88 protein-coding genes (2 of these 88 only partly in view) are annotated in these 115,343 nt (G+C 38.8%); 35 read left to right on the forward strand and 53 right to left on the reverse strand.

What is annotated here, in order from left to right:
* Positions 1-834, forward strand: partial view of a glycine--tRNA ligase gene (locus tag R2Q84_RS15040; RefSeq protein WP_316817390.1) — the 3' portion only. The gene continues 651 nt to the left of window position 1, outside the view; 834 of the gene's 1,485 nt are visible here — the last part of the coding sequence; the start codon falls outside the window, past its left edge; it ends in the stop codon at positions 832-834.
* Positions 835-904: 70 nt separating this feature from the next.
* On the opposite strand, the gene R2Q84_RS15045 is transcribed toward R2Q84_RS15040, so the two are convergent.
* From R2Q84_RS15045 to R2Q84_RS15065, 5 genes are all read right to left on the reverse strand, one after another.
* Positions 905-1,765, reverse strand: coding sequence for an endonuclease/exonuclease/phosphatase family protein (locus R2Q84_RS15045; protein WP_316817391.1), 861 nt, complete (start codon positions 1,763-1,765; stop codon positions 905-907).
* Positions 1,766-1,792: 27 nt separating this feature from the next.
* Positions 1,793-3,541, reverse strand: coding sequence for a RagB/SusD family nutrient uptake outer membrane protein (locus R2Q84_RS15050; RefSeq protein ID WP_316817392.1), 1,749 nt, complete (start codon positions 3,539-3,541; stop codon positions 1,793-1,795).
* A 29-nt stretch (positions 3,542-3,570) separates the two neighbouring features.
* Positions 3,571-7,149: a SusC/RagA family TonB-linked outer membrane protein gene (locus R2Q84_RS15055; RefSeq protein WP_316817393.1), complete on the reverse strand. Its 3,579-nt coding sequence runs from the start codon at positions 7,147-7,149 to the stop codon at positions 3,571-3,573.
* A 134-nt stretch (positions 7,150-7,283) separates the two neighbouring features.
* Complete coding sequence (locus R2Q84_RS15060) at positions 7,284-8,495, reverse strand: FecR family protein (RefSeq protein WP_316817394.1); 1,212 nt, start codon at positions 8,493-8,495, stop codon at positions 7,284-7,286.
* A 68-nt stretch (positions 8,496-8,563) separates the two neighbouring features.
* Positions 8,564-9,175, reverse strand: a complete 612-nt coding sequence (locus R2Q84_RS15065; protein WP_316817395.1) for an RNA polymerase sigma-70 factor — start codon at positions 9,173-9,175, stop codon at positions 8,564-8,566.
* Positions 9,176-9,315: 140 nt separating this feature from the next.
* On the opposite strand from R2Q84_RS15065, the gene R2Q84_RS15070 reads away from it, so the two are divergent.
* The 4 genes from R2Q84_RS15070 to R2Q84_RS15085 all read left to right on the forward strand — a co-directional run bounded on the left by R2Q84_RS15070 (position 9,316) and on the right by R2Q84_RS15085 (position 16,251).
* On the forward strand, positions 9,316-9,894 hold the full coding sequence (locus tag R2Q84_RS15070; RefSeq protein WP_316817396.1) for an RNA polymerase sigma-70 factor: 579 nt from the start codon (positions 9,316-9,318) through the stop codon (positions 9,892-9,894).
* Between the two features lie 70 nt (positions 9,895-9,964).
* Positions 9,965-11,092: a FecR family protein gene (locus R2Q84_RS15075; protein ID WP_316817397.1), complete on the forward strand. Its 1,128-nt coding sequence runs from the start codon at positions 9,965-9,967 to the stop codon at positions 11,090-11,092.
* A gap of 196 nt (positions 11,093-11,288) precedes the next feature.
* Positions 11,289-14,882 carry a SusC/RagA family TonB-linked outer membrane protein gene (locus R2Q84_RS15080; RefSeq protein WP_316817398.1) on the forward strand — a complete coding sequence of 1,198 codons (3,594 nt, stop codon included), beginning with the start codon at positions 11,289-11,291 and terminating at the stop codon, positions 14,880-14,882.
* A 10-nt stretch (positions 14,883-14,892) separates the two neighbouring features.
* Positions 14,893-16,251 (forward strand): RagB/SusD family nutrient uptake outer membrane protein, encoded by a 1,359-nt coding sequence (locus R2Q84_RS15085; RefSeq protein WP_316817399.1) that lies wholly within the window; start codon positions 14,893-14,895, stop codon positions 16,249-16,251.
* A gap of 70 nt (positions 16,252-16,321) precedes the next feature.
* Here the strand turns inward: R2Q84_RS15085 and R2Q84_RS15090 are convergent, their stop codons facing one another.
* The 15 genes from R2Q84_RS15090 to R2Q84_RS15160 form a co-directional block, all read right to left on the reverse strand.
* Positions 16,322-17,839, reverse strand: coding sequence for an arylsulfatase (locus R2Q84_RS15090; protein WP_316817400.1), 1,518 nt, complete (start codon positions 17,837-17,839; stop codon positions 16,322-16,324).
* A gap of 142 nt (positions 17,840-17,981) precedes the next feature.
* Positions 17,982-19,403 carry a TlpA disulfide reductase family protein gene (locus R2Q84_RS15095; RefSeq protein WP_316817401.1) on the reverse strand — a complete coding sequence of 474 codons (1,422 nt, stop codon included), beginning with the start codon at positions 19,401-19,403 and terminating at the stop codon, positions 17,982-17,984.
* A gap of 11 nt (positions 19,404-19,414) precedes the next feature.
* Positions 19,415-20,857, reverse strand: a complete 1,443-nt coding sequence (locus tag R2Q84_RS15100) for a RagB/SusD family nutrient uptake outer membrane protein (protein WP_316817402.1) — start codon at positions 20,855-20,857, stop codon at positions 19,415-19,417.
* Positions 20,858-20,868: 11 nt separating this feature from the next.
* Positions 20,869-24,318 (reverse strand): SusC/RagA family TonB-linked outer membrane protein, encoded by a 3,450-nt coding sequence (locus tag R2Q84_RS15105; protein ID WP_316817403.1) that lies wholly within the window; start codon positions 24,316-24,318, stop codon positions 20,869-20,871.
* Between the two features lie 263 nt (positions 24,319-24,581).
* Positions 24,582-25,739 carry a FecR family protein gene (locus tag R2Q84_RS15110; RefSeq protein WP_316817404.1) on the reverse strand — a complete coding sequence of 386 codons (1,158 nt, stop codon included), beginning with the start codon at positions 25,737-25,739 and terminating at the stop codon, positions 24,582-24,584.
* Positions 25,740-25,802: 63 nt separating this feature from the next.
* Positions 25,803-26,381 (reverse strand): RNA polymerase sigma-70 factor, encoded by a 579-nt coding sequence (locus R2Q84_RS15115; RefSeq protein WP_316817405.1) that lies wholly within the window; start codon positions 26,379-26,381, stop codon positions 25,803-25,805.
* 25 nt (positions 26,382-26,406) lie between these two features.
* Positions 26,407-28,413: a beta-N-acetylhexosaminidase gene (locus tag R2Q84_RS15120; RefSeq protein ID WP_316817406.1), complete on the reverse strand. Its 2,007-nt coding sequence runs from the start codon at positions 28,411-28,413 to the stop codon at positions 26,407-26,409.
* Positions 28,414-28,442: 29 nt separating this feature from the next.
* Positions 28,443-29,639 (reverse strand): AGE family epimerase/isomerase, encoded by a 1,197-nt coding sequence (locus tag R2Q84_RS15125; protein WP_316817407.1) that lies wholly within the window; start codon positions 29,637-29,639, stop codon positions 28,443-28,445.
* An 11-nt stretch (positions 29,640-29,650) separates the two neighbouring features.
* Positions 29,651-31,723 carry a GDSL-type esterase/lipase family protein gene (locus R2Q84_RS15130; protein WP_316817408.1) on the reverse strand — a complete coding sequence of 691 codons (2,073 nt, stop codon included), beginning with the start codon at positions 31,721-31,723 and terminating at the stop codon, positions 29,651-29,653.
* 12 nt (positions 31,724-31,735) lie between these two features.
* On the reverse strand, positions 31,736-33,307 hold the full coding sequence (locus tag R2Q84_RS15135; protein WP_316817409.1) for an exo-alpha-sialidase: 1,572 nt from the start codon (positions 33,305-33,307) through the stop codon (positions 31,736-31,738).
* 19 nt (positions 33,308-33,326) lie between these two features.
* Positions 33,327-34,568, reverse strand: coding sequence for an MFS transporter (locus tag R2Q84_RS15140; RefSeq protein ID WP_316817410.1), 1,242 nt, complete (start codon positions 34,566-34,568; stop codon positions 33,327-33,329).
* Between the two features lie 21 nt (positions 34,569-34,589).
* Positions 34,590-35,753, reverse strand: coding sequence for a galactose oxidase (locus R2Q84_RS15145; RefSeq protein WP_316817411.1), 1,164 nt, complete (start codon positions 35,751-35,753; stop codon positions 34,590-34,592).
* A gap of 8 nt (positions 35,754-35,761) precedes the next feature.
* A complete protein-coding gene (locus R2Q84_RS15150; RefSeq protein WP_316817412.1) occupies positions 35,762-36,703 on the reverse strand; it encodes a dihydrodipicolinate synthase family protein in 942 nt (313 codons plus the stop codon).
* A gap of 86 nt (positions 36,704-36,789) precedes the next feature.
* On the reverse strand, positions 36,790-38,355 hold the full coding sequence (nanU, locus tag R2Q84_RS15155) for a SusD family outer membrane lipoprotein NanU (protein WP_316817413.1): 1,566 nt from the start codon (positions 38,353-38,355) through the stop codon (positions 36,790-36,792).
* Between the two features lie 17 nt (positions 38,356-38,372).
* Positions 38,373-41,675, reverse strand: a complete 3,303-nt coding sequence (locus R2Q84_RS15160; protein WP_316817414.1) for a TonB-dependent receptor — start codon at positions 41,673-41,675, stop codon at positions 38,373-38,375.
* A gap of 176 nt (positions 41,676-41,851) precedes the next feature.
* On the opposite strand from R2Q84_RS15160, the gene R2Q84_RS15165 reads away from it, so the two are divergent.
* A complete protein-coding gene (locus R2Q84_RS15165; RefSeq protein ID WP_316817415.1) occupies positions 41,852-42,553 on the forward strand; it encodes a FadR/GntR family transcriptional regulator in 702 nt (233 codons plus the stop codon).
* A gap of 5 nt (positions 42,554-42,558) precedes the next feature.
* Here R2Q84_RS15165 and R2Q84_RS15170 read toward each other — a convergent pair whose 3' ends face one another.
* The 6 genes from R2Q84_RS15170 to R2Q84_RS15195 form a co-directional block, all read right to left on the reverse strand.
* Positions 42,559-43,305: a succinate dehydrogenase/fumarate reductase iron-sulfur subunit gene (locus R2Q84_RS15170; protein WP_316817416.1), complete on the reverse strand. Its 747-nt coding sequence runs from the start codon at positions 43,303-43,305 to the stop codon at positions 42,559-42,561.
* 11 nt (positions 43,306-43,316) lie between these two features.
* Positions 43,317-45,233, reverse strand: a complete 1,917-nt coding sequence (locus R2Q84_RS15175) for a fumarate reductase/succinate dehydrogenase flavoprotein subunit (RefSeq protein ID WP_316817417.1) — start codon at positions 45,231-45,233, stop codon at positions 43,317-43,319.
* 4 nt (positions 45,234-45,237) lie between these two features.
* Positions 45,238-45,906 carry a succinate dehydrogenase cytochrome b subunit gene (locus R2Q84_RS15180; protein ID WP_316817418.1) on the reverse strand — a complete coding sequence of 223 codons (669 nt, stop codon included), beginning with the start codon at positions 45,904-45,906 and terminating at the stop codon, positions 45,238-45,240.
* A 9-nt stretch (positions 45,907-45,915) separates the two neighbouring features.
* Positions 45,916-47,346 (reverse strand): anion permease, encoded by a 1,431-nt coding sequence (locus tag R2Q84_RS15185; RefSeq protein ID WP_316817419.1) that lies wholly within the window; start codon positions 47,344-47,346, stop codon positions 45,916-45,918.
* A gap of 39 nt (positions 47,347-47,385) precedes the next feature.
* A complete protein-coding gene (locus tag R2Q84_RS15190; protein ID WP_316817420.1) occupies positions 47,386-48,492 on the reverse strand; it encodes a porin in 1,107 nt (368 codons plus the stop codon).
* Positions 48,493-48,629: 137 nt separating this feature from the next.
* On the reverse strand, positions 48,630-49,013 hold the full coding sequence (locus R2Q84_RS15195) for a hypothetical protein (RefSeq protein ID WP_316817421.1): 384 nt from the start codon (positions 49,011-49,013) through the stop codon (positions 48,630-48,632).
* 112 nt (positions 49,014-49,125) lie between these two features.
* Here R2Q84_RS15195 and R2Q84_RS15200 point away from each other — a divergent pair, with 112 nt between their 5' ends.
* The 6 genes from R2Q84_RS15200 to R2Q84_RS15225 all read left to right on the forward strand — a co-directional run bounded on the left by R2Q84_RS15200 (position 49,126) and on the right by R2Q84_RS15225 (position 55,488).
* Positions 49,126-49,812, forward strand: a complete 687-nt coding sequence (locus tag R2Q84_RS15200; protein WP_316817422.1) for a CAP domain-containing protein — start codon at positions 49,126-49,128, stop codon at positions 49,810-49,812.
* Between the two features lie 39 nt (positions 49,813-49,851).
* Positions 49,852-51,780, forward strand: coding sequence for an LTA synthase family protein (locus R2Q84_RS15205; protein WP_316817423.1), 1,929 nt, complete (start codon positions 49,852-49,854; stop codon positions 51,778-51,780).
* A 4-nt stretch (positions 51,781-51,784) separates the two neighbouring features.
* On the forward strand, positions 51,785-52,276 hold the full coding sequence (locus R2Q84_RS15210; protein ID WP_316817424.1) for a GtrA family protein: 492 nt from the start codon (positions 51,785-51,787) through the stop codon (positions 52,274-52,276).
* A 90-nt stretch (positions 52,277-52,366) separates the two neighbouring features.
* Positions 52,367-54,151, forward strand: coding sequence for an aromatic amino acid hydroxylase (locus R2Q84_RS15215; protein ID WP_316817425.1), 1,785 nt, complete (start codon positions 52,367-52,369; stop codon positions 54,149-54,151).
* A 39-nt stretch (positions 54,152-54,190) separates the two neighbouring features.
* A complete protein-coding gene (locus tag R2Q84_RS15220) occupies positions 54,191-54,892 on the forward strand; it encodes an SDR family oxidoreductase (RefSeq protein ID WP_316817426.1) in 702 nt (233 codons plus the stop codon).
* A 62-nt stretch (positions 54,893-54,954) separates the two neighbouring features.
* Positions 54,955-55,488 carry a C40 family peptidase gene (locus tag R2Q84_RS15225; RefSeq protein WP_316817427.1) on the forward strand — a complete coding sequence of 178 codons (534 nt, stop codon included), beginning with the start codon at positions 54,955-54,957 and terminating at the stop codon, positions 55,486-55,488.
* On the opposite strand, the gene R2Q84_RS15230 is transcribed toward R2Q84_RS15225, so the two are convergent.
* From R2Q84_RS15230 to R2Q84_RS15240, 3 genes are all read right to left on the reverse strand, one after another.
* Positions 55,483-56,370, reverse strand: coding sequence for a flavin reductase family protein (locus tag R2Q84_RS15230; RefSeq protein WP_316817428.1), 888 nt, complete (start codon positions 56,368-56,370; stop codon positions 55,483-55,485). The two genes, R2Q84_RS15225 and R2Q84_RS15230, sit on opposite strands and share 6 nt — an antisense overlap.
* A gap of 3 nt (positions 56,371-56,373) precedes the next feature.
* Positions 56,374-57,369, reverse strand: coding sequence for a fumarylacetoacetate hydrolase family protein (locus R2Q84_RS15235; RefSeq protein WP_316817429.1), 996 nt, complete (start codon positions 57,367-57,369; stop codon positions 56,374-56,376).
* A gap of 78 nt (positions 57,370-57,447) precedes the next feature.
* Positions 57,448-58,776 (reverse strand): anaerobic C4-dicarboxylate transporter, encoded by a 1,329-nt coding sequence (locus R2Q84_RS15240; RefSeq protein ID WP_316817430.1) that lies wholly within the window; start codon positions 58,774-58,776, stop codon positions 57,448-57,450.
* Positions 58,777-59,182: 406 nt separating this feature from the next.
* Here R2Q84_RS15240 and R2Q84_RS15245 point away from each other — a divergent pair, with 406 nt between their 5' ends.
* The 3 genes from R2Q84_RS15245 to R2Q84_RS15255 all read left to right on the forward strand — a co-directional run bounded on the left by R2Q84_RS15245 (position 59,183) and on the right by R2Q84_RS15255 (position 62,753).
* Positions 59,183-60,340: a homogentisate 1,2-dioxygenase gene (locus R2Q84_RS15245; protein ID WP_316817431.1), complete on the forward strand. Its 1,158-nt coding sequence runs from the start codon at positions 59,183-59,185 to the stop codon at positions 60,338-60,340.
* A gap of 243 nt (positions 60,341-60,583) precedes the next feature.
* The gene (gene hppD, locus R2Q84_RS15250; protein ID WP_316817432.1) at positions 60,584-61,714 is read left to right on the forward strand and encodes a 4-hydroxyphenylpyruvate dioxygenase; all 1,131 of its coding nucleotides are present in this window, start codon (positions 60,584-60,586) and stop codon (positions 61,712-61,714) included.
* 118 nt (positions 61,715-61,832) lie between these two features.
* Positions 61,833-62,753, forward strand: a complete 921-nt coding sequence (locus tag R2Q84_RS15255) for a YihY/virulence factor BrkB family protein (protein ID WP_316817433.1) — start codon at positions 61,833-61,835, stop codon at positions 62,751-62,753.
* Between the two features lie 7 nt (positions 62,754-62,760).
* Here R2Q84_RS15255 and R2Q84_RS15260 read toward each other — a convergent pair whose 3' ends face one another.
* The gene (locus R2Q84_RS15260; protein ID WP_316817434.1) at positions 62,761-63,033 is read right to left on the reverse strand and encodes a hypothetical protein; all 273 of its coding nucleotides are present in this window, start codon (positions 63,031-63,033) and stop codon (positions 62,761-62,763) included.
* A gap of 112 nt (positions 63,034-63,145) precedes the next feature.
* Positions 63,146-63,730: a porin family protein gene (locus tag R2Q84_RS15265; RefSeq protein ID WP_316817435.1), complete on the reverse strand. Its 585-nt coding sequence runs from the start codon at positions 63,728-63,730 to the stop codon at positions 63,146-63,148.
* A 141-nt stretch (positions 63,731-63,871) separates the two neighbouring features.
* On the opposite strand from R2Q84_RS15265, the gene R2Q84_RS15270 reads away from it, so the two are divergent.
* Positions 63,872-65,635: a histidine kinase N-terminal 7TM domain-containing protein gene (locus R2Q84_RS15270; protein WP_316817436.1), complete on the forward strand. Its 1,764-nt coding sequence runs from the start codon at positions 63,872-63,874 to the stop codon at positions 65,633-65,635.
* 48 nt (positions 65,636-65,683) lie between these two features.
* On the opposite strand, the gene R2Q84_RS15275 is transcribed toward R2Q84_RS15270, so the two are convergent.
* A complete protein-coding gene (locus R2Q84_RS15275) occupies positions 65,684-65,983 on the reverse strand; it encodes a hypothetical protein (protein WP_316817437.1) in 300 nt (99 codons plus the stop codon).
* A 209-nt stretch (positions 65,984-66,192) separates the two neighbouring features.
* Between R2Q84_RS15275 and R2Q84_RS15280 the strand changes: the two genes are divergently transcribed.
* Together R2Q84_RS15280 and R2Q84_RS15285 are read left to right on the forward strand one after the other, a co-directional pair.
* Positions 66,193-66,975: a leucyl/phenylalanyl-tRNA--protein transferase gene (locus tag R2Q84_RS15280; protein WP_316817438.1), complete on the forward strand. Its 783-nt coding sequence runs from the start codon at positions 66,193-66,195 to the stop codon at positions 66,973-66,975.
* Positions 66,976-67,030: 55 nt separating this feature from the next.
* Positions 67,031-67,975, forward strand: coding sequence for a tetratricopeptide repeat protein (locus R2Q84_RS15285; RefSeq protein WP_316817439.1), 945 nt, complete (start codon positions 67,031-67,033; stop codon positions 67,973-67,975).
* On the opposite strand, the gene R2Q84_RS15290 is transcribed toward R2Q84_RS15285, so the two are convergent.
* Genes R2Q84_RS15290 through R2Q84_RS15300 form a run of 3 tightly spaced genes read right to left on the reverse strand, consistent with a single transcriptional unit; the run spans position 67,976 to position 71,104 of the window.
* Entirely contained in the window at positions 67,976-68,560 is a 585-nt protein-coding gene (locus R2Q84_RS15290; RefSeq protein ID WP_316817440.1) for a riboflavin synthase, read from the reverse strand. It abuts the gene before it with no gap.
* A 10-nt stretch (positions 68,561-68,570) separates the two neighbouring features.
* Positions 68,571-70,055 carry an acetyl-CoA carboxylase biotin carboxylase subunit gene (accC, locus tag R2Q84_RS15295; protein ID WP_316817441.1) on the reverse strand — a complete coding sequence of 495 codons (1,485 nt, stop codon included), beginning with the start codon at positions 70,053-70,055 and terminating at the stop codon, positions 68,571-68,573.
* Between the two features lie 14 nt (positions 70,056-70,069).
* A complete protein-coding gene (locus tag R2Q84_RS15300; RefSeq protein WP_316817442.1) occupies positions 70,070-71,104 on the reverse strand; it encodes a GntG family PLP-dependent aldolase in 1,035 nt (344 codons plus the stop codon).
* A 335-nt stretch (positions 71,105-71,439) separates the two neighbouring features.
* Here R2Q84_RS15300 and R2Q84_RS15305 point away from each other — a divergent pair, with 335 nt between their 5' ends.
* Positions 71,440-72,297: an N-acetylglucosamine kinase gene (locus R2Q84_RS15305; protein WP_316817443.1), complete on the forward strand. Its 858-nt coding sequence runs from the start codon at positions 71,440-71,442 to the stop codon at positions 72,295-72,297.
* Between the two features lie 84 nt (positions 72,298-72,381).
* On the opposite strand, the gene R2Q84_RS15310 is transcribed toward R2Q84_RS15305, so the two are convergent.
* Positions 72,382-73,071 carry an NUDIX hydrolase gene (locus tag R2Q84_RS15310; protein WP_084237192.1) on the reverse strand — a complete coding sequence of 230 codons (690 nt, stop codon included), beginning with the start codon at positions 73,069-73,071 and terminating at the stop codon, positions 72,382-72,384.
* An 891-nt stretch (positions 73,072-73,962) separates the two neighbouring features.
* On the opposite strand from R2Q84_RS15310, the gene pfkA reads away from it, so the two are divergent.
* The 5 genes from pfkA to R2Q84_RS15335 all read left to right on the forward strand — a co-directional run bounded on the left by pfkA (position 73,963) and on the right by R2Q84_RS15335 (position 79,393).
* Positions 73,963-74,949, forward strand: coding sequence for a 6-phosphofructokinase (gene pfkA, locus R2Q84_RS15315; protein ID WP_316817444.1), 987 nt, complete (start codon positions 73,963-73,965; stop codon positions 74,947-74,949).
* Between the two features lies 1 nt (position 74,950).
* Positions 74,951-75,793: a hypothetical protein gene (locus tag R2Q84_RS15320; protein ID WP_316817445.1), complete on the forward strand. Its 843-nt coding sequence runs from the start codon at positions 74,951-74,953 to the stop codon at positions 75,791-75,793.
* A gap of 9 nt (positions 75,794-75,802) precedes the next feature.
* Complete coding sequence (gap, locus tag R2Q84_RS15325) at positions 75,803-76,804, forward strand: type I glyceraldehyde-3-phosphate dehydrogenase (protein WP_316817446.1); 1,002 nt, start codon at positions 75,803-75,805, stop codon at positions 76,802-76,804.
* A gap of 213 nt (positions 76,805-77,017) precedes the next feature.
* Positions 77,018-78,637: a sensor histidine kinase gene (locus tag R2Q84_RS15330; RefSeq protein ID WP_316817447.1), complete on the forward strand. Its 1,620-nt coding sequence runs from the start codon at positions 77,018-77,020 to the stop codon at positions 78,635-78,637.
* Positions 78,638-78,640: 3 nt separating this feature from the next.
* Positions 78,641-79,393, forward strand: a complete 753-nt coding sequence (locus tag R2Q84_RS15335; protein ID WP_316817448.1) for a LytTR family DNA-binding domain-containing protein — start codon at positions 78,641-78,643, stop codon at positions 79,391-79,393.
* 17 nt (positions 79,394-79,410) lie between these two features.
* On the opposite strand, the gene R2Q84_RS15340 is transcribed toward R2Q84_RS15335, so the two are convergent.
* A complete protein-coding gene (locus tag R2Q84_RS15340; protein WP_316817449.1) occupies positions 79,411-80,721 on the reverse strand; it encodes an ATP-binding protein in 1,311 nt (436 codons plus the stop codon).
* A 373-nt stretch (positions 80,722-81,094) separates the two neighbouring features.
* Here R2Q84_RS15340 and R2Q84_RS15345 point away from each other — a divergent pair, with 373 nt between their 5' ends.
* The gene (locus R2Q84_RS15345; RefSeq protein ID WP_316817450.1) at positions 81,095-81,901 is read left to right on the forward strand and encodes a hypothetical protein; all 807 of its coding nucleotides are present in this window, start codon (positions 81,095-81,097) and stop codon (positions 81,899-81,901) included.
* A 101-nt stretch (positions 81,902-82,002) separates the two neighbouring features.
* Positions 82,003-84,144 carry a peptidyl-dipeptidase Dcp gene (gene dcp, locus R2Q84_RS15350; RefSeq protein WP_316817451.1) on the forward strand — a complete coding sequence of 714 codons (2,142 nt, stop codon included), beginning with the start codon at positions 82,003-82,005 and terminating at the stop codon, positions 84,142-84,144.
* 405 nt (positions 84,145-84,549) lie between these two features.
* On the opposite strand, the gene R2Q84_RS15355 is transcribed toward dcp, so the two are convergent.
* The 7 genes from R2Q84_RS15355 to R2Q84_RS15385 all read right to left on the reverse strand — a co-directional run bounded on the left by R2Q84_RS15355 (position 84,550) and on the right by R2Q84_RS15385 (position 89,681).
* On the reverse strand, positions 84,550-85,005 hold the full coding sequence (locus tag R2Q84_RS15355) for a ubiquinol-cytochrome c reductase iron-sulfur subunit (RefSeq protein ID WP_316817452.1): 456 nt from the start codon (positions 85,003-85,005) through the stop codon (positions 84,550-84,552).
* 18 nt (positions 85,006-85,023) lie between these two features.
* Entirely contained in the window at positions 85,024-85,962 is a 939-nt protein-coding gene (locus R2Q84_RS15360; protein WP_316817453.1) for a DUF5777 family beta-barrel protein, read from the reverse strand.
* An 8-nt stretch (positions 85,963-85,970) separates the two neighbouring features.
* Entirely contained in the window at positions 85,971-86,531 is a 561-nt protein-coding gene (locus R2Q84_RS15365; protein ID WP_316817454.1) for a YceI family protein, read from the reverse strand.
* Positions 86,506-87,699, reverse strand: coding sequence for a hypothetical protein (locus tag R2Q84_RS15370; protein WP_316817455.1), 1,194 nt, complete (start codon positions 87,697-87,699; stop codon positions 86,506-86,508). The genes R2Q84_RS15365 and R2Q84_RS15370 overlap by 26 nt, the downstream gene beginning before the upstream one ends.
* A 16-nt stretch (positions 87,700-87,715) precedes the next feature.
* Positions 87,716-88,255, reverse strand: coding sequence for an RNA polymerase sigma factor (locus tag R2Q84_RS15375; RefSeq protein ID WP_316817456.1), 540 nt, complete (start codon positions 88,253-88,255; stop codon positions 87,716-87,718).
* Positions 88,256-88,350: 95 nt separating this feature from the next.
* Positions 88,351-89,112, reverse strand: coding sequence for a hypothetical protein (locus R2Q84_RS15380; protein WP_316817457.1), 762 nt, complete (start codon positions 89,110-89,112; stop codon positions 88,351-88,353).
* Positions 89,112-89,681: a sigma-70 family RNA polymerase sigma factor gene (locus R2Q84_RS15385; RefSeq protein WP_316817458.1), complete on the reverse strand. Its 570-nt coding sequence runs from the start codon at positions 89,679-89,681 to the stop codon at positions 89,112-89,114. The genes R2Q84_RS15380 and R2Q84_RS15385 overlap by 1 nt, the downstream gene beginning before the upstream one ends.
* A 177-nt stretch (positions 89,682-89,858) precedes the next feature.
* Here R2Q84_RS15385 and R2Q84_RS15390 point away from each other — a divergent pair, with 177 nt between their 5' ends.
* From R2Q84_RS15390 to R2Q84_RS15400, 3 genes are all read left to right on the forward strand, one after another.
* The gene (locus R2Q84_RS15390) at positions 89,859-90,845 is read left to right on the forward strand and encodes a hypothetical protein (RefSeq protein WP_316817459.1); all 987 of its coding nucleotides are present in this window, start codon (positions 89,859-89,861) and stop codon (positions 90,843-90,845) included.
* A 121-nt stretch (positions 90,846-90,966) separates the two neighbouring features.
* Complete coding sequence (locus R2Q84_RS15395; protein WP_316817460.1) at positions 90,967-93,054, forward strand: PKD domain-containing protein; 2,088 nt, start codon at positions 90,967-90,969, stop codon at positions 93,052-93,054.
* Positions 93,042-95,747, forward strand: coding sequence for a CHAT domain-containing protein (locus R2Q84_RS15400; protein WP_316817461.1), 2,706 nt, complete (start codon positions 93,042-93,044; stop codon positions 95,745-95,747). Before R2Q84_RS15395 ends, R2Q84_RS15400 begins: the two co-directional genes overlap by 13 nt.
* On the opposite strand, the gene glgB is transcribed toward R2Q84_RS15400, so the two are convergent.
* The 3 genes from glgB to R2Q84_RS15415 all read right to left on the reverse strand — a co-directional run bounded on the left by glgB (position 95,731) and on the right by R2Q84_RS15415 (position 103,146).
* Positions 95,731-97,641: a 1,4-alpha-glucan branching protein GlgB gene (glgB, locus tag R2Q84_RS15405; protein ID WP_316817462.1), complete on the reverse strand. Its 1,911-nt coding sequence runs from the start codon at positions 97,639-97,641 to the stop codon at positions 95,731-95,733. The two genes, R2Q84_RS15400 and glgB, sit on opposite strands and share 17 nt — an antisense overlap.
* Entirely contained in the window at positions 97,641-100,103 is a 2,463-nt protein-coding gene (locus tag R2Q84_RS15410; RefSeq protein WP_316817463.1) for a glycoside hydrolase family 31 protein, read from the reverse strand. Before R2Q84_RS15410 ends, glgB begins: the two co-directional genes overlap by 1 nt.
* A 169-nt stretch (positions 100,104-100,272) precedes the next feature.
* The gene (locus R2Q84_RS15415; RefSeq protein WP_316817464.1) at positions 100,273-103,146 is read right to left on the reverse strand and encodes a TonB-dependent receptor; all 2,874 of its coding nucleotides are present in this window, start codon (positions 103,144-103,146) and stop codon (positions 100,273-100,275) included.
* Positions 103,147-103,339: 193 nt separating this feature from the next.
* On the opposite strand from R2Q84_RS15415, the gene R2Q84_RS15420 reads away from it, so the two are divergent.
* The 3 genes from R2Q84_RS15420 to R2Q84_RS15430 are packed head-to-tail and all read left to right on the forward strand — an operon-like array spanning position 103,340 to position 107,143.
* Positions 103,340-105,778, forward strand: coding sequence for a penicillin acylase family protein (locus R2Q84_RS15420; RefSeq protein ID WP_316817465.1), 2,439 nt, complete (start codon positions 103,340-103,342; stop codon positions 105,776-105,778).
* Positions 105,779-105,782: 4 nt separating this feature from the next.
* A complete protein-coding gene (locus R2Q84_RS15425) occupies positions 105,783-106,136 on the forward strand; it encodes a hypothetical protein (protein WP_316817466.1) in 354 nt (117 codons plus the stop codon).
* Positions 106,137-106,159: 23 nt separating this feature from the next.
* Positions 106,160-107,143 carry an acyl transferase gene (locus R2Q84_RS15430; RefSeq protein WP_316817467.1) on the forward strand — a complete coding sequence of 328 codons (984 nt, stop codon included), beginning with the start codon at positions 106,160-106,162 and terminating at the stop codon, positions 107,141-107,143.
* Here the strand turns inward: R2Q84_RS15430 and R2Q84_RS15435 are convergent.
* From R2Q84_RS15435 to tyrS, 3 genes are all read right to left on the reverse strand, one after another.
* Complete coding sequence (locus R2Q84_RS15435; RefSeq protein WP_316817468.1) at positions 107,140-107,592, reverse strand: RES family NAD+ phosphorylase; 453 nt, start codon at positions 107,590-107,592, stop codon at positions 107,140-107,142. The two genes, R2Q84_RS15430 and R2Q84_RS15435, sit on opposite strands and share 4 nt — an antisense overlap.
* Positions 107,592-108,071, reverse strand: coding sequence for an antitoxin Xre/MbcA/ParS toxin-binding domain-containing protein (locus R2Q84_RS15440; protein ID WP_316817469.1), 480 nt, complete (start codon positions 108,069-108,071; stop codon positions 107,592-107,594). The genes R2Q84_RS15435 and R2Q84_RS15440 overlap by 1 nt, the downstream gene beginning before the upstream one ends.
* 97 nt (positions 108,072-108,168) lie before the next feature.
* On the reverse strand, positions 108,169-109,458 hold the full coding sequence (gene tyrS, locus R2Q84_RS15445) for a tyrosine--tRNA ligase (protein ID WP_316817470.1): 1,290 nt from the start codon (positions 109,456-109,458) through the stop codon (positions 108,169-108,171).
* Positions 109,459-109,562: 104 nt separating this feature from the next.
* On the opposite strand from tyrS, the gene R2Q84_RS15450 reads away from it, so the two are divergent.
* The 3 genes from R2Q84_RS15450 to dapA are packed head-to-tail and all read left to right on the forward strand — an operon-like array spanning position 109,563 to position 113,167.
* On the forward strand, positions 109,563-110,246 hold the full coding sequence (locus R2Q84_RS15450; protein ID WP_316817471.1) for a hypothetical protein: 684 nt from the start codon (positions 109,563-109,565) through the stop codon (positions 110,244-110,246).
* A gap of 16 nt (positions 110,247-110,262) precedes the next feature.
* A complete protein-coding gene (gene ligA, locus R2Q84_RS15455) occupies positions 110,263-112,275 on the forward strand; it encodes an NAD-dependent DNA ligase LigA (protein ID WP_316817472.1) in 2,013 nt (670 codons plus the stop codon).
* Between the two features lie 10 nt (positions 112,276-112,285).
* Positions 112,286-113,167 carry a 4-hydroxy-tetrahydrodipicolinate synthase gene (dapA, locus tag R2Q84_RS15460; RefSeq protein WP_316817473.1) on the forward strand — a complete coding sequence of 294 codons (882 nt, stop codon included), beginning with the start codon at positions 112,286-112,288 and terminating at the stop codon, positions 113,165-113,167.
* 51 nt (positions 113,168-113,218) lie between these two features.
* On the opposite strand, the gene R2Q84_RS15465 is transcribed toward dapA, so the two are convergent.
* From R2Q84_RS15465 to ftsZ, 3 genes are all read right to left on the reverse strand, one after another.
* Positions 113,219-113,395 carry a histone H1 gene (locus R2Q84_RS15465; RefSeq protein WP_316817474.1) on the reverse strand — a complete coding sequence of 59 codons (177 nt, stop codon included), beginning with the start codon at positions 113,393-113,395 and terminating at the stop codon, positions 113,219-113,221.
* Between the two features lie 261 nt (positions 113,396-113,656).
* Positions 113,657-114,898, reverse strand: a complete 1,242-nt coding sequence (locus tag R2Q84_RS15470) for an aminotransferase class I/II-fold pyridoxal phosphate-dependent enzyme (RefSeq protein WP_316817475.1) — start codon at positions 114,896-114,898, stop codon at positions 113,657-113,659.
* A 169-nt stretch (positions 114,899-115,067) separates the two neighbouring features.
* Positions 115,068-115,343: the 3' end of a cell division protein FtsZ gene (gene ftsZ / locus R2Q84_RS15475; RefSeq protein ID WP_316817476.1), read on the reverse strand. It continues 1,359 nt past the right edge of the window; only the last 276 of its 1,635 coding nucleotides appear in the window; the start codon falls outside the window, past its right edge — the gene reads right to left on this strand; its stop codon occupies positions 115,068-115,070.

A 115,343-nucleotide genomic window follows, 5' to 3' on the forward strand; every position in this document is an offset into this window, starting at 1 on the left:
ATCGGAAAAGCCTTTAGAAATGAGGTAATTGCACGTCAGTTCATCATGCGTATGCGTGAATTCGAACAAATGGAAATGCAATTCTTTGTTCGTCCGGGTGAAGACCAGAAGTGGTTTGCTTACTGGAAAGAAGCACGTTTAAAATGGCACGAAGCACTGGGTACCCCAGCTGAAAAATACCGTTACCACGACCATGTTAAATTAGCACACTATGCTAATGCAGCAACAGATATCGAGTTTGAATTCCCATTCGGATTTAAAGAAGTTGAAGGTATCCATAGCCGTACAGATTTCGATTTAAAACAACACCAGGAATTCTCTGGTAAGAAAATGCAATATTTCGACAACGACTTAAACGAGGAAGGCAAACCTTACGGAAATTATATCCCGTATGTAATTGAAACTTCTATAGGTCTGGACCGTATGTTCCTGCTTACAATGATCAACGCTTTTGAAGAAGAAGACCTGAGTACAGATGAAAAACAGGACAGCAGAACATTATTACGTTTACATCCTTGTTTAGCTCCTTACAAAGTAGCCATCTTCCCTTTAACTAAAAAAGACGGACTTCCAGAAAAAGCAAGAGAGCTTATGGACAGCTTAAAACTGGATTTCAATTGTATTTATGAAGAAAAGGATGCTATCGGTAAACGTTACCGTCGTCAGGATGCAATTGGTACACCTTTCTGTGTAACAGTAGATCATCAGACATTGGAAGACAATACCGTAACCATCCGTCACCGTGATACAATGGAACAACAACGTATTGAGATTAAACATCTTGATGAGCTGATTGCAAGTAAAACCAGTTGGAAAACATTATTAAGAGGATAATCACCTTAAACTTATAATAAAAAAGACCTGTTGTTTTAAACAACAGGTCTTTTTTATTGGAATAAGCCCGTTATTTCTGTGAACCAAAAGTTACCAGAACCGGATAATGATCTGACATATTATCGGTATGTTCATCATGTATAATAACAGAAGATTTAACCTCCTTTGCAATTGCCTGATTAGCAAACATAAAATCAATGCGTTTTGGGTTTGCCTTACCGTATTTCACTACGGGTATACTATGCACAAATTTCTTATTCGTTAACCAAAAGGTATCTTTAAATCCTGCTTTCTCAACAGCATCTATTACACTGTAGTCTATCTGGCCATTATTCAGATTACGAATATGGGCTTCTTTTTTTTCCCGTTCCTGCATACCTTTCACCATGGCTTCAGAATATTCTGCAGCATCCCGCTTGGATACGGAGTTAAAATCACCCATAATCAGAATCTTCTCATTTGCTGGAATTTCAGCAGCATGTGCCAATACGTTACGTACTTCTTCCTGTTTCTTTTGAAGATTAAAAGGTGAAAAATGAATTACAAAAATATGAATACCATTGATTTTTGCATAGATAAAGGCATGCCACATGTTGTCAACCACCTTCTTTACATTTACAATTGGATATTTGGAGGATAGTGCTACCGGAAACCCCTCTAGTTTTGACTGTATGGCATAAGGATGGCTGTACTGTGCAGCAAATTGCTCCAACGACTTCTGTGTAAACCCGTTCATTTCCTGATAAGCCACAATATCTGGATTGATCGCTTTTACCCATTCAAAGTACTCCTTATGGATTAAACTGTCTTGCTGCAAACCTTTCAGCACATTATAAGACAGTATTTTAAATTCTTTCTGAGCAAACACTGTTGCTTGCTGACCAAGCAGCAGAGAAAAGAGAATTGCTACTGACAAAAAATATTTTTTCATTTTTACAAGTTTTAAGATTTTAATAAATTACTTAACACCATCAACCCAACCTTCATTCTGTTTCAGTGCCTTATTGAGCAGTCTTTCCTGAGTAGGAATCGGATAAAGATAGTCCCTACTTTCATCCCACTGTTTGGTAACAGTAGGATTAGTGATGATCTGTCCGCCATTACGCCCATTTTCAAATACCACTTCACCAATTTTAAGATACTGTCTACCCGGAACTGAAGCTGGTTTAGTGCCTTCATAAATGTGCAGATCAATTGTTCCATTATGGTCGATGTCATATGTCCCAACCCCTGGGAAATACATTCCATTAAATACACGACTAAAGATCTGACCTTCTTTCCAGCGAATAAGATCATAATAACGCAATCCCTCCCGGATCAGCTCTACCTGACGTTCTCTTCTAATTTCAAGAATTACCCCTTTATTTGAATTGCTCACATTTCTGTACAAATCTACCATGTAAGGGTCAGGAAGAGCATTTGCAGCAATCAAAGATATATTTGGCATAGCTACCCGGTCACGGATCAGCTTGACACTCCGATCAAGGTCAGTCTGGGTAAGGGTTCCACGCTCTGCTTTAGCTTCTGCAAAATTAAGCAGCACTTCTGCAAAACGAAAAATCGGCATATCATTCACACAGTTTCCCTGATCAAAAGCAGTAGGTTGTACATATTTTACGTATTGATATCCTGTAATAGTGGATGCAAAATCCGGAAGCGTTAAATTTGATTCTCCACTACGTTTGTAACCTGGAATACGAATGGTCTGGCTCAAACGTGGATCACGATTTTGGGTTTCTTCAAACCACTGCATCGTTTTATAATTTGGGTTATCTGTAAAACGGCTACCATCTGCATTTAAATAGGAATTTATGACATGACGGGATACCCCTGGCCTTCCAAAGGAAACGGAAAGCGTATAAAAATTAACGCTGTGAACGAAAGGTACTGAGGCGCTATATTGACGGGCCAGAATCATTTCATCCCTATTCGCATCATCAAAATTAAACAGGTCCTGGTAAGCTTTATCAGCAGTAGACTTATAAATCTTATAGCCACTTTGTGTCATCAATTGATCAGAAGCTGAGATACACAGATCCAGCAAGCTTTCCCAGCCTGCCAGTCCGTGATACTTCCTATAAGTTCCTTCAAACAGGGCAACTCTGGACTTTAGTGCCAGTGCCGTCCATTTTGTAATCAACTGAGGGTGTTTGTCCGTCTGCAAATTGTCAATGGCATAATCCAGGTCTTCCATCATCTTTCCTACAACGAACTGCCTGGTATCTCTCGCTTTCGTCAATCCCGGATCATCAATTTCAAGTACGTTATCATACCAGGGCACATCTCCAAAACGCTGTACCATTCCAAAATAAAAATAAGCTCTGAAAAATCTCGCCAACGCATTGTATTTAGCCCGGATAGTTTCATTCTTAAACTTATCTGAGTTTTCCAGGAAAAAGTTAATCCTTCTTAACTCCGTCCAACTCCAGCCACCACCGGTAGTAGGCACTGTACGGGTTCCCCTGAACTCGTTAGGAACAGTGGTACGGGCGTCGTCATCACCATAATAAGGGCTGTTATAAAATACGTCGAGTGCCTCCGGTAGTTGGTTGTAAAAAGCATTGGTATAAGCTTTAAGCTCCACCTCTGAAGTAAATGATTGTTCAGGAGTCAATTCCGACAGCGGGGTCCTGTCTAAAAAACTGTCCTTACATGAAGCCAAAACAACTAAAATAAGTATGGCTACTATTTTTTTAAATGTATTCATTTCTATTATTTTACTGGTTTGAAAATTCATTAAAAGGTAAGCTGAAGGCCGGCAGAATAAGTTTTGGACATAGGATAAGTTCTTCCTGTAGGATCTGTCACTACCTCTTCCGGATCCATATAATCCGTATCTAACTTTGTCCAGGTATAAAGATTCTCTGCAGAAAAATAAATACGAAGATTACTCACTTTAACTTTTTTCAATAAGGCAGATGGCAAATTATAACCTATTGTAAGGTTCTTAAACCTTAGATAAGAAATGTCCTGAAGATATTTGTCGTTAGCAACCGACAATTCTGAATTTTGTGCAATGTAACCACGAACCAGGGGGAAGTACGCATCTGGATTTTCAGGAGACCACATCATGTTCTGAAAATTCTCTGGCAAAAAAGAACCGTAAGGCCTTGCGTACACATGCCAGAACTGCTGAGCCTCCAGGTGGGGATACCAGTTTCTTTTACCAACTCCCTGAAAGAACGCTGCGATATCGAAATTATTCCAGGAAGCAGATAAATTAAAACCGTAGGAATAGCGAGGCTGAGTATTCCCGATAATACGTCTGTCGCCCGGATTGCTTAAGGTATTAGCCCCCGTAGAAATGATACCATTACCATCCAGATCAAGGATTTTAATATCGCCGGCCTGCAATTTTTTCAATTCCGCAGTAGGCGCCTGAACTCTTCTGTTATTGACAGGGTCCTGGTTCACAATAGCTGCATAGGCCTGTGCCTCAGCATCGGTTTTAAAATACCCGTCATAACTGTATCCCCAGATATCTCCGAGTTTCTGTCCCACATAATAATCGGACAACAGTTGATTTGGATTATCAAACTTGGTGATTTTAGCAGTATAATCAGACAACATACCTCCTACACCATATCTAAATGGTTTGCCTCCCAGATTAAAAGTATCTTTCCATTCTAAACTAAGCTCAAATCCGTTGGTTTTCAAGTCGGCCGCATTCTCTTTAGGTTCACCAACCCCAAACACTACCGGGAGGGTTTTCCCTTTCGTAAGCATATCAATAGTTTTCCTGGTATAAATATCCGCAGTCAGAGATAAACGATTATTCAGAAAAGTGACATCCAGCCCCAAGTTATTCGTGATAGAACTTTCCCAGGTCAGATTTGGCGTTACCGCACCAGGCTGGTTAATCACTTTCAGCTTCTGTCCATCGACCAGGTAATTAATTTGTCCTGTTCCCATTGAAGCCAGATACGCATACGTGTCTACATCCTGATTACCCAGTGTACCATATGAATATCTTAATTTAAGGCTGCTTGCAACGCTTTTTAAAGGTTTAAAAAAGTTTTCTTCACTTAGCACCCATCCGGCTGAGAAGGATGGGAAAAATCCAAAACGATCGTTCTTTGCAAAACGGGAAGTTCCATCATACCTACCTGAAGCTTCGAAAAGATACTTATTGGCATAATTATAATTAAACCTATAAAAAGCACCTCGTAGCGCCCATTCACTTGCTCCACCTCCCACTACAGGAACACCGGTAGCCAGTTTTTGATCATTCAGATCTTCAGACAAAAATTCAGACCCCGTAGTATTGATCGTCTTAAATATCCGTTCCTCCTGATTGAATCCCGCCATTAGCTTCAGGTTATGCTTATTGAATTCTTTTTCATAGTCTGCATAAACGTTGTAAACCTTATAACGGTTTGTACGTTCATTGTCTATCAATTGATCTTTATTCAGGTTCCCAAGTGCATAATTCTCCATGATGCCCGGAAATTTTGAATACTGGACACGTACAGCACGATAAAAGTAATTATAGCTCTCCTGCCCGTACGTGTAGTTGGCAGTCAGATTAAATCCTTTAAACGGTTTAATGATGGCTTCAAAAGTAGTAGCTAATTCACTTTGGCCATCCTCTCCTTTTGATTTTCCATTTTCCATTAAAGCATGCATCCCATAACCTACAGAATAGGAATTGATACCTGTATACCCTGTCAGTGTTCCATCTGGATTTCGGGGCACATAGGCAGCCATAAAATGGTACAGATAATTTGGCGTAACATTATCTGTTACCCGGGGAAAATTATCCTGTAATCCAAACCATGAATACTTGGATTGGAAAAACCTGGTATTATTACTCAAAGAAAGCCAGTCATATACATCTACATTAACTTTACTTCTCATATTGTACCGGGTATAATCGTCTGGATTGACCTTCCACACGCCTTTTTCATCTTTAGTATTGGCGGAGATCAGGTATTGAACTTTATCAGACGATCCACTCAGGTTGATGTTATGCTCAGTACTTGGACGAGTCTTTTTAAACAGATAGTTGTACCAGTCAAAATTTGCGTAATACCTGTACATATCCTGTCCGCTTGCATTTTTTTTAACTACTACCCATGGCCTTTCAGGATTTTCGGTTTTATCGTTAACACGGGCAAGTAATTCTGCATAATCTTCTTCAGAATACCTGGTATTGGTATTGCCCAGCGCATTATACATGGCATCATCGTTTATTTTAGCATTCCAGTAACCAGAAGTGATGAAATCAGTATTAGTAAGTTGTGATTTTACACCAAAGTTATTAGAATAGGAAATGGAAGTTTTACCATCTTTAGATTGCTTTGTTGTAACCAATATAACACCGAATGCAGCACGTGCGCCATATACGGCAGATGCAGATGCGTCCTTAAGTACAGATATAGATTCCACATCCAGGGTACTTACCCTGTCAATATCTCCCGGTACCCCATCAATGAGTACCAAAGGTGTCCCTCCGTTAATAGAAGTATTTCCACGAATGTTTAATATCCCGCTTTGCCCTGGCTTACCAGATCCGAAAGTAACGTTCAAATTGGGCACCACCCCTTGTAGTGCCTGAGTAAGATTGGAAACCGGCCGGTCCTGTAGCTCCTTTGCACTAACCTGGGCTACTGCTCCGGTAAGGTTGATTTTTTTAGTAGTACCGTAACCTACTACAATCACCTCACCCAAACCTTGAATATCTTCAAGTAGCACAATGTTTTGGAAATCTCCGCTGATCGCAACCTCTTTAGTCAGGTACCCGATGTACGAAACCACCAATGTGCCTGTGCTTAGATCCTGATCAAATGAAAAACTACCATCGCTTTTAGTGATTGTTGAATACTTACTACCTTTAATCGTCACTGAAGCACCTGGCAACGGACCGCCTTTACTATCAGTAACTTTACCTTTAATCTGCTGCATTACGGCATCCACTTTCATTAGCGTTCCAAAAGCTGGAACAGGAATACTTTTATCTTTGTCTTCCTTTATCAGTACGTTTGTTTTGACAATTTTATAGCTAAAGGGCAAATCCTTAAACAACACAGACAAGGCCTGGTCTATTGTAACATCTTTTACATCAATACTTGCTTTAAAAACTTTCAGTTTTTCGCTGCTGTATACAAAGGAATAATCCGTTTGTTTCTTAAGCTGCTGCATAATTTTATAAAGCGGTGCATTTTTTTCTCTAATGCTGACCTTTTGACCATAAGTGGAAGCGCTTACATGAATGCTGGTTAAAATAATAAGAAGTATGCAAATATTTATACGCATAATCATACCGGGTGAAGGCCATGTTTTTAACATAGCTAGGATAAACGAAAATAATTTCATTAGTTTTGTAATTGTTGGGAGGTGAAAACTCAATAATTTATGGCCGTTGCCCATGCCATTGGGTGACGGCCTTTTTTGTTGTCGAATGTATTTATTTGTCCATGGTTGTAAGATTTAATGAATAATAAGACCTGTTATTTTACTATAATTACTTTTTTACCATTGGGCTGTCGTTCCAGCAAATACTTCAAATCGAAAAAATTCAATATATCCAGAGCTTCAACTGCATCTACATTTCTATTCACCTCACCGGATAATCGGATATCAGGCAGCTTACCCTGATATTTAAAATCTACATCATACCACCTAGACCACTGCCTCATCACCTCAGATATGTGCGTTCCCTGGAACTGAAACTTTCCCATTTTCCAGGCTACACTTACCATAGCGTCCACTTCACTCACATTTATTTCATTGCTATTTAAATTGAGTGCCGACTGCTGGTTAACCTTCAGTACTTTAAATTGTTGGACTGCATTGTACGCCTGATATTTTGGATTGACCCTTACACTTCCTTCCAGCACCGTAGTCAACACCTGAGTTTCATCCTGATAAGCATTAACATTAAAATGTGTACCCAGCACCGTAATATCCTGGTGCGGCGTAATCACCTTAAATGGTGCTGCCGGATTTTTAGCAACCTCAAAATACCCCTCACCTTTCAATTCTACTTCCCGATAGGAAGCAGCAAATGAAACCGGATATTTTAGAGAAGATGCTGCATTTAACCAAACCTGTGTACCATCAGGTAACTTCAACTGATACTGCCCACCTCTTGGCGTTGAAATGGTATGAAAAGCATTCCGATCTACATTTCCGGAAGAGGCCGAAATTTCGTAAATCAACTTTCCATCCACATCTTTCAGAACTCTTACGCCATGTGAATTGGCTATTTCCCCTCTTTTAGCTTCATCTAATACAATCTGAGCTCCATTATCAAGTGTAAGGACTGCTTTATTTCCCCCGGGAGCTATTCTAACCGAATCGAATTCCTTTATACCTTTATGTTGCTGCCATACAAGCAAGCCCGAACACATCATAATAAATAGACTGGCGGCCACCAAATGCCATGCACGTATTTTTTTTAAAACTAAATTCCCCGACCTCGAATCATCATTGTTTAGTATACTACGAATTATATCAGCTTCCTTTTGTGAGGAGATAACAGGTAAACCAGTCTTGTCATTCTTTTTATGATGCAAAGTGTACAAGTGCTTCATTTCTGCTTCCAGCAATTCATCAGACTTACTGTTTGCGATGTACATCATCAATTCATCGCGTTCAGATGTTGTTGCTGTTTTCTTAAAATAAAGCTCAAACAAATGCTTCAGTCTACTTTTCTCCATATAGGATTTACTTTTTAACAGGTCTTTTCTATAAAGACACGGAACTGAAAAAAGGAGGTAATGGAAAATTAAAAAAAAGTAATAAATATTGAAAAAAGCACACAAATCGCCTTTTCAGTCAGAAATTTAAGATTAGTTCTCAGGGACAATAAAGCAAGACTCATGTGCTTTTTTACCGTTTCCCTGGTAAGACCAAGTTGCTGTGCAATTTCTTCATATTTTAGCTTTTCTACACGACTTAAGGTATAGACACGCTTTTGTTGTGGAGGGAGTTTATCAATCTCTTCTTCAATAAGTACAAACAACTCTTCTTTTCGGGAGGATTGATCAATGTCTTCAAATTCTTCTTCAAATTGATTAGCCCATTCTATCTGTGCTTTACGCGTCATTGCCTGTTGCCGCAGATAATTCAGCGTTTTATTTTTGGAGATAATAAAGATGTAATTACTAAAACTTTCCAGCTGAGGTAAAGAAGTCCTTTTTTGCCATACTACAGTAAACACATCCTGTACAATCTCTTCTGTCACTTCCTGTGATTCCGATATACTCAATACATAGGTTGCCAGTCCTTCTGCATACTTTTTAAATAGCGTGGCAAAAGCATATTGATCACCCTCTGCTACTTTTCGTAACAACTGTTGTTCATAACTCAGTTTCTCTTTTGTTAAAAAGGTTATCACTTGTAATCCAAATAATTTATTCAGCTATCTATACGCAAATTTGTAAAAGCAATATAAATTGACGGTTAACAAATGATTATCGATCTATCTCTTCTTTTTTATAGATTTGCTTTGGCGAACACTAAGCCAGGGAAAGCCGCATGACCGATTATTGTAATTTTACCGATCAGGAACTTACTGTGCTATTGAAAAATGGCAACCACAGTGCTTTCACCGAGATTTACCATCGGTATAAACGCTTATTATATACCCATGCTTACCAAAGACTGAGGAACGAACAGGAGGTAGACGACATTATTCACGAATTATTTACAACACTTTGGTTAAAACGTGATACCCTTGTCTTCAAAACCAATTTATCAGGATATCTGTATACAGCAATACGAAACCGTATACTGGATTATGTTGCTCACCAAAAAATAGAATCAGCATACATTTCCTCTTTTGCAAGTTTTTTAAAAAAATCAGAAGACTTCACCGACTTTCTTCTGCGTGAAAAACAACTCGAAGCTCTTATAGACAAAGAGATTGCCGCATTACCTCCAAAAATGAGGGAAGTATTTGAATTGAGCAGAAAAGAGAACTTAAGTCATGAAGAAATCGCTTCAAGACTAGGCATCACAAAAAAAACAGTTAAAAGCCAGGTAAACAATGCCTTAAAAACACTAAGATCAAAACTAAGCTTTACCGCCTGGTTGTTCTTTATTTTATTTTACTAATTTTTATTTTTCTTCTCGGCCCTAAGCCTTAGTTAGCCGTCTTACATATAATTAGCGTTTACAAGAACCAATGGAAAACAACATAGCTAAATCATTATTGGATAAATATACTGCAGGAACCTGTACAGATGAAGAACTGGCCAAAGTTGAAGCATGGTATGCGCAATGGAACCAGGATTTACCTGATACGTTATCGGAAGAAAAAATACAGCTTGCGTTAGACAGAGGTTATCATCGTCTGCCTGTAGCACATAAAAGCCCACTAATCGTTAAATGGCGCAACTGGGCAAGTGCAGCCGCAATTATCTTAGTTACTGGTTTGGGTGTTGTCTTTTACAAAAAAAGAAATTCTACAGGGCTTTCATTTTCAATGGTAACTATAAAAGATAAAGACATTAGTCCCGGGAGTAAAAGAGCTACACTTACGCTTTCAGACGGTAAAAAAATCAACTTAAGTGATGCAAAAACCGGAGTTGTTATTGATATAAATAAACTGAGCTATGATGATGGCACAGCGATATCATCTACCCTATCCAATAAAAAAGAACCCATAGGTAATTTGTCGGTCAGCACGCCCCGGGGAGGCACCTACCAAATCGTATTGCCCGATGGCAGTAAAGTTTGGTTAAATGCGGCTTCTGATCTAAAATTCCCAAACTCTTTTCATTCTTTAGCTACGAGAACGGTTAAGCTAACTGGCGAAGCTTATTTTGAGGTATCAAAAAACCAAAACCAACCTTTTATCGTTGAAACCGATCAACAAAATGTAAAGGTTTTAGGTACGCATTTTAACATTAACAGTTATCGGGATCAAAAGAATACTAAAACCACACTTCTTGAAGGATCGGTACAAGTTGCAACCAAAACTCCAAAAAACATACAGGAAGTTATACTAAGTCCGAACCAGCAATCTGTCTTAACCGGGAGCACCATACATATACAGAATGCCAATGTAAAAGAGGCTATAGCCTGGAAAAATGGCTATTTCATATTTAATGGTGAAAACCTGGAAACCATTATGCAGGAAATTTCAAGATGGTACGATGTTCAGGTGATTTTTGAAGACAATGTTCAAACAGTATCTTTTATTGGCGTGATCTCAAACTCAAAAAATCTGTCGGCAGTATTGCAAGCTATTGCAGAAACAGGAAATGTTCATTTTAGAATTGAAGGAAGGAGCGTCATTGTTATGAAATAATGTTACCAGAACTGCGGATATCATTCGCAAAGGGTAACCAGATAAAGCCGGAAGAGCTACGACCCTCCTCCGGCAGATATCTGAGTTTACCCGTTAAAATCGCGTGAAACAATTATCAACTAAACACAACATGAGTGCATCAGTTTCTAACGAAATCAATGCATATCGTGATTCATAAACCCAAACAATCAAATATATGATTAATTATAATCTGGAGGCTAGGTTTTTGACCAAAGTCTCTATTGATCCTGTTCAGTGGAAAGCACTTGCTAAACAGTGTTTTCACCGAGTAGACAAAAGAAAATGGATAATGAGAATCAACCTAATTATTATCATCATGACCAGCTTTTTACTTCAGGTGAGTGCAAGCAGTTTTGCACAAAAAGTTAGCCTGAATGAAAAGAACACATCATTTGAAAGCATTATCAATAAAATACAGTCGCAAACTGGCTATGATTTTATTGGCAATACCATGCTGATCAAGAATGCCAAACCAGTAAGCATACAAGCAAAAAACATTTCTCTAAAGGAAGCTTTGGAATTGTGCTTCGCCAACCAGAACCTAACCTACACTTTACAAGATAAAATTGTAATCATCAAAGAACGCATGCCTTCTATAATGGATAAGGTAGTTGACTTTTTCACTGCCATAGAAATTAAAGGAAAAATTACGGATGAAAAAGGAACGCCATTACCAGGAGCTTCTGTTAAAATCAAGGAAACAAATAGACTGGTAACATCTAATGGGAACGGAGAATTTACGCTTACCAATGTCAATGAAAACGCCATTATACAGTTCTTTTATATAGGTTATAAAACCAAAGAAATCCCTGCCAGTCAACTAAAAAACAATCCTGTGATTAAACTGGAAATAAATACCGGAGAACTGGATGAGGTGGATGTTGTATTTACCGGCTATCAGAAAATCCCGAAGGAATTACTGACCGGATCTTCCGCTAAAGTTAATGTGAAAGAATATGAATCACCGATCATTACCAATAACTTTTTACAAGGTATACAAAACAAACTTCCCGGGGTTTTAATCAACAATGATTTGAAGTTTGAGGGAAACTCCTTATTTCAGATCAGGGGTATTTCTACCATTTCGGCAGCGAAAGAGCCCTTGGTGGTGGTTGACGGCTACCCTACCGAATTAACCCTCGATGCTATTAACCCCAACGAAATTGAATCTGTAACTGTACTTAAAGATGCGGCTGCAGCTGCGATTTATGGTGTAAGGGCTTCAAACGGGGTCATCATTGTTGAACGGAAAAAAGCCGTAGTCGGGAATACACAATTTGGTTTTAGAAGTACATTAAGTGTTACCCCAAAAGAGGACTATACGACCTATAGATTAGCTCCCAATACAGCAAGAATGAACTACCGGATAGATGATTACGACAGAAATGGCAGTATGGACAGGAACTATTTCACCAATAATCCAGGCAGGTATAATGCTGGCGACGAACCATTGATTGACCTCGAATCGGGATTAATTACCAGAGAAGAAATGGAAAAACGTATGCGCGAACAATTTGCTTATGATAATACAAATGACTATAGCAAGTATTTTGAACAAAATAAAGTAACTCAGCAATATGACTTCAATTTATCAGGTGGAACAAAAAAAGCACTTTACTATGTTTCATCCAACCTTACCAATAACCAGAATTCAAAGATAAAATCAAACGACCAACGGTTCCTCCTTTCGGGTCGCGGAACCTACAATTTTAATGATAAACTATCCTTTGTACTCACTACTGACTTCATCCAGAAAAAGGTAAAGGGTGTTCCTGTCTATAATTATACAGACTTTCATTCTTTTGAACGGTTTCAGGACAGCAACGGAAATCCTATGGCTACATTTGCCGGATCGCCTACAAATCCATTATACAATCCAGGGATTATCGCCAAGGGCTACTATGATAACCTGAATTATCCGCTAAGGGAAATTAATGAGGTAAGTGATGAGAATAAATCGACATCTAATAAAATGGTTGGTGATTTATTTTATAAAATCATTCCCAGCCTTACTTTAAAACTGGGCGGCGTTTATGAATACAGCACGAGCAATATTAAACACTATGCTACAGAAAACTCTTCGGAGATTAAGCAATTTGTAAACTTATATTCAGAAGTGGGTACCGATGGTATAATTAAATTTAATTTACCCAAAGGCGGTTACAACAAGACGAAAATCGGGACCACTACAGGATATACTTTACGGGCACAATTGAACTACGACAAAACCCTGAGCGAAGACCATTCGATCAATGTTATCGCAGGTGCTGAGGTTCGCAAGATCACAGCAGAACTAAACGGATATGCAAACTTTGGTTATAACGACCAGACACTTTTACAACAACCGGTTGACTACAATAAAATTCTGACGGGATCATGGTACAATACACTTTTCCCGAATAGCAGTTTAAATTACTCAGATCTTTTCCAAAAGTCTTTTAGCGATGACCGTTATGTTTCGGGTTATTTTAACGGCGTTTATGCTTACAAATCCAGGTATATCTTTTCCGGAAGTATTCGTATAGACCAATCTAATCTTTTTGGTACCGATCCGAAATTCCGTTACAAACCATTGTGGTCTGTAGGTGGGGCCTGGAATGTAACCAGAGAATCTTTTATGCAGCATCTGACTTGGGTTGACAACCTTAAATACAGAATTTCAAAAGGTTTTAATGGAAACGTTTCTAAAGCCAGTTTGCCTCAAATCATCGCAAATTATACCAATAACCTGCGTACTATCCCAACTTCTACCGGATTAACTATCCAAAGTTTGGAAAACAGTGCTTTGCGCTGGGAAGAAACCAGTAACTTCAATACCGGATTAGATTTTACCATTTTCAAACGGATTACCGGAACCGTTGACTATTATAGCAAATACAGTAATGACCTGCTGGGTAATGCTGCGATAGATCCCACCAAAGGGGCGTCGTTTACAACTTTAAATTCTGCCAAAATAAAGAACAAAGGTTTTGAGTTTAGTCTGAATAGCGACTGGTTACAACGCAAGAATTTTAACTGGAACACAGGTATCGCATTCTCTTACAATACCAGTAAAGTTTTGGACATCTATCAAAATAATCTCAAACTCAATTACCAATATGTGGATGGCTCCAAAGCGAACAATTACATTATAGGTTATCCGGTCGGATCAATGTTCAGTTTCAGGTACGCCGGGCTAAATCAAAGAGGCTTACCAACCGTTTACGATACTCAGGGCAATGCTAAAGAATTATACTATACGAGTAATGATGAAGGTATAAAAGACCTTGACTATTCGGGAAATAATATCCCTCCATATACAATAGGGATTAGTAACCGTTTTGACATAGGTCCTCTTTACATCTATGCTATGGTTGACTTATATACCGGATTTAAAACACGTATTCCACGCCCGTATATATACGACAACCGTCCGCTTCAGGGTGCTGAAAATTACTTTAAAGTACCAGGTGATGAGTTAAAAACTGACATCATGGGATTTTATAATTATTCGAACATGGATGCGACGAGAGCTTTCCTCGTGTATGATAACTCAAACCGTTATGTGGTAAATGGCTCTTATATTTTATTAAGAGATGTCACAGTTTCCTACAGATTTAATAATCAAATATTTAAGCAACTTGGCTTTAATAATTTTGAGGTAAAAGCTCAGGGTTCAAACTTATTTACCAAAGGTTTCAACAAGTACAATTACAGTCTGGCTACCGGCAGTTATGCAAGAAGAAACCTTGTACCAACATTTACACTTGGATTATTTACTAACTTTTAATTCCTGATCAATGAAAACCTATATACATTATACCTTAACTGCACTCTGTTCGTTAAGTCTGTTTAGTTCCTGCGGAAAATTCCTGGAGGTTGAACCTAAGGGTAAAGTAATTTTAAAAACAGCGACCGATTATGACCTGCTGCTGAATAGCCAGAGTCTAACCAGTAGTGGAGAACAGTTACTCAATGTCATGTCCGATGATGCAGATAATCCTTCTGTAGATCCTTTGGGCAGAACCACCACCATATTGAGTTATTTGTGGGCAAATGAACTTACACCCACCATAAACGAGCGTCCTCTGGTCTGGGGATTTCATTACACTAATATTTACACTTTTAATGCCGTAATAAACGGCGTTGAAAAAGCGACCACAGGTAGTGCCCAGGAAAAGAAAAAACTAAAAGCCGAAGCCCTGGTAGGCAGGGCGTTTGAGTATCTGTACCTGGTAAATTTATATGCTAAGACTTATAATCCGGCAACAGCAAATACGGATCTCGCAGTTCCATTCATTACGTCCAACGACATTACAGACAAAACACCCGAACGGGCAACAGTAAGCTTCATTTATGGAAAGATTATCGGAGACATTAATGCCGCGCTTCCGGATCTTCCCCGCAACAACAACACCAACAAATTTAGAGGTTCCGTTAATGCGGCTTACAGTATACTTGCCAGGGCCTACTATTACATGAACAATTTCGCAGATGCAACAAAGTATGCTGAACTGGCACTTAAGGAGACAACTACGGAACTGATGGATTACAATACAGTCACTACCAAAGCCAACATTCCTCAAATGGTCATAAACAAACAGGAAATCTATGCCCGTTATGGGACAAACTCTTCTTCTGCGGTATTTGCTACTGTTGATTTTCTTAAACTCTTTGATAAAGCCGACCGGCGCTTAAACTTATTTTACACCAAATTGGGTGACTACACTTTCCCTACACGTGGTGTAACCCAGTTCTCCCCAAACGGAGGTGTGGTTAGTTTTGGAACTTCAGTTGCAGAGATGAAACTCATTATTGCGGAAGCCGCAGCAAGAGCTGGCAATTTACAACCAGCTTTAGACCATATGAACGACATCCGTAAATTCCGTACTGCTACTGCAAGTTACCAGCCTTTTCAATCTGCAGACAAAGAAATCGTTTTACAACGTGTACTATTAGAACGCAGGTTTGAACTTGCTTTTAAAGGTATGAGGTGGATGGACATGCGGAAATTGGATGCGGAAGATAAAATGCCTGTGGTCACAAGATTAAATGTAAAAGGAGAAGTTCTTGCCACACTGGAAAAACATAGTTCGAAATACGTTCTTAAAATACCTGCAGCTGTCATCAATTTTAATCCTGACATGCCTCAGAATTAATAATTTTTATAAAAATAGTAATTGCGTTCATGCCCCTAATGGGCATGAACGCAATATACAGTTTAACACTTTATTTGCTTTGTTTCATTTTTTCAAGCAGTTCAGCAAGTTCTTTGGTTCTTTCAGGATATTTCTCAGCCAGGTTATTTTTCTCTCCTATGTCCTCATTTAAATTGTATAGTTGAGGTGTCGGTGCGTTACCTGTTTCTATTTGTACCTCTTTGTTAAAAGCTTGTCCGTTAGAAGGCGTGATATATTTCCAGCCATCTTTTACAATTGAAAGTGAACCGCCCTGTGTGATGTATACTGACCGTCCCTGATCAGATTGTCCAAGGAATGCTTTTGTCAGATCTTCACTGTCTGTTGCCTCCTTTGGAATAGGTTGTTTTATTATCGATGCAAAAGTAGCCATCAGATCGACTTGTGAAACAAGCGCTGAAGAAACCTTAGGTTTAATCATTGTTGGCCAACTCACGATAAAAGGTACTCTTGTGCCACCTTCAAACGCGCTATACTTCCCACCTCTCAGTTTGCCCATTGGCGGATGGTCTTTATATTTAGCTTCAGCTTCATCCAGATACCCATCGTTTAAAACTGGTCCGTTATCACTGGTAAATACAATAACGGTATTGTCATCCAGGTTTAAAGCTTTCAGTTGTTTCATAACTTCACCTACTGTCCAATCCATTTGCAAAATGGCATCGCCTCTTAAACCTAATCCACTTTTTCCTCTAAACTGCGTTGCCGGCATACGTGGTACATGAGGTTCCGTTAGTGCAAAATATAAGAAGAATGGCTTTTTTTGATTTCCTTCAATGAATGCCTTTGCATTATCTAAAAAAGTTGAGGACAATTCTTCGTCCACCCAGCGTGCCAGTTTGCCCCCACTCATATAGCCTATCCTTCCAATTCCGTTCACGATGGTTTGATTATGTCCTTGTCCTGGTGAGGACTGCATTTTCAATAGTTCGGGATGATCTTTTCCTGTAGGATCATTTCCGATTTGTTTATAATAGTCAACTTTGATAGGATCATTTGGATCGAGTGCCACCACTTTGTGATTTTCTAAGAAAACAGTTGGGACACGATCAGCAGTTGCCGGAAAAATAAAAGAGTAATCAAAGCCTACTTCATTTGGTCCTGGCTTAACTTCGCCGTTCCAGTTTTTCTCCACCTGATCACCCAGTCCCAGGTGCCATTTACCTACAATGGCAGTTTGATAGCCTGCCTGTTTAAATAGTTTAGGCAATGTAACTTTATCTGTTGGAACAATCAATGCCGCATCACCAGGCAAAATTGCTACTCCTTTCGTCCGCCATGGATATTGCCCGGTCATAAAAGCAAACCTGGATGGTGTACATGTTGCAGAAGTTGAATGCCCATTTGTAAAACGAATACCTCCTGCAGCCAGCTTGTCCAGATTTGGTGTTTTAATGTTGGTTGCCCCGTAACAGCTTAAATCTCCATATCCCAGATCATCAACATAAATGCATATGACATTAGGTTTATCTTTTAAGGTCTTTTTTTGTTTCTGCGCAAAAGCACCAAGGGTATTGGCTATTAAAATGAGGAAAAGTATTTGTTTCATGTGGTTCTGATAAAATTACTACGGCATTAGTTTTTTTGTGTCTGTGTCTTCAAACTTACTAATTTGATCCTTACAAAATACAAAAGCCTCGTTGCAAATTGCAAACGAGGCTTCTTATTAAATGGAGATTATTTATTACAAACTATAAACCAGGCAATTGATCTATTGTTTCTTTCAGCTTCGGGTTGTCAGGCATTACAGCTTTGTACACCACTAATTTGCCTTCCGGATCGTAAATCATGTAATGTGGAATCCCGGTAATGTTCAGGTTTTTTCCAAAAGCATTTGGCAAGTCTAAAAGCTGATGGCCATGCATGTTTAATTCTTTCATTTTACTAAGCCAGTTTTGCTTATTGGCATCAATAGAAATGGCTACAAAATTAATATTCTTCCCTTCGTATTGCTTTTCAAGTTGCTGCACAAAAGGTGTCATTTTAATGCAGGGTACGCACCAGGAAGCCCATAAATCAATAAAAAGATATTTACCTTTAAACTGATCCAGGCTTACTGTTTCTCCTGCTGCATTTTCAAATTTCACAACTGGCAAAGCAGCCCCCTTCATGGTATATCTTAAGTTTTCAAATGCTTTTTTAACCGAAGAACGGATGGCCAGATCATTTATCTGATGTGCAATAAGGGCGTACGCCTGCAAATCATTATCGAAGTTTCCGGTCATTTTATAACTAGTGGTAAAGCTGCTTAAAAGACTTCCGATCACCTCATCTACTAATGCTTTGTTAGCCACCTTACCTTTTACCACTTCTATTAGCTTGTTAATCTCTTCTAATGATTTCCTGCTTTTATAAACGGGCATTTCCGTACAAACCTCGAGATACCTGATCACGTTTGAAACGCCATTTGGGAACAACAAAATTGTAGGATCATTGAAGTAAAAAAGGGGATCTACAGGCTGGGCATAAAAGCCAGCCCCAACCGGAACAGTATTTTTAGATCCCCTGTTATAATCCAATGCAAGTCGGTATAAATGTGTATTGTACACATCAAAAGCATTAAACTTTAAGTACTTCTGAACTTCCGGGCTTATTTTTTTATTGGCAAGCACCTCATCAGTAAACACGTAAAACTGCTTTAATTCTTCTTTTTGATTGATCACATCAGCTTTACTGTTAAATAAATCTCTGAAAAGACCATTGAATTTCTCATTTATTTCGAATAATGCCTTATTATCTGTGCTGTTGATTTTACTGTAATTGCATACCAGTCCAAACTGCCCCTTCCCTTGAAATTCAAGATTCAGCTTATCATTTGGTGTTAGGTAAATAACACTGTTGTGTGCCGATTTATTCTTTTCGTTTTCGGAGACTACAGTAAGCATAAAAAATGCAGCCTTTTTGATATCCGCTTTCATGCTAAATGAATGTCTAACACCGATATTCAGTTCCTGCTGATAAGGCTTTCGGGTTTCATTTGCTGCCAGTATTTCTTTTAAATAGATAGTAATGCTACGGTTATCAGCGACTTTAAAAACGCCATTTATCTTCGTGATGGCACGACTAACTACACTACTTCCTATCAAAATGCAAAATAATAAGATCTTCTTCATATATAATTACCCTAGCGTGGGTTTTGAATAAGGTTAGGGTTTAAACTCATTACTTTAGATGGAATTGGCAATACAAACCTTGGGCTATTAGCCGGCAATGTTTTAGTGCCGTGAGTTACACTGATGTTTCTTCCTTCAAGGTTTAACCTTTTGATATCCGCTAAGCGTAGACCAGAAAATGCCAATTCTATACGACGTTCCCTAAGTACTAAATTTAGCGCATCTGCAGGTGTCGCTGCAGTTAGGTCCACATATTTTAATGTTGGAATACGTTTCTTTCTCAACATATTCAAATCATCTAAAGCAGATTGTGTCTGATTTAAACGCGCCAAAGCTTCCGCACGTAGTAATACCAATTCCTGCGTAGTAATTCCACTATTATTGTAATCGTAGGTACCATTGGTATCTTTAATACCTCTGCCCTCGCCTACAAAAGTTTTACCTGAATAACCAAAAGGACTTGATCCATATGTCTCTCTAAAATCATTTACTTTGTAAGGTTCATAAGGGAGAGTCAGATCTCGTGGTATCGGATTAAACAAACCGAATTGCTCATCCGAGAACAGGTAGTTATATTCGTAACTACCTACTTTCAAGCTATACTTTCCCAGTACAATGTGTTGTTTATTTAGTAAGGAAGGTGGATAGCCTGTAATTGCTGATGATTGAGGCTTAGTTTCGTTAGCTAGTTTAAAATCATTGTAATCGTAAATAAAGTTATTAATGGCTAAAGCCTTACCTGCATACTCCGCTGTTTTAGCCCAATTACCCATATACAGATACATACGAGCCAATACGCCAAAAGCCCCAGCCTTATTTGGTCTATAGTTATATGCTGACTTTTCGGATAAAATATCTGCTGCTTCCAATAAATCCTTTTCGATCTGCGTATACACCGTTTTTACCGATGCCCTTACTGGCAAAGCATTGATATCTACTTTTAGATTTAACGGCACTCCCATATCTGTTTCTGCAGTGGCGCTATAATGCTTAGCATATTCGTTTACCAAAGTAAGGTAACTATAGGCACGATGTACCAATGCTTCTCCTTTAGCCTGATTTCTCTTCGTCTGATTGCTTTCCGTATTTGTTTCAATGCCAGACAATACCGAATTGGCTACATAAATTGTTCTGTAAGCCACGTTCCAGTCTTCATCCTCCTCAGATACGTCATATAATTCAGCTTCAAAATCGTAAGCTCTAATTGCTCCAGGTCCTGGATAATTAGTTGCCCCAGCACGATAAGCATCAGGTAAATTAATTTCGTCTGTAATGAAATGTGTATTATTAGAGGTCCTGCCAATTTGAAGCGGAGCACTCATTAATGCAAGATAATCATCAAGCGTTGTAGGAATAACTTCACCTTTAGGCGTTACATCAAGAAACTTATTGCAGGAGGTAAAAAGAACCACCGCAAGTACTGTTGTATAGGTATATATTTTAAATAATTTCATCTGCGTAACAATTAAAAGTTAAGATTTAATGAGAATACGTAATTTTTTACCGGTGGAAAACCTATGCTTCCTGTCAGTAAATTAACGTAATCAGGATCTAACCCCTGCTTATTGGCTGTCCACAGCCATACATTATTGGCCTGTGCCGTTAAACTTGCGGCTGTAAATACATTAAACAAGAATTTTTTAGGCATCTGGTAGGACAAACTCAATGATCTCAGGCGAATGAATGACGCGTCATCCGTCCAAACATCAGATTTTCTATAATAATCGTCCCATTTGGGATCAATGGTTGATTTACTATACAAAGTTGGAATATTGGTATGTAATTCATCACCAGGAGCTTTCCACCTGTTAGCAATATCAGATGTTACACCTGCCGTTAAATCGGTTTTTGTAGTGTTCAAACGCATTACATGTCCCATTTTAAAGGTGAACTGTGGACTGAAAGTGAAACCTTTATAGCCAACATTAATCATCATACCACCATAAACCGGTGGGTCCATGGTCCCCATATATCTCAAGGCTTTGATGTCGGTTAAACGTGCTGTCGACCAACTTTTGATATTTCCATTGGCATCATAGATCTGAGGTTCACCTTTATCTGAAAGACCAGCCCATTTATAACTGTACAAATAAGCAATTGGCATTCCGGCAATAGGATTATTAACTGCATTGACATAAGCTGCTGCGTTGGTATTTGGCGTCAACACATTAGTAACTTTATTTTTATTGTAACCAATATTGAAGTCAGCATCTAAACGTACATCGCCTTCTAAAATACGGGTGTTTAAGTTCAGCTCTATACCATGGTTGGTCATACTCGCCGTATTTTTCTCTGCAGACGGAAAACCTGTTGTTGGATCAAGTATACTATTGCCTAACAAATCGTAACTCTTCTTTTTATAAAAATCAACAGATCCCGAGATGCGGTGATGAAGTACTGCAAAGTCTATCCCAAAATTTGTAGAAGCTGTTTTTTCCGGGCGCAAAGCCTGATTTTCAGGATTTTTAAACGTCAACATATTCTCCTGTGTATTGAAGTTTTTACCGGTTGAGGCAATAGGATATGGACTTGAATTACCAATGTTACCGTTTACACCATAAGTAGCTCTCACAATTAATTTATCTAAAAAGCCAACCGTACTCATAAAATCTTCGTTGGTCATGTTCCAGCTCGCACCGGCACTCCATAACGGGCGGTAACGATATTTCGGATCGGAACCAAACAAGTTAGATTCATCAGTACGGATACTTCCTGAAACCGTATAGCGACTTTTGTAGGTATAAGCTGCATTTGCAAATAATGAGAAGAAACGTCTGTCACGATCCACAAAATTTGGAAACCATGTATATGTCGAATTGGTACCCAATCCAGTAGGCTGGTTAATACCTAATGCTGCCAAATCAATATTATCCGATGTTAAAGCTATTGGATTGTAATTGTAATAGCGTTCGGTATTACTTGTGAAGGCAACCTTTCTTAATTCCATACCCGCAATAGCACTAATTGCATGATCAGTACCAAACTGTTTGTCAAGGTTTGCTACGTTACGGAAAGTCCAGCTGTTTTGGTTTTCCTTGCCCTTGTCAAAAACCGGGCCTCTTGGAAATTTATTTACAAAATTACCTGGGGTTGTAGGAACCCTCCAGGTATTGGCCATCAAACGAGGATAATAAGCATCTATACCTTGTAGATTCTCATCATTTGTAGTTCTCAATTCTGTTTGAAACTGAGAGCTGAAGGTTAAACCTTTTATAATCTCGTAATCTGCACCAACATTAATTCTCGACGCAAAAGTATTTTTCTTTGTCGTTGTATTTTCCATATTCTGCAGCGCATTATCATCCCAGTTTAAATAACCGTTGTTGTAATAACTTTGCTTCATGTGATCCGAAACCCTGGATGTACGGGAAACGTAGTTACCATTTTCATCCAGAATTCTGTTGTACGGCCTCGCGCTGCTATAATCATAGCCAGTGTTGCTACCATTACTTTTAGCATAAGTAGTATTTATACCTAACGACAACACCACCTTAGGTAAAACCTGCAAGCTATTTTTAAAATTCAGAATCAGGTTATCATTATTCTTGCCTACCAGATTCGTTAACTCATTGGTATATAACGTAGATATTGCAAACGTATATTTTTCAGTACCACCACGAACAGATAAGTTTAACTGACGCTGTACAGCTCTACGGTAAAAAAGATCTTGTTCGTTAAGAGCGTTGTATTGTCTCAATTGATCTAACCCACTGTTGAGTTGTGCTTCGGTAAAATTTGGGCCTAAATTTTTATCGCTTAAATATTTTTTATAGAATAATCCCCCTACCAATGAATAAGGATTAACATCAGCATTGCCAAAATCGACCCAATTCTTTCTATAACTTTCAGCTTCAGCATCAATATAGTCTGAACTGCTTGCTAACCGCTGGAAAGAGAAATCTGGTTTATTGGTCAAAGTAAGATTACTGGTAAAATTAAATACTGCTTTACCGTCGTTAGCCATCCCACTTTTCGTTTTAATAACTACAACCCCATTGGATGCTCTTACGCCCCAGATAGAAGCGGCAGCTGCATCTTTCAACACAGTGACGCTTTCAATGTCATTAGGGTTTACCGTGAAATTTCCGCTCTCCATAGGAAAACCATCCACAACGATTAAGACCTCGCGGGTAGCTGCTTTAAGAGAAGAAGCCCCTCTGATTTGCATACGTCCATCCGGACCTACCAATAATCCCGGTACAAGACCTTCTAATCCTTTAGCGAAATCTGTACTTGCCAGGTTGGTTATACCTAGTTTTTTCTGGTCAACGAAGCTAAAAGATCCTGTTGCACGCTCTTTAGGGATATTCTGGTACCCCGTAGAAACGACTACGTTTACTTCCTGTAGTTTGTTGTCACTTTCTGTAAGCGTCACATTTAATGGGCGTGTTGTACCTTTAGTAGCAATTTCCTGCGTATTGTAACCGATGTAAGAAAATACCAATACCGCGTCATCGGCCGCATTACGCAATTCAAATTCCCCTTCACCATTTGTACTTGTTTTATTGGTCGTACCTTTTTCGGTAATCACCACACCAGGTAATGGATGTCCATCGGCAGTAATTACTTTACCACGGATTTGCTTTAAGGCCTGCCACCTTAAATTGCTGCCATTATCTACAGGAACCGGCTTAATCAAAATCATTTTGTCAGCAATTTCGTATGTAAAATTCTGCCCTTTAAGCGATGCTCTTAAGGCGTCTTCCAGGTTTGAATTCTGCACGTTGATACTTACGGGTTTTGCTTTTTGAATTAAATCCGTATTGTATAACAACTGATATCCGCTCTGCTTTCTGATTTCCTGAAGCACGCTTTTTAATGAAGCACTGTTTTTGGAAAGCGTAATCTTTTGCGAAAAACCCTCGGCACTAACCTGAAGACAGGCTACTGTAAGAAGGATTGCAATTAGTTTCATAACTAATATTGTTTTTGATCTTAAAAAGCAAGATAAATTCAGGCTTAAGACAAAGCCATAAACCCTCTTGCTTAGAAGGTTGAAATTCATAAATTTGTTAAGTTAAGGTTTGTTGATTTTGTTAACTGATTCTCTCTTTTAATAGATGAGCTTACTTTACTGCCGGTAGTGTTCCCGCACTGCCGGCTCTTTATTATGTTCCCGCACAATAAAGCCGTAACCGCTCCTTTTTTAGTATGGTTCTTTACATATGCTAACTGTTATTATTTATATACTTTAATTGTTTTGTTTTCTATTTTAAACTTCAGGTTTCCTGTTACCTCAAGTCGGCGCAAAACCTCCGAAAGATTTACATTTTTAGAGATGAAACCGTCGTAATGTGTCTCAGGAATTGTTGAATAATCAACCTTTACATCATACCAGCGTTCCAACTGTTTCATAATGGCAATCAAGCTTTCGTCATTAAACAGGAAATTCCCATTTTTCCAGGCAATAACATCCGCTGTATTTACCTTATTTACTTCAATTGCTGCACCTTGCAAAACAGCTTGCTCCCCAGGTTTCAATTTTGTATCTGCCGCAGCCGAATGTAGTTGAACAGATCCTTCTAACAAGGTTGTTTTACTACTGGACTCATTTTTATAGGTATTTACATTGAAATGTGTACCCAACACTTCAACTTCCTGATTAACTGAGGAAACTTTAAAAGGTTTCTTCTTGTCTTTAAAGACTTCGAAATAAGCCTCACCACTCAACTCTACCTTTCTTTCGTTTAGATTAGAAAAGGTTACAGGAAATTTAAGCGATGTAGCTGCATTTAACCAAACCTTGGTTCCATCTGGCAAATTAATCTGATATTGTCCGCCATTAGGTGTAGAGATCACATTGAACTGGCTGACCAATCCTTTCCCTGTACTTTCCGTATCTTTGAACTGATATACCAATTGTCCGTCTTTGGTTTTAGTGATGATTACCCCACTTTGTTCTGCCAGCTTTCCATCAGCGGCATCGTCAATTACAATAGTAGTCCCGTCTGCCAATGTCAACAAAGCCCTGTTCCCTCCTGGTTTTACATCTTCTTTTGCAAGGGCATCGTTACTTGTTTCCCTTTTACCAGGATTAGCGATCATATAAATTCCTGTAGACAGCACGACAAGTATTACTGCTGCCGCAGCAATGCGATACCATAACTTAAACGATTTTACAGCCCGTGCTACCGCGATATTTTCCTGAGCAAGTATATTACTATACAAACGACTTTTAAGCTCCGAAACAGATTCTGTAGAAACATCATCCAACAGGGTATCTTCAAATGAATCATACCACTGGTTAAATTCTATCTGCTCCTGAGCAGTAATAGAACCGTCCTTCCACTTTTGGGCAAGTTCGTTCAATCTTCTTTTGTCTCTATTAGTGTTCATTATGGCGTCTTTTATATATAGCCAACCGAAAAACAGAAATCCCTTAGTAGGATATGAAATATTTTAGAAATAAAACAGAATTAGCAAACTGCTAAGGTTTCCAAACTGATCTTTAATCGTTTTTCGGGCTTTGGAAAGATGGGACTCAACTGTTTTCTCGGAAAGTTCAAGTTGTGAGGCAATCTGTTTTTGCGACAAGCCTTCTTCATGTCTCAACCTAAATACGATCTGACATTTTTCGGGTAGCTGCTTAATGGTCAGTTCTAGCTGCTGTTTCAATTCATTAAAACTGAGTTGCTCAACTGTAGTTTCATCAAATTCAGTAAGCTCGTGGCTCAGGTTCTTTTCCAGCAACTGGGTACGTGCCCGTTTTTGAAGTCTGTTAATCACTTCAAACTTTACTGCTACCGAAAAGTAATTGTTAAAACCTTTACTGAGCTCAAAGTTTTCTCTTTTTCGCCATAGGTTACAAAAGATTTCCTGAACAATTTCTTCACCTTCAAATGCGCTATCGAGACGCTTTCTGGCAACAATATAAAGCTTATCCCAATATCGGTTATAGATTTCACTGAATGCAGGCTCACTACCGGATTTTAGTAAAACAGCTAGCTCATTTTCAGAATGTTCGCTTAATGAAACCATCGTAGATCAATGGCCAAATTTACAACTAAATACCTGCCCCTACAAAGGTGAACATCCATTTCTGTGGATTTTTCCAATCTTTACCCTTAAATGATGCGATAGGCAACTTCAGCAAAACCTTGTTCCAGCCTTTCTTAAGATGGATTTTTGTCGGCTCCCGAAACTCATATCCCTCATCTATCAGCGGCAGTTCAATTTCACCTTTGGCTCCCGCCTGTTTCCATACCGGAGGGGATATAAGCTGGTCGTTTACAAACACCTGACTGCTCCTGTTGTCCCAGGTTCCTGCATCTGGCGAATCTGAAGCATAGGATCTTGAAATGTTGTTGAAACCGATCCAAAAGTTCTGAATCTTATCCTCATTGCTCCATATCCTTGTTGAGGCATACCAGGTGGTATTCTCCTGCGGATCATCCAATAAACCTTTCACCTGTGGCGCCCACCAATGTCTTAAAATTATCGTTCCGCCAAGTGCTGTTAATTTTGCCGGTTCCGTTTGTATGTTAAAATTCCCGTCCTGAGGTGCAAAAACTTTGCTTAATGCTCCTTCATTTTTAAATGGCCCATAGAGTTTCCATTCTAAATCGGATTGTTTTGCATAAGGGAATGGCAATTTAGTAAAGTAACGGGCTTTATGGGCCATCAAACGGTTCTCGAACTCAGTAAATGTCTTAGCTGCCTGACTTTCCGGGCTTCCAATAGTAGCAGTCCACCCGCTTACCCCTCCGCCTCTCCAGCTTCTTTCTGCAAAAGCCAGCATAGCTGGATAAACCGGATTTTGTATCATTACATCATTCGGGCTATTTACTTTTCTATCGGGCCAGGCACACATGATTGCGCCTAACGCAGCGTCATTCCCTTTATCAAGGTTACAAAGCTGCCGGTTAAAAATCGTAACCACACTTTCCAGCGGATCCATGTGATTAATATACAGGTGCCTGGAATCAATATACTTTATGTTTTTATTGCGACTTACTTTGGTTGCACCTTCCATCCACAACTGTCTGATGGTACTTTCCGAAAAGTTCCCACCTGGCTCCCATCCAATCACCTTTTTACCCATAGACTCAATTAAGCTGGTTACTTCAGGTAAGAAGTTATTGTTGGTGATCTTAACTTCATCTGCTCCAATATGCAGATAAGGTAAGTCGTAAGTACTGCAAAACTCTCTTAAGATGTTCTTAACGATTGCCAGCCCACTATCGCTTTGCATATCTGTTTTCATTGCTCTTTTAAATGCAGCACTATGCCCTGGCATATCAATTTCAGGAATGAGCGTAATGTATCTGTCCTTGCAATAACTAATTAACTCCTTTAAATCCTTTTCTGTATAAAACTCCCCTTTGTTACGGATCATGGTTTCCGGATCGGTAAGTTGTGGGTACAATTTACTTTCCAGTCGCCAGGCAACGTCTTCGGTAATATGGAAATGAAAGATATTCAATTTATACCTGGCCATCACATCGATTTGTTGCTTTAGCAAATCCATTGGAACGAAATTCCTGCCAGCATCAACCATATACCCTCTCCATGCAAAAGCAGGCCAGTCAGTAATTTCACAAGCCTGTATCTGTTTGTCACTTTTGGCCAGTTCTTTTACAGTTTCCAATCCGTAAAATATCCCCTCATTTCCCCGGGCCTTTAACACGATGCTTTTAGGCGTTACCGTTAAATGATAAGCTTCTTTAACAGTCTGTTCAGATTTAACATCAGCATATTTTAGTACAATTGAACCATTTTTAGAAGCTTCAATATTGCCTTTGGCAAAAATATCACTATCCTTAACGGGTACATTTATACCTTGATTTTTAAGGTATTGTTGCAAACGATGAGCTTCATAATATAATGACTTATCACTTATAATAACCTTACAATTTTTTAGATTAAAAAGACCTTTATTAACCACCATCTTTTGGGGCATAGGAATAAGATTAAGCTGAATCTTATTTGTATTGAACGCTTTCGCTCCAACTACACACATCATCAGCAATCCTATACATAAAGTAAGAAAAACAGGTTGTTTTTTAATCATAATCTGGCAACTAACTATCCTTTTCGTTGCTATTGCGCAACAGGTTTCTTTAAATACTCGTTTAACAAAGTCATGCAATACCATTCCTGTCTTGGTAAATGGAATGGGCCTTTAAATAAATTCCCTTTTGCAGACTGGGCAAGGCTACCGTCTTTGTGGAGGTACCCGAACCATTCACCGTTAACAGTGTCATGAAAATGCTGATAAGCATAGTCGTGCACCATTTTATGCCACTGCGCATACTTATCCTCTCCTGTTATTGTGTATGCAAGTAATGTAGCAATGATCACTTCATTGTGGGGCCACCAGAATTTCATATCCTGCCAATATTCCTGAACCGGCTTATTGTAAAGATCCCTGAAGTACAAGATACCTCCATGCTCTTTATCCCATCCTCTTTCCCACATGTAATCAAGCATTTTGCAGCCCAGTTTAATTAATCGCGGATCGTTATTTCTATATTTTGCTTCATGAAGAATAAACCATGCCCCTTCAATAGCGTGTCCCGGATTTAAAGTTCTGCCATCGATATGATTAATGATACTTCCATCAGGAGCTACCTGCTCCATTACACACCTGATATCATCTTTAACAAAATAGGTTTCAATTTCATTGATCCATTTATCAATCCATTCATCACAACGCGGATCCCCAATTGTCTCCCTTAGTTGTTGAGCTGTATTCATCATAATCATAGGTACGCCAATTCCTTTTGCAGGTCTGGTGTCCGTGAATTTAGCAGGAAGGATTCCCGGGGTAGTTGAATATTCAATACATTTACCAAACAGGTAGCGGGCTTGTTTTGCTGCTGCTTCATCTCCACTGGCTTTAGCGTAAGCTGCATTGGCAATTACCGCGAAGGTTTCAGAGAAAAAATAACGGCGTTTGCGAATTGGCTGTCCATCACGGGTAACATGAAAAAACATTTGTCCGTCTGTATCAAAACAGTGTTTATTTAAAAAATCAATTCCTGATTTAGCGCCGTCCAGCCATTCTTGCTTCTGCTCTACCGTATTATATAAAGTTGATAAAAGCCACGCGGCACGTCCCTGTATCCAAACAGCTTTATCGTCATCTATCAGGCTTCCATCCTGGTCACGCATGAGCAAGTATCCACCGAATTCCTGATCAATTGATCTGGGAAACCAGAAAGGGACGGTATCGTTTAATAACTGATTGCTATAATAAGCTTTAAGTTGTTCTAAATCTTGTGATGTATAGCTCATTTCAAATGTTTTTATTTTAATGGTATAGAAAATGTTGAGGCAGGCAGGCCAGCCTCATTAATTAGATTTGCACGCGTAAATGGTCGCCATGCATAAAGTACTTTTTTAATTCGTTCCCCCTTAGGGATGCTTAATAACACCTGATTATTCAAAATTATTGCTTTTTCAGGAATCAAATGATTGCCCTTTTCAGTCACCAACTCAAAACCGGTTAGCGACCCGTTACCTGCTGTTGAAAGTTTATGATGCTCATTGAAGGAAATCAGAATTCCATTTGCCTCTATTTTTGCATTTAATACAACTGGTCCGCTTGCTCTTATCTTTTTGTTATAACTATGCTTTAAAGCCAGCAAAGCAAGGCGTTCGCCAACCTCCTTTTTTCTTTTTGGATGAACATCCAATGAATCACCAAGATCTGAACTTACCGCCATACCTGTATTTGGAACGTTTAATTGCAACTTTCGCTGCGCATCTCTGAAATAGGGCCAGGAAGGCCTGTCTATGGCCGACAACTGCACAAAATAGAAAGGAAAATTATACCCCCACTTTTCTCTCCAGCTGTTTACCAGCACCGGAAAAGAATGCTCAAATTGTTCAACATTCTGTGCATTACTTTCGCCCTGATACCAAATCACTCCTTTAATGGGAAAGTCTGTCAACCGGGCAATACCAGCCTCATAATTGTAGGCAGGTTCATAAGGGTGCCTTTGTTTAGTTTTTGTTGCATTTTTAAGGTTTACATCTGCACGCCCTCTCGCCCATTCCTGTATAAAGTCTGATTTACGCCAATCCGTTAACACATCTACCAACTGCTCATCATGCTCCATTGTGTAGCGGTCTATCCAGGATTCAAGAATCGATCCTCCAACAGCAACTTCTATTAATCCAACCGGAACACCTTCATCTGCTACGATCTTTTTACCAAAAAAATAAGCTACTGCTGAAAAACCTGAGGCTGATGTTACATCTGTATGTTTCCATTCTCCTTCGAAATATTTAAGCTGATTAATACGACTTAGGGTTACAGTATCCCATGCAACATTATTGGTTTCAACGATTGGTTTTAAGTTCAACAACCTTAAAAGTGGGTTAGTTTTTAAACTGTTCAGTTCTGACTTACCTGTTGATGCATCGCTTAGCGGAAAAGCCATATTTGACTGGCCAGCGCATAACCATACATCACCAATAAGAATATCTCTTAACCCGACAATACGATTCTCTGATTTTACGGTTAACGAATATGGACCGCCATGCGCCATAGCTGGGAAAAACAATTTCCACTTACCCGCCCCATTCGATTTCGTAACTAACTTTTTTCCGTTAAAGATAACCTCAACATTTTGATTTGCATTTGCGGTACCATAAATGGGAACAGGTTTATTGCGTTGCATAACCATATGATCAGTAAACACTGATGGCAACTTTAATCCGCCATAATCCCCGGTAATGTTTTCATACACCGTCTGCGCAATTATTGCTGCACCTTCCTGATCAGGATGAAGGTTGTCCGCAAAAAGATCCGGCCGGTTGTGTAAGGGCTCATTTAAATCAATAACTTCTGCATGATTGGCTTTTGCAATTACAGGAATAATGTGCTGGATTTGCCAGTACCAGTCTCTGGTACCTGATTTAAACCTTGGATGCCCGTTGAATATGGGTGTGAGTTTACATATATATAGCTTAACCCTGGGGTTTTGCTTTTTTAGCGTATCTAACAACCAGGCATAATCTGGTTCAAAATCATCTTTATATTCAGGCCAGTTACGCGGATCTGTATCATTTAATCCAAGGTGCACAATTGCGATATCTGGCCTGAAATTCATTGCTTCCGCAAATTCTTTTGTTTTACTATATGGTCTGTGTCCCTTTTTCAAAAGGGTGGCGCCGCTTAGTCCAAAATTTTTAACTTCATATCCGGTCCCCATCAACTTTTGCAAGACCGACGGATAAGACTCTGTACCTGGATGCGCTAAGCCGGCGCCAAAAGTAACTGAATTCCCAATGCAAGCTATTTTTACAGATTGCGCTGTTGCAACTATCTGTATGAATACGATTAGAAAAACAGTTAACAATTTTTTAAACATATTCCGATCGAATTATTTGATCACATCTTTAACAGGAATTTTAACAAATAACAGGCTACCGATCCCTTCGTATAACAATCCCAAAGTCTGATTATCTATTTTAGTAAGTGCCGAATAACCATACGAATTACGTTCATCAAGATATAAAAGGTTTGCAGGCTCCCATGTTTCTCCCATATCCAAACTAGCTTTAATAGTAGTATGTGCTCTTGGCGGCGTTGAGGTATTTAGGTTACTAAAAAATAATACATCCTTTAGCGTTCCTTTTACATTTACATTAGCTTTGATAAAACTTGCCATACAAACGGGGTCAGGCAAAGCGCTGTAAGAAGTAGCATGTTCCCTCCAGCTTTGTCCCATATCAGTGGTGGTAGCTACGCTTCTAAATTTACCTCTGTTGTCTCTCATGTTCAGCATCAATGTTCCCGGAGTGGTTTCTACCAGCTGACTTTCAGTTGTATTCGATTTAGCACCTACACCTGATTTCCACGTTTTACCATGATCCTCACTATAAATGAGTGTTGAATATGGCATTTTTTGTGCATCCCAATATTGTGCCGGGAAGACAATTTTTCCATCCGCCATTGCAATTCCATTACCTGGTCCGGGGAAAAACAGTCGCCACTCTGGATTTTTAACCTGATTGGTGATGCTATAAGGTTTAGTCCAGGTTAATCCGTCATCTGTACTGCTGGTAACAATGAACTGGCCAGTTTCATCAGGTGTTAAACCTGGGCCTGAGCCTGCGATAGACCTGTTTCCTTTGCTCCATAGTGCCGACACCCATATTGTTTTAGTTACAGGATCAAAAAGTATAGAAGGATCACCGGCACCACTGTTCTCTGTAGGTCCGCCCATATCCATAATATTTTTCATAGCTTCCCATGTCTGACCTCCATCCGTACTTCTGTTCATACCCACATCAATGTTACCAGGAAGGTCGGCAGAGTTGTCATAGCGAATATCATAAACCGATATTAAAGTACCTTTATCTGTGGTAACTATACCAGGAATACGATAAGTATGTACACCTTCATCTTTAGGTTTACGAAGCGCAATTCCCAGGTACCTTGAAGTCACCTCATCTTGAGAAATCTTGTAGATTAAATCTGACTCATCGATCAGCTGATCCGCTTTTATCGTTAATTTATGATCAAGATCTGCGTCATCTTTTAAGGTAACACTTAACCATAAACTATTTTTCCCTGCCGCAAATGCCGATTTAAAAGGAATAACAAATTTACCTGCTGAGGGTAAAACACTCCCAAGTAACTTACTCTTTGAAATTTCCTGTTTATCATCACCAACATAAAGTTCCAGTTTTGCAACATCTTTCCAGCCATCAGCCGAAACCGTACCTTTTAATTGTGTATAATTTATATCCTTATTGCCTTCTGGAATATTGATATCCAGACGTAAATAAGAATTTGTCTCCATCCTTTTGAAAATAGGATTTACTGTTGGCTTAGCCGTAATGGTTATGGCTCCCGCTCCCTCTGCTTTATATATTTTATTTGAACATCCTATAACTGATGCTATAATAAGTAGTAATGTGAAGCCTGTAAATATATTTAGTTTATTCATGTTCCTTTTTGATTAATATTTATGAAGTAGCATCTGCAAAATCGTTAGCTTTTGGTTTTAAAAAATAAAGCTGCACCAGTAGTGCCACCAGTACAATACCTGCCAGCATCGCAAAGTCTTTACCGAGATGACCGGCATCAGTTGACTTTCCTAATAAATCGGTAATGTATGCCCCTGAGAATACCCCCACCATATTCATCAATCCGTATGCTGTGGCTCTATACTTAGCGGATACAAACTGGCATAGGATAGGCATATTATTGGCATCAAACATTCCGAAACCAACACCAAAACATACCGCTGCGCCCATCACGTGAAATAGCGTATGTCCGAAACCAAGCAGCAATAATGAAGGGATGGTTAATGCCAGACCTATGGCACTGGTATATATCCTCCCCCTCAAATTTTTCTGTACCCATCTGTCTGATAAAATACCTCCTGTGATCACGCCAATAAATGACGAAACTGCAATAGTAATTGTTGACAATGGCCCAGCTGTTGCCATTGGAATATTTAAGTTTTCAGCGAAAAGTGTTGGCAACCAGTTTTTTGCAGCCCAGCCTGGTAAACTTGGCACTGCAAAATAAAACAGGATAATCCAAAAAGATATATTGGTAAAAAGTAAACCCAAACCTTTAAAAAGGGATGGCTTTATTTGTATACGGTCTGCTGATGTTTGCTCTTCTACTACTTTTTTCTCTCTCAGAAAGAAAATCAGTACAATGGCATAAAAAATACCAGCCATTCCAAAAGAATGGAATGTAGCCTGCCATGAAAACTTATCGGCAATGGTTGCACCGAAGCCACCAAGCGCCTGTCCCATATACAAACCGGTCATGTGTATACCTATAGCCAACGATCTTGTTTTTGGAGAATGGAAGTCTGCAATTAACGACAATGCGGCCGGAATATATAAAGCTTCACTTACCCCCATCAATGCCCTCAACCAATAAATCTGATTAAATGTAGTGGCATAGCCCATTAAATAAGTCACCACCGACCATACAAATAAACTGCCTACTATTAGCCATTTCCTATTAAATTTATCAGCAATTATGCCTGAAACAGGGCTCATTAATCCATAAATCCAAAGAAAAATAGCCATTAGGTAGCCAAAGTTTGTTGCTGACTGCAATTCGGCAATATCCAATTGCATTGCGGGTTTCATGGTCGACAGCATTTGCCTGTCCATATAATTTAACAAGGCAACTACCCATAATAACCCAACTACAACCCAGGCATATCTATTTGTATCTTTCATGTCTTTTTTGCTAATGACGTTTTATTTAATTGTACCCAACATTACGTTTGGCGTTCGCACGCCTGGTTTTATTTCTCCATTTGAGAGTATAATATTTCCATTCCACATTGTTGCCGCAACGGTAACCTGGGCAAGAAAAGGCAATTCACCTATTTTACTCCAGGTATTTTTAATGGTATTAAACAGCAACATATCTTTATAAAAGCCTTTATGATTGATGTTTAGTTCATTCTTTTCTTTGATAAGCCTGTTTTTTATTTCCAGGTCCTGAGTTCTGGCTATTTGTGCCAGGTAATTTTCTATTTTATGGAATGTTTTTCCATTATCCCCTCCGGTAAGTAAAATTAAATGATCGCCTATCGGCACTCCTGCCCCGGCAGAAAAATTGGTTATTTTTTTCCCATCACTAATATCAGCTAATTGCTTCCATGTCTGATTTTGAACATCAAACATAAAAGTTGTATGCTGTAAATCACTAATCCCTGAAGCGGTCTTCGTCCTTCCGCCAATAAGGTATAGATTTGTGTTTTGCTTATTTTTCTGAGCAACAAGCACCGCATTACCCAATGCTATTGGCATATCTGGTAACCTTTTCCATTCCGGATTTTGTTCGTTCAGATCGATACTAAAAAATGTGTTTGAAGAATGTTTGCTTTCATCACCTCCTGCGGCATAGACTACATTTCCAATATTTGTAAGTGCAATATTTGTTAATGCGACAGGTAAACCAGCCAATTGGGTTATCGTAATTTTATTATTATCGATCCAATTAACCAGATAGGTCTTATTCGATAAACCTTTAACATTTTCACCGCCAGCAAACACAACTCCTGCCGGGGTCGACGTGTTTCCACAATAAGCTATAGGTTCCGGTAAGCGGGTATCTACGTTTTCATTCCAGGCAAAACCATCAGCCGTTTTTTGCAGCACATGAATTTCATCGGAATAATATTTAATTCCTCCATCCCAGGGTTTCTTATCCGGGAAATTTGCTCCTCCCGCTACAATTAAAACATCATTGCAAATGGCGTTGATGGCTCCTGCAAAACCAAGCGACTCACTTCCATCAGCATTTTGCAGCTTTGCTGCCATAATCCACTCCACACGCGGCACTTTCGTTTTTTGTGCAAAAACAGGGTTCGTAATCAACATAATATAAGAAAATAGGAAGATGAGTTTATGCATTTTAGCTATTATAAAGAGTTTACCCCAACGGTAACAGATTTAAAGTTAGCAAAGTGAAGTGCTTCAACGTCTTTTTTAAACAGTTCAAACTGTGAAGTATTCATGTTTTTCACAGGCAATCTAAATTCACCACAATTTACGTTCACCAGTTTCATATAGGCTTTGCCTACTGATATACCTCCATACTTGCCCAGAAGCCTGATCATATCTATAGATTTCTGCTGAAGCGCACGGGCTTTTACAAGATCGTTCGCATTAAACGCATCAATAAGATCGTAATAAAGTGGTGCTGCATAATTAAAAGTACTACCTACTGCTCCCTTTGCACCTAAGACCAATGCCGAAAGCATGTTCTCGTCGCGTCCCCAAAGCATATCATATTTGCCATCCTTAAAGCTCATGCAGCTTTGGAAGTCCATAAAATCTTCATGCGTATATTTAATACCTGCAAAGTTTGCTATCCTACCGTCAACTGCTTTTAACAGGTCGAACATAGCATAATTACCACCTGTTAAAACAGGAATATGATAGTAGTAAAATGGCATCTGAGGTACTACTCCAGCTATTTCAGCACAAATATCTGCCAACACTTCCGCATTTGCAGGTTTAAAATAAAATGGAGAAGTGAAAGAAACCGCATATAAGCCTACCTCTCCTGCGTAAGCAGCCAGATCTTTACAGTCGGCAATGCTTGTTCCACCAAGTAACATCATCACTTTAAAGTCGTCATCATCACCTGTGCATTCTGCCCATTTTGCCGCAACCTGCTTTTTCTCTGTATTGGTCATAGATACGCCCTCACCAGTAGACCCGCAAATAAATGCTCCCGTAACACGGTTCGATTTTAAGAATTGGTAATAAGCTGGTATCAGTGACAAATTTAATTCCCCGTTTTCGTCCATTGGCGTAAATGGGGCGGCAATTAAGCCTTCTAATTTTTGCGTCGTCATATTTTTATATTGATTATAAAATCCAAATTTGTTATTAAAACAGCAGCAGTTTTTCAACTGCCACTGTTTAAAAAGGAAACATTTCTTTAAAATTGAGGATAACCGTCTGTTTGAGTTAAAGCCCTATTATTTGTCAATGAAGTTCTATCCACTGGCCAAAGTAATTTGTATGCTTCAGCTGCAGGCAATCCCGTATTTGAATATACAAAACTATCGCCCATTCTTCTTAAGTCATACCATCTCTTTCCTTCGCCGATAAATTCAAATAAACGCTCCTGCAATATGGCAGCTTTAATATTTCCATCACCAGGCTGATTAGGAAATCCTTGAACCGCAGGGTTATAGTTTACACCAAAAGCTCTGGCCCTTACTTCGTTTATTTCAGCTGCTGGACTTTCGCCCAAAACCTCTTTGGCTTCTGCCATCAAAAGCAACAGATCTGCGTAACGGTAAATCAGAAAATCATTGGTATACCTTCTGTTTCCGGCATCCTGTTGTCCTTGATATTTTCTAAGAAAACATCCGGCAATTTTATATGTACCAGGTGTTGGTAATGAGTAAGCAGCTTGTATGGATGCATCTCTGCGCGTGTCCAAATCACTAAATTTTCTGTAATTAGCAATTTTTATAGGAGCCCGCAACAAACCGCCATAGTTTTCAGAAACTGTGTTAAATTTTCTATTAGCCAGGGAATCATAAAAATTAGCAATTAAACCGGCTTGTGGTGTAAACGATGAAGGAATAAAAGACATCTCTGCTTCATTCAATTGATTTCTGGAAGCCAGGATCACCTCCTTATTTCCTTTTGCTGCAAAAACATCAGCGAACGGAGAATTTAAAGGATTGGACGAAGCTGTAACCAAGCCTAATCCAGCTACATTAGTTTTTACATCATTTAATGCTGTTTTAGCAATATTGGCATCTGCAATTCCACCAGTTCTATGTGCTGTCCACAAATAAACTTCAGCTTTTAACATTAAAGTTGCTGCTTTAGACCAGTATCCTTTATTCTGTCTGATTGAATAATCAGTACCAAAATTATCGGCAGATTTATCAATATCCTCTTTAACTAACTTCAATACCTCATCTGCAGGAGAAGCTGCCTTGGCAAGATTAAACAAATCCAGGTTTCCTGCATCTACAAATTCAGTCTGGATTACTGTTTTACCCCAGGTTCTGTACATTTGGAAGTAATAATAAGCACGCATCCCATAGGCAATCCCTAAATAGTATTTTTTCTCGGATTCCGCTAAAACTGTTCCTGTCCCCAGCTTATGGATAAGTAAATTCAACTGATTGATATTCGTATAAAATCCTCCATAATTGCTTACACCGGCAGCATCCAGCGTTAAAGTATGCAACCACATACGCTCTAATCCTTGTGCAGCTTCACCGGTAAAAGAGGCGGTAGTTCCGGGGTCATTGCCATAGATACCTGAACGTAGTTCACCAAGGAACATAAAATTACCATTATGTCCGCGGAATTTACTGTGCATACCAGACACAAAAGCATTGTATTGATCAGCATTTTTCCAGTAGCTGTCATCACTTAAATTACTGATCGGCGTTAAAGCCAGATCTTTTTTACAGGCACCCATGGTTACTGTGAGCAATACCAATATTGCTATTAAATTTCTATAGTTCTTTTTCATGACGCTTAATCTTTTGATTAAAATGAAACTTCCAAACCGAATACAAATGTTCTTGGTGTAGGATACGTACCAGCATAAACACCTGTTATTTTATTATTTGCATCCATTGGAGCTTCTGGTGTAGGACCGGTGAAGCCGGTAATGTAAAACAAATTGCTTCCTGTAGCATAAACTCTGGTGTTAGAAAGGAATTTGGTTTTCGCCACCAGTGTTTTAGGCAGTGTATAAGAAAGGGTTACCTCTCTTAAAGCAAGATAATCTCCTTTTTCATAAAACCTGGAGTTGTTGCTATTTAGGACCGACCCAGCATTATTTGCCCTGGTATAATTCTGTTTGGAACCAGCAACCTGATCTGCAAAATATACTTTTGGCACATCGGTTACGGTGTTGGTTGGCGACCAGGATTCTTTCATTAAATCAATATAATTGAATGTACCCTGATAGTTACCCATCGTTCTGGCTACTAAATCATTATATATAGTATGACCAGTTGCGAACTCAAAACGAGTATATAATGAAATCCCTTTGTAAGCTGCATTGGCATTAAAACCTCCCGTCCATTTCGGAGTAACATTTCCAAGATAAACCTGATCTCTTGAATCTATAATATTATCACCATTAAGATCTGCCCAGTTCACATCGCCTGGAGTGATACGGCCGTTGGCACCCGCAGGTAAATTTGGTCCGGTAATTCCAGCTATAGCATCTGTTCTATTCCCTGCAACGCGGGCAACTTCCTCGGCATCTCTGAATATAGATACTTGTTTAAAGCCATAAATATCGCCGATAGCATGTCCTTCCTGTAAACCAGCTACCCAGACCACCTGACCGGAGTTCGGATCATAAACTTGCAAACCTCCTTGTCGGTTATTTTCATTACCATTGAAAGGCAATTGCAATACTTTATTTTTCACAAAACTAGCATTCGCCCCCAGATTTAGGGTAAAACCACCTTCTGTATTCAACACCCTTGCGTTGACTGCAAATTCGTAACCTTTATTCTGCAAAGTACCAGAGTTTGTTTTTAGCGGCGGATAACCGATATAACTTGGCAATTCTAGATCAGTTAAAAGATCTGAAGTTTTACGATTGTAGTAATCAAACAATAAGGTTATTTTGTCATTTAACAAGCCTACGTCTAAACCAAAGTCAATGGTTTTACTTTTCTCCCATCTCAAATTCGCATTAGGCAGTTTATCATGGAAAAATCCACCCACCCCATTATAATTTGCCGGAGAAGTATATACACCTTGAACATCATATCTACCTAAACCTGCAATGTTTCCGTTCACACCATAACTAACGCGTGGTTTTAAAGTAGATACATAGTTTTTAATACCAGTTTTCTGAAAGAACTCTTCTTTATGCACATTCCAACCAGCAGAAACGCCCGGGAAATATCCCCATTGATTTCCCTGAGGTAAGCTCGAAACACCATCTGCTCTGAACACTGCGGTAAATAAATATTTCTGATCAAAATCATAAGCCAATCTGCTGAATACCGAATTGATACGGAATTGAGATCTTTCGCTGTAATTTGCTTTGTTGCCACCAACTGTTGCCGGAAATACAGTAGATGCATTGATCGTCGGAATCTCGTCAGTAGGTGCATTTTGTCCATACACCTGTGCATTTAATGTTTTGGTAAGGAAAGTTTCGGCACCTACCATTGCATTGAAATTATGTTTTCCCAGTTCTTTGTTGTAATTTAAGATACCATTGAATTGTGTCTGAAAGTCCCGTCTTCTTAAGTTAATTGCATCTCTGCTACTGCTACTGATGGTTTGCGGAGTAGAGAAAATATTGGTATATAATTGTGTAGACTTTTGAAATGACTGATCCAACCTATCCAGGAGATAAGCGTTTCCAGTTCCTTTAAAGTACAATCCAGGAATGATATCCCATTTAATCGAACCGTTTACAACTACTTTATTAACCTCATTGCTTCTATCCAATCTGCCCAGCCAATATAATGGGTTACCATCATTTACGCCATTACCAGGGTTTGGTCGTGATTTATCGTCATTAATCCATGGATTGAAAGTAGGCCAAATCGCCAGTGTCCTATAAAGAGAGTTTACTTCACTACCAATAGCACCAATTTGAGAAGAGGTCGACAGTGTTGCCCCACCGGCAATTTCAACATTTGGTTTTACTTTATACGAACCATTAATATCACCCGAATAACGTTTGTAATTAGAACCTACAATTACGCCATCTTCATTAAAAGCATCAAAAGATGCAAAATATTTACCTTTTTCATTTCCGCCCATTGCACTCACATAGTGATCTTTGGTGTAGGTATTACGAAATACTACATCCTCCACTTCACCACCATGATCTTTAAACATAATCTGACCACCATAAGGATCATCCAACACTTCCCAGCCTGCAGGCAATGTTGTAGTTCCAGCAACGTAAGACCTGATATCAAAACTGGCCAGGTTAGGAGCATCCGTTAATAAACCTAAGCCCCTTGAACTGTTTACTTGTGCAAGCGTTCTGTTTGCATTCAGATAACCTAAACGGGTATAATAGATATAATCTTTTGCACCTAAATACTGATAGCCTTCCCTTCTTTTGTTATAACCTCCCGTAAATTTGTAGGTAATCTGAGCTACTCCAGCCTTACCGGTTTTAGTGGTAATTAAAATCACTCCATTATTTGCCCTCGCACCATAAATTGCGGTAGCAGAAGCATCCTTTAATACTTCCATCGATTCGATATTCTCAGAAGAGATATCGTTATAATCTCTGATTACCCCATCTATAATTACCAAAGGAGTACCTGGACTATTAATGTTGGCTCCGCCACGTAGGGTAATTATTGGCCCTGCACCAGGCTGTCCCGTTCTGTTAACAACCTGTAAACCTGCAATTGTTCCCTGCAAAGCACTTCCCACATTAGATCGTGGCGCATTCGCAAGCACCTCCTTGTCCAGTTTCGCAATAGAGCTGGTTACATTACGCCGGTTTTGGGTACCATAGCCAACCACAACAACCTCGTCCAGATTGGCTGCTGCAGGTTTCAACAATACATTAAACGTTGTGTTATTACCTACTTTAATTTCTTGAGTCAGATACCCCAGATAAGTAAAAACAAGTACATCATTTGCTGTCACCTCTAAACTGAATCTGCCATTTACATCAGTTTGTGTACCAGATTTGGTCCCTTTTATAGAAACACTAACACTTGGGATTGAGAGCTTATCGTCTTCAGCAGTAACCGTCCCGGTTACTTTTTTATTTTGTGCGAATACACCGATAGAGAATAGTGAGCAACACAACAAAACAATTGATTTTAAATAAAACTGTTTCATACTATTTAGGTTTTGGTCTTTTAGCATTATGTATAACATAATAATACTAAGGTAATGACTTTTATTTTTATAATCCAAGAAATAATTCATTTATTTTTACCTACATATATACAATACAGTTATATTTGAGTTAAATAAGCTGAAAAACACAAGAAAATATATTATCATACATAATAATGGAAAGCATTACCGAATCATTTCAACCATTAGATACGAGCTCCCTGGTTGATAAAGTAGAAGCAAACCTGGTACAACTCCTTCAAGACCGAAAACTTAAGGTAGGAGACGCTATCCCCACGGAATTAGATCTATCTAAGACGTTGGGAGTGAGCAGGACCGTTACCAGGGAAGCTATATTACGTTTAAGGATGATGGGGCTGATAGAAACCAAGAAGAAAAAAGGGTCGGTCATCACCAGCCCTGATATTTTTGGCATCATGAGTAAAACCATGAACCCTCATGTTCTTGACCAGGAGACCCTAAAAGGAATATTTGAAATCAGACTGGCTCTTGAAATTGGAATGGCCGACTTTTTATTCCAGCGCATTAAGCCAGAAGACATCGAAGAACTCAAAAAAATTGTAGAAAACGAACCAGATACTGCACAGAATTACATATTCCACATTGAACACGAAATTGTTTTTCATGGAAAGTTATATGAAATTACAGGAAACGAGACCTTAAAAACATTCCAAAAAATGCTCTTACCTGTATTCGACTATGTTCATAACAGTGGTTTACTAAAAAAACAAACCCACATACACAAATTCGTTTCACATAAGGGATTGGTAGACATCCTTGAAAACGGATCTCCGGAACTATTTAGAAATGCGATGCGTAATCACCTGGAAAATCATTTTGCAAGGTTATTTGAATAACCTTGTTATTTCTTTAATAGGCTACTCAATGAGAATTCCCAGTTCATTCTGGCGATATTGAGCACCGAAATACCTTGCGGGCATTCTACCTCACAGGCTTCTGTATTGGTACAATGCCCAAATTTCTCTTCGTCCATACGCGCGACCATTGAAAGTACACGCTTTCTGGACTCCATTTTACCTTGCGGCAACTTTGCCAGGTGAGCAATCTTAGCAGATGTAAACAATGCGGCACTCGAATTTTTACAAGTAGCAACGCAAGCACCACAACCGATGCAAGCGGCTGAATCAAAGGCTGACTCAACTTCTTCAGAAGTAATAGGGATGCCATTGGCCTCAGGAGCCTGTCCTGTATTAACAGAAACAAAACCACCTGCCATAATAATCCTGTCGAATGCAGAACGATCTACTTTAAGGTCCCTTTTTATGGGAAATCCTTCTGCTCTGAATGGTTCAATGTAAATTGTATCTCCATCTTTAAACTCCCGCATATGAAGCTGACAAGTAGTGGTACGTGCAATTGGTCCATGTGCCCGTCCATTGATCATCATCCCACATTGTCCGCAAATCCCCTCTCTACAATCATGATCAAACTCCACAGGACGATCTCCGGAAAGCACCAACTGTTCATTTAGGGTATCCATCATTTCGAGAAAAGACATGTGCGAAATCACATTATCCAGTTCATAATCGACCAATTTACCCGGACTTCCCGAATCACTTTGTCTCCATATTTTTAAATAGATTTTCATAAACTGTAATGTTATTTATAACTTCTAACTGCCAATTCAACGTTTTCAAAATGCAAGGGTTCAGGAATTAAGACTTCATCTTTACCCTCGCCCTGCCACTGCCATGCAGACACGAAGCAAAACTTTTCGTCATTTCTCAAAGCTTCTCCTTCCGCAGTCTGATACTCTTCTCGGAAGTGAGCACCACAAGACTCTTCTCTGGTTAAAGCATCCATACACATCAGTTCAGCCACCTCCAGATAGTCACCAATACGTCCCGCTTTCTCCAACTCACCGTTCATTTCATCTTCTGTACCCGGCACTTTAACATTTTCATAAAAATCATTTCGCAGGTTCCTGATCTCAATAATTGCATAAGTTAACCCTTCCCTACTTCTGGATAAGCCACAATAATCATACAACAACTTTCCCAATGTTTTATGATAATCATCTACCGTTCTTGTACCATTAACGGCAAGTAACTTTCCAATATGTGCACGCACGTTTATTTCAGCGTCAACAAATGCCTGATGATCAAGAGGTGTAATTTCAGAGCGTATCTCACCAGATAAATAATTGGAAACCGTATAAGGTGCAATAAAATAACCATCCACACATGCCTGCAACAAAGAGTTTGCACCAAGACGGTTTGCACCATGATCCGCAAAATTCGCTTCACCCAAAGCAAACAATCCTGGAACTGTGGTCATCAGTTCGTAATCCACCCACAATCCGCCCATAGAAAAATGTGCCGCAGGCGAGATCATCATTGGTTCAGCATAAGCATCAATACTTGTAATTTTACGATACATGTCGAACAGGTTACCATATTTTTGCGCAATCTTCGCTTGCCCCTGCTCTCTAATCGCTTTAGAGAAATCCAGATAAACCGCATTTTTTTGCGTACCAATACCATAACCAGCATCAATTCTTTCTTTGGCCGCCCTTGAAGAAATATCACGGGGAGCTAAATTTCCGAATGCCGGATATCTCCTTTCCAGGTAATAATCTCTTTCTGATTCAGGTATATCGTTTGGGTTTCTGGTATCATCCTTTTTCAAGGGCACCCAAATACGCCCATCGTTCCGCAACGACTCGGACATTAGTGTTAATTTCGATTGATAAGCACCAGACTGAGGCAAAGAAGTCGGATGAATCTGTGTCCAGCTTGGACAAGCCATCAATGCGCCTTTTTTATGTGCGCGCCAAATGGCGGAAGCATTGCAGCCCATAGCCAGGGTAGACAAATAATAAATCTTACCGAATCCTCCTGTTGCCAAAATAACCGCATGAGCACTATGCCGCTCGATCTCTCCCGTATCCAGATTCCGGACAATCACTCCTCTTGCTTTTTCATCTACCACCACTACATCCATCATTTCATGACGGGTAAATAATTGGACACTCCCCCCGGCAACCTGCCGCATCAATGCCTGATAAGCACCAAGTAGCAATTGTTGTCCGGTTTGCCCCCTGGCATAAAAGGTCCGACTGACTTGTACTCCTCCAAAAGAACGGTTGTTCAGATAACCACCATACTCTCTTCCAAAAGGTACCCCCTGGGCAACGGCCTGGTCAATCAGTTGTGCAGAGCATTCTGCCAGCCGGTATACATTTGCTTCCCGTGACCGAAAGTCCCCTCCTTTTAAAGTATCGTAGAACATACGATACACACTGTCGCCATCATTTTTATAATTCTTAGCGGCGTTTACACCACCCTGAGCAGCGACAGAATGCGCCCTTCTTGCTGAATCCTGAAAACAAAATGATTTGACATGATATCCCATTTCACCCAAAGAAGCCGCAATTGAACTGCCAGCAAGGCCAGTGCCAACCACAATTACACTCATCTTCTTCCGGTTAGCAGGATTTACCAATTTCGCATGATCTTTATAAAAATTCCACTTATCCTTTAAAGGTCCTGGCGGTATTTTAGCGTTCAGTTCCATAGTCCTATCTGTTTAAATAAATGTAAATGGGTATAATGGCAAAGCCGAGGGCTATAATATAACTATATACGACACCGAAAGTCCTGATCCATACGACATATTTAGGGTGATAAACGCCTAATGAACGGGCTGCACTAAAGAACCCATGCAAAAGATGATATCCCAATGCAAACATAGATAGCACATAAAACAAAACATACCACCAATCCCTATAAGCTGCAATAACAATGGTGTACAAATCCTTGTTCCCATATTCATCTTTCGGCAATGAGCCAAACTTATATTGATACCAGAAATCCTTGAAATGAAAAACAAGAAATATCAGAATGATAGTTCCCAGGATCCCCATATTCCGTGAATACCACTTGCTTACTTTAGCACGGTTATCCACAGCATATTTTCCAGACACCTTTTTGTTTTTGACAGTAATCACAAGGGCATCAATACAATGCACTATGATTGAAAGATAAAGCACGTAAGAAATAATCTTTATAAAGATATTACCCGACAACAAATGTGAATAGCTGTTAAAACTTTCTTTTGCATGTTCAGCGGGGAGCAAAAGTTGTAAATTCCCCAGCAAATGAATCACCAGAAAAAAGCATAGAAAAAGGCCTGTTAATGCCATTAATGTTTTTCGGGTTATTGTTGATAATTGCATATTTCTATCCATAAAAGCTTACTAATAAATCCCAATTGCTTTCCACCATAAACCACCTATCCCCATCCATATCACCAGAAATACCAAACTTAGTATAAACCCACGCGACCACCATTCTTTAACTTCCACATAAGTACTTCCGAAAAATACTGGTGCCGGTCCATGACCATAATGCGTCAATGTACCATAAATACCGCCACAAAAGCCTAAAGACAATGCCAGTAATAATGGCGGGATACCTACAGATATCCCTACACCTAGTAAAGCCGCATACATTGAAGCAACATGTGCGGTAGCACTGGCAAACATATAGTGACTATAAAAATAAACCAGAATAATAATTGGAAAGGCCATAGTCCAGCTCATACCACCAATCTCCCCCTTTACCAGTTCACTGAACCAGGGGATTAAGCCAAGCTGGTTCAATTGGCTACCCATCATTACCAATGCTGAAAACCAAACAATTGTATCCCAGGCTCCTTTCTCACTTTTCACATCGTCCCAGGTCAGCACCTGCGACAACAATAAGAACACTAATCCAATGAACGCGGTTGTAGTGGCATCTATCTTAAAAATATCGCCAGTAATCCATAAAAATAAGAGTACAAAAAAAGCGATGAGCATCAGCCACTCGTTACGTGTTACCGCGCCCATTTCCTTTAATTTTTCTGTAGCCATTTGAGTAGCTCCCTGAGTTTTCTTCAACTCGGGTGGATAAATCTTATATAAGATATATGGCACAGCTATTAAGGAGATAATACCAGGTATAAGTGCAGCCCACATCCATGACATCCAGGTTATGTTTATACCTAAATCTGCAGCAAACTTCTGACACATTGGATTACTTGCTGTCCCGGTCAAAAACATAGAGGACGTAATCAAATTTATATTATAACAATTTAAACTCAGGTAAGCCCCTAACTTTCGGTGGGTTTCCGGCTTTTCGGGAACCGAGCCAAAATTTAATGCCATAGATTTCATAATGGGATAAATGATCCCTCCACCCCTTGCTGTATTACTTGGAATGGCAGGAGCAAGAACCAAATCTGCAAGCCCCAGGCCATAGCCCAATCCTAATGAACTTTTACCAAATACCCTGATAAAAAGATAAGCAATCCGACTACCTAAACCTGTTTTTATAAATCCCCTGGCAATAAAAAAAGAAATCCCGATTAACCAGATTACCTTATCACCAAAACTACCTAATGCAAGCGATATGGATTTACCAGGATTACCTGGAGCCAAAACACCAGTTAGTGCCACCAGGGCAATGGCAATCATAGACATGGTACCCATCGAAGCAGCCTTAAGTATGATACCTAGTATTGTGGCTAAGAAAATGGCTAGCAGATGCCAGGCTTCCGGCTTAACACCCTCTGGAACTGGAATAAACCAGATCAACAAACCAAAGGCGAGGGTAACGAAAATCATTTTGTAATTTATTTCCTTCATATCTAAGCGTATTCAGTTAAAATTCTTAAATTATCTAAGTTAAAACCTGGCCTGTACCTGGCAAACAATACGATTCGTATCATACTGAGTGGTATTTGGAACATTCCGTTCATATTTATCCATCAAATAACCTAGCTGGACCCTTATCGCATACGCTTCAGCAAATGAAGCGCTGAGCATAGGTATATAACTCTGCCTCGAGTTTCCATCCTGCTTAAAATCAGCATCCAGGTATTCATAGCGGAAAGCAAACTCCAACTTTTTTAACCGCGTATTTTTAAAACTATAGCTCAGATTAGGCAACAGGTAAATACCACGCATTGCATACATATTTACAGGAATTACCGGATCTTCCTGAGCAAAAAAAGCAACGCTATTGATACCTTGCTTATATTCTGACGAAAACTCCACATCCCATCTTTCATTTAGCTTTTTCTTATAATCCAGATCAGCGCCATAAGCCCATATTTTCTGCCCCATATTCCTACCAGCTCCTCCACTTACACCAAACTGCGTACTTTTGGTAAGTCCGAATACCAATCTTGCAGGTACAATTTTACCATCGTCATTGTCACCGATCTGATTACGATTGTTACCGTTATAAACTCCAATCGCATATTTTATTGGAACAGCGATATCTTTAATCTCACCAAAATAACTTACCCCAATCTGGAAACTTTGCCAGCTGTTTGAGCCAAAAAGATAGTATTGATTGGAGTAGTCTATCGACCTGACGAAGTCAACAGGATAGTTATCTTCTTGGCCAAACTGAGGTCTGAACTGACCAAACTGAAAATTCACGTAATCGTTGACACTATATTTGATATAAGCGTTTTCCAGTACTTTATTCTGGGGGTTTCCTGTAAAATCACCAAAATTAACCAGCATAACTGCATTAATCCGGTCGCTGATCACCGCATTAAGCTGTAGACGTGCGCGTTTTACAGAAAAAGAATTACGGGAAAAATGTTCTGACCCTGTGTGATGTTTACCTGTGATATCTACCCGATCATCAAGTGAATAGTTAAATTGAGTTTGAATCATACCTGAAAAATTTATTTTAGCTTTTTCAGATACAGCAATGTTAATTCCCTGGGCACTTAAAAGAACAGGAAAGCAAATCAACAATAAGGAAAGATATTTCATAGGCAAGCAACGGAACTTTAGCGTTATCTAATATAAACAAGAATTGTCATAATTTTGTTTTTATTTATCTTTAAAAAGATTCAACCTCAGATGGCTTACCTAGGCACCGGAGGTTGAAGATAACAATGATTATTGGCTTAAAGGCTGGATGTCAACACTGAAATTTTCGCCAAAGTAAATGCACCAGTAGCCATAGCCAGATCTCTTACCGCTACATCGAGATACTTCCCACTTGTAATTAAAGTTAAAGCGATTAATACCAGCCAGGTACATACTAAATAAGCGCCTTTTTGTGGGTTTAGAAAAACCAGAATTCCTGCAATAATTTCAATTACACCAACAATCATCATAAATGTATGATCAGCAAAGGGCATCATTGATTTTAAAGCAGGATTCAGGTACTGCGACCAATCCGTTAAAAGATTAGTAAACTTGTCCGCTCCTGCCACTATCGGTATTAACCCATAAGTGAGTTTCAAGAGCGTTTGAATGTTTTTGATTTCTACTGTTTGATCCTTCATGATATTACTTTTTTACAGATTAGAGAACACTCCAGAAAAAAGGGTTACAAAATACACTCATATATAATCTATTTGATGAATTAACGTTATACATCATTATTCAACCCATTCAATGAAATTATTTTCAATTATCACCCTGCTGCTTTTCTCTTCCATTTGTATCAATACTGTAAATGCGCAGATGAGCAGTCATTGGACCAAAGAAGAATTAAAAATGGCAAATACTGCCGGGAATGCATCCTATTTAACAGGAGAAGAAAAAGATATTGTCATATACATGAATCTGGTGCGCATGGACGGTGAACGCTTTTTCAATACATTTTTGCAGGATTTCATTGATGAATACAATGAAAAAATGAAACAGTATAGCAATTATGAAACGTTAAAAATAAGCAGGAACAACAGCTATTACCTTAGTCTGAAAAGAGATCTTAAAAACATCCGGTCACTACCGGTTTTCTGGCCGGACGAAGCTTTGAGCTGGGTTGCTAAACAACATGCCAGAGATTTAAACAGAAATAATTTTGCAGGACACAATTCCACCGACGGAAGAACGGCAAAAGATAGAATAGCCAAAATATATCCTAAAAGATCAAGTGGTGAGAATATCGCATTTGGCTTCTCCTCAGGATTAGGTAATGTTTGTTTATTATTAATAGATAGAGGAGTGCCTGATCTGGGACATAGAAAGATGATCTTAAACACTTCTTATGAACTAAATACAGTTGGTGTAAGTATCCAGCCACACAAAACATATCGTTATTGTGCCGTAACAGATTTTGTTGCATTGCCACATTAGAAACAAAATTCTTAAATTGGCGCCCTCAACTAATTCCGATTGAAAAGAAAAAATCCTATAGTAGTAAACCTATACCTGGTTCTTGCTTATCGTTTCCTTGTAGTCCTGGGACTATACACGTTATGTCGTTTGGCATTTTATGCCTTTAACCACGACCTTTTTCAGCACATTACCCTTCCAAAATATCTGTATATGTTATGGGGAGGATTAAAATTTGATGTTTCTGCACTGATTTATATCAATGCTATTTTCATTCTCTTACATGTAATACCTAACCCATATAAATATAGGGATGGTTATCAACGTTTTTGCAAATGGCTGTTTATCATCAGCAACAGCATTGGAATTATGGCAAACTTTGCTGACTTTGCCTATTATAAGTATACACTTAAAAGAACCACAGCAACAGTTTTCAGCCAGTTTAGTCATGAACAGAATAAATTCAAACTGCTTATAGATTTCTTAAGCGATTACTGGTACCTGTTTATCCTTTATGCAGCCTTTATATGGTTTTTCATAAAGCTTTATAATATAGTATCAGTAAAAAAGGCAAGTCGGTTAAAGTGGCCTGATTATGCTTTACAAACCGTACTAATGCTGGGTGTCGCGTTGGTTTGCATTACCGGTGTTCGTGGTGGCTGGGGCTTTGGAACAAGGCCGATAACGCTAAGTAATGCAGGTGAGTTTGTAGACACACCAGATCAGATGAGCCTGGTACTCAACACACCTTTCTGTATATTCAGGACATTGAAAGCATCAAAATTAAAACCGATAGATTATTATGATGAGCAAACTTTAAATGCCCTATACAACCCAATCCATCAACCAGCAGACACTGCCGCGTTTAAAAATTTAAACGTAGTCTTTCTTATCATTGAAAGTCTGGGCAAGGAGCATGTCGGCAGCTTGAATAAAGATTTAATGAACGGGAATTATAAAGGCTACACCCCATTTATCGACTCACTTGTTTCACAAAGCTTTACATTTACGCATACCTACGCCAACGGGCGAAAATCAATAGACGCACTACCATCAGTAATATCCGGGATTCCTTCAATAAAGGAACCATATGTACTTTCTATCTATTCAAGCAATAAAACAACCAGTATTGCAAAGTTATTAGGCGACAAAGGTTATGAGACTGCATTTTTCCATGGTGCTCCAAATGGATCCATGGGCTTTTCTTCATACACACACCTCGCGGGAATCAAGCACTATTTTGGTCAGAACGAATATAAAAACACTGGCGATTCCGATGGGACCTGGGGAATTTGGGACGATCCATTTATGCAGTATATGGCACAAACGATGAACACCCTGAAACAACCTTTCTTTTCGGCATTCTTCTCTTTGTCATCTCACCATCCTTTCCGCCTGCCTGATCAATATGTAGGTAAATTCCCTAAAGGGCCACTTCCCGTTCAGGAAGTATTGGGCTATACTGATATGGCGCTTCGAAACTTTTTCAAAACCGCCTCAACCATGCCGTGGTACAAAAACACTTTATTCGTTTTATGTGCAGATCATGCAACGGTATCTCATTTTCCGGAATACCAGACTTTGCCTGGGTACTTTTCTGTTCCAATTGTATTTTATTATCCTGGTGGTGATTTAAAAGGAAAAACGGATAAAATTGTTCAGCAAATAGATATCATGCCAACTGTTTTGAATTACCTTAACTATGACAAGCCATATTTCGCGATGGGCTTTGACGCATTTAGTAACAAAAAGGATAATTTTGCAGTTAACAACAACGATGGTACTTTTAGTTTCTACCAGGGAGATTATTTATTAATTAACGACGGAAAAATAAACAGTGCGCTTTATAATTTAAAAACCGACAGATTAACAACAAATAATATATTAGACAAAGAACCTCAGGTAGCAGCACAAATGGAAAAATACCTGAAAGCTTTTATACAGCAGTACAACAACAGAATGATTGAAAACAAACTAACGGTGAAATAATTACATGCGTAAATTCCTGTTAAAAATCATAGATTTTTTTTACCCTCCCTTCTCTACCTGGTTACCTTTACACACGTTCAGGTATCTTGTATCCGGAGGAACGACAGCTGCATCGGGAATTGTAAGCTACTACATTGCTTACAATTGGATTTTGCATCAAAAAAATATACATGTTGATTTCCCCTTTCTGCCGAAACTGATAACTGCTCACTCTACAGCCTTAATCATTAGTACTTTTATCAGTTTCTTAATCGGGTTTACGCTAAATAAATACCTGGTCTTCACCAAATCCAACTTAAAAGGGAGAATACAAATGTTCAGATACGCAGCAGTGTTAACCATTAACTTTGGACTTAACCTGGCTATGCTAAAGTACATGGTTGAAGGGCTACATTTCTATCCTTCTATATCACAGGCATTCATCACTATAACCTTGTCGCTATGCAGTTATTTCCTGCAAAAGCATTTCACTTTCAGAGTTAAAAAACATCCATAACCAATTCTCATTTCAAGGTCACTACATCGTTTTTTTTGGTGAATAGCTTAAGTATTGAGTATATTAGCCACTTAAAAAAACAAGGTTAAAATGAGTGATTTTAATGACTTTAATAATCCGCAGGTAGCTAAACTACCGCAGCATTTAAAGCAATTTATTGTTGAGCAGCACTACGAAAAATACACACCTGTAGATCAGGCGGTTTGGCGTTACGTGATGCGTCAGAATTATAGTTATTTAAAACATGTAGCATTTTACCCTTACATCAAAGGCCTGCAACGTGCAGGTTTAAGCATCGAGTATATTCCCAATCTGCAAACAATGAACGACAACCTTGGTAAAATAGGTTGGGGAGCTGTTACCGTAGATGGATTTATCCCTCCCGCAGCCTTTATGGAATACCAGGCTTACCGTGTATTGGTTATTGCAGCCGACATCCGCCAGATCAATCATATTGAGTACACCCCTGCTCCTGATATCATTCACGAATCAGCAGGTCATGCTCCAATTATTGCAGATACAGATTACAATAATTACCTGAGTTATTTCGGTTCCATAGGTGCAAAAGCGATGTTTTCATCGAAAGACTTTGAACTCTATGAGGCCATTCGTCACCTCTCTATTCTAAAAGAAGCAGTCGACACACCAGAAGAAGATATTGCCAGGGCAGAAAAACAATTACAAACCATATCAGAAAACATGGGGGAACCATCAGAGATGGCATTGCTAAGTCGTTTGCATTGGTGGACTGTTGAATACGGCTTAATTGGCACACTCGACAATCCAAAAATATATGGAGCGGGTTTACTTTCATCTATCGGAGAAAGTTCAACCTGTATGCGGGATGATGTGAAAAAATTATGGTATAACATAGATACCATTAACTACAGCTATGACATCACCAAAACACAGCCGCAACTTTTCGTAACCGAAACCTTTCAGAACCTGATCGACGTACTGGAGACCTTTGCCAATACAATGGCTTTTAGAAAAGGTGGGGCTGAAAGTATTGTAAAAGCTATAGAATGTAAAAACCCGGCAACCGCCGTTTACAGTTCAGGCTTACAGATTACTGGTGTATTCACAGATATAGGCATCGATAATAATGATGAACTTACTTTTATAAAAACTACGGGACCTTCAGCCATTGCTGTAGACAACAAACAACTTGAAGGCCATGGTAAATTTTACCATAAAGACGGTTTTTCATCCCCGGTCGGTAAATTAGCAGGAATTGATACCCTATTGGAAGATATGAACCTAGACGAGTTAGCAAAACATGGGATTAAAACTTCTTCTGCAGCAACATTAACGTTTGAAAGTGGCATCACTGTGAAAGGAATTGTAAAAACCATTCACGAGGCTAAATGCAAGACAGTTATGATTACCTTCGAAGACTGTACAGTTAAAGAAAGTAATGGGAACGTGCTTTTCCAACCTGAATGGGGCATGTACGACATGGCAATTGGCCATAAAATTACCTCAGTGTTTAATGGAGCTGCCGACAAAGACGCTTATGAAGAAATCACCCATATCAGTGACAAGCAAACGCATAAAGTTACTTATGATGATAAAACTCAAAAACTTCATGCCATTTATAAAACAGTACGATTGATCAGAGAAAACGGAACAGGTCATGAACAATTACCAGACTTATTTGCGGCATTAAAATCCGAACATCGTTCTGATTGGCTTTCTGTAATGGAAATCCTGGAAATATTATATCATAAACAGCTATATCCTGAACTGGAAAAAGAAATTCGCATTTACCTGGGGCTGAAAGCTGCTAATGAAAATGATCATACCAAATTGATTAATGATGGCTTACATGTTATTGAGAACCCGGTTTCACAATTGATTACCGAAGACGATTAGAATCAAGTCATCCTGAATTTAAGAATTAAAAGCATACCAATGAATATTGTATTAACAGGTGCCAGTAGCGGAATTGGCTTTGAAGCAGCACTGGAATTTACGCTCCACAAAGAAAACACCGTAGTTTGTATTGCCAGATCGGCGGACAAACTACGTAAGCTACTTGAAATCGCTAAAGGAATTAATCCTGACTGCACGCTATTACCAGTAGAATTCGATATTGTAAATGACGATTATGCGGCGCTATTCCCTTTTCTAAAAGAAAAATTAGGCAACATAGACATCCTGATCAACAATGCAGGTGCGCTGATCAACAAACCTTTTTTGGAAACCACAGGTGCTGATCTTGCAGAGATGTTTGAAAGTAATGTACTTGGACATTTTAATATGATCAAAAACCTGCTTCCACTGATGGGCCCCGGCAGTCACATCGTAAACATTGGAAGTATGGGCGGCTTTCAGGGAAGCGTGAAATTCCCCGGACTTTCTGCTTACTCCGCCAGTAAAGCAGCTTTGCATACACTAACAGAGTGCCTTGCTTTTGAGCTTCTTGAAACCGGCATCAAGATCAATTGTCTGGCACTGGGATCTGCACAAACAGAGATGCTAGAACTAGCATTTCCAGGCTACCAATCTCCTGTATTAGCCTTCGAAATGGGCAAGTATGTTGCAGACTTTGCACGCACCGGACATAAATTTTTTAATGGAAAAGTGCTTCCTGTAGCAGTAACAACCCCTTAATTAACAAGTTATCAACATTTCTAGCCTTAAAATATAATTTTAATATCTTTAGGGCAGTTCATATGAAGATATTCCCTATTGTCTTTTGTTTTCTTTTCCTGAGTGTGTTTGCGGCTAAATCGCAAACGACTGTTCCGCTTCAATATCAACAACTGGTAAGCAAACTAACAGAACAAAATCCGGTAAAAAAAACTCAGCCTGTTGAATCAAACCGTCTGCTCGACTTTGCAAAATCAATGCTTGGCATCAGGTACAGATCAGCATCGAGCAACCCTAGCAGAGGCTTCGACTGCTCCGGCTTTGTAAATTATGTATTCAGCAATTTCGGTTTTAAAGTACCGCGCTCATCCAGAGAATTTGCAACCAGCGGAGAAGCAAAAAAACTGGAAGACGCAAAAATCGGAGATGTAATCTTGTTTACAGGAACAAACAGCAGATCAAGAACCCCCGGACATGTAGGTATTATTTATTCTATAAATGGAGATGAGATTAAATTCATCCATTCATCTTCAGGAAACGCAAAAGGAGTAACCATTTCCAGTTTAGAAGAAGGTTTTTACAAAAAGCGTTTTCTAAAAGTGGTAAGCATTTTATAGCATTACCACTTTTAACGCATCACTTACGTTTCCTTTGCTTAACCATTGCCTGGCTAATTCATGCAACTCACGCTCACGGTTATTTGCATCCCCTATTGTCGCGTCGAAAATCTCCTTAACCTCTGGATTATTTTGAATGGCATCAATTTCTTCAGCAGCAGGCAGATGTTCAATATTCCCAAGCATCCCCAGATCATTACCTGTAAGCACTTTAGAATACCGTACAGCCTTAGGTAAGGCATCTACACCTATTCCAAGTGTAGTCAATGGCTTAGCCACCTTAAATAAATTGTCAGCTGTAACACGACAATACCAGTCGCCACCTAAACGGGCAACTAAATCTATTTTAGCCTGATCGATTTTCCCGTCTTCATCCAAAATCTCCTCCTTAATATGAATCAGTTTTACTTCTGCCATGATCAGGTTACCGGCACCAGGATTCTCGCCTAAATGAATCACTTCCCTCACGATGCATTCCATTTGTACAGGTGCTTCCGCCACTCTTGGTGGCTTCACCAATTCAGACGGCAACATAGTAAATCCGGATTTATCAAATTCGTTGACACCTTTAGCATATTCGGTACTTGCAAGACTCATTTGCTGTACCATCGGATAATTAACGATATTGATTACACATTCCTTAACTTCCAGTACATTCTCTAACGTATGCTTCGTGGTATTGTCACGCACCCTCCTTGCTGGCGAAAACACACACAATGGAGGATTCGTACTAAACATATTGAAGAAACTAAACGGACTAAGATTTATATTTCCTTCCTTATCAATTGTGGTAGCAAAACAGATTGGCCTCGGCGCAATCGCGTACTGCATATAGTTCTGCAGTTGCGCCGGGCTCAGTTCAGCAGCATTTACTGTCAACATCAGCTATTTTTTAAGGGCAAGTATAGAAAAATCTGTATCTACTTTCTTAATGGTATTGCTCAAATGACCAAGGCCTGTAATTTCCATTTCCACCACGTCACCATCCTGTAACCACTGAGGTTTAAAGTTCACATCATTTAACAAACCAGTTCCATTCAATTCAAGGAAACAACCTGTACCAACAGTACCAGAACCAATTACATCGCCAGGTAAAACATCTACACCATAAGCACAACGCTCAATAATCTCAGCAAATGTCCAGTCCATGTCAGCCATATTTCCTGCCGATACCTGAACACCATTAACGGTACAAGTCATCTTTAAATCGTATGTATTTCCGGTATGACCAGGTTTAGCACTTGTTTTATATTGTTCCAGCTCATCTGGTGTAACCAACCACGGACCAATTACGGTAGAGAAGTCTTTCCCTTTTGCAGGCCCAAGGTTTAGCAACATTTCTTCCATTTGAAGTGTCCTGGCACTCATGTCGTTCATCACCATATAGCCTGCGATATAATCATCAGCTTCAGCAGCTGTGATATTGCGGCCTTTTTTACCAATTACAATAGCAACTTCAAGTTCAAAATCAAGCTTCTGAAAATGATCAGACATACACTCGATTTCACCGGGTCCCTGAATTGCATTATGATTAGTAAAGTAGAATATAGGATATTGGTCAAACTCGGCAATCATATCTACCTTACGATTTCTACGCGCGGCAGCTACGTGCTGACGGAAAGCATATCCATCCCTGCAAGACGTCGGATGTGGAACAGGAGCAAGTAATTCAAAGAAAGCTTCTTCTTTTGGCTCCAGCTCACCTGCCTTAATTTGTGCATCGATTTTTTTTGCACGCTCCATTAGCACTTCTCCCCCCTGTAAGAAAGCATTCATTTCGTCAGGTAATTGCTTGTCGCAAGAGTTTAGGTTATAAATATGTCCGTTTACATAAACACCAAGGTGTTCTCTATCTTCTGTTTTATAGGATACCAGCTTCATATATCAGTATTTTTTATTTTTAAGTAGTTGGCCAAAGCTATATAAAAATATACAAAAGCCCTATAACAATGGCAGAAGTTACAGCAAAATGGTTGCAATAAGAAAGCCTACAGCTACAGTAACAATTACTGTTGTTAATCCTGGTGGTGTAAAAGAATGGTTTACCAGAAACCGGCCAACTCTTGTAGTCCCGGTCCTGTCGAAGCCCATAGCAGCCACTAACGTAGGATAACTAGGTATAATAAAATCTCCATTAACCGCCGGGAACATTGCAATAAGCGCCGGGCCGGGAATCCCCAAAGCAATACCCAAGGGCATTAAGGCACGCACGGTTGCTGCCTGACTGAAAAGTAAAATAGACATGACAAACAAAGCGATCGCAAATGTCCAGGGATGGTCAGTGACAATTTCACTCAGATTTGCTTCAAAAAAGGGCATATTCGCCTGCAGATAGGTATCACTCATCCAGGCTACACCAAATATACACACGACAGCCTCGGCACCTGATCTGAAAATACTGGTCTGAGACACCTTAGGTGCAGGAATTTTAGCAACCAGAACAATCGCAGCTGCAGCCGAAAGCATCAACAATTCAATCATTTCAACCATTCGCAGGGGTTGCATTTTGCCATCAATAAGAAATGTAGGTCTAAATGAAGGAACTGCAGCAAAAAGCACAACACTAAGGACAGCGATAAGAAACACATACACCGACCTTTTAGATGCTACACTAAAAACCTTCTCCGACTTACCATCTGATTCACCATCTAACATTTTTACAAACTCAGGATCTTTTAACCGCTCCAGAAACTCAGGATCATTCATCAGGTCTTTTCCCTGTCTACTTGCTATAAACGCTCCGGCCAGTACACCTATTACAGTTGCAGGGATAGCAACCATAATTATATCTGTTAATTCATAACCCAAAGGCGCAATTAAAGCCGTTAAAGCTACAGTCGCCGCAGAAATAGGACTAGCGGTAATAGCCATATGCGCAGCAATTACGGAAATGCTGAGCGGCCTTTCCGGCCTTACCCTTTTTTTTGTGGCTACTTCCGCTATAATAGGCAGTAACGAATAGATGATGTGTGCAGTACCTGCCACCAACGTAAACGTATAGGTAACTATAGGTCCCAGCCAGGTAATGTGATTTGGATTTTTACGTAGAATTTTCTCAGCAATACTAACCATATAATCCATCCCCCCTGCGGCCTGCAAAGCAGCGGCAGCGGTCACAACCGACAAAATGATAAGCATTACATCAATTGGAGGTGTTGTTGGCTTCAAACCAAACACGAGGGCAAATATGAGCAAGCCTACGGCTCCCATTATCCCTAAGCCAATGCCTTTCATACGTGCACCAACCAAAATAAGCGAAATCAGAACAGCCAGTTGTATCCAGATCATAATAGAGATTGTTTAGATAAATAGATTTTTTCTTAGGTATACTTAAATATAAAAAATAAATTACTGGAATATCACAGACCCACAATCTAAATGTCAAAAACACGATAGAACGTAACATTTATAGCTAAACAACAATACTTGAAATAATATGTAGTCTATAATTTTGGTTATTACTGTATTAAATACTTAATTTAGCCGACGTAAATAAAAATGGAAAAAAGCAATTTCATATATCAAAATCAAATAGCCTCGCAAGCCCTGGCTGCCTTTAGATATGCTATGCTTTCTAAAATCATTTTCGCGCAATATTCCATTTAGCATTCCATCTCTTGATGCTATTTTAAAACGTTTTTCACGTTTTAACGTTATTACATTATTATTCTAACCAATTAACTGACATACTGTTATGCCTATTTATCATACATTAGGATCCATCCCTGCTAAACGTCATACGGTTTTTCGTAAACCGGATGGGAACCTATACGCAGAAGAACTTGTTTCTACTGAAGGTTTTTCAAGTTTGTATTCTCTTGTTTATCACTGCCATCCGCCAACCATTGTTAAATCATTGGGAGAACCTTACTCTGTTGAGCCTAAAATTGCCAGAGAAAAGCATTTAAAGCACACCAGCCTGCTCGGCTTTAATATCAAACCTGAGGATGATTATTTAAAAAGCAGAAAAGCCGTATTGGTAAACAGTGACCTTCATATCTCATTGACTGCACCAAGAAAATCGATGACTGATTATTTCTATAAAAACAGTCAGGCTGATGAAGTGATCTTTATTCATGAAGGAACCGGAACATTAAAAACAGGATTTGGAAAAATCCCATTTAAATATGGCGACTACCTGGTTATCCCTCGTGGCACGATATACCAAATGGAATTTGACGATGAGAAAAACAGATTATTCATCGTAGAGAGCTTTAGTCCGATACGGACACCAAAACGTTACAGAAATGCTTTCGGACAGCTCGAAGAACACTCTCCTTTTTGCGAAAGAGACATTAGAAGACCGCAAGATCTGGAAACTATTGATGAATATGGTGACTTTAAGGTTTTGATCAAAAAGCAGGGAATCATGTATCCTTATACTTATGGCACGCATCCTTTTGATTTTGTCGGCTGGGACGGTTTCCATTATCCATGGGCTTTTTCTATTCATGATTTTGAACCGATAACTGGCAGGCTGCATCAACCGCCACCTGTACATCAGACTTTTGAAGGTCATAACTTTGTGATCTGTTCATTTGTTCCCCGCAAATATGATTACCACCCGCTTTCAATTCCTGCCCCTTACAACCATAGCAATGTAGACAGTGACGAAGTACTATACTATGTTGACGGTGACTTTATGAGCAGAAAAAGTGTGGTGAAGGGACAAATAACGCTTCATCCTGGTGGAATTCCTCACGGACCACACCCTGGAACAGTTGAAAAATCAATTGGAAAAGAAAGCACTGAAGAACTAGCAGTAATGATTGACCCTTTCCGTCCTTTGATGTTAACAGAAGATGCTGTGAATATTGAGGATGAAGGTTATCATAAAAGCTGGCAAGAGTAAAAAATACAGCTGCTATTCGCTTCCTCAAATGTTTTTCTGAAGGGAAAAACATTTGCATGTCAGCTCACAGCACTGAATTTTTTAGTAAAGCAGGGTGTAGATAGCATGGGAGCGGAAAAGGAGTAAATAGCATAGAGCAGAATACAAATTGCAGAGAACGAATAAATAGCAAATTGCAGAAGCCAGGTGCAGATAGCAAGGAGCAGATAAACTAACTAACTTATTACCATAAAAAAAATTAAAATGTCAACACAAACATTTGCTGAAAAGATTGCTAAAGCGCAGGATTTTCTTCCAATAAATGGAACAGATTATATAGAATTTTACGTGGGCAATGCTAAACAGGCAGCTCATTATTACAAAACAGCTTTCGGCTTCCAGTCGCTGGCTTACGCAGGTCCGGAAACAGGGGTGCGCGACCGTGCTTCTTATGTTTTAAAACAAGGTAAAATCAGATTGGTATTGACCACCGCATTAAAATCAGATAATCCTATTGCTGAACATGTAAAACAACATGGTGACGGTGTAAAAATTCTGGCACTTTGGGTGGATGATGCTTATAGTGCATTTGAAGAGACTACTAAACGTGGTGGCAAGCCTTATATGGAGCCGGTAACACTTACAGATGAACATGGGGAAGTGCGTATGTCTGGTATATATACTTATGGCGAAACTGTTCACATGTTTATTGAGCGTAAAAACTACACAGGCTCATTTTTACCTGGTTATGTAGATTGGAAAAGTGACTACAACCCATCTGACGCTGGTTTATTATACATAGACCATTGTGTTGGAAACGTTGGATGGAACAGAATGAACGAAACCGTTAAATGGTATGAAGACGTAATGGGCTTTGTAAACATTCTTTCTTTTGATGACAAGCAGATCAATACAGAGTATTCTGCCCTGATGAGTAAAGTAATGAGTAATGGTAATGGTTTCTCTAAGTTCCCGATCAACGAGCCTGCAGAAGGAAAAAAGAAATCACAAATTGAAGAATACCTGGAATTTTACGAAGGCGAAGGGGTGCAACACATTGCGGTAGCTACGAAAGATATTTTGACTACTGTAAAGGAATTAAAAGCTCGAGGGGTTGAGTTTTTAAGTGCACCCCCTGAAGCCTATTACAATATGATGCCAGACCGCGTTGGCGAAATAGACGAGGAAATTGCACAACTAAAAGAGCTGGGTATATTGGTAGACTGCGACGAAGAAGGTTATTTGTTACAAATATTCACAAAACCGGTAGAAGACCGTCCGACCTTATTTTTCGAAATTATTCAACGTAAAGGTGCTCAATCATTTGGCGCCGGTAATTTTAAAGCCTTATTTGAGTCTTTAGAGCGTGAACAAGAGTTAAGGGGCAATTTATAACCCTTATTCATTTAAAAACGGAGAGGGCATTCCTGCATGGGATGTCCTCTTTTTATTTATTAGCAAAGTCATGAATTAAAAAAAATACTTATTTTCGGGCTTCAGGTACGTGCGTCGAATGGAAATCAACCTAATTAACAGAACAAAGCTTTTTTTTATCCGGTTTGGCGCTGCTTTTAAGCTATTCCAGAAAAACGATCCCTTACGTCTGGCTGGCGCCACTGCTTTTTTTGCAAATTTCGCCCTTCCTCCTATTCTTTTAATACTGATCCGGCTGTTTGGTTTTTTTATCGACAGAAAAATCCTGGCCACCCGCTTATTTGATCGTTTGGCTTATATATTAGATGATGACAGCACAGGGCAGATCAGAGAAACCTTAAGAAATATCAGAGGTATTGACCATCAGTGGTATGCTACGTTAATCAGCTTCGTTTTCTTCATATTTGTCGCAACAACACTATTTAATGTCATAAAAAACTCGATGGATCAAATCTGGTCTATTGGCAAGAAAGAGCATGTAGGTTTCATGTTTACGATGAAATTGAGAGCCAGATCTATGATTATCATTTTACTGGCCGGTTTGCTATTTCTTGTTGGATTTTTAACAGATACGATACAAGCCTTTATAGGAGCTTATATCAATAACGCAGCACCTACATTTGGCAAGTTTTTCTTGTCGGTATTGAACCAGTTATTATTCGTCGTGATTGTAATGACCTGGTTTACGGTACTGTTCAGGTTTTTAACCAATGGCCGACCAACATGGAAAGCAGCACTTAGAGGAGGGTTACTCACAGCTGTACTATTTACCATTGGCAAGTACATTTTGCGCATACTACTTCCTCTAAGTGGCATAGGTAATGTTTATGGCGCCTCGGGATCTATTGTGCTGATTATGCTTTTTGTTTTTTACTCCTCCTTTATATTTTACTTTGGTGCATGCTATGTCAAAATCCTAAGTGATGACAAAGAGACTCCCATACGTCCAATTAAAGGCGCATTCAACTATGAAATAAAAGAAGTAATCAAAAGCACTTAAAACCAGTCTATCTTACCGCGACCTGTTCAAAGCCCTGCATTTCAAACACAGCAAGTTTATTCAGCAAATTGTAATGTAAGGTTCCAAAGAAATTAACAATTCCATCTTTGTTTTTGCCCTCAATACAAATACTCTCCTTCACAACATCCTGGTGTTTCAAATAATGATCAGCAAGGATCATGTCTTCGTCCTGAATTCTGACATCTGCTGCATCAATAGAGAACTGTCTCAGGAGCTCAGCAAAGCTCTTTCCTTTTAAAAGCAACTCTTTAATATTCATAGCCGTATTGAATTAAGTTAGGGAGAAATCTAAGATCAATTATAGCGCCAAAAAGAAAGGGTAAATAGTTAATATTTACCCTTTTGCACAAAATGTGGAAAACTTTCGTTTGCTAGAATAATCTGTAAGCCAAACCTAATGTAAACAAGCTTAGTTTTGTATCGTCATAACCATCTTTTCCAATTTTAGACAATCCTGTTTCATACCTTAAATCAACACCTAATTTACCGATATCAACACCGCCTCCAAACTGCCATGCAAAGTTCTGTCCTTTAAAGTTTCCTTTAAAAATATTTCCTGCTGCATTACTAAAAGATTGATCATCACTTAATACAAATGATACAACTGGTCCGGTGTTTAAACGAATTCCAACTCCTGCTGCTCCGATTTTAGTACCTACTAATATCGGCACATCAAGGCTTGTAAAATTCACTTTGTTCTCTGCTCCCCCCGACTTCAGTATAGTATTTTTTCCACTCAGGTACAACTCAGGTTGTAAATGAATACCAGCTGCACCAATACGTGCCCATAAACCAGCATAATAGCCTGCTTTATTATCACTGCTAAACGTATTTTCTGTACTCAACTTAGAAAGATTTGCTCCCCCTTTTAAACCAAATTGAAAACTTGGCAGCACCTGACTAAATGCAGCCAGATTAAGAGAGATAAACAATGCGGATAAGATTATTTTTTTCATACAGGAATGTTTTAATATTTAAATTAACAATGTAAAATTAAGAATATTTTCAATTGAAAACTAAATTACGTAGTTTTATATTTGCATCTAAAAAAATGCCTCACATACTTTCTGCGCCGTTAATCATCATGAACAATCTGAATGGGTTTTACATTTAATTCCTACGCCATTACCTTAATTTTTTGCGGCATTGTTACACTTTTCTTTTCCTACCACCTGTTCGGTAAAAAAGGCGAAGCAGTAAAACTGTTTGCCTTTATGATGCTTTCCAATGCCATCTGGTCGTTAGGGTATGGCTTTGAACTTGCCGCCAATACCTTAAGCATGATGCGTTTTTTTATTAACATCGAGTATATAGGTATTACAACCCTCCCTGTATGCTGGTTTTTATTCTGTTTAAACCTGGCCGGGAAGGAATGCTGGTATAAAAAACCATTAAATTTATTTGTACTGCTAGGCGTTTCATTACTTACCATAATATTGGTATGGACAAATGATTATCATCACCTCCACTATCGTAGTGTTAAGGTGGACAGCACAGGGCCTTTCCCCATGCTCTTATTAGAGCCTGGCATTTGGTACAGATGCTTTATTGTATATTTTTATCTGCTAATCGGATTGGGAAGCTACCTGATCTTAAAAACTTTTAGCCGGGCAGAACCTATTTACAGAAGACAAAACTATACTATCTTTTTTGCGGCACTGATCCCCTGGCTGGTAAATCTTGCCTACCTACTGGGCTTCCGTCCACTGGACAACCTTGACCTTACCCCCTTTGCATTTATCCTTGCCATATCATTGATCACGATTGCCATTTATCGATTTAAATTATTTGATATCCTTCCCATTGCCAGAGAGAAAGTACTGGATCTGATACAGGACGGCTACCTTGTATTAGATGGAAAAAACCGTGTCATAGACTGCAACCTTGCATTCAAAAAATATCTTTCGGAGCCCCAAAGAAATAAAATCATCGGAACTCAACTGGAATCCATTTTCCCCCAGCAGGAAGCTTTTTTGAACTTATTAAAAAAACACATCCCAGGAAAAATTGAAATAAAGGTAGAGGTTCAAGATATTACTTTTGATCTGGAGGCAGATATTATGTACCTGGATAAGAATCAACTCAACAATGAGGCAACGGTTATCAAATTCCAGGATTTGACAGCAATAAAGGAAGAAGCTTTAAAGTCTAAGCTTCAAACCGAAGAGCTTAAAAAATTAAACAATTTAAAGGATAAAATATTCTCAATTATTGCGCATGACCTTAGGGGGCCACTGGTAAATCTGTCCGAAGTCCTAAAAATGATCAGCTCTGATATGATTACCATTGAAGAATTTAAAACGCTATCACCAAAACTTAGCAGGGATATACTCTACACAACTGATCTTTTAGAGAATATCCTACACTGGTCGAGGAGTCAATTAAAAGGCTATGGCATAAACAAAGCATACTTCGATGTGAGAAACATGATCATTAATGAAGTGAATTATCATCTGCCTTCAGCTGCAATAAAAAACATTCATATCCTGCACGAAGTATTTCCAGGACTCATTGTTTACGCTGATATGCTGATGATACAAATAGTGGTCAGAAATATCCTGAACAACTCTATTAAATTTTGTGATGAAGGTTGCGAAATCACCATTAGTGCCGTTTACAAAGCCAATAATCAAATGATGATTATTATTCAGGACAACGGGCAAGGTATGTCAAAAGAATCAATAGCGATGTTCTCTAAAGGCACCAGTGTTTCAACAAGAGGGACAAAAAACGAAAAAGGGACAGGTCTGGGACTTCTTATATGCAAAGACTTCATGGAACGCAACAATGGGAAAATGGTGGTGACCAGCGAACCAGGTGACGGAACTATATTTAAGCTTTATTTACCGGTTAGAGAGTAACCTGCCAGACTTCAAATTAAAACTTAAAATCCGGCAGGTTGTAAACAATTATTGGCCGGTAATACCATTAATAGCCTGTTGTTCTTTTAACGCATCAACGTTATTTTGATTTCCGAAATTCTGGGTTTTATCAGCAAAATACGCTAATATACCGACTATCGTATCCAGGTTATCTGCAACACGCTGGTGCATATCCGATAAATCCTTATCCAGCCTTTTATCTCCCAATTCAATATTATCTACTTCAATCTTCCCTATCTTTTGAATAATTGCCTGCTGAGAGTGTTGCAAATCGCCCAACTCTCTTACAATCTTTTCCATTAACTCAAACTTCTTCAAAGTATCCATATCACTATTATTAAAATTAATGTTCAGTTTATTATAGAAACAACCAACTAAATGCGAATATGTTTTATTTTTTGTTTCAGTCTGCACACTCTCTCTAGCCCAACAAAAGAAAAATGAGTTGGAAATTTTACTAATACTGGCTTTACTAAATTTATTTCTTAAATTTAGTAAAGCATCAGATCCCTGTTTTACTAAAATAATCTAACATTATGAGAATTTTGCCAAAACAAGTATCGTCCCTAATTGCGAAAACGGTCAAAAAACCTACAAAAAGGCTCCTCCAGCAGACATTTCATTCTGCTTTAGCCAAAGTATCGGGAGGTAAAGAAAAAGCCCTCTCCTGGTCTTACGCCCAGTTCGAGTTGTCACCTTATGTTCTTTTACAAGGATATTTACAGGGAACTTACCCCATGCCAGATATGAATGGTGGCAAGACTTTGAACTGGTATGACCCTGAGTTACGGGGAATTATCCCCATACCAGATTTTAAAATAAGAAACGATTTATTGCGTTGCCTGAAGAAAGAAAAGCTTCAAGAGGCAGAAAAGCGATTTGAAATTAAGATAAATGCGAATTTTCACGAAACATTACTGGCTTGTTCAAAACCAAGAGGGGGAGACACAAAAACATGGATAACACCTGAGTATATTAAGATTGCTTTGCAACTCCACAATATGGGCATTGCACATAGCATTGAAACTTATCAGAATGGTGTACTTGTAGGGGGTGTTTTTGGAATTTCCATAAACGGATACTTTGTCACATTAAGCCTATTTCATTCTGTTGATAACGCAGCCAAAATCGCCTTTTACTATTTATTGGTAAAACTTAGAGATGATGGCTTCAAATTACATGTTAGTGGTGATGCCAATACATGGTTTAGTCAATACGGAGCCATTAATATAGCAAAGAATGAATTCAGGGAGCAATTTATGAAAGCAATCACTACTCCGATTATCTTTTCAAACAAGGTACCTGAGCTGGCATTTTAACATAAGATTTTTATTTTTTTGGTAGTGCGTCTTGTTTTCGCTATTTTTCCGGGGTATGAAAAAGTTACTCCTTCTAATTTTTGCCTGCACATTTTATCAACTAGGGCAGGCACAAACAACAGATAGCTTAGATCGCGAAAAATTGCTGCAGTATTACGAAGCACAACAATATGCCCAGGCCGCTGAATACCTGCAAAACTTTAATAAAGACAGCAGTGATGTAAAATATATCAAGCAAATTGCTTATGCAAACCTCATGGCCGGTAAACTAGCCGAAGCTAAGACGTTTTACCTCCAGGTATTAACAATAGACAGCAATGACTTTAATGCTTATAAGCAATTGGCCAAATTGGAGAACGATCCTCAAAATCCTTCAAAGAAAACATATCTGTTAAAAGCAAATCAGCTAAATGCAACAGATGCTGATGTAGCAGCCCAACTGGCTGATATTTATTTCAAAAACAACTTATTTACCAAGGCTGATGAGATCTTAAAACCGGCTTTAAACGCTGACAGTGCTAATTTACAACTGTTAAATGTTAAAATGCCGCTCGATATGGTCCTAAAAAGATATAACGAAGCAATAAAAGCAGGAAACAGCTTAATTAAATCCCACAAAACACCTCCCGAAAACCTGCTGCACCAAATGGCCGTAAGTTACAGGGAAATCAAGGATTATAAAACTGCCACTGCTTACTTACAACAAGCCATTAAAGAAGGTATTTCGCCTAAAATTGCATCTTATTATGGACTACTTGGCGATTCATATGAAAGCATGAAGCAAAATAAAGAGGCTATCGAAACCTATAAAAGAGGGTTACTATTCGAAAACAATGGAAGTTTATATTACAGCATTGCCCTGGTTTACGAAGACAAACTAAACGATAAAAAGAATGCTATAAGCTATTACACCCAATACTTAAACAGTATCAAAGACACAGAAAAACAAAAGCGTCATATCGCTTTTATCAAAAATAAAATTGAAGAATTAAAGCGATAATTAACGGTTTACCAGGCGGGCTACGTATTTACCTATAATATCAAATTCAATATTTACAATGTCACCAACATTTACCTCGTGTAAATTGGTATGCTCAAAAGTATATGGAATAATAAAAACAGAGAATTCGTCTTTCTCTGAGCCCACCACAGTTAAACTGATTCCGTTAACACATACAGAACCTTTCTCAACCGTAACGTTTCCATTTCCAGCGTCATATTTAAAACGGTATTCCCAGCTGCCATCTAACTCAACTCTTTTGATACAAGTTGCAGTCTGATCAACATGCCCCTGAACAATATGCCCATCCAGCCTGCCATTCATCTGCATACAACGCTCCAGGTTCACCTTACTTCCTACTTTCAGATGTTGCATACTGCTTTTCTCCAGCGTTTCCTGTATGGCAGTAACCGTATGGCTATTTTCTGTTAACGACACTACCGTTAAGCACACCCCATTATGTGCCACACTCTGATCTATTTTAAGTTCGTTACTGATAGCAGATTCAATTGTAAAATGCAGGTTTGTACCTTCTGCAACTATATTTTTAACCTCAGCAAGTGTTTCTATAATCCCTGTAAACATATCCGTTTCACTATTTAATTACCCTGTTTTTTCTCCAGTTGTTTTCATTTTGCGGACTCACTAATTCACGTCCGGAAGCCGCTTGTTTCTTAAAAGACAAAGCGCCAAACAACGCAGCCATTAGTGCTTCTTCTTTATTATCACTTTTCAAACTGTCCGCATTAAAATATTTGCTCACAAAATGTGTATCAAATTTTCCAGAGCGGAAAGCTTCATGTTCCATTACAAACTTACCAAAGCTCAATGTAGTTTGTATCCCTGTTATCTCATATTCATCAATTGCTCTGATCATCCGTTCAATCGCCTCTTCCCTGTCTTTACCATAAGTAATCAGCTTTGCGATCATCGGATCATAGTATATAGGAATCTCCATACCCTGCTCAAACCCATCATCTACCCGCACACCATTTCCTTTAGGCGTTTTGTAAGTCTGCAACGTGCCAATATCCGGCAAGAAATTATTTTCCGGATCCTCAGCATAAACCCTTAGCTCAACGGCATGTCCATTAATTTTCAGATCTTCCTGCGTATAAGAAAGCTTTTCGCCCCTGGCAATCTTAATCTGCTCCTTTACAAGGTCCAGTCCTGTAATCATTTCAGTTACCGGATGTTCAACCTGCAAACGGGTATTCATTTCCAAAAAGAAAAATTCCAGGTTTTCATCAAGAATAAACTCAACGGTTCCTGCACCAACATAATTTACAGATCTGGCCACATCAACAGCACATTTCCCCATTCTGTTCCTGATTTCGTCGGTCAGAATACTAGATGGTGCCTCTTCAATTACCTTTTGATGTCTTCGTTGAACAGAACATTCCCTTTCAAAAAGATGAACAATATTACCATGTGTATCACCTAAAACCTGTATTTCAATATGTCTAGGCGATGAAACATAACGCTCAATAAATACAGAACCATCACCAAATGCCGACAAGGCCTCACTTACAGCCAGCTGCATCTGCTCCTCAAAATCCTCAGCTTTTTCTACCACCCTCATTCCTTTACCACCACCACCGGCAGCAGCTTTGATTAAGATTGGAAATCCAACTGCAATGGCTCTCAATTTTGCATCTTCAACATCAGTAATGGCCTCTTCAGTTCCAGGAACCATAGGGATTTTGTACTTTAAAGCAGCTGCTTTGGCCGACAATTTATTCCCCATAACTTCCATAGCTTCCGGTGTAGGACCAATTAAGATAAGTCCTGACGCCTTTACCAATCTGGCAAAAACAGCATTTTCAGATAAAAAACCATAGCCAGGATGAATCGCCTCTGCACCAGTAAGTTTACAAGCCTCAATAATTTTTTCTCCGATCAGGTAAGATTGATTGGACGGTGCAGGCCCTATACATACAGCTTCATCTGCATAAAGCACATGCAGTGATTCCCGATCTGCTTCCGAATATACTGCAACTGTTTTGATTCCCATTTCTCTGGCTGAACGCATAATGCGTAATGCAATTTCGCCCCTGTTGGCTATAAGAATTTTCTTCATTAATGGATGAAAGTTTATTTATGAGCTGATAAATGCAAATGTATTATGTTTTCCACAGTCCTATCTATCATTTCTTCAGAAATATTTAAATGTGTAACCATTCTAACTGTCCGGAGCCCCGTGGCATTACATAAAATACCTTTTTCTGACAAATGATGAACAACTGATGTAGTAGTTATACCATCTGCTACTTCAAAAACAACAATATTGGTTTCCACGGGCAATACAGATGCAACATAACTCACACTATTTAAAGCATCAGCAAGCGCCTTAGCATGCTGATGGTCGGTTGCCAGTTTCGAAATATTGTGATCCAGGGCATAAATGCCTGCGGCTGCAAGAAAACCAGCCTGACGCATTCCACCACCAAAAGCCTTCCGGATCCTAACCGCTTCTTCAATTGTTTCTTTAGAACCCAGCAGCACAGAGCCAACAGGTGCACCGAGTCCTTTAGAAAGACAAACGGAAATCCCATCAAAATATCTACCATATGCAGCTGCATGATCTCCTGTAGCAGTTAGTGCGTTAAATATCCGTGCCCCATCCAGGTGCAACTTCAACCCTTTGATATTACATAGCGTATGGATCGGTTCAATCTGATCTAACCGATAACAAGCTCCTCCCCCTTTATTCACCGTATTTTCCAGTACCACTAATGAAGTATTAGGGTAGTGAATGTTTTCCTCATTAATTTCCGGCTCAATCAACTCCGGACTAAGAATTCCCCTGACTCCATTCAACAACCTTACAGAAGCCATAGAGTGATAAGCAATTCCCCCTCGTTCGTAGCGATAAACATGTGAGCCCTGATCACAGATCACCTCATCCATTGGTTTGGTGAAACATTTAATTGCAATCTGGTTGGTCATCGTCCCCGATGGACAAAACAATCCTGCCTCCATGTGAAACATTGCTGCAAGTTTATGTTCCAGATTATTTACTGTTTCGTCCTCACCAAATACATCATCCCCAACTTTAGCAGACATCATCGCATCTAGCATGCCCTGATCCGGAACGGTTACGGTATCACTTCTGAGATCTATTTTCATGTACATATATTTTCTATACAATAATACAGAAGCTGACTCAGAATATCATCAATGTCACCTTAAAACTTACCGTAAACGAGTGCTGTTTTCATCCCTTTTTCTGAGTCTAAATTTTAAATTTGGATTTTAAAATAACAAGTGTAATTTAGCTTAGTGTTTATTTAACAATATCCTAACATAAAAATACTGATAAAAAAAAGAAAAAACCTACTTATTTGGCATTTAAACACAGGAAAATAATTAAACAACCAAAACCAAAAAAATTAAATTTATGAGTAATACGGATACAAAAACGACAGGATTATTTACTTTTATCCCGAAAAAAACGAATTAAGATGATAGTTATTGCAGACGGTGGTTCAACCAAAACCAATTGGTGTTTAATTAACGAAGCTGGTAGAAAAATTCTTTTTAATACTGAAGGCTATAACCCATACTTTTCCAAAACTGATTACATAGTTGAGTCATTAACAAATTCACTTCCGGATTATTTAGAGACTGACAAACTACTTGAGGTAAATTACTATGGAGCAGGTTGCTCTACAGAAACCAACAGAAAAATAGTTGCAGATGCGATGCAACAGGTATTTCCAAATGCCAAAATCTATATTGGGCATGATCTTTTAGCTTCTTGCAGAGCTTTGTTAGGTGATGAACCTGGTTTTGCTGCAATTTTAGGAACCGGTACCAATTCATGTCTATATGACGGTAATGACATCACGCTTAATATCGATTCATTAGGTTATTTCTTAGGTGATGAAGGTAGCGGATGTTATATCGGAAAGAAAGTGCTAAGTGATTATATGAAGGGCTATATGCCCAAAGGACTTAGAGAGAGCTTTTACGACAACTACGCGCTAACTAATGAAGATATTTTTGATCATATCTACAACAAACCACTTCCTAACCGTTTCTGTGCAGGATTCAGTAAGTTCATATATGATTTCAAGGACAACTACGAAGATTATGCGTTTAATACAATTGATGGTGCTTTTACTGCCTTCTTTGAAAATCTGGTAATCCACTACCCTAATTACAAAGACTACAAATTAAACTGTGTAGGATCGGTAGGTTATAGCTTCAGAGATGTACTTAGCGTTGTGGCCGACAGGTACGAAATGGGAATCGGAAAAATCATCCGTTCACCTATAGATGACCTGGTTGATTACCACTTGCAAGCTGCAAAAAAATAATCTATAAACACACTAAATAAAAAAAGGGGCGCATCGTATGATACGCCCCTTTTTTATACACTCGTCTTAAAACCAGACCAATACTTAAAACGAAATCTCTTTCCCAAATAACTTGGCGTATTTGCGTTTATCAAACTTGTAAAGTGTGGCTGCCCTGAAAGAAACACCATACTGTTTCTCATTCAAATCCCTCAACACGCCAAAACTTAGCATCTTTTTCCTGAAATTCCTTTTGTCCAGCTTTTTATTTAGAATTACTTCGTAAACATTCTGAAGCTGGGTTAAAGTAAACTTCTCAGGCAATAACTCAAATGCAATAGGCTGGTGCTTTATCCGCCTCTTGATTTTTTCCATTCCCTTTTCAAAGATCTGCTGATGATCAAAAGCCAGTTTCGGCAAATCTTTCACATTTCTCCAATATGCCTGTTTGGCATAATTACTTATTGGTTTTACAACTTTATCACCTCCCAACCTTAAAAGCGCATAATAGGCAATACTCACAACACGCCCTTGCGGGTGACGGTTCACATCACCAAAGGTGTAATACTGTTCCATATAAATATCACTCAGGCCCGTCAGCTCATGTAAGATTCTTGTTGCGGACTGATCTAAACTCTCATCCTCTTCAACCAGATTACCAGGCAAGGCCCACCAATCCTTAAAAGGCTCCTCGTTCCTTTCTATTAAAAGAATTTTCAATTCTCCTTCATCAAATCCGAATAACACACAATCAATTGAGAAAGTGGAATTAAATTTTGGTAAGACTTCTTTCAAAACATTAATTTTTACAAATCAGTAACTAAATTTCAAAACCGTATTTAAACCTACTAAAAGGTCGATTATTTTTCCATTATTTTTTGAATCCCTTCACTTCCTTTCCAATTTCACACCTTCAACATTTCAAAATAATCTGTTTTGACACCAAAATGCAAATAACTTTTGAAACCGCAAAAAAACAAATTTTATTACATGTGTAATAAATACACCATCAAACAAGTTTATATAATAATTAAATACTTAATCTGTTAAATTAAATAAGAATTTTTAAGTTCCATAAAAACAAAATGATAATATAACCGTTATACATTAACCTCTCATTTTCACCATAAAATGATGTAAAATGGATCAAAAAACACAACAGCTAATGTTATCATTATTAGCACTCACACTAGTCAATGCAGTAACAATTGAAGATTTTGAGATTTACGAAAAATTATTACAGCTCATAAGGTAATTACAAAGCTGTAACTATCCTCCCTATTGTTTTTCATATATGATTTTATAAAATTATTATGGAAAATAATGATAGAATGATTGAACAACTCCAAATGGAGATGATCATCGCGAAAGAAAATCAAGACGAGGACCTTTATCAAAAGCTGGTGTTAATCCACGAAAAATTAAAAAAGGAATTAGATGAAGAAGAATAAATACATTTTTCTAAAAACCTGCCTTTTTTTCCCTGGACACTTTCAGACATGTTGTGCCAACTTTTCCACTCAGCAATAAATAACATTATGGATCCGGTCAAAGACCAGTCCGGTTCAAAATATTAATTTTTTAAATATTAAAGCAAATAAGTATACTCGTTTCCGCTTAACTTAGGAAAATAAAAAATAAATTACTTAGTGTAAAAAATACACGCTATATTCGTAAATATAAATCATGAAACCAAATATCAAAAATATCGCAGTATTAACATCTGGAGGAGATGCTCCCGGAATGAACGCCTGTATAAGAGCAGTAGTACGAACCGGAATATACAATGGTATAAATATGTTTGGAGTTCTGCAAGGATACCAGGGATTGATCAATAACAATATTAATCCAATGGATGCAAGATCGGTAAGCAACATTATTCATCTGGGAGGCACAGTGCTAAAAACAGCGCGTTGTCTCGAATTTAAAACAGATGAAGGAATGGAACTGGCCTTTAAAAACCTGCAGGCCCATGACATAGATGGACTCGTTGTTATTGGAGGAGATGGAACCTTTACAGGTGCAAAACGTTTTGGAGAGAAATTCGGAATCAGGGTAATGGGCGTGCCCGGAACAATTGATAATGATCTTTATGGATCAGACTTCACTTTGGGTTACGACACTGCCATCAACACCGTTATTGAAGCCATTGATAAGATAAGGGACACAGCCGATTCACATGACCGACTATTCTTTATTGAGGTAATGGGCCGTGATTCTGGTTGTATAGCCTTAAGAAGCGCTATTTCAAGTGGTGCTGAAGCTGTGCTTTTACCAGAAAAAGAAACCAGTTTAGACGAACTGATTACTATGCTGGAAACAGGTGCATCTACAAAGAAATCTTCCAGTATTGTAATTGTGTCAGAAGGCCATAAAGATGGTGGTGCTTACGATGTTGCAAAAAAAGTTAAAGAAAGATTTAACCATTATGACACGAAAGTCACTATCTTAGGACACCTTCAGCGCGGAGGTAGCCCTAGTAGTTTCGACAGAATATTGGGAAGCCGACTTGGATTTGCAGCGGTTAATGAATTGTTAAAAGGAAATACCATGCAAATGGTTGGTCTGAGGGGCAATGAAATTAAAACAACCAGCATAGAAGAAGCGTTGACCAGACATACCTTTAAACTGGAAAACGATTTATTGGAAATGACTAAAGTATTATCTATTTGATATGATAGCAATAGTATACAGCGGATCGAAAACAGCGTTCTGGAAAATTGCCAGAGATGGAAAAACTATTGCTGAATGTACGATGCCAGGGATCAATCCTTGCTTTAATGACCAAAAAACAATTCTTCAGTACTTAAACAAAAAAGCAACCCTGATCAATCATGCTGAAAGCATAAAAAAAATATATGTCTTCGCGGCCGGAGCTTCTTCTGATGAAAGAAAAGATGAACTGGCAAAAACATTAGGCATGTTTTTCAGGTATAGCAAAATAACCGTTAAAGATGATCTTTATGGTGCGGCAATTTCAGCCTGTTATAATAACAGTGGTATTGTAGCCATATTGGGAAGCGGTGCCAACTGTGCTTATTTTGATGGTAAAAAACCAGAAAAGAACAATTACGGTTTGGGTTATGTCTTTGGAGATGAAGGCTCTGCCAACTACCTTGGAAAAACAATATTAAAACTGTTTGTTCAAAATAAGTTGCCGGCAGATTTACATAAAGACTTTGAATCAAAGTATAATCTTGACAGGCCTCAAATCCTGGAAAAGGTGTATAAAAAACCGATGGCACAACAGTTTCTAAGTTCTTTTTTCGACTTTTTCCTTGAACACAGAACGAATAAATTCATCCTGCAAATCATTGAAAATGCATTTGAACTTTATTTTGAAACTTATCTGTTGCCGACAATTAAACTTCATCCAGGAAAAGAAATACACTTTGTAGGTCTTGTTGCAGGAAACTTTCAGGATGAATTGCGGGCAATAGCCAAAAAACACGGTCTTGAAATAACAACCATTACCAAGGAACCTATATATAATTTACTAAACTACTATTCAAATTAATAATTTAAGATGAGCAAAATTGGAATTAACGGCTTTGGCCGTATCGGCAGACTGGTTTTTAGAGCTGCTTTAAAAAGAGGATTAGATATCGTTGCAATTAATGATCTTGTTGAGCCGGATTACATGGCTTATATGTTAAAATACGATTCTACACACGGCCGTTTTGATGGTACAATCGCTGTTGAAAACGGAAACCTTGTTGTTAACGGAAAAACTATTCGTATCACTGCGGAAAGAGATCCTGCAAACTTAAAATGGAATGAAGTAGGTGTTGAAACTGTAATTGAATCAACAGGTTTATTCTTAACCCGTGCTGATGCTGAAAAACACATCGCTGCTGGTGCAAAAAGAGTAGTATTCTCAGCTCCTGCAAAAGATGCTGATATACCTACTTACGTAATGGGTGTTAACCACCATAAATTAACTGCAGATCAAACTATTGTTTCAAATGCATCTTGTACTACAAACTGTCTTGCGCCAATCGCTAAAGTATTAAACGATAACTTCGGTATTGTTGAAGGCTTAATGAGCACAATTCACGCAGTAACTGCAACTCAGAAAACTGTTGATGGCCCGTCTGCAAAAGACTGGAGAGGTGGTCGTGGAGGTTTCTCTAACATCATCCCTTCTTCTACAGGTGCTGCTAAAGCAGTGGGTATGGTATTACCAGAATTAAAAGGTAAATTAACTGGTATGTCATTCCGCGTTCCTGTGGCCGACGTATCTGTAGTTGATTTAACGGCACGTTTAGAAAAACCAGCTACATATGAGCAAATTAAAGCTGCAATGAAAGCTGCTTCTGAAGGTGAATTAAAAGGTGTACTTGCTTACACAGATGAAGAAGTTGTTTCTTCAGATTTCATCGGAGATGATCACGCTTCTATCTTTGATGCAAAAGCAGGTATTTCATTGAATGATAACTTCGTAAAAGTAGTTTCATGGTATGATAACGAATGGGGCTATTCTTCTGCATTAGCTAAATTCGTAGAGTACTACGGAAACTTAAAGTAAAACCCGTTCATACAGGTTTATATTTGGTTAGAAAAAGGACACGTCTGGATGGAGTGTCCTTTTCTTTTGTCCAAACTTAGTAGAGTTTATTTCCCCTATTTATAAATTCAAGTTTAAGTTCTCTGAATTCAAGACGAACTCCGTCAACTACAACTTGTATATTTTTAATCCTAGGTATTTATAAGAGGTTTAAGCATATTTAAAACTTAAATCATGAAGATAATACTCAACATTTTAACACTCTGCCTGCTGTTCAGCATTTGTAAAGCCCAGCAAAAACACGCCATAGTTGATGAATATGGCCAACCAAGCAGTTATGGAGTAAGTGCATTAGCATCCAAAATCCCTGTTTTCTTAACGACCGACAAAAACACCAGATCAATCGATCCTTTTAATGAGATACCGAACGATCGCTTAGGCACCATCGTTTTCCTCAACGGAGCTACCACAATTTCTGTAACCACCCGTTTAAAGAAGGACAGTCTGAGTTATTATCGCTATTCGGTTATTGAAAATGACACGACCACCATCATATCCAATGCGAAGTTGACTCAAATAGATCAAGTTTGGCTTAAAGGAAGTGATCTTCCCGGGCATTTAACCATGAATCTTGGGATTTCAAATGTGGCTAATAAAAAAGTCACCATCAAAATATATAAGCTCCCTAAAGAAAACGAAGTAACTACCGTAATTATCTACAACAAACCATTTCAGCAGGCTAGAATATTAGAAAAAAACCTCCAATTAGAAGGCCCTACTATCAAAGTCAGAGGCAGAACCATATCTCGGAACGTAATTTTTCCTTTAAAAAATGACACCGCTTTCGAAGTGAATCAAAAAAGCCTTGGTATACACCTATTGATGCAAAAAACAGATTTAGACTTCAGATATTATATCGTATTAATAAACAAGGTTAATGGCAAGGACAACATCGCCTTTCTATCCAATGAATGGAAATACAAAAATTATAATGGGAATCCGTACAATGCCATTCCTCCCAGCTTCTTTATAACTCCTGGAGAGTACAAAATTTTTGTTGCTCCAATGATAGGTGATGCTAACCTTAAGGCTATTGATGAAAAATCTTTTAAAATCTCTTTTACGGTATTGCCTCCCCCAATCACTTATTCCCTGCAAGAAATAATCATTGGACTGTTTGTACTTATCCTGATTGCCGCAATAATTATCTATCTAATCAGAAAAAACAACAAGAAAAAACTATTGCTAGTAGAACATCACGCAGAAACAGCAACTGTTGAATTGGAAAATGTGCGTTCCCGACTCAATCCACATTTTGTCTTCAATGCATTGGGTGGAATTCAAAACCTGATCAACAAAAATGAAATAGAACCGGCAAATGAATATCTAAGTAAGTTTGCAAGGTTAACCAGGCACATCCTTAATGACGATACAAAAATCAGCGTTAAGGATGAAACGGATCTACTGGAAGATTATCTTTCTATGGAACAATTACGTTTTCCATTCGAATATGAAATTCATTTAGATCCTGAACTGAATAGTTATACGGAAATTCCATCTATGCTGATACAACCGTTTGTCGAAAACGCTGTAAAACATGCCATACCTGCCCTTAAAGATAAAGGTAAACTTATCATCAATTTCAGCAAAAAAGGTCAAAACCTCATCATAACAATAGCTGATAATGGCACAGGCTTTAATATTGCAGAAGAACATCCTGGACTAGGCTTAAAACTAAGCAGGAAAAGAATTTCATTATTGAATGATATTTATAAAGAATGTCCGATTTCCCTGAATATAGACTCAGGACTGTCTGGAACAAATATTAAGATTACCTTATCCCAATGGCTTTAATTTATGAAAGCACTACTAATTGACGACGAACATTCCAACAATGAGAACCTCGCTGCCTTACTTCAGAAGTATTGTCCGCGTATCAGCATCATTGGCACTGCTGCTGAACTAAATACAGCAATTGATCTCATTAATCTCCATCAGCCTGACATACTCTTTCTCGACATACAGATGGGTACTCAATCCGGCTTTGATTTATTAAAAACCCTGCCAAAAAAGGATTTTGAGGTCATATTTGTTACTGCTTTTGATAAATATGGCATAGAAGCTATCAAGTTTGCGGCACTCGATTACCTGTTAAAACCGGTAAACATCTCTGAACTTGTAATCGCAGTGAACAAAGCAGAAGAAAAGTACACCGCGAAAGAGAAAAACAAACAATTAGACTTCTTGCTAAACCACATACAGAATGAGACAAGACAACCCACAAAAATTGCCCTGCCCCAACTCCATGAAATACGCTATGTATCTATAAATGAAATTATCCGCTGTGAAGCGGATAACTCATACACTTTTTTCTTTCTAACAAATGGAGACCGTATCCTGGTGTCGCGTGCGATCAAAGAATACGCTGATCTATTGAAATCAGTAGGCTTTCTGCGTACACACCAAAGTCACCTCGTAAATAGTTTTTTTGTAAAAAGCTGGATAAAGGAAGATGGCGGAGTACTTCTTTTAAGTAACGGAGACAAAATCCCTGTTTCCAAACCTAATAAATCAATGGTACAAATTGCATTAAACAAAGATCTTCGCTAATTAAAAAAGTTCTATTATTACATATCCTCCATAGAGAAACCTAAAACTTCAATTTGGTATTTAGCCAACTCTTTTTGTATTGTTTTGGCTTTGAGTTTTAACAGTTCAATATTTATCTTTTTGGGATTACGTTTCACCTCCGCCACAATACCGGTTTTATCCAAATCGTTAATTGCAATCAGATCAATTTCATTTTCACCCTTATTATCCCAATAACTCCCAATAGCAGTAATCCGTTCACTTTCAGAAAGTTTCTCCCTAAAGTATTTTTCCAATATCAACCCACTATACTGCTCATAGTTTTGAACGATATATTCGCGGAGTAAGTCATGTTTCCCCAATTCAAGCATAGACTGACTTGGATAAATAAATCTAAACCAAAATCGCAGATAATTATCACTAATGCTCCACCTCGCCTTTCTGCTCTCAGGTTTAGAAAACATCGGCTTATTTTTGCTGATCAAGGAATACTCCTTTTCCAGATTAACGAGGTAGGCACCGGTGTTCTTTCCAACAATAGAATCCATTTCAGTTTGCGTGGTCTTTCCAGATGCAATCAATTGCAGTATAGAAAAATAGGTACCATACTCCTTACCAAATTCCGAAACGAGCAGATCTTTTCCTTCCACCAGAAAGGGAGAGTCGGGACGGGTAACCAGGTCAAACATCATCTCTTCAGTTATTGCACCTGCTTCCATCAGTAAAGTAATGTACTTTGCCACTCCCCCGGTAATCGTATACATGCAAAGCAAATCTTTCGAGGTATATTTTGGGTTATAATCCCCTAAAATTTCTTTCATTACCCCTACAGAAAATGGCTGAAGCACCATCTTCGACGTTAAACGTCCAAATAAGGGCTCTTTTCTGTCTTCGAAGATTTTCAACATCATCGAATAAATAGAACCACATGCAATAAAATTAACCTTTGCCTGATCCTTGTACTTATCCCATAAACGCTGGATATCGCTAAAAATAGAAGCATTTACGTATTCAAGCTCCTGAAATTCATCTATAATCAAAGTATAGTGTTCTTTGGTAGCATAAATCAATAGCTGTTCAAAAATATCTTGAAACGCTGTAATCGAACCAAATATCTGTAGTCCCAGCACCTCTTGAGCTTCTTTCTGAAATTGGGTACACAACAACTGCTCATTTTTACGCGAAACAAATAAATACAGGTATTTCTGATTTTTCACTGATTCAAGTAAAAGTGAAGTTTTGCCAATGCGCCGCCGACCAACCATAACAGTAAAACACGCGGTTTTTCCAGATTGAACCTCATTAAGTTTTAATATTTCGAGCTCCTTTTTTCTACCGTAGAATTTCATAAAGCTTTTTTGCAATATTCATTATTTTAACAACCATTAAGATAATAGCCATTACAAAAATAACATTTTAATATTGTATTTTACAAATACAGCCTATTTATCGAAACCGTTTCTGATTTATCTAATCTATTGTTGAAGTAGCGATGCGTAAAAGATCCGGCACGCCTAACTTAATCGGACTTATCCATTCTCCAAGCCAGCTTCCCTATTCCGGATCTTCGTTATTGTCCGTAATAGATTCGATTGCATACAGTTATTACTGTAAAACAATTGTTATATATTAAAAAACATGCTCATATACAGCCCCTTCCTATTGGATATATCTTAGCAAAGATTATTTTTGCACAAATTAAAAATCATCCTATTCATTATTATGAAAAATATATGCTACGCCCTCGTTTTATCGGCTCTTTTATTCAGTTGTCAAGAAAGTCAGGATAAAACCGCAACTTACACCCCAAGAACATTAACTGCCTACGAGAAATTCAACGGATATTTGGAAGGTAGCGACAGCGCTTTCACCATAATCAGTAAAAAAAATGAAGCCGGTTCAAGTGAAGCTAAAGAAGAATTTAATGTAAAATTCAAAGACACGCTGGTTAAAATTCAAATCAACAAAGCCGATCCAAACTCAGCTACTGATAAATTCGCTTCTGCACAATTTATCAATACGCAAAAAACAACCTTGCTTGTTCAGGTCGCCGACAATTCAGGATTAGCAGCTCCATGCTTTTTAATTGCTTTAAAAGATGGAAAAGTGGATGTGGCAAGCTTGTACAGACCATCAACAGGGAAACAAGACACCAAATACACTACTGGCTTAAACAAGGCTGGAAGGGCAGGATATACCGTTAACAATGATTTCTTCATAACCAATGTAAATGCACAGGTATACCCGATTAAAAGACAAAACCCGGAAGAACGTATTCAGGGAGAATTCATTTTGAACTCGCCAGATAAATCGACGTTAGTTTTCCTTACACCAAATTCACTATACCAGGTACACTATTCAAGTGATGAAACACATAACGAATCATTTTCTGGTGCAGCACCAGAAACGGCTGCAGATATTTCTACCTGGGTAAGAAATAATTTCATTTGGGAAACGAATAAAAAAGGATTAACCTATTTAAAGTTTAACGACACCGACAGAATTGTTGACATCAAAGAATTTCAATAAATATGCTAAGTAACATTAGCATCACATAATTTAAGAGATAAGTTTTGATGGTCTAATCGGTACAATATTTTGTACATTGGGCCAACAAAACTTATTTCTTAATGAAAACATCCCTAAAGCTACCACTCGTAGCCATGCTGGCAATTTTTGCCTCTTGTGAAAACAGCAATAAGAAAACAGATTCTGCACAGGCTGGTATTTCACCTTCAAATCCATTCCTTAAAGAAAGTACACTCCCCTACCAGGTTGCCGATTTCAACAAAATAAAAGACAGTGATTTTGCACCCGCCATTCAGGAGGGAATGAAAATCCAACTAAACGAGATCAGCAGAATTGCAGACAATTCTGAAGCCCCAACATTTGAGAACACACTTGTGGAAATGGAAAAAAGCGGGCAAATGCTGAAACGTGTAAACAACGTATTTGGTTTGCTCACAAGTGCCAACACCAATGATGACTTACAAAAAATAAAAGAAGAAATAGCACCCAAACAAGCTGCTCATAAGGACGCAATTTATTTGAATGCTAAATTATTCAAACGTATTGAATCCATTTACAACAACCAGAAACAATTAAAACTAGACCCGGAATCGAAAAGATTAATTGATTACTACTACCAGGATTTTGTACTGGCTGGCGCTAAACTTTCTGACCAGGCTAAAACAGACCTTAAAAAACTGAATGAAGAGGAAGCTTCATTGTCGGCAAAATTCTCTAACCAATTGCTTGCGGCAAGTAAAGCCGGTGCTTTAGTTGTAGATATGGTAGCAGAGTTAGCTGGCCTATCTGAAGCTGAAATTACAACAGCTGCACAAGCGGCAAAATCGGCAAACCAGGAAGGGAAATGGCTTATAGCATTAAAAAACACAACCCAACAGCCAGACCTCCAAACCTTATCTGACAGAGATACCCGCAAGAAGTTATTTGATGCTTCGTGGAACCGCGCAGAAAAAGCAGACACCAACGATACACGAAAAACGCTGGTTCAGATTGCTAAAATAAGAGCGGAAAAGGCCAGCTTATTGGGCTTCCCTAATTACGCAACATGGAAATTACAGGACCAGATGGCTAAAACGCCAGCAGCGGTTGAATCTTTCTTTGCCAAACTCGTACCTTCTTCGACCGCCAGGGCTAAAGCTGAAGCTGCCGAAATACAAGCTTTAATAGACAAACAAAAAGGTGGTTTTAAACTGGAAGCTTACGATTGGGATTATTATGCAGAACAGGTTCGTAAAGAAAAGTATGATCTGAATGAAAACGAGATCAAACCTTATTTTGAGCTAAATAATGTATTAAAAAATGGCGTTTTTTATGCTGCAACCCAGCTGTACGGCATTACTTTTAAAGAACGCACAGATCTTCCGGTTTACCACAAAGACGTAAAAGTTTTTGAACTTTTTAACGAGGACAAAACTGCAATTGGCTTATTCTATTGCGATTTTTTCAAACGTGACAACAAATCGGGCGGCGCCTGGATGGATAATATGGTCGGACAATCGAAATTAATGGGTACAAAACCTGTTATTTTCAATGTGTGTAACTTTACTAAACCAACTGATGGAGAACCTGCTTTGATCAGCTTTGATGATGTTACAACGATGTTCCATGAATTCGGACATGCTTTACATGGCTTTTTCGCTAATCAGCAGTACCCAAGTTTATCAGGAACAAACGTTGCCAGAGATTATGTAGAATTCCCATCTCAGTTTAACGAACATTGGGCTGTAAACCCAACAGTCTTTAAAAATTATGCAATTCATTATAGTACAGGACAACCAATGCCTCAATTATTGGTCGACAAAATAAAGAAAGCTGCTAATTTTAATCAGGGTTATGCACTAACAGAAGTACTTGCAGCTGCCGCTCTTGATATGCAATGGCATAAACTTCCGGCAAGCGCATCTTTACAGGATGCGAATAAATTCGAAACAGAAGCTCTGCAAAAAACAGGTTTAAGCTTATCCTATTTACCTCCGCGTTACCGTTCAAGCTACTTTTTACACATCTGGGCTAATGGATATGCTGCCGGCTATTACGCATATCTCTGGGCAGAAATGTTAGATCATGACGCTTTCTCCTGGTTCGAAGAAAATGGTGGTTTAACAAGAGCAAATGGTCAACGTTTCCGCGAAATGATCTTATCAAAAGGCAATTCTGAAGATTACGGAAAAATGTTCCGCGATTTTCGTGGCCATGATCCAGGTATTAAAGCCTTTCAAAAATATCGTGGTTTAACACAATAGTATCATCTAATCTGCAAAAAAGAAGATGTATCATGAATTATGATACATCTTCTTTTTTGCAATAACAATTCCCAGGCATCAAATAATTTCAGGAAGAAATTATTAGTAAACAACCGAAATTAGTAACAAACTGCTGAACTAGCCCAGATCTTCAAGTAGGTTCAATTTGTTAAAATATAAGACACCTATTGGATAACTACTGATAAAAGACTGAATAACCTTAGCCCTGCCATACTATTGCCTTACGGTTGGCTTACCCTTGCTTTACCCCTGGGGTAAGGAAACGGTATAGCAAGGGTATGTCAAGGGTAGGTCAACTCAGTATTTTACCAGTGGTTTATATACATATCACACATATTAATAGTTAACAAAACTGCAATTATTTAACAACACAAACACTTCTAGTTAAACAATTGTAGCCGTGAGCTTAGTTCCGCTCAGCGCGGTGCTGTAAACTTTTAATGTCCTGGTTGTACCCGTTGTGTTCTGTGGTCCCTGAATAACGGCACCATTGCTGCTATACTCAGAGAAATGCAATTGACACTGGATTTTGCTACTGGCACCTTTCCAAACCAAATTTCCGCCCTGATGCGGACAAATTGATTCTGTTGCCACAATTGAAGCTGTACTGTTTCCTGCGGCTATTCTAAAAAACAATACCCCGTTTGCAATGATCTGATCACCTATAGTCATTAATTGTGTCGCAAGATCAATAGTTGCAGTACTACCTCCACCAGGCGGTTTTGGCCCCGGATCAGGAGTTCCTGTATCACCCTTACCACCACAACCTGATATGCAAGAACCAGTGCATAGCAATGCCAGTCCAAGTCCTAAAGACTTGATGAATTCTTCACGTTCCATAATTTTAAGTTTTAGTTTCTAATAAATTTTAGATGTTTTATCCGGGTCTTTATTTTTTGATTTAAACAAAGCAAAGTTTCTTGAAATGGTAAAACCAAACCTAACGCCTCCATGTTGCCACGATTTTTTAGTGCTGGCAATAAAATTGTTTTCGACGATATATTCAGCATTCATAAAATTAAGAGAGAAAATATGTCCGCCTGTTTCAATCTCCAAACCTACACCCAACGGATTGTAATAGGTTTCTGTAAGGTCTTTTGGCCGGGATAAGCCATTAACCAAAGTATAGTCCGCTACAAACGATAGTCTTTTGGTTAATTTCATTCTTCCCGCAAAGCCCAGTGAAAACAGATTTTCGGGATCTCTGCTTTCAGAAGTGTTTTTCCGCATTAGCAAACCTGGCATAACTTCCAATGATAACCTCGACGAGAATTTCCTGGAAAATATCGGTTGTAAAAAATAAGAGAACCTGTTACTGTAAGTACTAAATTCCGATTCAGAAAATGGCTCCCGCGCTATCCAGCCCATTTGCGCAAACAAGGTTAAATTTACCGGCATTCCTCCATCCCGCTTTTGTTTCAACAGTTTATACTTACCAGAAAAATTATAAAGTTCATCCTGTTTACTTCGTCCAACGCTTACTGTAAAATCATCTGTAATGCCATAATCCAATCCAATAAACAAATCAGAAGCTACATCCAGCCCAAATAAAGTATGTGCACTACCAAACCTTCCACCGATATCTCCGAAATGATGCCGTATCCGCAAATCCAGATCATGCTTCTTCTGCGTTTCGCTAGATTGCGACAATACCACCCGGGTGGATTTAAATATGGCATCTACATTGCCGTCCACACTTCCACTGTCCAGCGTATTCAACAACGAATCTGCTTTCTGCGCATAAGCACTCATTAAACTAAGCGATATAACAATTACCAATAAGCTAAACCTTTTCATATATATAATTATTTAACCAGACTAAGCTGTCCATCCAATTTAATATTAATTACTTCTGCCACTTTGGTGATGATCAACGTTGGAATCTTTATGCGATGATCTGCACAGGCCACTTGAAAATCTGCAGAGATCTGTACGGATCCACCGTTAACAACCACCTTTCCAGGGATTGTACGGGGCTTATCAACACCATGAACACTAAGTATCCCTGTTACCTTTACGTCGTATGCTCCATCACGGCTAAAATCTATCTGCTGGTCAATAGTTCCTTTAAACTTCGCAAATGGGTATTTATCGCTTTCCATGTAATTCTCATTAAAGTGTTCCTGCATCAATTTCCGGTCAAATTCAAAACCTCTAATCGGAACCTGCATCGCAATTTCACGTGTCTTGCTCACCAGCACCGCAACAGCTTTCACATTAACCGCCCTGATATCTTCTACAGGAGTAGATGAAAACAGTCGAACTTTAACATTTTTACCCATATAGTTTTGGGCGCTCGCACTGAGCTGAACCAGCACAAATAAACCGCCTAAAAGAATTCTATTTACTTTTTTTGCCCACATCATAACGTAGTTTTAAAGCAACTCCACTTGATTTCAAATTAACGTCCCCTTCTCCCACACCAGTTACCGGGATTTTTACATAAGGTTCAAGTCCTAATCTGAATTTCTCTTTTTTAAGTTTTATATAATAGGTAGCAGAAAGATCAATTACCCCGAAATAGTGCTGATTTTTATTGTTGATCTCCTGAAATCTGTCAGCATACCCAGATGCCGCTGTATATTTAAAAATATAATCTTCTTTTAGCATGAAATAACTGGACATCCCGGCATTAAAGTCTATGCTTCTGGCCCTGTCTTCCATTATTGTAAATGAAGCCAGCAGTGGGATTTCCAACACATCGCAGGATGCATCCACGTGTGAAATCAATGACTTCATTTTTTCATTTGCAAAAGCATAGGCATAACCATCTGTTCCATAATCTTTAGAACTATACTTTAATCCGGTTTGCAACCTAATCCGTTTTGTAACCCCAAGACTAAGACCAATGCCTGTGCTGAAGCCTTTTTTACCACCAATCATTGAAGTCGAAGAGTTGAATTCAGGTCCGACACTAAACGACAAGCTTACCGGCAATCGATTACGTTCCTTACTTTTTTTCTTTTTAACAATTGATGACACCGGGTTCGGTTCCACATCAGATCCCCTTGAAGCAACAGCAGTCGAATCTCGCTGTGAAACAAGGTCAGGTAATATAACGGGATTAGTAACCGGATTTTGATTAGGTAGACTATCTCTTACAACTGCAGGTAAACCAGCTGCTTGTACAATTGTAGTTTCAACCCTTTCTTTTACGTTGTATACTGTCCTTTCCTGTTTTACAATATTTCCTAAACCACGCAATGGACTATACACTTTAACTGGAGCAGCTGCCGAATCCGTCTCAGGGACAGGCTGTCCCTGATCAATTGCTGGTGGTACAGAATTAGTTTTGCTTTCCCTTACAATGGAAGACTTAGATTTTTGAGGAGTATCATTTAAACTGATCAGATAACCGCCGAAAGCAAGCAACAATACTAAGCTTAATGCGGCTGCTTTTTTAAAAAACACCACCCGGTCTCTCCTTCTCAACTTCTGCTCCATCTTATTCCATGCCGCTTCCTCAAACTGAGGCTCAGCATCGAATACCTTTTCTCTGAAGGCGGCATCAAACTCTTTATCGTTCAATTCCATAATGGTGTTTTTTATATTAAATTAATGCGTTTGCTTTCAGCATTTTTTTTAGCTGTTCCCGCGCTTTAAATAAATTAGATTTAGATGTTCCAACTGAAATGGATAACATTGAGGAAATTTCCTCGTGCGAATAACCATCAATCGCAAACAGATTAAAAACTGTCCGGTAAGCCAGAGACAACTTTTGCACCAGCTTAATCAGGTCATCGTAGTGGATATGAGAAAGAATACTCTCTTCATCTTCCATTTCATATCTTGCATTTAATTCTTCCATTTCAATACGCTTAATTTGCTTCCTGTAATGATCTATTGAAGTATTGATCATAATGGTATTTAACCAGGATCTAAATGACCTCTGATCGTCGTATCGGTGAATATTGATAAAGACATGCATAAAACCATCATTTACAAGTTCTAAAGCTTCTTCTTTATCTTTCGCATAACGAATACACATCCGCATAGCATGGCTGTAAAAGATCTGGTAAAGTCCTTTCTGACATTTCCTGTCCTTTTTCTTACAACCGGCTATTAACTCCTGAATGATTAACTCGTCCACGTATATTTTTTAATTCATCAATACTTACAGGTACGCAGAATTGCATGCAAAGGTTGCCTGTAACATAAATTTAATTATAAAAAAAGATACTTGAGCTATTGCAGCTTTTTGGTAAGCTCCTGTGCTTTATCGTAATTGCTTGTTCCCAAAGGGATTTTTGCCAGCCAGTTTAAGGCTTCCTGATTATTTTTCTGCTTAACATAGCTTAAGGCTATATAGTAAGCTGCGTCGTTTTTAAATATAGATTCGCCTTCAAATACTTTTGTCAAAACGGTTCTTGCTTCTTCTATTCTGTCAGTTTCAACAAGTGATACGCCATAATAGTATGCTGCCAACGAATTATCTGGCTTAAGTTCATATTCTTTTTGCAAAACGCCAGATGCCGCAGCGAAATTACCTGCATTATAAAAATCAGCAGCTATCTCAAGGTTATTTTTATCCCCTTCTCCACGCTCCACTACCGACATTTCTTTGCTAACAGCATATTTTTCATATAAATTGGCCGACCATGGTGCCCAAACCAGCAAACCGATAACTAAAATAGCGGCAACACTCATCCATTTTAAATATGGTTTTATAGAAAACACTTTCGCAGCATCTTTTACAACTGCTTCGGCTAATACTTCGCCTTTGAAATATTGTTGATTTAGCGAAGACAAAGTTGCTTCAACCTGTCCATCCATTTCTGACGGTGCAATCTTCATCTTTAAGGTCTGATGAACATTTTTATATTCAGCAAGTAAATCCTGCAATTCAGTATCTGTCTGAACTGAAGCTTCAAAGCTTTCTTTTTCCTGAAGCTCCATATCACCCTCAAGGTAGCGGGCAACAGTTAACAATTTCTCTTCGTTCATCATTATTCTTCCGTTTTAGTGGATTGAACCATTTTTATCAGAGATGCCATGCATTCAGACTTCTTTTTCCTCAGGTAACCATAGGTTACACCAAGCGCTTCGGCAACTTTTTCCTGTGCCTCACCCTTCATGCTCCATGATATGATCTCTTTGCAGCGTTCCCCTAATTTTTCAAATGCACTGAAAAATAATTTCGACTGCGCCTCCTGTTTTTCCAGATCATCTGCATTTGCAAAAGTATCTTCTCCGATATGTAATAAATCTTCCTCGTTATTTGTTACCGGTAGAATTGATCTTTTTTTAATTTCATTTAACCATTTACGTTTGCATATCAATAAAATATAGGGCTCAAACGGGCAGGTAAGCTCAAACGACTTATATTTTGCCTGGCGATAAATATCCATCAATGCTTCCTGAAATATATCGCCTGCATCATCTTCACTACCATTGTTAAAGGTAATCCATGACTTAACCTTGCCTGCACAACGTTTATAGATTTCGTTAATTACCGCGGTATCATTATTTACCAGGCCAACAATAAAGCGCTGATCTGTATGTATGTTTTTAGCCATTTGCGGATTTATAAGGAAGCATATGGCTACTAATTTATAACTTCTTTTGATAGCGCAATAAAAAAAATTAAAGAAGGGGGGTAACAAATTTCAGGTAAGGTTGATATCTATTCGAATCACCCAATGGCGGACGCTGAAAAGCCTGAAAAGAGTAAGCAAATTTTAAAAAACACGAACATGAAAACTCTAAACTTAACATCAGCATTATTTATCGTATTGATCGCCTTAGGCGTGGCATGTAAAAAAGAAAATCCGGACGACAATGGTAACAGCGCAAAAACTGCGAAAGAATTTACAGCCAGGTTTGGTGCTCAAAAACAAATTAAAGAAATCAACGCTTCTGCTCTTCCTCAAACCGTTACTTTTTTAGACGGCACAAAAGTAACCTTCCCTGTTGGTTCATTAACTAAAGGAGGCGTTGCTGTAACCGGAAGTGTAAAAGTAGAAGCCTATGAAGTATTAAAAAGAAGTGCTGTTATTTTTTCTGGTGCAAATACCAACCATTCGTCAGGTGCACCATTAGCTTCGGATGGTTTCATCTTTATTGATGTAAAAGCAAATGGAGTGAGTTTAGATCAAAACCTGGCTGTACCTGTAAAAATAGAAATACCAGCTAAAAGAGATGGTTCAACACAACTATGGGTTGGTGTAGATCAGAATAACAAACCACTTGTGGCAGCCGAAGGCAATCAGATGGCATGGGCAGCCCCAAGAAAAGAGAATGCTCAGGGTCAGAACGAAGTAAGTTCCGTTCAAAACACTTTTACCTTTAATTTTGGAAGTCTGGGATGGATTAACTGTGATGTTTTTTACAACTACGCAAATCCTAAAACTACCGTTAGAGTTGAGGTACTAAACAACCCTGGTTCTATGGCCAGCTTCTACTCATACACTGGCGAAACTTACGTATACTTCTGTGCAAAAGGCAGCAATGTGGTAGCGCAACTGTATACCCCGGATGGTGCCAGCAAAGTAAAAAGTTATGACAACATGATGCCTATCGGTTCAGAAGGACGTATGTTCTCCTTTTCAATCAAAGATGGCAGGTTCTACTACGCTGCTCAGGAAATCACGATCAGTGCCAATCAAAATATAACACTTAGTTTAACTGAAACTACAGAGGCTGCCGTGCAAAATGCGATTAACAGTCTTGATAATTATTAGCCTTCCTATTGAAACACACAGTGATGGTAAGGCCCCGAAACGGGGCTTTACCTTTTTCCGTTTATTTTTAATTATAAATACCCGTTGATTTATAATTATATTGTTAAATTCATTTTCAATTATGAAAAGACTGCTACCATTCCTTTTGTCATTTTCCGGAACACTTTTAATGCTTTCTTTTATAGTACCGAAATCATACGGTCAAACTAAACAAGCTGCTGTGGCAAAACCAGCACCTGTGCTTACTTTGCCTGAAGATACGGTACCGGCAATTATCAATCATACTGTAGAAAATGGAATTGTAAAGTTCAGTTCAGTTTTACGGCCACTCCGTCAGATTGCAGGTGCACCGGAACCATTCTACACCTATTTCTGGGAGTTTGGCGACGGACAATTTTCTTTTGAAAAAGAGCCACAACATATTTATCCGGATACGTTAAAATACGACGTACGCTTGTTTGCGACCAATAGCTATGACGATGGTAAACGCCCACCCACAAGGCCAAAACCGCTAAAACCTGGAAGTAGCAGACCGGTACTTGCGGCAAATAAACCAACAGCAGAACCTTCAATCTTTAAATCGGGCGGTTCTGTTGAAATGAAAACGAACTGTATGCCTAAGCCGGGAGATGATATGATGCTGGTACTGGGATATCGCAATAAACCTGAAAATGGAATAACCAGTCTAAATGGTACATTATCTATTTTATACAACGATAAGGAATTTACCAAAGACAATTTTGAACTTGCTGAAGCACGTGTATACAACCAGGAAAAGAAAACCACTCTTGATAAATCCGGGACTATTGCAGCACTAAAAGTAAGTAGAGATCCGCTTTTTTACGCTGCAGTAAACGGCCCCAGTCCCGATGAAAACAATCATGTCGTTTTTGATCCGGAAGGTACGGCACTGATTAAAGAGAAAATGGCAGCTTACCGGACAAATGAAAGCTGGAAATTCGAAAATCTGAAATCAGGTGAAGAGAAATTTATATTTTTAAACTTCAAAACCACACCCGAAATGATTAAGGATACCAATGCAGTGGTAAAACTGACAGGTATGTTTATTCCCGACAATCCATTGGCAACAACAGAGTTCTTCACTATTGAACTTCAGATTGTCGCCTCGCATGATCCTAATAAAATGATGCTGAAAAACAGCAGGATGAACTTCCGCTTCACCGGAAAAAATAAAAAACTTACTTACAAGGTAAGGTTTCAGAATACCGGTAAAGGCCCAGCAAAAAAAGTAGACGTGGGCGTAGCCATTGCCGAAGTGCTGGATAAAAACACCATAGAAATACTGGATTCAAAACCAAAACTTATACCAGGGAAAGCTACCTATGCCAACCAGAGCTTTCTCGACACGGTTAGTGTAGCCGACAGCATGCACTTTGTATTCAACAACATTTACTTACCCGGAATGCAACAAAAGGGTGTAAAAGATGCTGATTCGACTATGGGTTTTATTGAATATAAAATTGGCTTCAAAGCAAAACCTAAAAAGCTTCCCTTTAAAAGTGGTGCCGCAATTGTTTTCGACAAAAACGAACCCATTTATACCAACAGGGCTGCCGGAAGATATAAAATGGGCTTATCGCCAGGCATTATTGCAGGCTACGGTTTCCCTTTTAAAAATGGGAATACGCCATTTTCGGGACAAAAAAATATAACCTTTGGGGCAAGTCTTGCCCCCTATGCACCACACCGGTATTATTGGCAAATAGAACTCTATGCAAGTTCTTTTGCAGAAAAAGAATACCTGATTAAGCAAATACCAGGTAGTGAAAGGCTTGTACCGATTGTAGTAAATGGTAAACAGCAGGAAGCCAGATTAAAGTACGCTGACAGCACAGTCCGCACCAAAGTAACTACACTTAATTTTGTTCCGCTACAGATGCGCTATAATTTTAACAAATATATTGGGGCTGGTATTGGCACTATGGTTTCAGTAAATATTGACGAACAATCAACACCTTCCAAACAGGCGCTTTATGAACTTGCAAACGCCGCTGGCACCACACAACAGGTAACCTTAAAAAAGGCATTCGATAAAGTGAGCAATAGTTTTAATGATTTTCAGAACACTTTATTTACAGATGTGCAAGTAGGCAAAGTACATGTAGGCCCTTCAATTGGATTTAGGTATTTATATACCTTTCAAGGGGGCAACAACAGGCTAATTACTTATCTAACGTGGAAATTCTAGCTAAAATACTGCTGATTTGTTTTTCATTTTCTGGTTTTGCAGTTGCCCGGCAATCAGACATTATCCCACATTCAACAGTTAAAACACTAGATTCCTTAAAAAAAAACGATAACCTTACGGACTGGCTATATACAAGAATAGACTATAGTTACACCTCTCCAAGACAAAGCCTTCCCTTCCTCATGAATACTGAAAAGGAAAGCTGGCGTAAACCAAAATCAACATCCGAAAAAGAAGCCTGGCTAATGCTGCTGAGTAACCAGGGGTACAATCAAATGTATACCGGAAACATTCTTAACTCCATCAATTGTTATGACCAGGCTTATAACTATGCTGTTGAGCACAAACTGAATGTAGAAGGAATTGCTGACTATGTCCTAAAACCCTGGGCCAATAATTACACACGACTCGGTGATTATGAAAAAGCACTGTTTATACAGCAAAAAACACTGGATTATGCAATAAAAGAACATAATGATCCTTTAGCGATTTCTGTTTATAACAATATGGCCATTTCCTACCGTTCGCTTGGTAACTTTAAAAAGGCTGAAGAATGCATTCGAAAGGGAACTGAAAAAACTACTGCAGGATCAGTAGCGCTTGTGCTGCTCGATAATACACTTGCCGACATCTACAATGATAAAGACGAACTTGATCTGGCAGAAAAGGTAATTACAAAAAATATTACGCGTCAACACACACTTAAGCCCAATTTTGAAACTGCATACTGGTTATTGAGCAGCTACATTACTGCCGGCGATATTCAAAGCAAAAAACAACATTTTACGAGCGCTCAAAATTATTATAAACTTGCCCTGAAAATTAACGATCAGTATTATAAAGGAAACCGGCTCAGGGAAAAAGCGTACATTCTCATTCAACTGGGTAAAATTAAACTCGCCCAGAAAGAACCAGAACAATCATTGGTTTATTTTAACCAGGCACTGATCGCATTTGGGGTAACAGATTCAGGATTACAGATTAACCAGGAAAGAATATTTGGAGACAACCGCCTGATTGATATCTTTTATCAGAAATCAATAGCCTACAATCAACTAGGCCGGCAAAAAGATGCATTAGAGAACATCCGGCTTTCCTTACTATCCACCGACAAAATCCGTTTTGAATTGGCAGATGTAAAAACAAAGCAACGTTTTCAGGCAGAAACTAAAAAAATGGCAGAAAAAGCAATTGCAATTGCCTTCGATCTGCTCGAAAAAACAAAGCAATCCCGGTATTCCACTGTCATTATTGATATCATAGCGCAAACCAAAGCACGTACTTTACTGGATGACATCCGCAGAAATCAGCAACAGCTGACCATCTCAACAAAAGACCCTTTATTTGCACAAAAAGCAAGACTGGAACAAGCCATTGCCTTTAATGAAAGGGAGCTTTTACAGGGTAGTGATGCACCTAAAGAAATAGAAAAACAAAATGCTGAACTTAAATTTAAGCTTGAAGCGCTTGAAAAACGTATTGTACAGCACTATCCTTCACTAGCGATAAATAACAAAACTAGCGATGCCGCAAATCTATTGAACCAACTGCCCCGAAATGCTCATTTTATTGAGTTCTTTTCCGGTAATGATCATTTATATGTGATTGAGATCTATAACAGACATCTAAAACATATCAAAAGGATTACGAATGCGCGACAAGTAAAGAAAAACATCCTCGATTTTGTAACGACATATTATCATCACGGTCCTGCAGCAATGATGAACCAACCTAAGGCGTTTTATAAATCATCGAACCAAATCTACAACACTTTACTTTCAGGGTTTAATTTTCCTAAAAATGAAAAGCTGGTCATTATTCCTGACGAAGTAGTTGGCTATTTATCTTTCGATGGTTTAATTACGGATAGTGCTTACCAGCCGAACATTGCAAACTGGCCGTACCTCATTAAGCAGGTATCTCTTTCTTATGCATTTTCTATTCAAACCTGGATAAAGCAATCTGGTAAAAAAGGTTCGGCCGATAAAACCTTTGCCGGCTTATTCATTACCCACCAAAATAAAAACAAGCAGTTTATTCCCGCCGTTGCGAAAGAAGCTAAAGCCATTGAAAAGATTGTGGATGGTGAATTTATAAGAGATGAAGATGCCGGCATAAAAGATTTTTTCAAGGCATTTGACCAGGTGGGTGTTTTACATATCAGCACACATTCCTATTTGTCAGGAGCGCAAAAAGAACCGACATTGGCTTTTGATGACAACCAGGTATTTTTATTCGAATTATCGGCCAGAAAAACGGCGCCCGACCTGGTTGTGTTAAGTGCCTGCAGAACTGCGGATGGTATGATGAATAGCGGTGAGGGTATCATCAGTCTGAGCAGAGGCTTTGCAGCCATTGGTACAGGGGGCACAATTGCTGGTTTATGGAATGTAAATGATAAGGCTGCTTCAGAAATAACTGCCAATTGCTATAGCAATATGCTTGAAGGTCAAGAAATAAGCACAGCATTACATCATGCAAAACTGGAATGGCTGCAGGATAAACAACGGCCTGTACAAGAATGTCTTCCGTATTACTGGGATGCGCTTATTTATATGGGTTACGACAAAAAAGTGAGTTTAAAACCAGCACACAATAGCTTAGCGGAATACGGCAAACTCGGTGCGCTGGCTTTATCAGCTTTTTTAGGTATTTACTACCTGATCAAAAAGAAGTCTATTTATCCTGCTTGAGGATAGTAACCGCTAATGGCGGAACATTCAGCACAATAGAATGTTCTCTGTTATGGCAAGCTACTTTCTCTGGCAAGAGCGTTTTACTATTCAACTTACCGCTACCAAAAAACTCTTTTGCATCTGTATTAAAGATTTCTTTCCATTTGGCTTTAAAAGGCAGTCCAACTCTATAATTCTCCCTATATACAGGTGTAAGATTTAAAACTACAATTAATGTATCTTTTGCTTTCTTTCCCTTTCTGATGTAGATATAGATGGAATGTCTTGCATCGTCGGCATTGATCCATTCAAATCCTTCAAAAGAAAAGCTATGCTCATATAAAGCAGGCTCAGAAGTATACAGCTTATTGATGGCCCTTACCGTTTTTTGCATACCTAAATGTGGGGCATGCTGAAGCAGGTGCCAGTCCAGTGAACTCTTAAAGTCCCACTCATGCGTCTGGGCAAACTCATTGCCCATAAACAACAACTTCGTACCCGGCTGTGTAAACATATACGCATACAGTACCCGTAAGTTGGCAAATTTCTGCCATTCGTCACCAGGCATTTTATAAATCATTGAAGACTTGCCATGTACCACCTCATCATGTGAAAAAGGCAGCATAAAGTTCTCACTAAAAGCATAGGTTATACTAAAAGTAAGCTGATAGTGATGATATCTCCGGTTGATAGGATCATTTTTAAAATACTTTAAAGTATCGTTCATCCATCCCATCATCCATTTCATTCCAAATCCCAGTCCACCGTCATGCACCGGATGTGTAACGCCTGGGTAAGTACTGCTTTCTTCCGCAATGGTATGTACACCATCATAATTGCCATAAACAGCTATATTAAGGTCTTTAAGAAACTCAATGGCCCCCAGGTTTTCACTTCCGCCAAATTCATTTTTTGCAGCATCTTCAGCCTTTCTGGAGAAATCAAAATACAACATCGAAGCCACAGCATCTACCCTTAGTCCGTCAATATGGAACTTATCGAGCCAATACAGGGCATTGCTGATTAAAAATGAGCGGACTTCATTTCTATCATAGTTAAAAATGTATGACTTCCAGTCGGGATGAAAGCCTTTACGCATATCCGAATGCTCGTACAAATGTGTACCATCAAAATGATAAAGCCCATGTGCATCACCTGGGAAATGCGACGGTACCCAGTCTAAAATAACTGCAATATTATTTTTATGGAGTTCATTAATCAGGTACATCAGTTCCTGAGGTGTACCATGTCTGGAACTGGCGGCAAAATAACCGGTAATCTGATATCCCCAGGATGGAAAGTATGGATATTCCATGACCGGCATCAGCTCCACATGGGTAAAGCCCATATCTAATATATATGGCACCAGGCTATTGGCAATTTCCACATAGGTCAATACCCTATCAGGTTCACTTGGATCACGTTGCCATGAGCCCAAATGTACTTCATAAACCGACATGGGTTTGTTCAATGCATTTAGTTTAGGTCGCTTGCTTAACCAGGATTTATCCTTCCATTTGTAATCGTTATCCCAAACAATCGAGGCTGTTTTAGGTGGATGTTCCCATCTTTTTGCATAAGGGTCACCTTTCTCTACTTCTACCCCATCAAATCCCCTGACCAAAAACTTATAGATTTCACCTTTAGCTACCCCGGGAATAAAACCTTCCCAGATACCAGAATTGTCCAGTCGTTTATTTAGAGGGTGACTGGTTCTGTTCCAGCTATTGAAATCGGCGATAACATATATAGCTTGTGCATTGGGTGCCCAAACGGAGAAATAAGTTCCTGCAACCCCATCAACGGTGATGAGATGTGCACCAAACTTTTCGTACAGGCGAAAGTGCTTGCCGGATACAAATAAAGAAATGTCAAATTCAGTAAATAAGCTATAGGCAAGCACTTTCGTCATTAGTTATATATTTTGATGCTGGTGAAATTCTTATTTGATTTAAAACGCAGGCAGTTATTTTCATCGATATGATAATCGGTAACGTCCTTCTCGTCAACTGTGATCTTATTGACATTAAATGGTAAGCCAATAATTTTATAATTGTAAAGTTCGTAATTAGGCGTATACAGACCATCTACAGTTTGCTCAATCGCCAACAAATACTGCGTTCCATTTACACTAAACTTCTTCTCTGAGTAAATATCCTGCTCATAAGCAAAAGTATCTCCATGATCCTCAAACAAGAAAGAGTTTACTTCGTAATCTGAGTAATATACATTTAATAGTACTTCTTCAATGTTCTTCTCACCTACGTATTGCATCACTGGATATTCAGGTATTACAGATCCAGCTCTTACGAACAATGGCATCAGATCTAAAGGTGCTTTTATATTGTGTTCGCTCTCCCCTTTTAACACCTCATGACTCCAGAAGTTATACCATTTGCCTTTAGGCAGATAAACCATTCGGGATACTGCGCCTTGCTCCAATACCGGACATACCAGTATTTTATCGCCAAATGTAAATTCATCCTGACGGAAACTGGTACTTGCATTTTCCTGTTCCAGCATGACTAATGGCCGAAGGATAGGGAAGCCATAACGGTGATGTTCCCAGAACACAGAATACAAATATGGCATCAGTCTATAACGTAATTCAATATATGTTCTATTGATACTGGTATATGGCTCACCAAAACTCCATGGCTCACGTTCAGCAGTATCTCCGGCAGAGTGTGCACGCATAAATGGCGAAAACGTTCCTAACTGGATCCAGCGGGTAAACAATTCGCCATCAGGCTCTCCACTAAATCCGCCAATATCTGTTCCGCAAAATGGCACCCCTGAAATAGACATACGCTGACATTGGATATTTCCAATTTTTAAATGCTCCCAGGTTGCCACATTATCACCTGTCCAGACACAGCCATAACGCTGCATACCTGAGTATCCGGCCCGGGTGATGGTAAAGGGACGTTTGTTACGCATTAATTTTTTAAGACCATCGTAAGTAGAACGCACCATCTGCATTCCGTACACATTATGGGCCTTACGGTGCGACCCACGGTAACCTTCATAATTATGCCTTACATCGTTAGGAAAAGTACCTGAACCAAATACTGCCGGCTCATTCATATCATTCCACACTCCGGCCACACCTATATCAACAAGTTCTTTATACAATTTACCCCACCAATCTCTGACAACAGGGTTGGTGAAGTCCGGAAACTGGCATCTGCCCGGCCAAACATGGCCTTCCATGAAATAGTCATCGCTTCTGCGACAGAAGTAATTATTTTCTTTACCTTCTTTAAAAACCCAGTAATTGTCATCAACCTTAATCCCGGGATCAATCATAACAACAGTTTTAAAGCCATCGTTTGCCAGTTCCTTGATCATTCGTTTAGGATCCGGGAAATGGCTCTTGTTCCAGGTAAAACATCGGTAACCATCCATATAATCGATATCCAGATATATCGCATCACATGGTATATTTCTGGACCTGAAACCATCAGCGATCTCTTTCACCTTCTTTTCCGGATAATAACTCCAGCGGCACTGGTGGTATCCTAATGCCCATTTTGGCGGCATTGGATGTGTTCCGGTAAGACTTTGATATCTTTTTACCACGTCCATTAAATGTGGGCCATGGATATAATAATACTGAAGTTCACCCCCATCAGCCCAGAAGCTGGTTTTGGAATGGTCTTCCTTACCAAAGTCAAAATAAGAACGGAAGGTATTGTCGAAAAATATTCCGTATGCTGCCTGATGATGTACACCGGTATAAAAAGGAATAGTACGATACAAAGGATCCTGATCCCAACCAAACGAGTAAGCATCCGTATTCCAGTTCTGGAAATGACGCCCTCTTAAATTCATATTGCCAGATTTATCACCCAAGCCAAAGAAATTCTCATTTGGGAGGCATTTTTTGGTTGCATATACATAATAGCCACCAAACTCAATATTTTCTTCCCAATGCATAGGCGAATCATCTTCGCTCATGATCATTTGGGTATTGTTTTCAATAAACGATACGTTAAAGTCGGATTTTCGGATCTTACAGGTAATTGTGTTTGTAGAAATGGCATAATGAGCTTCCTGCTCTTCCATTTTAAAAGTAGTCACTTTTTGATCTACAACAGGTACGGCGTAAGAAAAATCTTCCAGAAAAACACCATGGGGCGCTAATCTCACTCTGATGATTTCATCACTTACAACCCTGATTTCAACACGGGCATCACCATCTGAAAAATAAAACTTATTACCTTCCGCATGAAACTGCTGTACCGCACTGAGGTATTTTTTAACGATTGGCTTGGGTCCTGAAACAGGATTATTTAAATGTTGTACGATTTCTTCGGCCTCTGTTACTATATTTTCGTTTACCTCTTTTTGTTGTTTGTTTAATTCTTCCATGAAAACCCCCTTAAGTAGAATAACACGACCTAATTTACTTCGTGTACTTTATACAACTAAGGTGTTAAAATTTCTATTAAAACCAAAGAATTATTATGAGATAAAAAAAGGCACAAAAAAAGGCCCTGATTTGAGCATCAGGGCCTTAAACCTCAAAAAAAGAACAGGATTAAGGGTTAAATGTGTAAGACACATAGTAAAGTGCACCCACCGCAGGGTTACCATATGAAGTGATATAATATTTATTTAAAATATTTGAACCGCCTACTTTAATCATTGATTTTACTGAAGGTATCTTCAGGTTAACCTGTGCATCAACAGTACTAAATGATGGAACTACACCTGCAGCGAATGATGAATTCCAGTAAAATTCATCCTGCCAGCGATAGTTTACATTAAACCCAATGTTTCTAACAATTTCCCTATTTCCCAATCCAAGGTTGTAACGAACCTTAGGTGTATTAAAATCATTAATATACTCCGCAGGAAGATCACCTATTTCATTGTACGAAACGTTTCCGCTCAGGTTATAGTTCTTGCCCAACAAATAATCAATTCCTAATGCTGCACCGTACGAAGTTACTTCTCCCTGCGCATTTACAGGAACGCCGAATTTAGGGAAAGGGTAAGTACTACCTTGCATCTGGTAAACTTCTACCGCAGTAATGAAATTTTTATATTGATTATAATAAGCGTAGGCATCAATTAAAAACTTAGGTCCTAACAAACCTTTATAACCAACTTCGTACGACTGAACGCTTTCCGGACGGATACCTCTCGGATCAAACTCATAAGTTTTCAACAAGGCAGGGTTTGGTGCGCCACTAGCCAGGGAAGCGTCGTATGCACGATAGCTAACATCAGTAAAAGGTTTATTGGTAGTAAGCATATTGTACTTATTCAACATTTCAGGTAAACCACCTATCAGTCGCTGGCGCCCTCCGGCTACCGACAAATCAATGTATTGGTTCTGAGTAGTTGGATTACGGTAACCTGTCTGGTAAGACACACGGATGTTATTGTTAGGTGCAACAGTATATACTCCTGAAATCCTCGGTGTAAAGCGACCGTCAAAGTTGGTACTCTTATCGTACCTACCTGATAAAGACAACTTAAACTTATCATTAAAAAGTTTTTTTGCCACCTGTGCAAATGCTCCGTACTCATTGATATCTATTTTATTGTTTAGATCGTCAAAAATAGTACCTCCTGAACGCAACTGATAAATCCTGTAAGAACCACCTACCTGAAGCTCTACAACATTATTTAGTGCGTTAGAAAAGTTATACAATCCTTCATAATGGTAAAGATTAGTCTTATCATCGAATCTTGCACCCAGGCCCGATGAAATCGTATTGTTCACAATACTACTTCTGGCAGCTTCAAATTGTGGTGTACCTGGCATGAAACGTCCTTGATCAGCAACTCCCCTAGCCGCCATATGAGACGCCTGATTATTTGCTCCACCTCCAAGTGCATTTGCATAAGCTAAAGCATATTGTGCAAACCAACCTGAAGTCGGATCAGATTCAGGGCCGCTACTAGGACGGTAAGCCTCATTCATAAATGAACCAAGTATAGAAGATATATAAGAATCTCCTGAACGCTCCTGGGTTGTATATCCCCTAACAAAGAAGTCTTCTCCTTTTAATTCCAGTTTAAATTGCCCAATACTAAAGTTACGCAAAGAATACCGATCAGAACCGGTATAAACAGACGTACCTGTTCCCCAGGCTGCATGTGCAATCGCTTCTATTGTTGGTGTAAGTTTGTAGTGTAACGATCCGGAAGCCTTTAACGACTCCGTATCGTAATCTACAAGATTAACCTCATTGTAACCCGTCCTGGAAACACTTTGACTGGCTATAGTTCCTTTCCTTACTCCGTATAACACGCCCAAAAAAGGAAGTGCAGGACTACCGTTTAGAGCAGCCTGGATATTAGCAAAAGGAACATTCGCATCAATCAAACCATTGATCATTGCATATCCCGCCGGAGATTGTTGGGCGAATCCTCCGGCCAGACTCCTCGCTGCTAAAAGTAAATTTGCATTCACCTCATCACCATAAACATTTATACCATCGTAATTGGGATCAGATGCTCTGTCACCAGATTTAAATGTACGTGATGTACGATCAAAATTGCTATAGTTATCTGCCTGCCAGTCTTTAGCCTGCAAAAATGAGAATGTTGCTTTTACTGCGAATTTGTTATTCCACGCTTTTGCCATACGCACATCAAGCTGGTTAAACTGCTGATTGCTCGTATTGTCATCATTTAAATGATTGATTCCTGTTTTGAAAGAGAAACTTGCTCCCTGATAATCAAACGGATTTTTTGAGGTCATCAACATTGTTCCACTGATACCCCCAGCACCATACAAAGCAGAAGATGCACCCGGTAATAATTCCACATTATCCAGATCAAGATCTGAGAGCCCAATAATATTACCTACAGAAAAATTCAACCCTGGAGCCTGATTATCCATTCCATCCACAAACTGATTAAAACGTGTATTACCATTTGAGTTAAACCCCCTGGTATTGATAGATTTAAACGTTAAACTCTGTGTACTGATTTCTACGCCCTTCATGTTATTAAGGGCATCATAAAAAGAAGGAGCAGAAAGCTCTTTAATTGTGCTTTGCCCCATACGCTCCACAGAAACCGGAGATTCAAGAATCCTTTCCGGTGTCCGGGATGCTGAAATAACAACCTCCTGCCCAAGAATCGCCGTTTGCTCCAATTCAGTTGTTCCCATCACGGTATTACCTGTAATTTCCTGCTCTACAGACGTATACCCAAGAAAAGAAATAACGAGGATAAATGGAGCTTTTTGAGTTGTACTAAATGAGTACCTGCCATTTGCATCGGTTGCAGTTCCGCTTGTAGTGCCTTTTACAGTGATTCCAACACCTGGTATTGGCTGTTTAGTGAGCTTGTCTGTGACCAAGCCACTAATCACAACACTTTGTGCATGAACCACTAGACCAATGGCACATAGCAAAAGTGTACAAATCGCTTTTGTAAAAATTTTCCTCATACTTTAATTACGCTTTAGGTTGATTATTAACATAAACTTAATTCTTTTTTTGAGATTAGCGAATTATATTTTTCAAAATAATTTGCTCACATAATGTGCCAATAATTGCATTTCGATTAAGTTTTATGTTAAATTGCCTTAGCGAAAATTCAGAACAATAAATTTATAGTATAATTATACTTTCAAACAGATTATGATGAATAAAATAAGGGCTTCCATTTGCATTATCATACCTCTATTATTGGTGTACCTGCTCAATACAAAATTCGGAAATATCCCACCTATCTTAAAATTCTTAAATCCGTTTACCGGCTTCTGGCAAAATGCAGAACATCGTACTATAAATAAAAACAGTAAAATCGTATTAAAAGGCACCCATCAGGATGTAGATGTACGATTTGATGATCGGATGATCCCTCATATTTTTGCGCAAAATGACCATGATGTTTATTATGTGCAAGGCTATATTACTGCTATGCACCGTTTGTGGCAAATGGATTTCCAAACACGGTTCGCTGCAGGCAGAATTTCAGAAGTGGTTGGTAAAAAAGCTGTTGAGCTGGACAAATATCAGCGTAGAATGGGTATGGTTTACGGGGCAGAGCGTTCGCTGGAAGGTATGCTGGCCGATCCGCAATCTAAAGAAATGATCATGGCTTATACCGCAGGGATTAATGCATACATCCATTCTTTATCAGCAGCCCAATTACCTATTGAATATAAAATACTGGATTTTAAGCCTGAAGACTGGACACCTCTTAAATGTTCATTACTGCTCAAACAGATGTCGGCCGTTTTAGCAATGGGATCAGATGAGTTTTATATGACCAATATTAGAAACAAATTTGGCAATGATGTAATTAAGGACCTTTTCCCCGATTATCCGTTTAAAGAAGATCCGATCATCCCGGTTGGAACTAAATGGGACTTTGATCCGTTACCTATTCCTAAAGCACCTGATTCTTTTAATGAAACGACAACTTCCACAATTAAAACGAAACAAAAAGAAGAAGGTATTGGCAGCAACAACTGGGCACTTTCAGGCAGCAAAACTGCATCAGGATTACCCATCCTTGCCAACGATCCGCACCTTGACCTTTCGCTACCATCTATCTGGTACCAGGTTCAACTGCATGCCCCCGGATTAAACGCTTATGGCGTTTCTTTACCTGGAGCACCAGGCATCATTATCGGCTTCAATCAGGACGTTGCCTGGGGGGTCACTAATGTGGCAGCAGATGTACTGGACTTTTACCAGATTAAATTTAAAGATAATACACACAAGAGCTACTGGCATGATGGGAAATGGAAAAACACAAGTAACAGATTAGAAAAAATAATAGTCAAAGGTGATAAAAATATTACCGATACCGTTATATATACTCATCAAGGTCCAGTCGTGTATCTTGAAAAGAACAAAGATTTCGTTAAATCAAAAAATATTCCTACAGGTAGTGCTTTAAGATGGATTGCTCATGAAAAATCGAATGAATTAAAAACATTTTACCTGTTAAACCGGGGGAAAAATTATAATGATTATCGTAAAGCATTATCTTTTTACACCGCACCCGCACAGAATTTTGTTTTTGCCTCGGTGCAGAACGACATTGCTATTACCGCCAATGGCAAATTCCCTCTAAAATGGAAAGATCAGGGAAAATTTATATTAGATGGGTCCGATCCGAAAAATGACTGGCAGGGATGGATACCTGCTTCGCAAAACCCAACGGTTAAGAATCCGCCAAGAGCGTTTGTAAGCTCGGCCAACCAATCTTCGACTGACCAGACCTATCCTTATTATATCAACTGGGAATTCAGTCCATATGAACGTGGTAAACGTATAAACGATAGGTTAGCAGCCATGAACAAAGCGACGGCCGACAGCATCATTAACATGCAAACGGACAGCTATAGTATTCATGCTCAAAATATACTTCCTGCAATTCTGGCTATGGTCGACAAAAACGAACTTAACGCCACACAGAAAGAAGCACTTCGATTTGTTAGCACCTGGGACAAGTATTATGACGCAAAATCAATAGCCGCCAGCGTATTTGACTTATGGACTAAAAGACTTCAATTTAACATATGGGATGATGAATTTACTATTGCAGACATTCCTATGCGCTATCCTTCAAGAGACAGGACGGTACAACTTATTTTACATGAGCCCAATTCAAAATGGATCGACAACGTCAATACGCCTGAAAAAGAAACACTTGCTGATTTGGTAAATGATTCGTTTAAATTCAGCTGCGATAGCCTGGAAAGAAGATATGGATCAATCGGAAAACTGTGGGAATGGGCAAACCTTAAACACACCAATATTCAGCACCTTGCAAAAATACCTGGCTTTGGATCAAAAGTGTTAATGACTGGTGGAGGTAAAATGACCATCAATGCATTAAGTGAAGGCAATGGCCCCTCCTGGAGAATGGTAGTTGAACTAGGCAAAAACCCAAAAGGCCATGGTGTATTTCCCGGTGGACAATCAGGAAATCCTGGTAGTCCATTTTATGACGATATGATCGACAAATGGGTAAGCGGAAAGCTGTATGATCTTTTCTTTATGCATTCCGCAGATGACAATTCCGCTAAAATAATTTCACAGTTAAAAATATCCAAAAAATAACGACATGGTATTTATAGTTATTCTTATTCTCTCCTTTTTACTACAAATGGTATTACCATGGTGGATCGTAGTAATCATTTCTTTTGTCACTTGTGGTTTAATAGGTAAAACTGGTAAAATATCGCTATGGTCTCCTTTCTTTGCTGTTTTACTGCTCTGGACCGGAATGGCACTTTTTAAAAGTCTGCCCAACAATAATGTATTAGCGGTAAGGGTTGCTGAAATGCTGGGTGTAAAGGCCTGGTGGCTAATCCTGGCACTAACGGCTTTGCTTGGCGGCTTCGCTGCTGCAATTAGTGGATTCTGCGGATATCATTTTAGAAAAGCCATATTGGTTCCAAAAACCAATTCTAATTAAAAATTGTTGCGTATTTTTGCGGTGTGACTGATCTTAAAAAGCAAATCTTTTCTATTAGCAACGCGCATGAGTTTGAACAAGCCAGCCTTGCTATTTTTAACCACCAGGCAGAAAACTGCAGGATTTACAAAGCATATATTTCTCACCTTAGAGTAAATCCAAAGGACATTAAAAGTCTGGATCATATCCCCTATCTGCCTATCAGCTTTTTTAAATCACACGATATACTCAGTTCTACTGCTTCACCAGAGATTGTATTTAGTAGTTCCGGCACTACAGGAATGATACAGAGCCGACACCTGGTAACAGATGTCAGCCTTTACGAGCAAAGCTTCAACAGCGCCTTTAAACGGTTTTATGGAGATATAAACAATACCTGCTTATTAGCCCTCCTGCCATCATATCTGGAAAGAGATGGTTCATCCTTAATCTATATGGTTGACGCCTTATTAAAACAGAGCAATCACGTTGATAGCGGATACTTTCTTCACAACCATGATGAGCTATATCATAAACTACAAAAGCTTCAATCAGCCAATCAGAAAACAATTCTAATCGGAGTGACTTATGCACTACTTGATTTTATTGAAAAATATAAAGTTGACTTTCCTGAACTTATCGTGATGGAAACTGGTGGAATGAAGGGAAAAAGAAAAGAAATGGTGCGTGAAGAACTTCACGAATGTTTGCAGGATGGCTTTGGGGTAAATGCTATTCATAGTGAATACGGGATGACAGAGCTTTTGTCTCAGGCATATTCCTACGGGGAAGGCATTTTCAATTGCCCGCCATGGATGAAGGTTTACCTGCGTGATACCAATGATCCTTTAAGCCCTTCACCAAACAATAAAACGGGAGGCATAAACATTATAGACCTGGCAAATATCAATTCCTGCTCGTTTATTGCTACTCAGGATCTGGGAAAACTATTTTCGAATGGCTCCTTTGAAGTTCTGGGTCGTTTCGACAACGCAGATATCAGAGGCTGTAACTTATTGGTAAATTAATGTAGTCTTTTATCGAACAAAAAAGGTTTGCTATCTATAATTTTAACCTTTAATGCTGAGGGGTGATTAACATTCATGACATAGTTATACTCATCTTCAACAATAACGGAAGGAACTTTTAACAGAAGCGTCTTATTATTTCTCGCGAAGGTATCCCCCATTTTCTTTAATGACGAAGGTGATGGATAGGTATTCCAGTCTTTAGGCAACAGATATTTTTCAACCTCTTCAATACTATCTTCCGGGACATCAAAAACAGTAATACAAAAGCTCTCCGGATCTTGAATATTTGTTAAATGCGCCAATACTTCAAGTGCAGCCAGCGCTCTGCTGCTTGCAAGGTACAACATTGGCACCCCCACACTATTCCATCGTCCACCAAACAACTTTGCGCCCGTACCACTCATGTCGGCCGCTCTTTTGCAAAGAGAAATCCTATAAAGTAACATTAGCTAAACACTCCGTATTCAATACGCCCTAATGTTTGAAGGATTAATTCAAAGCCTATAGAAGTATCAAGGAGGCTTAAAGGCGCCTCCCCATTTAAGGTATAGTTAGGTGTTTTCATCCAGTCATTAAAATTATCCATGGTACCAAAAACCTCAGTACCACGCTGATACAACCTGGCCAGTTCTATGGCCTTTTCAGCATGTTCAGTTTTAATGAGTGTTGCAGGGGTATAACGCTGTAGTGTTCGTTCGGAGAGGTGCATAATACCGGCCAGTTCCTGAAGCGTAAGCGAAATTTGCTTTGCCAAACTTACAAGTGCTTTTTTTGACACCCCCTTACGGGCAAGGTTTAACAGATCAAAATCTGTTGAAACAGCATAATTACTGCCCAACAAACCGACCAGTGATGTTTGATTTAAAACACCATATGCAGCACTGGCCTCTGATACTTCACTATTGGTTACTGGTTTCTTTTTCATACCCATCAGACATTATACACAAATATATGTATTTTTGTCCGATTATAAAAATATCAGCCAAAATAAAAATCAGCTAACCAACAACTGTATCAGACAATTAAGCCTTTACAATAAGCAAGTAATAGTTCTTCTTTCCTTTCTGTACAATGATAAACTGATCGTTCAACAGATTAGCTAAGGTAATCTGCTCCGAAGGATCTTTTAGCTTTTCCTTATTTACAGATACACCACCACCTTGTATCAATTTCTTTGCTTCTCCTTTTGAACTAAAAACAGCCGATTTCTCAGCAAGCAAAGTAGCCGCATCTATGCCGTCATTCAAATCGTTCTTTGAAATGGTAAATTGCGGGATTCCCTCAAATATCTCTAAAACCTGCGCTTCAGACAAAGTTTTAAAAAATTCCAGAGAACCATTTCCAAACAAGAACTCAGAGGTTTTAATAGCTGTTTCCAAAGCTTCAGCAGAATGCGTCCTGATTGTGATATCTTCAGCTAATGCTCTTTGAAGGATTCTTAAATGAGGAGCTGCATTATGTTCATTCTCCAGCGCTTCAATTTCCTCCTGTGACTTCAGCGTAAATATTCTGATCCATTTTTTAGTATCATCGTCCGAAGCATTAAGCCAGAACTGATAGAATTTATATGGAGAAGTTTTTTCCGGATCAAGCCAAACCGCGCCACTTTCAGTTTTCCCGAATTTAGTACCGTCTGCTTTTTTAATCAGATTGGTTGTAACTGCGAAAGCTGTTCCTGAATCTTTTCTTCTGATCAGCTCGGTACCCGTAACAATATTCCCCCATTGATCAGAACCACCCATCTGCACCAGGCAGTTGTGATGTTTCCACAAGTAATAAAAATCGTAACCTTGTATCAGCTGGTAGCAAAACTCCGTAAATGACAAACCTGAATCACCTTCCAGTCGTCTTTTAACGCTATCCTTCGCCATCATGTAATTTACGGTAATGTGCTTACCGATATCTCTGATAAAAGCAAACAGACTCATGTCTTTAAACCAATCGGCATTATTAACCATTACAGCGCCGTTCCCTTCGTCTTCAAATTTCAAAAACTTTGAAAGCTGACGTTTCATTCCTGCAAGATTATGCTCAACCATATCTTCAGTTTGTAGATTACGTTCGTCAGATTTCCCTGATGGATCTCCAACCATTCCTGTAGCGCCTCCCACTAAAGCATAAGGTTTATGTCCGGCCCGTTGAAAATGAATAAGTGTCATGATCTGGGTTAAGTGTCCTACATGCAGAGAATCTGCTGTCGGATCAAAACCGATATAACCAGCCGTCATTCCTTCGTTTAATTTTTCTTCAGTACCAGGCATGATGTCCTGTAACATGCCTCTCCAGCGTAGCTCTTCAACAAAATTGGTCATTATAATCTACTTTTGACGGCAAATATAGGAAAAGCTAGCCTATACTTAAATTTGCAGGGCTTCTAAAAACAGCTTATTGAACAATATTTACTATTTTTAGGCTTATGAACTTCTTATCCCATTTTTATTTTGAAAGAAATAATCCAGATGAAAATATGGTATTGGGAGTTGTATTGCCCGATTTCACAAAGAATGCACAAAAAGATTACAACTTGTATCCACTTAAGATCATGCATCTTTTTGAATCCGACCCTTTGCAAGCTTCGATTTTGCAAGGCTGGAAAAAACACATCGCTGTAGATCAGATTTTCCATTCTTCTGAATTCTTCAAAGCACACACCAACGAGCTCAAACAGCTGATACTCCCCTCTTGTGAAAACAGCCCTGTAAAGCCGTTCTTTTTAGCTCATATAGGGCTTGAACTCACCTTAGACCACTTGTTGGTTTCGGAAGGTTTAGTGAACATCAACACTTTCTACGATCAACTTTCAGGCGCAAATAAAACTGCGCTAAACAGCTTTCTCCAGACTTCATCACTGGAAGATACGGCAGTATTTTTCAAATTCCTTAACAGCTTTATTGCCAGCAGGTATCTTTTCAGTTATCAAAAAATGGAGAACATCTCTTATGCACTTAACCGCATATGCATGCGCTTATGGCACAATCCTTTCACTGAGGCACAGCTCGATGCACTAACAGTTCAACTCGAGCAGTTTAAAAATAACATCAGGAAGGACTACATGTCAATTTTTAATGATATAGAAAAATCAATCAGCAATTCTCGCTAATTTGTATCTTCGCAAGATGTCACTATTCGAGGTAAAAGACAAAATGGATGCATTGGTTAAGGAGCTTAACCAGCACAGTTATAATTATTATGTATTGGCCATGCCAACCATCGCTGATTATACATTTGACAAGAAATTAGAAGAACTGCATCAGCTTGAACTTGCACATCCGGAATTTGCTGATCCGAATTCGCCAACTCAGAAAGTGGGTGGTGAAATCACTAAATCCTTCACAACAATAAAGCACAAATGGCCAATGTTATCATTGGGCAACACCTATAATGAGCAGGATTTAAGAGATTTTGATGAACGCATAAAAAAATCTATTGGTAACGATTTTGAATATGTATGTGAACTTAAATTTGATGGACTCTCCATCAGTTTAACTTATGACGAACTAAAACTGGTAAGAGCGGTAACCCGAGGTGACGGTACCAAAGGAGATGACGTAACTACAAATATCAAAACCATCCATACCATCCCACACCAGCTAAAAGCCGATGATGCACCTCCCTTATTTGAAATCAGAGGAGAGATATTTATGCACCGTGCTGCTTTTGAACGCTTAAATAAAGAGCGCGAAGAACTTGGTGAGGTACAATATGCCAATCCCAGAAATTTTGCGGCAGGGACTGTTAAAATGCAGGATTCAAAAGAAGTAGCAAAAAGACCTCTTGACTGTTTTCTATATTCTTTAAATACCGATAAAAATTACTTTAAAACACATTGGGATAGTTTGCAGACATTAAAAACATGGGGCTTTAATGTTTGTGAGCACACCAGGCTAACCAACAGCATAGAAGATGTACTCCTTTTTATTCAGCATTGGGAAAATGAAAGGTTCAAATTATCCTATGATATAGACGGAATAGTCATCAAAGTAAATAGTTATGCGCAGCAACAGGAACTTGGCTTCACCGCTAAATCCCCTAGATGGGCCATTTCCTATAAATACAAAGCGCAGGAAGTAGAAACCATTCTTGAAAAGGTAACTTACCAGGTGGGGCGCACGGGAGCTGTAACACCAGTAGCCAACCTTAAACCTGTACAGCTTGCGGGCACAACCGTTAAACGGGCAACCCTACACAATGCCAATGAAATCGAAAGATTAGACCTACATGAAGGAGATAGCGTATTTGTTGAAAAAGGTGGAGAAATCATTCCAAAGATCATTAATGTAAACCTTGACAAGCGTAAAGCGGATGCAACAAGGATTATTTATCCATCCGTTTGTCCGGAATGTAATACCCCTCTTATTAGAAAAGAGGGTGAAGTCGCCTTTTATTGTCCAAATGACGAAGCCTGTCCTCCTCAGATAGTTGGTAAAATTCAACATTTTATCAGCAGAAAGGCAATGAATATTGACGGACTTGGTGACGAAACAATTGAAACTTTTTACCAGCGTGGATTAGTAGCACACATCAGCGACTTGTATACCCTGCATGAAAAAGCAGATCAACTAAAAACTTTAGATCGATTTGGAGAAAAGTCAATCGAAAACATGCTCAAAGGAATAGAGCTTTCCAAACAGATGCCTTTTGAAAAAGTACTTTTTGGACTTGGTATCAGGTATGTAGGAGAAACTGTTGCACGAAAACTAGCCTTTGGAACAAAAAATATAGACACACTCATTGCTTCCAGTCTGGAAGAACTGACGGCCATTGATGAAATAGGTCAGCGAATAGCGGAAAGTATTATAGAATATTTCAGAAAACCTGAACATATACATCAAATAACACTCTTAAAATCATATGGTTTGCAATTTGAAGCCATAGAAAATGAAATTACCTTACAAAGTGATAAGTTAACTGGAAAAACATTCGTAATTTCAGGCGTTTTTGAGAACTATAGTAGAGAAGAGCTCAAAAGCATAATTGAGAGTAACGGCGGTAAGATTTTAAGCGGCATCTCTGCCAAACTTAACTATCTTGTTGCAGGAGATAATATGGGACCATCAAAACTGGAAAAAGCGAACAAATTAAATGTTCCGCTAATTTCACAAGATGATTTATTAGAGCTATTGAAGTAAAGAATAAAAAATGAACAAATTTCACGGAACAGGGGTAGCAATTGTTACGCCTTTTAATGCAGATGGAACGGTAGACTATAATGGGTTAAAGAAACTCATTAATCATTTAATTGAAGGAAAGGTTGAATACCTGGTATCATTGGGTACCACAGGTGAAGCCTCGACACTGAACAACACGGAGAAGAAGAGGATCTGGGAATTTACTGCTGAAATTAACAATGGTCGTTTACCATTAGTTGCCGGCATTGGCGGCAATGACACTGCTGAAATAGCAAATAGTATTAAAAATTTCGAGGTAAACGGTTATGATGCAATATTATCCGCCAGTCCTTACTATAATAAACCAACTCAGGAGGGAATATATCAGCACTACAAAGCACTAAGTGAAAGTAGTGCATTACCACTTTTCCTATACAATGTCCCAGGACGTACAGCAAGTAATGTAAGTGCGGAAACGACGTGCCGGTTGGCTACTGACTTCAAAAATATAATCGGGACTAAAGAAGCTTCGGGTAATTTTGATCAGTTTAATCAGATCATGCGTGATAAACCCGCAGATTTCATGTTAATATCAGGAGATGACCCTGTTGCAATGCCAATGATATCAATAGGCGCTGTTGGTGTTATATCTGTGATTGGAAATGCATTGCCATTGCAACTGTCGGAGATGATCAGATTGTGTCTTGCAGGTAACTATGCTGCTGCATTACCAAAACACCTGAATTTAATAGAGTTTACAAGAATGATGTTTGCCGAAGGCAACCCTGCTGGTGTAAAGGCAGCTTTAAAGCACCTGGACATTTGCGATGATCATGTTCGCTTGCCACTGGTAAAAGTTACTGATGGATTAAGACAAGCCATCGTAGCTGAAACAAATAGAATTACTGCATAAGAAAAATGGGGCGAAAATTCGCCCCATTTTTTCATCAAAACAATAAAGCGGTTAGCCTTTATTTTTTGCGTCTTGGATCTCAAGTCTGATAGCCTGAGCCAGGTTTTTTAGATCCTGCATACCTTTACGTACACGTGTTCCTGCTGCGCTGTTCGCTTTGTTGTAGAATTTGTCAGCGTCAGCTTCTAAAGCAGCAACAAGGTCCTTTACTTCATTAAATTTTTTCATCGTTAATTTTACTCCTTTAAGTTGTTTAAGGTTTTGATTAATACTCTATTACTAAAGTAAGATGTTTATTTTAATAAAAGAATTTTTACAATAATAAATAAATAGGCGAAAACCCTCTTTTTTTCCACATTAGGAGGGTTTATAAACAATCTGCATCAATTTATTTTAATTATCTGATTGATTTTTAAGCAATTACAAAACAAAACAAATAAAAAAGGGCCTTTACACGTGTATAAAGGCCCTTTTCAACATTTTTAAAAATTATGCTATAGAAAATTGATTTTCTTTGTAATATCCACTTTTCAGCTTATCAGACACTTCACTAAAGGCATCTAGTGTACGCTGTACATCTTCCATAGTATGAACTGCAGTTGGTATTAATCTCAACTCAATTAAGCCCTTAGGGATAACCGGGTAAACTACAATAGAGCAAAATATACCATAGTTCTCACGAAGGTCCATAGTCAATGCTGTAGCTTCTAACAACTCACCTTTTAGAAAAACCGGTGTAACCATAGTATCGGTCACACCAAGATCAAAACCACGTGCTCTCAAACCATTCTGAAGTGTTGTCGCTACATTCCATAGCTTTTCTCTTAACTCAGTATTGTTTTTAAGCAACTCTAAGCGCTTTAACAAACCGATAACCATTGGCATCGGCAATGCTTTTGCAAAAGTCTGAGAACGCATGTTATACCTGAAAAAGTTAGTCATTTCCTCTGTTGAAGCAACAAACGCACCAATACCTGCCATTGACTTTGCAAAAGTACCGAAATACACATCTACACCATCAATACAGTCTTGTGCTTCATGTGTACCAGCACCAGTTGGCCCCATAGTACCAAAACCATGAGCATCATCAATTAACAAACGGAAATTGAAATCCTTTTTTAAGTCAACCAGTTCTTTTAACTTTCCTTGTGCACCCGACATTCCAAAAACGCCTTCGGTTATTACAAGAATACCACCACCGCTTTGCTCAACCAGTTTAGTTGCTCTTTCAAGTTGTTTACGGGCACTCTCGATATCATTGTGTTTATATACAAAACGTTTACCCATATGCAGACGTAAACCATCTATAATACAAGCATGAGACTCTGCATCATAAACAATTACATCATTTCTATCCACCAGACTATCGATAATAGAAACCATACCCTGGTACCCGAAATTCAAAAGAAAAGCATCTTGTTTACCCACAAATGCAGCTAATTCCTGCTCTAATTGTTCGTGATACTTAGAGTTACCAGACATCATTCTGGCACCCATAGGATAGGCCATACCAAAATCCGAAGCTCCCTGCCTATCTGCTTCTCTTACCTCTGGATGATTTGCTAAGCCTAAATAATTGTTTAAACTCCAAACCAAATGCTCTTTACCACGAAAATTCATGTGGGGAGCTATATCGCCTTCTAATTTAGGAAATGAGAAATATCCATGAGACCATTTATGGTGTTGTCCAATCGGCCCCATGTGTTTTGCTATCTTTTCAAAAATATCCAATGTTATATGTTTTTTAAGTTATTATTTCTTTTTTGCAAAGTTATGTTTAATATACCTGATATCCAATAATTAGCAGGTCATGATATGGAACATAAACAATACCATGTTTACAACAAAAAGCCTTAACAATATTTGCTAAGGCTTTTATGCAATCCGTTATGCGATTAAATTAATCAACATTATCGTGAAGGAATGAATTATTTGGTCTGATCTCTGTAGATCCGTCTTCATCATTACTTAAGGTAAATCGGGAAACCTGAGATTCTGAAGAATGCTGAACTTGCTGCAATTGCATTTGTTTACGTTTATAAGCAGGTTCGTTCTCCAACTCCTGCAAACCATTACTGGTACGGAGTTTCATACTCAAGTCTTTTAATCTGAGAATTCTCTCTTTAGATTTTTTCAACTGATCTTCGATAGACTCATCGCTTTTATCATCATCAGC

The sequence above is a fragment of the Pedobacter nyackensis genome, assembly GCF_032678475.1.
Classification (GTDB): domain Bacteria; phylum Bacteroidota; class Bacteroidia; order Sphingobacteriales; family Sphingobacteriaceae; genus Pedobacter; species Pedobacter nyackensis_A.

Excerpts from the sequence above, each read along its gene's own strand:
- R2Q84_RS15045 (WP_316817391.1), bottom strand. The coding sequence starts at position 1,765 with ATGAAAAAATATTTTTTGTCAGTAGCAATTCTCTTTTCTCTGCTGCTT.
- R2Q84_RS15050 (WP_316817392.1), bottom strand. The coding sequence starts at position 3,541 with ATGAATACATTTAAAAAAATAGTAGCCATACTTATTTTAGTTGTTTTG.
- R2Q84_RS15055 (WP_316817393.1), bottom strand. The coding sequence starts at position 7,149 with ATGAAATTATTTTCGTTTATCCTAGCTATGTTAAAAACATGGCCTTCA.
- R2Q84_RS15060 (WP_316817394.1), bottom strand. The coding sequence starts at position 8,495 with ATGGAGAAAAGTAGACTGAAGCATTTGTTTGAGCTTTATTTTAAGAAA.
- R2Q84_RS15070 (WP_316817396.1), top strand. The coding sequence starts at position 9,316 with ATGACCGATTATTGTAATTTTACCGATCAGGAACTTACTGTGCTATTG.
- R2Q84_RS15075 (WP_316817397.1), top strand. The coding sequence starts at position 9,965 with ATGGAAAACAACATAGCTAAATCATTATTGGATAAATATACTGCAGGA.
- R2Q84_RS15080 (WP_316817398.1), top strand. The coding sequence starts at position 11,289 with ATGATTAATTATAATCTGGAGGCTAGGTTTTTGACCAAAGTCTCTATT.
- R2Q84_RS15085 (WP_316817399.1), top strand. The coding sequence starts at position 14,893 with ATGAAAACCTATATACATTATACCTTAACTGCACTCTGTTCGTTAAGT.
- R2Q84_RS15090 (WP_316817400.1), bottom strand. The coding sequence starts at position 17,839 with ATGAAACAAATACTTTTCCTCATTTTAATAGCCAATACCCTTGGTGCT.
- R2Q84_RS15095 (WP_316817401.1), bottom strand. The coding sequence starts at position 19,403 with ATGAAGAAGATCTTATTATTTTGCATTTTGATAGGAAGTAGTGTAGTT.
- R2Q84_RS15100 (WP_316817402.1), bottom strand. The coding sequence starts at position 20,857 with ATGAAATTATTTAAAATATATACCTATACAACAGTACTTGCGGTGGTT.
- R2Q84_RS15105 (WP_316817403.1), bottom strand. The coding sequence starts at position 24,318 with ATGAAACTAATTGCAATCCTTCTTACAGTAGCCTGTCTTCAGGTTAGT.
- R2Q84_RS15110 (WP_316817404.1), bottom strand. The coding sequence starts at position 25,739 with ATGAACACTAATAGAGACAAAAGAAGATTGAACGAACTTGCCCAAAAG.
- R2Q84_RS15115 (WP_316817405.1), bottom strand. The coding sequence starts at position 26,381 with ATGGTTTCATTAAGCGAACATTCTGAAAATGAGCTAGCTGTTTTACTA.
- R2Q84_RS15120 (WP_316817406.1), bottom strand. The coding sequence starts at position 28,413 with ATGATTAAAAAACAACCTGTTTTTCTTACTTTATGTATAGGATTGCTG.
- R2Q84_RS15125 (WP_316817407.1), bottom strand. The coding sequence starts at position 29,639 with ATGAGCTATACATCACAAGATTTAGAACAACTTAAAGCTTATTATAGC.
- R2Q84_RS15130 (WP_316817408.1), bottom strand. The coding sequence starts at position 31,723 with ATGTTTAAAAAATTGTTAACTGTTTTTCTAATCGTATTCATACAGATA.
- R2Q84_RS15135 (WP_316817409.1), bottom strand. The coding sequence starts at position 33,307 with ATGAATAAACTAAATATATTTACAGGCTTCACATTACTACTTATTATA.
- R2Q84_RS15140 (WP_316817410.1), bottom strand. The coding sequence starts at position 34,568 with ATGAAAGATACAAATAGATATGCCTGGGTTGTAGTTGGGTTATTATGG.
- R2Q84_RS15145 (WP_316817411.1), bottom strand. The coding sequence starts at position 35,753 with ATGCATAAACTCATCTTCCTATTTTCTTATATTATGTTGATTACGAAC.
- R2Q84_RS15150 (WP_316817412.1), bottom strand. The coding sequence starts at position 36,703 with ATGACGACGCAAAAATTAGAAGGCTTAATTGCCGCCCCATTTACGCCA.
- nanU (WP_316817413.1), bottom strand. The coding sequence starts at position 38,355 with ATGAAAAAGAACTATAGAAATTTAATAGCAATATTGGTATTGCTCACA.
- R2Q84_RS15160 (WP_316817414.1), bottom strand. The coding sequence starts at position 41,675 with ATGAAACAGTTTTATTTAAAATCAATTGTTTTGTTGTGTTGCTCACTA.
- R2Q84_RS15165 (WP_316817415.1), top strand. The coding sequence starts at position 41,852 with ATGGAAAGCATTACCGAATCATTTCAACCATTAGATACGAGCTCCCTG.
- R2Q84_RS15170 (WP_316817416.1), bottom strand. The coding sequence starts at position 43,305 with ATGAAAATCTATTTAAAAATATGGAGACAAAGTGATTCGGGAAGTCCG.
- R2Q84_RS15175 (WP_316817417.1), bottom strand. The coding sequence starts at position 45,233 with ATGGAACTGAACGCTAAAATACCGCCAGGACCTTTAAAGGATAAGTGG.
- R2Q84_RS15180 (WP_316817418.1), bottom strand. The coding sequence starts at position 45,906 with ATGGATAGAAATATGCAATTATCAACAATAACCCGAAAAACATTAATG.
- R2Q84_RS15185 (WP_316817419.1), bottom strand. The coding sequence starts at position 47,346 with ATGAAGGAAATAAATTACAAAATGATTTTCGTTACCCTCGCCTTTGGT.
- R2Q84_RS15190 (WP_316817420.1), bottom strand. The coding sequence starts at position 48,492 with ATGAAATATCTTTCCTTATTGTTGATTTGCTTTCCTGTTCTTTTAAGT.
- R2Q84_RS15195 (WP_316817421.1), bottom strand. The coding sequence starts at position 49,013 with ATGAAGGATCAAACAGTAGAAATCAAAAACATTCAAACGCTCTTGAAA.
- R2Q84_RS15200 (WP_316817422.1), top strand. The coding sequence starts at position 49,126 with ATGAAATTATTTTCAATTATCACCCTGCTGCTTTTCTCTTCCATTTGT.
- R2Q84_RS15210 (WP_316817424.1), top strand. The coding sequence starts at position 51,785 with ATGCGTAAATTCCTGTTAAAAATCATAGATTTTTTTTACCCTCCCTTC.
- R2Q84_RS15215 (WP_316817425.1), top strand. The coding sequence starts at position 52,367 with ATGAGTGATTTTAATGACTTTAATAATCCGCAGGTAGCTAAACTACCG.
- R2Q84_RS15220 (WP_316817426.1), top strand. The coding sequence starts at position 54,191 with ATGAATATTGTATTAACAGGTGCCAGTAGCGGAATTGGCTTTGAAGCA.
- R2Q84_RS15225 (WP_316817427.1), top strand. The coding sequence starts at position 54,955 with ATGAAGATATTCCCTATTGTCTTTTGTTTTCTTTTCCTGAGTGTGTTT.
- R2Q84_RS15230 (WP_316817428.1), bottom strand. The coding sequence starts at position 56,370 with ATGTTGACAGTAAATGCTGCTGAACTGAGCCCGGCGCAACTGCAGAAC.
- R2Q84_RS15235 (WP_316817429.1), bottom strand. The coding sequence starts at position 57,369 with ATGAAGCTGGTATCCTATAAAACAGAAGATAGAGAACACCTTGGTGTT.
- R2Q84_RS15240 (WP_316817430.1), bottom strand. The coding sequence starts at position 58,776 with ATGATCTGGATACAACTGGCTGTTCTGATTTCGCTTATTTTGGTTGGT.
- R2Q84_RS15245 (WP_316817431.1), top strand. The coding sequence starts at position 59,183 with ATGCCTATTTATCATACATTAGGATCCATCCCTGCTAAACGTCATACG.
- hppD (WP_316817432.1), top strand. The coding sequence starts at position 60,584 with ATGTCAACACAAACATTTGCTGAAAAGATTGCTAAAGCGCAGGATTTT.
- R2Q84_RS15255 (WP_316817433.1), top strand. The coding sequence starts at position 61,833 with ATGGAAATCAACCTAATTAACAGAACAAAGCTTTTTTTTATCCGGTTT.
- R2Q84_RS15260 (WP_316817434.1), bottom strand. The coding sequence starts at position 63,033 with ATGAATATTAAAGAGTTGCTTTTAAAAGGAAAGAGCTTTGCTGAGCTC.
- R2Q84_RS15265 (WP_316817435.1), bottom strand. The coding sequence starts at position 63,730 with ATGAAAAAAATAATCTTATCCGCATTGTTTATCTCTCTTAATCTGGCT.
- R2Q84_RS15270 (WP_316817436.1), top strand. The coding sequence starts at position 63,872 with ATGGGTTTTACATTTAATTCCTACGCCATTACCTTAATTTTTTGCGGC.
- R2Q84_RS15275 (WP_316817437.1), bottom strand. The coding sequence starts at position 65,983 with ATGGATACTTTGAAGAAGTTTGAGTTAATGGAAAAGATTGTAAGAGAG.
- R2Q84_RS15280 (WP_316817438.1), top strand. The coding sequence starts at position 66,193 with ATGAGAATTTTGCCAAAACAAGTATCGTCCCTAATTGCGAAAACGGTC.
- R2Q84_RS15285 (WP_316817439.1), top strand. The coding sequence starts at position 67,031 with ATGAAAAAGTTACTCCTTCTAATTTTTGCCTGCACATTTTATCAACTA.
- R2Q84_RS15290 (WP_316817440.1), bottom strand. The coding sequence starts at position 68,560 with ATGTTTACAGGGATTATAGAAACACTTGCTGAGGTTAAAAATATAGTT.
- accC (WP_316817441.1), bottom strand. The coding sequence starts at position 70,055 with ATGAAGAAAATTCTTATAGCCAACAGGGGCGAAATTGCATTACGCATT.
- R2Q84_RS15300 (WP_316817442.1), bottom strand. The coding sequence starts at position 71,104 with ATGAAAATAGATCTCAGAAGTGATACCGTAACCGTTCCGGATCAGGGC.
- R2Q84_RS15305 (WP_316817443.1), top strand. The coding sequence starts at position 71,440 with ATGATAGTTATTGCAGACGGTGGTTCAACCAAAACCAATTGGTGTTTA.
- pfkA (WP_316817444.1), top strand. The coding sequence starts at position 73,963 with ATGAAACCAAATATCAAAAATATCGCAGTATTAACATCTGGAGGAGAT.
- R2Q84_RS15320 (WP_316817445.1), top strand. The coding sequence starts at position 74,951 with ATGATAGCAATAGTATACAGCGGATCGAAAACAGCGTTCTGGAAAATT.
- gap (WP_316817446.1), top strand. The coding sequence starts at position 75,803 with ATGAGCAAAATTGGAATTAACGGCTTTGGCCGTATCGGCAGACTGGTT.
- R2Q84_RS15330 (WP_316817447.1), top strand. The coding sequence starts at position 77,018 with ATGAAGATAATACTCAACATTTTAACACTCTGCCTGCTGTTCAGCATT.
- R2Q84_RS15335 (WP_316817448.1), top strand. The coding sequence starts at position 78,641 with ATGAAAGCACTACTAATTGACGACGAACATTCCAACAATGAGAACCTC.
- R2Q84_RS15340 (WP_316817449.1), bottom strand. The coding sequence starts at position 80,721 with ATGAAATTCTACGGTAGAAAAAAGGAGCTCGAAATATTAAAACTTAAT.
- R2Q84_RS15345 (WP_316817450.1), top strand. The coding sequence starts at position 81,095 with ATGAAAAATATATGCTACGCCCTCGTTTTATCGGCTCTTTTATTCAGT.
- dcp (WP_316817451.1), top strand. The coding sequence starts at position 82,003 with ATGAAAACATCCCTAAAGCTACCACTCGTAGCCATGCTGGCAATTTTT.
- R2Q84_RS15355 (WP_316817452.1), bottom strand. The coding sequence starts at position 85,005 with ATGGAACGTGAAGAATTCATCAAGTCTTTAGGACTTGGACTGGCATTG.
- R2Q84_RS15360 (WP_316817453.1), bottom strand. The coding sequence starts at position 85,962 with ATGAAAAGGTTTAGCTTATTGGTAATTGTTATATCGCTTAGTTTAATG.
- R2Q84_RS15365 (WP_316817454.1), bottom strand. The coding sequence starts at position 86,531 with ATGATGTGGGCAAAAAAAGTAAATAGAATTCTTTTAGGCGGTTTATTT.
- R2Q84_RS15370 (WP_316817455.1), bottom strand. The coding sequence starts at position 87,699 with ATGGAATTGAACGATAAAGAGTTTGATGCCGCCTTCAGAGAAAAGGTA.
- R2Q84_RS15380 (WP_316817457.1), bottom strand. The coding sequence starts at position 89,112 with ATGATGAACGAAGAGAAATTGTTAACTGTTGCCCGCTACCTTGAGGGT.
- R2Q84_RS15385 (WP_316817458.1), bottom strand. The coding sequence starts at position 89,681 with ATGGCTAAAAACATACATACAGATCAGCGCTTTATTGTTGGCCTGGTA.
- R2Q84_RS15390 (WP_316817459.1), top strand. The coding sequence starts at position 89,859 with ATGAAAACTCTAAACTTAACATCAGCATTATTTATCGTATTGATCGCC.
- R2Q84_RS15395 (WP_316817460.1), top strand. The coding sequence starts at position 90,967 with ATGAAAAGACTGCTACCATTCCTTTTGTCATTTTCCGGAACACTTTTA.
- glgB (WP_316817462.1), bottom strand. The coding sequence starts at position 97,641 with ATGACGAAAGTGCTTGCCTATAGCTTATTTACTGAATTTGACATTTCT.
- R2Q84_RS15410 (WP_316817463.1), bottom strand. The coding sequence starts at position 100,103 with ATGGAAGAATTAAACAAACAACAAAAAGAGGTAAACGAAAATATAGTA.
- R2Q84_RS15415 (WP_316817464.1), bottom strand. The coding sequence starts at position 103,146 with ATGAGGAAAATTTTTACAAAAGCGATTTGTACACTTTTGCTATGTGCC.
- R2Q84_RS15420 (WP_316817465.1), top strand. The coding sequence starts at position 103,340 with ATGATGAATAAAATAAGGGCTTCCATTTGCATTATCATACCTCTATTA.
- R2Q84_RS15425 (WP_316817466.1), top strand. The coding sequence starts at position 105,783 with ATGGTATTTATAGTTATTCTTATTCTCTCCTTTTTACTACAAATGGTA.
- R2Q84_RS15435 (WP_316817468.1), bottom strand. The coding sequence starts at position 107,592 with ATGTTACTTTATAGGATTTCTCTTTGCAAAAGAGCGGCCGACATGAGT.
- R2Q84_RS15440 (WP_316817469.1), bottom strand. The coding sequence starts at position 108,071 with ATGAAAAAGAAACCAGTAACCAATAGTGAAGTATCAGAGGCCAGTGCT.
- tyrS (WP_316817470.1), bottom strand. The coding sequence starts at position 109,458 with ATGACCAATTTTGTTGAAGAGCTACGCTGGAGAGGCATGTTACAGGAC.
- R2Q84_RS15450 (WP_316817471.1), top strand. The coding sequence starts at position 109,563 with ATGAACTTCTTATCCCATTTTTATTTTGAAAGAAATAATCCAGATGAA.
- ligA (WP_316817472.1), top strand. The coding sequence starts at position 110,263 with ATGTCACTATTCGAGGTAAAAGACAAAATGGATGCATTGGTTAAGGAG.
- dapA (WP_316817473.1), top strand. The coding sequence starts at position 112,286 with ATGAACAAATTTCACGGAACAGGGGTAGCAATTGTTACGCCTTTTAAT.
- R2Q84_RS15465 (WP_316817474.1), bottom strand. The coding sequence starts at position 113,395 with ATGAAAAAATTTAATGAAGTAAAGGACCTTGTTGCTGCTTTAGAAGCT.